This window comes from Delftia sp. Lp-1 (assembly GCF_020523835.1).
In the GTDB taxonomy this organism is placed as follows: domain Bacteria; phylum Pseudomonadota; class Gammaproteobacteria; order Burkholderiales; family Burkholderiaceae_C; genus Comamonas; species Comamonas acidovorans.
The window spans coordinates 826837-919946 of record NZ_JAJALJ010000003.1; the positions used below are offsets into that span (position 1 = coordinate 826837).

The window sequence follows — 93110 nt, forward strand, 5'->3', positions numbered from 1 at the left end:
CTCGCGCCAGGTGCTGACCGAGCTGTGCCTGACCGGCGAGCGCATCAGCGGCGAGCGCCTGCATGCCCTGGGCCCCGTCAACCGCCTGTCCGAACCGGGCCAGGCCCAGGCCGACGCCGTGGCGCTGGCCGCCCAGGTGGCCACCGGCCCCGATCAGGCCATGGCCCTGATCAAGGACCTGTGCCGCCAGGCGCCGCGCAACACGCTGGAAGAGCAGCTGGAGCTGGAGGCGCAGTACATGGTGCGCTCGCAGGAGAGCGAGGAATCGCGCGAAGGCATTGGCGCCTTCCTCGAAAAGCGCGCTGCCGACTTCACCAAGCTGCGCGGCTGAAACCGCTCAAGACCTAAAAGACTTTCCAAGGAGACAACGCACATGGCCGACAGCCACAACGATCAGAACCAGGACATCGACTTCCCGCTGGAGGGTGTGCGCGTGCTCGACCTCTCGCGCGTGTTCGCGGGGCCGCTGTGCGGCATGGTGCTGGCCGACTTCGGCGCCGAAGTGGTCAAGGTCGAGCACCCGGGCCGCGGCGACGACACGCGCGACTGGGGCCTGCGCATCGGCAAGACCGAGACCACCTACTACAACAGCATGAACCGCAACAAGCGGTCCATCACGCTGGACCTGCAGACCATCGAGGGCGTGAAGATCGTCCACGACCTGCTGCCCCAGTTCGACGTGGTCATCCACAACTTCAAGACCGGCGGCGCCGAGAAGCTGGGCCTGGGCTACGAACAGCTCAAGGCCATCAAGCCCGGCATCATCTACTGCGCCGTGGCCGGCTATGACAGCAGCGGGCCCGAGGCCAAGCGCCCCGGCTACGACCTGGTCATCCAGGGCGAGGCCGGCCTCATGGCGCTCAACGGCGAGGCCGGCACGCCGCCGCTCAAGTTCGGCGTGGCCGTGGTCGATCTCATGACCGGCATGTACGCGGCCCAGGCCATCCTGGCCGCGCTGTTCCGCCGCGAGCGCACGGGCAAGGGTCGCCTCATCGAGATGGCGCTGTACGACAGCGGCATCATGATCACCGGCTACTACGGCCTGGACGCCATGCAGCTGGGCCACGACCCCGAGCGCTACGGCAATGCCCACCCCTCCATCGTTCCCTACGGCATGTACGAGGCCGCTGACGGCCCGCTGATCATCGCCGTGGGCAACAACGCCCAGTTCGACAAGTTCTGCCGCCAGGTGGTGATGCGCCCCGACATCGTCGAGGACGAGCGTTTCTCCACCAACGTCAACCGCGCGAAGAACCGCCTGGAACTGGGCCCCATGCTCAAGGAACTGATCCGCTCCTTCCCGCGCGATCTGCTGCTGGAGCGCCTGACAGCCGCCGGCATCCCCTGCGGCCGCGTGGCCGGTCTGCACGAGGCCCTGACCAGCGAGCGCACGCGCCGTGGCGGCCTGCTGCAGGACATGCCCCACCCCGTGGTCGGCACCACGCCCGTGTTCGCGCCGCCCTACCGCCTGGACGGCCAGCGCCTGCCCATCCGCCATGCACCGCCCACGCTGGGCGAGGGCACGCGCGAGGTGCTGCACCGGCTGCTGAGCATGAGCGACGAGCAACTGCAGCAGCTGCAGTCCAAGGGCGTGCTGACCCTGCCCGAGACCCCCGCGCAACAGGGATAAGAGGACCGATCACGCGACTGATTCCACGGGGGCCATTGATGCCCGGCTCCCGACCCGCCAGGTTTGCATGCCGCACCAAGACGGCACCCATAGACAGCAATACCCAGGAGACAAAACCATGAGCAACCAAGTCACACGCCGCGACATTCTTCAAGGGCTGGCCGCCATCGGCGGCACCAGTCTGCTGGCCACGGGCGCCACCAGCGCCCTCGCACAGGCCGGCAAGCCGGCAGCGTGGCCCACCAAGCCCATCCGCGTGGTCGTGCCCTTCAACGCGGGCGGCGCCACCGACATCATTGCGCGCACCATCGGCGAGGCCCTGGCCAAGCGCGTGGGCCAGCCCGTGGTCATCGACAACCGCGCGGGCGCGGCCGGCATCCTGGGCACGGACGCCGTGGTCAAGGCGCCCGCCGATGGCCACACCCTGCTGGTCTCGCTCAGCACCTCCATGCTGATCAACCAGTTCCTCTACACCAAGCTGCCCTACAACCCGCAAAAGGACATCGCCCTGGTCACCCAGATCGCGGCGGCGCCCGTCACCCTGGTGGTCCATCCCTCGGTGCCGGCCAACAACATGAAGGAGCTGCTGGCCTACGTGAAGGCCAACAAGGGCAAGCTCTCGTACGGCTCCTGGGGCGTGGGCTCGTATGCCCACCTGGCCGGTGCCTACATGAGCAAGACCATGGACGCCGACATGACCCATGCCGCCTACAAGGGCGAGGCGCCCATGATCCAGGAGCTGATCGGCGGCCAGCTGCAGATGTGCTTTTCCAGCGCCCTCAACACCAAGCCCTTCATCGACTCGGGCAAGCTCAAGGCCATCGGCGTCACGGGCAAGGAGCGCATGGAAATCCTGCCCAAGCTGCCCACCATCCATGAACAGGGCGTCACCGACGACGCCTACGCCATCTACGGCTGGGTGGCCATGGGCGCGCCGGCCGGCGTGCCCAAGGAGATCGTGGACCAGCTCTACGGCCACCTGCGCGAAATCGCCAAGGACCCCAAGGTGCTGGAGCGCACCGTGGGAGCAGGCTTCATGCCGCTGATGAACAGCCCGCAGGCCTTCCGCGAGAACTACCAGCGCGACATGCCGATCTGGAAGGCGCTGGTCGATGAGGCTGGCGCGAAGCTTGATTGATTTTTCCGGCCCGCGGCAGCGGGCCGCCACCGACGACTGCTGAGACAGCTTTGAGAGGAGACTTCATGTACACGCGCAATCCCGCATCCCCGGCACGCCCCACGCGGCGCAGCGTTCTGGCCCTGGCCGCAGCCCCGCTGCTGGCCGGCATGGCCGGCGGCGCCCTGGCCGAGACCGGCTGGCCCAGCAAGATGCTGCGGCTGGTCGTGCCCTTCCCGGTGGGCGGCCCCACCGACACGGCATCGCGCATCGTGGGCCAGAAGCTGGGCGAGCGTCTCAAGCAGACCGTGGTGGTGGAAAACCGCCCTGGCGCCTCCGGCTCCATCGCGGCCGTGCAGGTCGCCAAGAGCCCGGCCGACGGCTACACGCTGATGATGCTGGCCACGCCCACGCTGCTGGCGCCGCACCTGTACAAGAAGGCCGGCTACGACACCGTCAAGGACTTCACGCCCGTGGCCACGGTCTATGACCTGCCCATCGTCATCGTGGTCAACCCCACGCTGCTGCCCGACGTCACCGACCTCAAGAGCCTGATCGCCCACGCCAAGGCGCAGAAGGTCGCGCTCAACTACACCAGCTCGGGCGCAGGCAGCTTCGGCCACCTGAGCATGGAGCTGCTCAAGCAGATGGCCGGCTTCGACATGCAGCACGTGCCCTACAAGGGCGGCGTGCCCGCCATCACCGACACCATCGGCGGCCAAGTACCCATCATGTATGCCGACCTCGTGGCCGCGCTGCCCCACATCCAGGCCGGCAAGCTGCGCGCCATCGCCGTGGGCTCGCCCCAGCGCGTGGCCATGCTGCCCGACACCAAGACCATTGCCGAGCAGGGCATCAAGGGCTACGACGCTGTCTCCTGGGGCGGCCTGCTGGCGCCCAAGGGCACGCCCAAGGCCGTGGTCGACCGCATCGCCAGCGAAGTGCAGCAGATCCTGGCCGACAAGGACATCCAGGAAAAGCTGCTCAACGCAGGCGCCATCGCCGCCTACCAGAACCCCGCCCAGCTGGGCCAGCGCATCCAGCAGGACTACACGCGCTGGGGCCAGCTGATCCGCGACAAGGGCATTGCAGTGGAGTGACATCGACATGAAGACACGCATCACCGAACTCTTTGGCATCGAGCACCCCATCATCCAGGGCGGCATGCACCATGTGGGCCTGGCCGAGCTGGCCGCCGCCGTCTCCAACGCGGGCGGCCTGGGGCTGATCACGGGCCTGACCCAGCGCACGCCCGAGCTGCTGGCGCGCGAGATCGCGCGCTGCCGCGAGATGACGGACAAGCCCTTCGGCGTCAACCTGACCTTCCTGCCCTCGGTCAACCCGCCCGACTACCCGGGCTACGTCAAGGCCATCATCGAAGGCGGCGTCAAGGTCGTGGAGACGGCGGGCAACAACCCGCAGAAATGGCTGCCCGCGCTCAAGGAAGCCGGCATCAAGGTCATCCACAAGTGCACCTCGGTGCGCCATGCGCTCAAGGCCGAGGCCATCGGCTGCGACGCCATCAGCGTGGACGGCTTCGAATGCGGCGGCCATCCGGGCGAGGACGACATCCCCAATTTCATCCTGCTGCCGCGCGCGGCCGAAGAACTGAAGATTCCCTTCGTCGCCTCGGGCGGCATGGCCGACGGCCGCTCGCTGGTGGCTGCGCTGGCGCTGGGCGCCGAGGGCATCAACATGGGCACGCGCTTCATCGCCACGCAGGAAGCGCCCGTGCACGACAACGTCAAGCAGGCCATCGTCGCGGCCAGCGAGCTGGATACGCGTCTGGTCATGCGCCCGCTGCGCAACACCGAGCGCGTGCTGACCAACCCGGCCACCGAGCGCCTGCTGCAAAAGGAGCGCGAGCTGGGCGCGGCCATCACCTTTGCCGACATCGCGCCCGAGGTGGCCGGCGTCTATCCGCGCATCATGCATGACGGCGACATGGACGCAGGCGTCTGGTCCTGCGGCATGGTGGCCGGCCTGATCAACGACGTGCCCACGGTCCAGCAGCTGATCTCCGGCATCATGGACCAGGCCCATGCACTGATCAACGAGCGGTTGGCCGGCCTGGCCCGCTGACCGCCCATCTTCACAGGGCTTACGCAAACAGGATGCGACAACGTGCTGCGCCCCATGGCAAGCCGCTTGCCTTGTTCCTTCTTGCGTAAGTCGTACTTCAAAAACCAGGAAAGAGCTTTCTCATGAAAATCCTTGTACCCGTCAAACGTGTCGTGGACTACAACGTGAAGGTCCGCGTGAAGTCGGACGGCACGGGCGTGGACATCGCCAACGTCAAGATGAGCATGAACCCCTTTGACGAAATCGCCGTCGAAGAAGCCGTTCGCCTCAAGGAAAAGGGCGTGGCCACCGAAGTCATCGCCGTCTCCTGCGGCGTGGCCCAGTGCCAGGAAACCCTGCGCACGGCCATGGCCATCGGTGCCGACCGCGGCATCCTGGTGGAGACCACCGAGGAGCTGCAGCCCCTGGCCGTCGCCAAGCTGCTCAAGGCCCTGGTGGACAAGGAACAACCCGGCCTGATCATCCTGGGCAAGCAGGCCATCGACGACGACGCCAACCAGACCGGCCAGATGCTGGCGGCCCTGGCCGACCTGCCGCAAGCCACCTTCGCCTCCAAGGTCGAAGTCGCTGGCGACAAAGTGAACGTGACCCGCGAAGTGGACGGCGGCCTGGAAACCCTGGCCCTGAGCCTGCCCGCCGTCATCACCACCGACCTGCGCCTGAACGAGCCGCGCTACGTCACGCTGCCCAACATCATGAAGGCCAAGAAAAAGCAGCTGGACACCGTCAAGCCTGAAGAGCTGGGCGTGGATGTGGCCCCGCGCCTGAAGACGCTCAAGGTGGCCGAGCCCGCCAAGCGTGGCGCTGGCGTGAAGGTGCCCGATGTGGCGACCCTGGTCAGCAAGCTCAAGAACGAAGCCAAAGTGATCTAAGGAAGACAGCGACATGACATCCCTCGTTATTGCAGAACACGACAACGCTTCCATCAAGAGCGCCACGCTCAACACCGTCACTGCGGCCCTGGCCTGCGGCGGCGACGTGCATGTGCTGGTGGCGGGCGAGAATGCCGGCGCCGCCGCGCAGGCCGCTGCCCAGATCGCTGGCGTGTCCAAGGTCATCCACGCCGACGGCGCCAGCTTGAAGGACGGCCTGGCCGAGAACATTGCAGCGCAAGTGCTGGCAATCGCTTCGAACTACAACCACATCCTGTTCCCCGCCACCGCCAGCGGCAAGAACGCTGCGCCGCGCGTGGCCGCCAAGCTGGACGTGGCCCAGATCAGCGACATCACCAAGGTGGACAGCGCCGACACCTTCGAGCGCCCCATCTACGCCGGCAACGCCATTGCCACGGTGCAAAGCAGCGACAAGATCAAGGTCATCACCGTGCGCGGCACGGGCTTTGACGCAGCGGCCACCACGGGCGGCAGCGCCCAGGTGGAGCAGCTGGCCGCCGCTGGCGACAACGGCAAGAGCAGCTTCGTGGGCCGCGAGGTCACCAAGAACGACCGCCCGGAACTGACGGCTGCCAAGATCATCGTCTCCGGCGGCCGCGCGCTGGGCAGCAGCGAGAAGTTCCAGGAAGTCATCACACCCCTGGCCGACAAGCTGGGTGCCGCCATCGGCGCCAGCCGCGCAGCGGTGGACGCAGGCTATGCGCCCAATGACCTGCAGGTTGGCCAGACCGGCAAGATCGTCGCGCCCCAGCTGTACATTGCGGCCGGTATTTCCGGCGCCATCCAGCACTTGGCCGGCATGAAGGACTCCAAGGTGATCGTGGCGATCAACAAGGACCCCGAGGCACCGATCTTCTCAGTGGCCGACTACGGCCTGGAGGCCGACCTGTTCCAGGCCGTGCCCGAGCTGGTGCAGTCGCTGTAAGAACGCAAGGCACCGCACCGGGAGGCGGTGCCAACGGGCCCGGGTGAAGTATCCGGGCCCTGGCCAGAGCGGCACACAAGGCATGTGCCCCGGCCCCACCTGGTTCAGAGATGCAGGAGACAGATATGCAGATTTCCATTGGCCGCCGCAGCCTTGCGCTTGCGGCTGTTGTCTTTGTGGCCACCACGGGCGCCAGCGCACCGGCATGGGCCCAGGCCAGCGACTTTCCCACGCGCCCGATCACGCTGATCGTGCCCTTCCCCGCAGGCGGCTCCACCGACCGCCACATGCGCACCCTGGCCGACATCGCGGGCAAGCAGCTGGGCCAGACCATCATCGTGGAGAACAAGCCCGGCGCGGGCGGCACGCTGGGCCCGGGCAACATGTCCCGCACGGCCAAGCCCGATGGCTACACCATCACCCAGTTCCCCATGTCCATGCTGCGCATGGCGCACATGCAGAAGACGGCCTGGAACCCGGTCACGGACTTCACCTACATCATCGGCGTCTCGGGCTACACCTTCGGCTTCACGGTGCGCTCGGACTCTCCCTACAAGAGCTTCAATGAATACATTGCCGCCGCGCGCAAGAGCCCCGGCAAGATCGAGTACGGCTCCACCGGCATAGGCTCCTCGCCCCACCTGCTGATGGAGGAGCTGGCCGAGAACGCCAAGGTCACGCTCAACCACGTGCCCTTCAAGGGCAACGCCGACCTGCAGCAGGCCCTGCTGGGCGGGCACGTGGCCGCGCAAAGCGATGCCTCGGGCTGGGACACCTATGTGGATGGCGGCCAGATGCGCCTGCTCATGACCTTCGGCGAAAAGCGCACCCAGCGCTGGCCCGACGTGCCCACGGCCAAGGAGCTGGGCTATGGCGTGGTCTCCACCTCGCCCTACGGACTGGCCGGCCCCAAGGGCATGGACCCGGCCGTGGTGCGCAAGCTGCACGACGCCTTCAAGAAAGCCATGGATGACCCGCGCCACATCGAGGTGCTCAAGCAGCTGAACCAGGACGCCTGGTACCGCTCCGGCGCCGACTATGCGCAGTGGGTGCGCGAGGCCTATGCCAAGGACAAGGTCCTGATCGACCGCCTGGGCCTGGCCGCCAAGTAGGCCTGTCCTCCAATGCGCCCGCAGGGCCAGGAGGCTGGCGGGCGCAGTCCGCTTGAGATTCGTGAATTCGTGAAACGGAGTCCCTCATGACTGTCTCCCTGCCTTCGCCCGATGCGCCCTTCACCACGCTGGCCGAGCTGATCCGCAGCCACGCGCGCCAGCAGCCGGCCCATGCCGCGCTGCGCGACGACCAGCAGACGCTGAGCTACGCGCAGCTTGACGCCCTCATGGACCGCGTGGCCGCCGCGCTGCAGCGCGACGGCGTGCAGCCTGGCCAGGCCATTGCCATCTGCGCGTTGAACTCGGTGCGCTATGCCGCCCTGTTCCTGGGCGCCCTGCGCGCGGGCGTGGTGGTTGCGCCGCTGGCGCCGTCCTCCACGGCCGACAGCCTGGCCTCCATGCTGCGCGATGCCCAGGCGCGCCACCTGTTCCTCGACAAGGCGGCCCGGGACCTGGTGCCTGCCGACGGCGCCCTGCAATGCATCTCGCTGGACGGCGCCGCGCCCGGCCGTGCCTTTGACGACTGGCTGGCGCCCGAAGGCGCGCAGCCCGCGCCCGTGAGCGTGGAGCCGGCCGCGCCGTTCAACATCATCTATTCCTCGGGCACCACGGGCACCCCCAAGGGCATCGTGCAGTCGCACGGCATGCGCTGGGCCCACATCAACCGGGGCAGCGTCTACGGCTACGGCCCCGAGGGCACGACGCTGCTGGCCACGCCGCTGTACTCCAACACCACGCTGGTGGTGTTCTTCCCCACGCTGGGCAGCGGCGGCTGCGTGGTACTGATGCCTAAATTCGACGCGGCCCGCTACCTGCAGCTGGCCCAGCAGCACCGCGTCACCCACACCATGCTGGTGCCCGTGCAGTACCAGCGCATCATGGCGCTGCCGCAGTTCGGCGAGCATGACCTGTCCAGCTTCCGCGCCAAGTTCTGCACCAGCGCGCCGTTCCGGGCCGAGCTCAAGGCCGACGTGGTGGCGCGCTGGCCCGGCAGCCTGACCGAGTTCTACGGCATGACCGAAGGCGGCGGCACCTGCATCCTCGAAGCCCATCTGCACCAGGACAAGCTGCACACCGTGGGCAGGCCCGCCGAGGGCCATGACATCCGCCTCATCGACGAGGACGGCCGCGAGGTCGCCCCGGGCGAGGATGGCGAGGTCGTGGGCCATTCGGCCAGCATGATGACCGGCTATCACGGCCAGCCTGCCAAGACGCGCGAGGCCGAATGGTTCGACCCCACGGGCAAGCGCTTCATCCGCACGGGCGACGTGGGCCGCTTCGATGCCGATGGATTCCTCACCCTGTTCGACCGCCGCAAGGACATGATCATCAGCGGCGGCTTCAACATCTACCCCAGCGACCTGGAAACCCAGCTGCGCGCCCACCCGGCCGTGGACGACGTGGCCGTGGTCGGCGTGCCCTCCGAGCAATGGGGCGAGACGCCCGTGGCCTACGTGGTGTCGCGCGCGGGGCAGCCGGCCCTGCCCGAGGACATCATGGGCTGGTACAACCAGCGGGCCGGCAAGACCCAGCGCCTGGCGGACCTGCGCTTCATTGCCGAGCTGCCGCGCAGCGCCATCGGCAAGGTGCTCAAGCGCGAGCTGCGCGACCAGTACGCGACGGGGCGCTGAACCGGCGGATGCTTTCTCCAAACGATGTCCACCACGATGTCCACCAAGAGGTACACCCCATGAGCAACGACACCACGATGTCCGAGGTCCGCCGCCAGGTGACGGCCGAGGAATGGCAGACCCGCATCGAGCTGGCCGCCGCCTACCGGCTGGTCGCCCACTTCGGCTGGGACGACCTGATCTTCACCCACATCTCGGCGCGCGTGCCGGGCCAGCCCGACCAGTTCCTGATCAACCCCTACGGCATGCTGTTCGACGAGATCACGGCCTCCAGCCTGGTCAAGGTGGACCACGAGGGCCGGCCGCTGATGGAGACCGAGTACGACGTCAACCCGGCCGGCTTCGTCATCCACAGCGCCATCCACGACGGCCGCCCCGAGGTGCAGTGCGTGCTGCACACGCACACGCGCTACGGCGTGGCCGTCTCGGCGCAGAAGGAGGGGCTGCTGCCCATCTCGCAGCAGTCCATCTTCCCGCTGGCACGCCTGGCCTACCACGACTACGAAGGCGTGGCCCTGCGCGACGACGAGAAGCCGCGCCTGGTCGATGACCTGGGCGCCAGCAACTTCCTCATCCTGCGCAACCACGGCCTGCTGACCTGCGGCCGCAACGTGGCCGAGGCCGTGCTGGCCATGTACACGCTGGAGTCGGCCTGCCGCATCCAGATCCTGGCGCAGTCGGGCGGCGGCGAGCTCACGCGCATCCCGCAGGACATCATTGCCGACGCGGTCAACCAGTCGCGCCAGGTCACCAAGGGCAAGGGCGCAGGCCTGGCCTGGCCCGGCCTGCTGCGCCGTCTTGATCGAATCGATCCTTCTTACAAGCAATAGCCCCCCTGAGTCGCTGCGCGCCTTCCCCCGTTGCACGGCGCCTCTCTAATCGCTGCGCGAGGGAGGGGGACGACACCCTCGCGGCGGGGCGGCGCGGCCGGCATAGGCCCTTGCTCGGTGTCCCGCGCTGGGGCTGCTGCTGTTTCGCAGGCAGCGAACAGTGCTCAGATTCATGGAGAAATCAATGGGAATTCTGGTCAATATCCACCCGAGCATGGGCGCACCCATCGTCGATTCGCTGCGCGCGCTGGCGCCCGGCGTGCAGGTCTGGGGCCACCGCGAAGAAGCGCCGGCCGACGCGGTCGAGGCCATGCTCGCCTGGAGCCTCAAGCCGGGCGTGCTGCCGGCCTATCCGGGCCTGAAGCTGCTGTGCGCGCCCAGCGCGGGCGTGGACAAGCTGCTGGCCGTGCCCGACCTGCCGGCCGGCCTGCCCGTGGCGCGCACGGTCGATCCGCAGCAGCATGTGGAGATCGCCCAGTACGTGGTCGGCACCGCGCTGCGCCACACGCGCGAGCTGGACCTGTTCGCGCGCCAGCAGCAGGCCGGCGACTGGCTGCGCCGCCCCGTGCGCGCCAGCGCAGACTGCCGCGTGGGCATCCTGGGCCTGGGCGAGGTCGGCCGCTTCGTGGCCGGCGCCATGCAGGCCATCGGCTACCCCGTCGCAGGCTGGAGCCGCAGCGCCAAGAGCATTGCAGGCCTGGCCACGCACAGCGGTGCCGAAGGTCTGAAGCAACTGCTGTCCACCAGCGATATCCTGGTCTGCGCCTTGCCGCTCACGCCCGAGACGCGCGACCTGCTGGACCGCCGAACCCTGTCCCTGCTGCCGCGTGGCGCCTACTTCATCAACGTGGGGCGCGGCGAGCAGGTGGTGGAAGAAGACCTGCTGGCCCTGCTCGACGAAGACCACCTGGCCGGCGTCGCGCTGGACGTGCTGCGTGACGAGCCGCCCCAGCCCGGCAACAAGGCCTGGGGCCATCCCAAGGCCTTTGTCACGCCGCACATCGCGGCCCAGGCCTCGGCCGACACCGTGGCGCGCCAGTGCCTGGAGAACCTGCGCCGCCTGCGCGCGGGCGAGCCGCTGCTCAACCTTGTGGATGTGGCGCGGGGGTACTGAGCCCTTTTTTCCATCCGACGCTGCGCTGTTGCGTGGCGTTTTTTCATCGCCGGGCCGCCCCAAGATGAAAAGCGGCCCCCTTGGGGGCAGCGGACCTTGCGCAGCAAGGGTAGCGTGGGGGCCATTTTTCAACTTAGAAGAACCCAGAGACATCATGCCTTCGACTTCCCGCCGCGGCTTTTTGCAATCGACCGCTGCCGCCGCTGCAGCAGCCACCACCGTGCTGGCCCCCTCGGCCTGGGCCCAGAGCCCCTGGCCCTCCAAGCCCATCCGCATCATCGTTCCCTACACGGCAGGCGGCTTCACCGACCAGATGGCGCGCCTGCTGCAGGTCGGCCTGCAAAAGGCCCTGGGCCAGCCCGTCATCGTGGAGAACAAGCCCGGCGCCAACAGCATCATCGGCGTCGACCAGATCGCCAAGGCCGCGCCGGACGGGCACACCTTCGGCGTGGTCATCGCGGCCTATGCGGCCAACACCACGCTCTATCCCAAGCTGCCCTACAACCCGAAGAAGGACCTGGTCGGCGTCTCGCTCATGGGCGTCTCGCCCCTGGTCGCGGCCGTGGCCATGAATGCGCCCTTCAAGACCACGCCCGAGCTGATCGCCTATGCCAAGGCCAATCCCGGCAAGGTGGGCTTCGGCTCCTCGGGCAGCGGCTCCAGCGCCCACCTGACCACCGAGCTGATGAAGCTGCTCACCAAGACGGACATGGTCCATGTGCCCTACAAGGGCGCCGCGCCCGCGTTGGCCGACCTCATGGGCGGCCAGATCCCGCTGTTCCTGGACCCGCCGCCCAACCTCATCCAGCCCGCGAAGGCCGGCCGCATCCGCCTCATCGGCGTGGCCAGCGACAAGCGCCTGGCCGCGCTGCCCGACGTGCCCACCTTCGTGGAGCAGGGCTACGACGGCCTGCTGGGCAGCACCTGGGCGGCCATGATCGCGCCGGCCGGCGTGCCGCGCGAGATCGTGCAGCGCATGTCTGCCGAGGTGTCGCGCATCATCCGCAGTGCCGAGGTGTCGCAGCGGCTGGAGCAGGTGATGGGGACGTTTGCGGAGGGGTCCACGCCTGAGGAGTGCGATCGGTTCATTGCTGCCGAGACGGAGAAGTGGGGGAGGGTGATTCGGGAGGCGAAGGTGACGGTGGACTAGGTTTTGCTGGTCCGTTGACCCTTTTGTTCGTCGGTCTGTTTTTCTGTTTTTGCCCCTGCCGGGTGGTTGTTTTTCGAGGCCGGGGTTCGGCCCGGCGGCCGACCCGCTTTCTTGTCGCGCGACAAGAAAGCGGGGCAAAGAAGCGCGCCCCGAACTGCCCACGACCCTTCGCTTCGCTGCGGGCGACCTGCGTTGGGCGGGATACGGGGTGCGCCGTGAAACTCGTTGCGCGCTGCGCGCTTCACTCAAACATCACGGCGAGCTAGACAACGAAGCAAGCCTGTCCTTCGGCAGGCTTGCCACCCCGCATCCCGCCCACCGCAGGCGTGGGCAGAAGGGGGGAGGCTGGGGAACAGCCAACAGCCAACAGCCAACAGCCAACAGCCAACAGCCAACAGCCAACCGCCAACCGCCAACCGCCAACCGCCAACCGCCAACCGCCACGACGCAGGTTGCCCCGCAGCGAAGCGAAGGGGTCGCGGACATCCGGGTCGCCTTTTCTTGGCCTACGTTCTTTTGGCGAAGCAAAAGAAGGTAGGTCGGCCGCCGGGCCGAGACCCGGCCTCGAAAAACAACCCCCCGGCAGGGGCAAAAACAATCAAGCAGCCCCCACCCTCCACCGCCTCCTCGGCGCCCTCAACGCATGCCTTTCCCGATAGGCAGCAGGCGCCATCCCCACATACCGCAAGAACACCCGCCGAAACGCCGAGGCATCCCCATACCCGCAGGCCAGCGCCACGGACGGCACGCTCTCCAGCGTGATCTCCAGCAGCACCCGGGCTCGCGCGCAGCGCAGGCGGTGCAGGTGGTCCAGCGGGCTGTGGCCCAGTTCCTGCTGGAAGTGGCGCAGCAGGGTGCGCGGGCTGGTGGATGCCGCGTCCGCGAGGGCCTGCAGATCATAGGGCTGCTCCACGCGCGCCTCCAGCCAGGCGATGGCATGGGCCAGCACGCTGTTGCGTGTGGCGGGAATGCGGCGGTCCTGCAGGGCGGCCCGGGTGGCGCGTTCACGCTGGGCATCGGGCTGCAGCACGGCGGCCAGCGCTGCGGCCAGGTCGTCGCCGAAGGCATGGCGTGTGAGTGCGACGGCCATGGGTGCCAGGGCCTCGGGGTGGGAGGCGCTGAGCCAGGGCCTGTCGTCCACGAAGGGTTGGCCCTCGGCCAGTTCGATGCCCGGGAAGTCCAGGCCGAAGCCGCCCATGAAATACCAGGGCAGGGCCACACGCCGGCCCTGGCAGCGGCCGCCCGCTGCCGCAAACCAGGCGGCGCTGCCCAGCGTGCAGACGGTGAGGCCCTGGTCGAAGGCCGTGGTGATGCGGCGCACGAGGGCCGGATGCGCGGCGACGATGTCGCGGATGGATGGGATGTCAGGGCAGTGCAGCGCGCTCACGAAGACGGCCTGCGCGGGCCCCTCGGCTGCCGCGCCTTCGGCCGCGTGCGGCATGGCGGGCAGGGGCCGGCCCTGGCCATCGACCCAGCGCCAGCCAAAGCGCGGTGCGCGCCGGCCCAGGCGCAGGCTGGCGACCAGGTTGGCGCTGCGCAGCATCTCCACCAGGTGCGCGGCATGGCCGATGGCGCTGTGCTCCAGGCAGGGCAGCTCGATGATGAAGGTCCGTGGCATGGCGGTTCTGGCTCCTCGAATGGCGATTTTGACGTGCCCGTCATACGTGCTTCACTTTTAGCATGGCTGCTTGTGCCACTTTCCAGGACCACGAAGATGCTCCACACCAGCGCCGAGACAAAGCCTTCCTCCTTCCCGCGCACAGGCCTGCGCTCCATCGCCCTGGCCGGGCTGCTGGCCTGTGGCCTGCCACTGGCGGCCAGCGCCCAGGGGCTCGATGCACAGGGCCTGGCGGCCCTGGATGCCGCCATCCAGCCGCTGGCGCCCAAGATGGTGGATTGGCGCCGCGACATCCACCAGCACCCTGAACTGTCGGGGCAGGAAGAACGCACGGCCAAGCTGGTGGCCGATCACCTGCGCCGCCTGGGCATGGAGGTGCAGACCGGCGTGGGCGGCACGGGCGTGGTGGGCGTGCTGCGCGGCGGCCAGCCGGGCAAGACCGTGGCGCTGCGTGCCGACATGGATGCGCTGCCCGTGGCCGAGAAGACCGGCCTGCCCTTTGCCTCCAAGGCCAAGGCCCAGTACATGGGCAAGGAGGTTTCGGTCATGCATGCCTGCGGGCACGATGCCCACGTGGCCATGCTCATGGGCGCGGCCGAGGCGCTGGCCGGCATGCGCGCGAAGCTGCCCGGCACGGTGAAGTTCATCTTCCAGCCCGCCGAGGAAGGCGCCCCGGTGGAGGCCGATGCCCACGGCCATGTGCCCAGCTTCGGCGCCAAGGCCATGGTGGAGGCCGGTGTGCTCAAGGACGTGCAGGCCATCTACGGCCTGCACATCACGGCCAATCTGCCCTCGGGCATGGTGGGCTATCGCAGCGGGCCGCTGATGGCGGGTTCGGACAGCCTGAGCATCCAGGTCGAGGGCCGGGGCGGCCATGGCTCGTCGCCGTGGAATGCGGTCGATCCCATCGTCGCGGCCAGCCAGGTGGTGCTGGGCCTGCAGACCGTGGTCAGCCGCCAGCTCAACATCAGCCTGGAGCCGGCCGTGCTGACGATCGGCTCCATCCAGGGCGGCACGCGCTACAACATCATCCCGGACAACGTGGAGATGCAGGGCACGCTGCGCACCTTCGACGAGGACATGCGCCAGGAGGCGCACAAGCGCATCACCGCCACGGCCGAGCAGATCGCGGCCTCCAGCGGCGCCAAGGCCAAGGTGCGCTTCGGTCCCGTGGCCTATCCGGTGACCACCAACCCTGCCGCACTGACCGAGGCCTCGCTGCCCGCGCTCAAGCTGGCCATGGGCGGCAAGGCCATGGTGATTCCCAAGGTCAGCGGCTCCGAGGATTTCTCGGAATTCCAGAAGGTGGTGCCGGGCTTCTTCTACTTCCTGGGCGCGCCGCCGGCCGGCCAGGACTTTGCCAAGGCACCGTCCAACCACTCGCCGCTGTTCGACATCGACGAGAAGCAACTGCCCACGGGCGCGCGCTCACTTGCCGCGCTGGCCGTGGACTATCTGCAGCGCAACCCATAGTGATTGGACTCCCCTGAGCGGCGGACGCCGCTTCCCGTTGCACGGCGTCCCCTCTCTCGCCGCGCGGGAGGGGGACGGCACCCTCGCTGCGGGGCGGCGCGGCCGGCGTAGGCCCTTGCTCGGTGCCCCTGGCTTGAGATCGAGTCCGTGCGAACCGCGTCGGCTTTATTTGGCGCTAGCGATTGCCGATGGGCCTTTCCACCACCGGGCGATGGCGAGCCGGAACGGCAGCAGCAGCGCCACGCCCAGCACCAGCTTGACGCCCAGGTCGCCCAGGGCCCAGGTCACCCAGGGCTCGGCGGCGCCTGCGAAGGCGATGCTCCAGAACAGGAAGGTGTCCAGGCAGGCGGCCAGCAGCGTGGCCACCAGGGGGGCACGCCACCAGCGGCCTGCACGCAGGCGGTGGAACACGCCGATGTCCAGCCACTGCGAGGCAATGAAGGCCGCGCCAGAGGCCAGCGCGATGCGCGGCGGCGCCAGCACCAGCGAGGCGGCCACGGCCACGGCAAAGCCCACCCAGGCCACGCGCCGGGCCTGCTGCGGGCCGAAGCTGCGGTTGACCAGCTCGCTCACCAGGAAGGCGAACGGATAGGTGATGGCGCCCCAGGTCAGCCAGTCGTTGATGGCGTACTGCACCAGGATGTTGGACGAAAGCACCACCACGCCCATGGCCGCAATGGCGGCCAGCAGCTGGGTGCGCGAGGGGGCGGCGAAACGGTGCGGGCGCGGTGTCATGCTGCGCCACCGGAGCCGCGTGCGCCCGACGAGGGCAGGGGCAGCCCGAGGATGGCGCAGGCCACGGCCTCGCCCACCTTGACGCCGTCCACGCCGGCCGACAGGATGCCGCCCGCGTAGCTGGCGCCTTCGCCGGCAGGGTACAGGCCGCGCGTGTTCAGGCTGTGGAAGTCCGCGCCGCGCTCGATCTTCACCGGCGAGGAGGTACGCGTTTCCACGCCGGTGAGCACGGCGTCGTGCATGTCGTAGCCGCGGATCTTCTTGCCGAAGGCGGGCAGGGCCTCGCGCATGGCCTCGATGGCGTAGGCCGGCAGCACGTGGTGCAGGTTGGTCAGCGTGATGCCGGGCTGGTAGGAGGGCTCGACCTCGCCCAGCGCGGCCGATTCCTTGCCCGCGATGAAGTCGCCCACCAGCTGGCCCGGCGCGTTGTAGTTGCGTCCGCCCAGCAGGTAGGCCTTGGTCTCCAGCTGGCGCTGCAGCACGATGCCCGACAGCGGGTGCAGCTCGCCGTCCTTGAGGTCTTCCACGCCATGGGTCTTGCCGTCGAAGGCCCAGGCAAAGCTCTTGGCATCGCGCGGATAGTCGGAGGGGTCGATGGCGCAGACCATGCCGGCGTTGGCATTGCGCTCGGCACGCGAGTACTGGCTCATGCCGTTGGTGACCACGCGCTCGGGCTCGCTGGTGGCCGCCACCACGGTGCCGCCCGGGCACATGCAAAAGCTGTAGACCGCCCGCCCGTTGCTGGCGTGGTGCACCAGCTTGTAGTCGGCCGCACCCAGCAGCGGGTGGCCGGCATGCCTGCCCCAGCGCGCCCGGTCGATCAGGCCCTGCGGATGCTCGATGCGAAAGCCCACCGAGAACGGCTTGGCCTCCATGTGCACGCCGCGTTCGTAGAACATGGCGAAGGTGTCGCGCGAGCTGTGGCCCAGTGCCATCACGGCATGGTCGGTCTCCAGCCACTGGCGCTCGCCGCTGTCCTGGTCCAGCACCTCCAGGGCGGTGAGATGGCGGTCCTCGCCCTCGCCCTCGATGCGCATGTCACACACGCGCTGGCCGAAGCGGATCTCGCCGCCCAGGCGGATGATTTCCTCGCGGATGCCCTCGACGACCTTCACCAGCTTGAAGGTGCCGATGTGCGGGTGCGCGGCATAGAGGATCTCGGGCGGTGCGCCGTGGGTGACGAACTCCTGCATCACCTTGCGGCCCAGGTGGCGCGGGTCCTTTATCTGGCTGTAGAGCTTGCCGTCGGAGAAGGTGCCTGCGCCGCCTTCGCCGAACTGCACATTGGACTCGGGCACCAGCTCGCGCTTGCGCCACAGGCCCCAGGTGTCCTGGGTGCGCTCGCGCACCGAGCGGCCGCGCTCGATCACGATGGGCCTGAAGCCCATCTGCGCCAGCACCAGGGCCGCAAAGATGCCGCAGGGCCCGAAGCCCACCACCACGGGCCGGCGCTGCAGGTCGGCAGGCGCCTGGCCCACGGCATGCCAGCGCATGTCTGGCGTGGGGTTCACATGGGCATGGCTGGAGAACTGCTCCAGCAGTGCGGCTTCCTGGCTCTCGTCGGCCAGCGTCAGGTCCACGATGTAGACCGCCAGCAACTCGGACTTGCGCGCATCGAAGCTGCGCTTGTGCACGTGCACGGAGGCAATGGCCTCCTCGGCAATGCCCAGCTGGCGCGCGGCCAGGGCGCGCAGCGGCTCCAGGGGCAGATATTCGGTGTGGCTGTCGGGGTGGTATTGCACCGCCGACAGGGGCAGTTTCAGTTCAGAGACGCGGATCATGGCTTGTACCTATCAAGCAGAGGGCCGGCGATGGTAAGCCAAAGTGGGCGACCGCACAGGCTGCGGGCCGCACAGCCTTGGGGTGTGCTCGGGTTCGGATTTTCCGCCAGATATTCCTGGTCCTGGTGCCGTCCCGGTCCGGGCACGGACCTTGCATGCAGGGCCGGCCATCCGCGAGCGGGGTCCTTCAGTCCCGCTCTGATGGGGTGGCTGCATCTGCGCGAAGTGGTGGTGGAACGGATGTAAGCTCGCGGCAAGCCTGCGGGCGGGTGCTGCCCCAGGTGAACAAGATCAACGCATTCCACGCACCACAAGGAGACATTTCATGAAGCAACCCCCTTCCAGGCAACGCCTGCCTGCATGGCAGTGGATCGGCCTTGCGGCCGCCACGCCGCTGTTCCTCGCATCGTGCGGAGGCGGTGGCAATGGCGGATCGGGCCAGGACGACCTGGCCGCCTGTGCCATCACCTCGGGCGATGGCAGCGTGGTCGTGGGCTCGGGCCTGCCCGGCGATCCGGCCGCACCCGAACCCTCGTCGGGCTACCGCCTCGGCAAGAAGGCCCTGCACACCTCCAAGTACATGGTGGTCACGGCCAACCCGCTGGCGTCCAAGGCCGGTTGCGAGGTGCTCAAGTCCGGCGGCTCGGCCGTGGATGCGGCCGTGGCCGTGCAGATGGTGCTGGGCCTGGTGGAGCCGCAGTCCAGCGGCATCGGCGGTGGCGCCTTCATGCTCTACCGCGATGCAGCCACGGGCAAGGTCGTGGCCTATGACGGCCGCGAGACCGCGCCGGCCGCCGCCACGGAAAACTACCTGCGCTACGTGGACGACACCGCCGACCAGACCGCGCCCAAGCCCTCGGCGCGCGCCAGCGGCCGCTCCATCGGCACGCCGGGCCTGGTGCGCATGCTGGAACTCGCGCACAAGGACTACGGCAAGACCGCCTGGCCCCAGCTGTTCAATTCGGGCATCGACCTGGCCAGCAAGGGCTTTCCCATCAGCGGTCGCATGGCTGCGGCGCTGGACGGCTCCAAGGTGGAACTGGCGCGCGACGCCGACGCCGCCAAGCTCTACTTCGATGCCCAGGGCAAGCCGCTGGCGCTGGGCGCCAAGTTCGTCAACCAGCCCTATGCCGACACGCTGCGCAGCATCGCCACGGGCGGTGCCGATGCCTTCTACCGTGGCGACCTGGCCCAGGCCATCGTCAGCAAGGTGGGCGTGACGCAGACCGTCTCGGACGGCGCACCCATCACCCCCGGCAAGACCACGCTGCAGGATCTGGCCAGCTACGAGGCCAAGCGCCGCGAAGCCGTCTGCACCACCTACCGCGCGCGCTACATGGTCTGCAGCATGCCGCCGCCGTCGTCGGGCGGCATCGCCGTGGCCCAGGCCATGGGCATTCTGGAGAACTTCGACCTCAAGGCCTATGCGCCCACGGCCATCGATGGCGAGGGCGGCAAGCCTTCGGTGATGGGCGTGCACCTGGTCAGCGAAGCCCTGCGCCTGGCCTATGCCGACCGTGACAAGTACGTGGCCGACACCGACTTCGTGTCCCTGCCCGGCGGCTCGCCGGCCCTGATGCTGGACAAGAGCTACCTGCGCCAGCGCGCCGCCCTCATCTCCACCACCAAGAGCATGGGCACGGCCCAGGCAGGCAACTTCGGCACGCCTTCGCAGGGCGTGGTCGATGTCAAGGAGGCCGGCACCACGCACATGAGCATCGTCGATGCCAAGGGCAACGCACTGAGCATGACGACCACGGTGGAGTCCAGCATGGGCTCCTTCCACGTCACGCGCGGCTTCGTGCTCAACAACCAGCTGACCGACTTCGCGGCCATCCCCAGCACCACCGAAGGCCCGGTCGCCAACCGCGTGCAGCCGGGCAAGCGTCCGCGCAGCTCCATGGCGCCCACGCTGGTGTTCGACCTGAAGACCGACGGCACCGCCGGCGACTTCAAGATGGCCACCGGCTCGCCGGGCGGCAGCACCATCATCCAGTACGTGACCAAGACCCTGGTCGGTGCGCTGGACTGGGGTCTGGATGCGCAGCAGGCCACGTCGCTGGTGGACTTCGGCGCGGCCAACAGCCCGACCACCAACGTGGGCGGTGAGCACCCCAACATCAACACGGCCAATGGCGGCAACGACGATCCGCTGGTCAGCGGCCTGCGGGCCCTGGGCCATGTGGTGTCCATCAGTGCGCAGTCCAGCGGCATCGGCACCATCTTGCGGGTGCAGCGCAATGGGCAGGCGCAGCTGGAAGGTGGGGCTGATCCGCGCCGTGAAGGGCTTGTTCTGGGCGATACCGTTCGCTGATTTTGGTCTGATGATTGACTGAGGAAGGCGCTGCTGGCAGGGATGCTGGTGGCGCTTTTCTTTTATGGGGTCCATAGCCTACCCCCGGCAGGGACAAAAAACATCCCTGAATGGCAGCCGCTCTGAGGGCATACGCCCCGTAACTGTCACGTCAAAGACATGCCCCAATCACCGCGATGCGCACAAAAAGCAGCCCACAAACTCTGCAAACCAAGTAACCACGTCACCCTCCGCTATAGAGTTCCACTCCCCGCACCCACGCTGCGCGTTTTCCCCAGACGCCCCAACGCTACGGGCTTGCCCGAATCCATGGTTGGCATGCATCCATCTAAATTGAACAGCAGCAAGTTCGATGGTCGTGAGCCTCTGAGGGAGATGGAAATGCAAAGACGAGTGTTTGGCGCATGGATGTGCGCATCGGTCCTGATGACGGGCGCAGCATGGGCGCAGGACAGCTATCCCAGCCGCCCCATCAGCCTGGTCGTGCCCTACGGCGCGGGCGGCGTGACCGACGTGGTGGCGCGTGCGCTGGCCCAGGGCATGGGCAAGCAGCTGGGGCAGACCGTGGTGATCGAGAACAAGCCCGGCGCAGGCGCGTCCATGGGCGTGATGGAGATGCGCACGGCCAAGCCCGATGGCTACCGCCTGACGCTGGCGCCCGTGAGCATCTTCCGCCAGCCCCACATCCAGAAGGTGCAGTACGACCCGGTGCGCGATCTCAGCTACATCGCCACCTATATGACCTATGACTTCGTGCTGGCCGTGCCCCAGGACTCGCCGTTCAAGACGGTGCAGGATCTGGTCGAGTTCGCCAAGAAGAATCCGGGCGCCGTGGACTACGGCACGCCGGGCAAGTTCACGGCTAACCACGTGGTGATGGCGCTGCTGGAGCAGGCCACGGGCGCACGCTTCACGCATGCGCCCTTCAAGGGGGATGCCGAGGCGCTGAACTCGCTGATGGCCGGCCACATCAAGTCCGGCGTGTACGCCAACACGGTGCTGCCGTACCTGAGCTCGGGCAAGCTGCGCGCCCTGGCCTCGGCCTCCGAGGTGCGGCCCGAGGCCTTTGCCAACGTGCCCACGTTCCGCGAGGCCGGTTATGCCTTCGATGTGCCCTCGCCCCTGGGCATTGCCGGGCCGCGCGGCCTGCCGCCAGAGATCGTGCGCAAGCTCGAAGCCGCCATCAAGGCCGCCATGGACGACCCGGCCTTCCGCCAGGTCGTCGGCAACTACGGCGTGCGCACGCAGTTCCGCGGCAGCCAGGAGTACACGGCGTTCGCCAGGAAGGCGTTCGAGGACGAGAAGAAGATCGTGCAGAACATAGGCCTGGAGGATTGAGGCCGCTACGCGGGCGGCAGCCCGGCCATGGCCCGCAGGTCCACCAGCCGGTCGTACTCGGCCGCCGTGACCAGCCCCAGCGCCACGGCCGCCTCGCGCGGCGCAATGCCGCGTGCCATGGCCTCGCGCGTGATGCGTGCCACGGCGTCATAGCCCAGCACCGGGTTGAGCGCGGTGGCCTGCAGCAGCGAGTGGCTGACCTGCTGCTCCAGCCGCTCCGTGTGTGCCTGCAGGCCGGCCACCAGCTTCTCGGAAAACACGCGGCTGGCGTCGCCCAGCGCGCGCATGGCGCGCAGCAGGTGGTGGATCAGCACGGGCTTGGCCACGTTGAGCTCGAAGTGCCCGGCCGAGCCCGCCAGTGTGACGGTGAGGTGGTGGCCCATGGCCTGGTAGGCGGCCTGGACCACGACCTCGGCCACGGTCGGGTTGCGCTTGCCCGGCATGATGGAGGAGCTCAGCCCATCGTCGGGAAACACCAGCTCCCCCAGGCCGCAGCGCGGGCCTGAGCCCAGCAGGCGGATGTCGTTGGCCATCTTGGCCAGCGAACCGGCCACCACGTTGAGTGCGCCCGAGACCTCGATGAGCGCATCGTGCGCGGCCATGCCTTCGAACTTGCAGGGATTGGGCGTGACCGCCAGGCCCGTGAGCGCCTGTATCTCCTCGCAGAAGACCCGGTCGAATCCGGCCGGCGCGTTGAGCCCCGTGCCGGCCGCCGTGCCGCCCTGGGCCAGGCTCCACAGCCGGGGCTGGGTGTCCCGCAGCCGGTCCATGCCGTGGCCCACCTGGTGGGCGAATGTCTCGAAGCTCTGGCCCAGCGTCATGGGCACGGCGTCCATCAGGTGCGTGCGCGCCACCTTGAGCACGCCGGCAAAGGCCAGGGCGCGTTCCTGCAGGCGCTGCTGCAGCCGCTCCAGGGCGGGCAGCAGGTGGTCGCGCAGCTCCAGCGCCGTGGCCAGGTGCATCACCGTGGGAAAGCTGTCGTTGGACGACTGCGATGCATTGGCATGGTCGTTGGGGTGGACCGGGCTGCGCGTGCCCGGGGGCTGGCCCAGCATCTGGTTGGCGCGGTTGGCGATGACCTCGTTGGCATTCATGTTGGTCTGCGTGCCCGAGCCCGTCTGCCAGATGGTCAGCGGGAAATGCGCGTCCAGCAGGCCGTCGCGCAGTTCGGTGGCCGCGGCCTCGATGGCTGCGCCGCGCTCGTCGTCCAGCACGCCCAGGCGCCGGTTGGCGCGCGCTGCCGCCAGCTTCTGCAGCCCGAAGGCGCGGTACAGGCCCTGCGGAAAACGCTCCTCGCCAATGGTGAACAGCTCCAGCGCGCGCTGGGTCTGCGCGCCCCAGAGTCGGTCGGCAGGGATGTGGACGGGGCCGAAGGCATCGTGCTCGATGCGGGTATGAGCTTGGGTCGGTGCCTGGGCCTGGGTGCGTGTCTGGTCCATGGGCTCAGTCCAGCGAGATCTTCGCGTCGGCCGCCACCTTGCGCCAGCGCTCCACCTCGGCGGCCGTGTGGCGGGCCAGGGCTTCGGGGGCGTATTGATCTGCGGGCAGCAGGCGTATGCCCTGGGCGGCCATCCTGTCGGTCCAGGCCTTGTCGGCCAGCGCCTTGGTATAGGCCTGGTAGACCTTTTGCACCACGTCGCGCGGCGTGCCCTTGGGCGCGTAGATGCCGTACCAGGTGGCGGTCTCGAAGCCGGGCAGCAGCTTCTGGCCCAGCGCTGCCGCGCCCGGGAACTGGGGCATGGGCTTGTCCGAGGTGAGGGCGATGGCGCGGATGCGCTCGCCCGCCAGCTGGGGCAGGGCGGTGTTGGTCTGGTCGAACATGGCATCGACCTGGCCCGAGATCACATCGGTCATGGCCGGTGCCGCGCCCTTGTAGGCCACCTGGGTGATCTCCATCTGCGCGCGGCTGGCGAACAGCGCCGCCACCAGGTGCGAGGTCGATCCCACGCCCGCGTTGCCGAAGTTCAGCCGGCCCGGGTTCTGCTTGCCGAAGGCCACCAGCTCCTCTGCCGTCTTGTACGGGGAGTTCTTGCCCACCAGCAGCACCAGCGGCGTGTCGGGGAAGCGGAACACCGCCTCGAAGTCCTTGACCGGGTCATAGGCCAGCTTCTTGTACAGCGACGGCGCCGCGCCCATGTAGCCCATGTGGCCGACCAGGAAGCTGTAGCCGTCGGGCGCCGAGCGCGCCGCCTTGGCCGCGCCGATGGTGCCGCCCGCGCCCGGAACGTTCTCGATGATGATCTGCTGGCCCAGCTGGGTGCTGGTGCGCTGGGCGATGTCGCGCGCCATGGCGTCCGTGGGGCCGCCGGCCGCGAAGGGCACGATCCAGGTCAGCGGCTTGGCGGGGTAGCCGCCCTGGGCGTGCGCGGCCAGGGCGAAGGTGGTGGCGGCCAGGGCAAGGGCCAGGCGTGGCAGGCGGGGAAGATGGAAAGGCATGGTGTTGTCTCCTGTAGTGCTGTGTTCTGTCCTGGGCCGGGGTGTCAGCGGCCGCTGGCTGTATGGGCGCGCGACAGCGCAAGGGCGCGGTCCACCATCTGCGGGGCCTCGCCCAGGTAGTTGCGCGGGTCGGTGAGGCGCTGCAGCGCCGCGCGGTCGAAATGGGCCGTGACTTCGGGCAGGCGGGCCAGCGCATCGGCCAGCGTGCCGCCCTCGGCGTTGACGCTGCGGCAGGCGGCATAGACGATGTCGTGCGCCTGCTGGCGGCCCGTGTGCGGGGCCAGGCCCATCATCACGGCCTCGGCCACGATCAGGCCGTCGGTCATGTCCAGGTTGCGGGCCATGCGTTCGGGATCGACGATGAGGCCGCCCAGCATGAAGCGCGCCTGGTGCAGGGCGCCAGCCGAGAGCACGAAGCTCTCGGGCAGGGCCACCCATTCGGCGTGCCAGGGGCCGGTGGCGCGCTCCAAGTCCTGGACCATGGCGTCCAGCATCAGGCCCGCATGCTGGCGCACGGCCTTGGAGGCGGCCAGCATCAGCTCGCTGGAGATGGCGTTGCGCTTTTGCGGCATGGTGCTGCTGGCGCCGCGCCCGGTGACGAAGGGCTCGAACACCTCGCCGAACTCGGTGGAGGACAGAAGCATCACGTCGTAGGCGATCTTGCCCAGCGAGCCGGTGACCAGGGCCAGGAAATTCACCGCTTCGGCCAAGCCGTCGCGCGCTACATGCCAGGTGGTGGCGGGCACGCCCAGGCCCAGTTCTTCCATGAGCAATTGCTGCACTTCCAGGCCCCGGCCGCTCAGCGAGGCCAGCGTGCCTGCCGCCCCCGCGAACTGGCCCACCAGCACGCGCGGGCGCAGTTCCTTCAGGCGCTGGGCATGGCGGTCGAACATGGCCAGCCAGATGGCGGCCTTGTAGCCGAAGGTGATGGGCAGGGCGTGCTGCAGGTGCGTGCGGCCGGCCATGGGCGTGTCGCGGTGGCGTTCTGCCAGGTCGGCCAGGATGGTGCGCAGCGCGGCGATGTCGGCATCGACCAGGTCCAGCGCATCGCGCACCTGCAGCACGGTGGCCGTGTCCATGATGTCCTGGGTGGTGGCGCCCCAGTGGATGTAGCGGCCTGCGTCGCCGCACTGTTTCACCAGCTGGTGCACCAGCGGCAGGATGGGGTAGCCGACAATGTCGGTTTCCTTGCGCAGCAGCTCGAAGTCCAGCGCGTCGAGGCTGCAGCGCTGCGCGATCTCGTGTGCGGCCTCGGCCGGAATCACGCCGCAGCGGCCCTGGGCGCGCGCCAGCGCGACCTCGACCTCGATGTAGCGCGACACCAGCGCGCTGTCGGCGAAGATGGCGCGCATGGCGGGGGTGCCGAAGGCGTCGCGGAACAGCAGCGAATCGATGGCGGTGCTGGAGGTGAAGGACGGAAGGGTCATGGTGCGCAATTGCGATTAAGTTCGGACATATAGTTATTTTTATTTATGTACGTACATTACGAACATCCGGGTTTGCCTGGGGTGAGGGCCTGCGCCCATGGCTGAGACACGCTATGCCCAGGTGGCGCGCGACCTGTCCGAGCGCATTGCCTCGGGTGAATACGCCGTGGGCGCCCTGCTGCCCACCGAGCTGGAGCTGTGCGACCGCTATGGCGTGAGCCGCCACACCGTGCGCGCGGCGATTGCCGAGCTGCAGCAGTCAGGGCTGGTATCGCGGCGCAAGAAGGTCGGCACGCGCGTGGAGGCGGCGCAGCCCCATGCGCACTACCGCCAGGCGCTGACCTCGCTGGAGGACCTGGTGCAGTTCGGCGCCACCCATGTGCGCGAGGTGCGGCGCATCGAAGAGGTGGTGCTGGACCAGGACCTGGCCGCCGAACTGGACTGCCCGGCCGGCAGCCGCTGGCTGGCCATCTGCAGCCTGCGCCGCGACGGCGCCGCGCCGCACCTGCCCATTGCCTGGACCGTGGTCTATGTGGATGCGCAGCGCTTTGATACGCAGGAGCTGGCCGAGCGCGTGCGCGCCGCGCCCGAGTTGCTGGTCAGCAGCCTGCTGGAGCAGCAATACGGCCTGCGCATCGCGCGGGTGCGGCAGGCCGTGGTGGGGGCGCTCATTCCGGATGCGCTGTCGGAGGAATTGCAGGCCCCGGCCGGCTCAGCGGCGCTGAAGATCGTGCGCCGCTACCTGGATACCGATGGGGAGTTGATGGACCTCAGCGTGACCTTGCACCCGGCCAGCCGCTACACCTTGCATACGCAGCTGGACCGGGATCTGGCGAGCGTCTAGCCGTTGGCGTTGGCAGCTTCCGAGCCCTGCTCTGCGAGGAAGCCGCCGCTCTGGTGCGACCACAGCTTGGCGTAGATGCCGCCAAGCTCCAGCAGTTGCTGGTGCGTGCCCTGCTCGACGATGTGGCCCTGGTCCATGACGATGAGCCGGTCCATGGCCGCGATGGTCGACAGGCGGTGGGCGATGGCGATCACGGTCTTTCCATGCATGAGGCTGTCCAGGCTTTGCTGGATGGCCGCCTCGACCTCGCTGTCCAGCGCGCTGGTGGCCTCGTCCAGCAGCAGGATGGGCGCGTCCTTGAGCATGACGCGCGCAATCGCCACGCGCTGGCGCTGGCCGCCCGACAGCTTGACGCCGCGCTCACCCACCTGGGCGTCATAGCCGCCACGGCCCTTGAGGTCGGTCAGTGTGGCGATGAAGTCCGAGGCCTCGGCCTTTTGCGCGGCGGCCAGCATTTCCTGCTCGGTCGCGTCGGGGCGGCCGTAGAGGATGTTGTCGCGCATGGAGCGGTGCAGCAGCGAGGTGTCCTGCGTGACCATGCCCACGGCGCCGCGCAGGCTGTCCTGCGTGACGGTGCGGATGTCCTGGCCGTCGATGGTGATGCGCCCGCCCTGGGCTTCATGGAAGCGCAGCAGCAGGTTCACCAGCGTGGACTTGCCCGCGCCCGAGCGGCCGATCAGGCCGATGCGCTCGCCGGCGCGGATGTGCAGGTTCAGGTGGTCGATCACCTGCTTGCCGCCGTCCTTGTAGGCAAAGCTCAGGTCCTCGAAGGCGATGGCGCCGTGCGTGACCTGCAGCGGCCTGGCGTCGGGTGCGTCCACGATGGTGCGCGGCTTGGTCAGCGTAAGGATGCCGTCCTGGATGGTGCCCACGTTCTCGAACAGGCCCGTCATCTGCCACATCACCCAGTGCGAATAGCCCATCAGGCGCAGCGCCATGGCGATGATGGCCGCCACCACGCCTGCGCTGGCCTGTCCGGCCGACCACAGGTACAGCGCCGTGCCCGCCGAGCCCACCAGCAGCATCGTGATCATCAGATGGTTGACGATCTCGAACTGGCTGACCAGCCGCATCTGCGCATAGCCCGTGGACTTGAAGGCCTCCATGGCGTTGCGCGCGTATTCGGCCTCGCGGCGCGTGTGGGCGAACAGCTTGACGGTGGCGATGTTGGTGTATGCATCGGTCACGCGGCCCGTCATCATGGAGCGTGCATCGGCCTGCTCCTTGCCGATCTTGCCCAGGCGCGGAACGAAGTAGCAGCAGGCGCCGATGTAGGCGGCCAGCCACAGCGCAAACGGAATCATCAGCCGCCACTCGAAGCTGGCCGCCAGGATCAGGATGCCGATCATGTAGACGCTCACGCCCACCAGCACATCGACCACCATGAACACCACTTCGCGCACGGAAAGCGCGGTCTGCATGATCTTGGTGGTGATGCGGCCCGCGAACTCGTCCGCATAGAACGACATGCTCTGGCCCAGCATCAGCCGGTGGAACACCCAGCGCAGCCGCATCGGGAAGTTGATGGCCAGCACCTGGTGCATCACCGCCGTGTGGAAGGCCAGCAACAGCACGCTGGACAGCAGGACGGCGGCAATGCCCCACACCGTGCCGCGCTGCTGCTCCCAGAAACCGGCTGGCGACACCGTGGACAACCAGTCCACCACATGGCCCATGAGGGCGAACAGCGCCGCCTCGTAGACGGCCAGCAGCGCCGAGGTGCAGGTCAGCAGCGCGATCCAGCCGCGCATGCCTTGCGTGCAGGCCCAGATGAAGGCAAAAAAGCCCTTGGGAGGGACCATGGGCTCGACGCTGGGATAGGGCGGAACGCGTTTTTCAAAGAAACCGAACAAGATTTTTTTACTCCTTGGTCAGACCATCGTAGGCCAGAGTCGGGTTTGCCCGATGCGCGTTCAGCATGACCTTGGGCCGCAACATGTTTTGTAAGAAATCTCCACACAACTGTCATACGCGTGGGTTCGCGCCCGGATTTCAGTGCAGGGGGAACACGGCGCCGTGGGGGAGATTGTCCGCGTCCGGGGCCGCTTCGTTGTGCGCGAACGGGGAATGCTGCATGCCGCTGGCGGCAACAAAAAAGGCCTCTTGCGAGGCCTTGTGTTTCATGCTGCAGTGCACTGCAGCGGACGGGGTTTGCCGCCGTCAGGCCGGCAGAAAGCCTTCCACCGACAGGTAGCGCTCGCCCGTGTCGTAGTTGAAGCCCAGCACCTTGGCGCCTGCGGGCAGCTCGGGCAGCTTTTGCGCAATGGCGGCCAGCGTGGCGCCCGAGGAGATGCCGACCAGGATGCCTTCCTCGCGGGCCGAGCGGCGTGCGTACTCGCGCGCGGGTTCGGCCTCGACCTGGATCACGCCGTCCAGCAGGCTGGTGTCTAGGTTCTTGGGCACGAAGCCTGCGCCAATGCCCTGGATGGGGTGGGGCGAGGGCTGGCCGCCCGAGATCACGGGCGAGGCGGCAGGCTCCACGGCAAAGACCTTGAGCTGGGGGAACTTGGCCTTGAGCACCTTGGCCACGCCGGTCAGGTGGCCGCCCGTGCCCACGCCGGTGATCAGCACATCCAGGCCTTCGGGGAAGTCGGCCAGGATTTCCTGGGCCGTGGTGCGCACATGCACGTCGATGTTGGCGGGGTTCTCGAACTGTTGGGGAATCCAGGCGCCAGGCGTCTGGCTGGCCAGTTCCTGGGCGCGGGCGATGGCGCCCTTCATGCCCTTTTCCTTGGGCGTGAGGTCGAAGCTGGCGCCGTAGGCCAGCATCAGGCGGCGGCGCTCGATGCTCATGCTCTCGGGCATGACCAGCACCAGCTTGTAGCCCTTGACGGCGGCCACCAGGGCCAGGCCCACGCCGGTGTTGCCGCTGGTGGGCTCGATGATGGTGCCGCCGGGCTGCAGGGCGCCGGACTTCTCGGCGTCCTCGACCATGGCCAGGGCGATGCGGTCCTTGATGGAGCCGCCGGGGTTGCCACGCTCGGACTTGATCCACACATTGGCACCGGCGCCGAACAGGCGGTTGATGCGCACATGGGGCGTGTTGCCAATCGTTTGCAGGATGTTGTCAGCTCTCATCGGACCTCCGCGATTTTGGGGTGGTGGTTGGACAGTCGGGGGTGGCGCGCAGACACTGCGCGAAAACCAGGCATTCATTGTGCACGCAGCTGTTCTATGCATGGGCTATATCGATATGGCCTGGACGGCTAACATCGCCGCATGAATCTACGGTTCCTGGAAACCTTTGTCTTGCTGGCCGAGCTGCGCAATTTCCGCATGACGGCCGAGCGGCTGTACACCACGCAGGCCGCCGTCTCCAGCCGCATCGCCACGCTGGAGCAGGAGTTCGGCGTGCGCCTGTTCGACCGTGGCGTGCGCGAGGTCACGCTGACGGCCGACGGCGCCAAGGCCCTGGTCCATGCCGAGCGCATGCTGCGCCTCATGCGCGAGATGCGCGAGGACATGCTGGACAAGCAGGCCTATGCCGGCGTGATCCGCATCGGCGCCATCGAGTCCATCGTGCACAGCTGGTTTCCCGATTTCCTGGCGCTGCTGCAGCAGCGCTATCCGCGCCTGCAGGTGGAGATCGCCTGCGACACCACGCTGCACATGTCCGATCAATTGGTGAAGGGCCAGCTGGACCTGTCGCTGCAGGCCAAGCCCGTGACGGCGGCCGGCGTGGGCCATCTGTCGCTGGGTGAATTTCCCATGGCCTGGGTGGGCAGCCCCAAGCTGGGCATTGGCGACGAGACCCTGAGCCTGGCCGAGCTGGCGGCCTTTCCCATCATGTGCTTTGCGCGCGGCTCCGAGCCGTATGCGGTGATCGAGCAGTTGTTCTCCACAGAAAGCAGCGCCTCGGTGCACCTGAACTGCATTGCCTCGGTGGCGACCATGATCCGCGTGGTCTGCGACGGCCTGGGCGTGGCCGCCGTGCCGCCGGCCATCATCCAGCGCGAGCTGGCCGAGCAGCGCCTGCGCCTGCTGCGCGTGGACCGTGAGTTCCCCTCGCTGCCGCTGGTGGCCTGCTTTCGCAATGACCACCAGAACCCGCTGACCGAAGTGGTGGCGCGCGCGGCCGAGGAGACCGCCGCCGCCTTTGCGCTGAACCACGGCCAGGCCGTGGCGCGGCTGCCGGGCAGCGGCCTGGGCGGCTAGGCCCGAGGCCGCCTGGTCGATCAGCCCTGCGCCGAAGCCAGCAGCTGCTCCACGGCCAGGGCCACGGACAGCAGTCGCCGGTCCTGCCCGCCGAGGCCGGCCAGGCTCAGGCCCACGGGCGCCTCGCCTGCGCGGTGGCAGGGCAGGGAGATGGCGCAGCCGTCGAGGAAGTTGATCAGCGTGGGGTTGCGCAGGATCAGGCCGTTGGCGCCGAAGTAGGCTTCGTCGCTCTGCGTGAGGTCGGCGATCTTCGGGGCGACCACGGGCACGGTGGGCATGACGATCAGGTCATGGTCGGCCATCTGGGCGCTGACGGCGGCAATCCACTGCCTGCGGCGTGCCAGCAGGTCGATGTAGTCGGCCGCGCTGATGTCCTTGCCGCGCAGGATGCGCGTGCCCACGCGCGGGTCGTACTCGGACAGGCGCGTGGCGATGTGGTGGCGGTGCCAGGCCCAGGCCTCGGCGGCCGTGAAGCCGCCCTTGGAATTGATGTCGGCCAGCTCGCCGAAGGGCGCGACCACGGCATGGGTGATGTGGGCGCCCGCCTGCGACAGCAGGGTCAGCGTGCGCTCCCAGGCGGCGGCCACGGTAGCGTCCATGCCGTCCAGCACCACGTTGGTGGGTGCCAGCAGGCGCAGGCCCTGCAGCGGCGCGGCATGCAGCTCGCCCAGCGGCTCGCTGGAGAGGATGGCGTCCAGCGTGGCGCAGCAGCGCACGCTGGGCGCCAGCGGGCCGATGGAGTCCAGGTTGGCCGACAGCGGCAGCACGCCTTCCATGCTCACGCGGCGCGCCGTGGGCTTGAAGCCCGTGAGCCCGCACAGCGCCGAAGGAATGCGCACCGAGCCGCCCGTGTCCGAGCCGATGGCTGCCATGGCCATGCCATCGGTGACCGAGATGGCCGCGCCCGAGGACGAGCCGCCCGGGATGCGGCCGCCGTCCTCGTCACGCTGCCAGGGATTGCGCGGCGTGCCGTAGTGCGGATTGATGCCCAGGCCCGAGTAAGCAAACTCGGTCATGTTGGTCGTGCCCACGATGACGGCGCCGGCCTGGCGCAGGCGCTGCACCACTTCGGCCGTGCGCTGCGCGGGCGGTGCGTCGGCCAGCAGGCGCGAGCCGCCCAGCGTGGGAAAGCCGGCGATGTCGAACAGGTCCTTGACCGAGACCGGCAGGCCCTCGATGGGCGAGCGCGCCAGGCCGGCCGCACGCAGTACGTCGCTGGCGCGGGCCTCGGCCAGGGCCGCGCCCTGGAACACGCGCGTGAACACCTTGGGGCCTTCCCCCGACATGGTGCGGGCCAGGGCCTGCTCGGTCAGCTGCACCGAGGTGGTTTCGCCGCCATGCAGGCGCTGTGATGCCAGTTCCAGGCTGGGCAGGGGGAGGGCTTGGGTCATGTGGGAAGTCCTGTGGGTGAAGGCGGGCGTGGGCGGATCGGAGTCGCGGCTCAGGCCACGACGTCCAGCAGTTCGCTGCGGTAGCTGTGGCGGATGGAACGCTGGCTGCGGGGATCGTACAGCTCCATGGAGAACTGCGTCGAGGGGCGGATGCCACCGATGGCGCCCACCGTGCCGCAGGTCATGCCGCAGCCTGCGGGCAGCAGATCCTTGCCGCCCGTGAAGCCTGCGATCAGGTCCTGGGGCGTGCGCAGGCTGGCCAGCGTGCCTTCCTGGTAGAGCACCTCGCGGCCGTCTTCCACGATCCACGAGCGCACGACCAGCTCATCCCAGTGGCCGGCCACGTCGGCAAAGCGCCAGGCCTGGGTGGCCACGGGCTTGACGCAGGCCTGCTTGGAAAAGGCCACGCTGTAGGCTTCCAGCTTGCGGTCCGTGTGGTCGGAGGCCAGGCTCACGAACATTTCGCCTTCGTGCGTGAACACGAAGACCTCGACCTCGCCCGAGGAGTCCGGGCCCAGCACCTGCAGCGCGCTGCGCTGGCTCAGCTGGTTGCTGGAGATGCGGTAGTACAGCGGCACGGCGCTGGGGCGCGGGATGCCGATGGCGGCGAGCTCCTCGATGTGGTGCTCGATGGCCTCGCGGTCGCGGCCGGCCCAGCCAGCGACGATCAGGGTGTCGAATTCAGGGGCGAAGGTCTGGCCCTCGGGGGTGGTGAACTGCAGTTGCATGGCAGGCGATCCAGGGAAAAGGCGGGGCCGCAGGCCCCGGTGGGAAAGAGGAGGGGGCAGTGGCGCGCGCGGTGCGGCGCGCAGGCATCACTGCTTCTTGACGAAGAGCACGACCAGGAAGGCGGCCATGAATTCCAGCGCGGCCACGAAGTACAGGCCCGAGGACAGCGACCCCGTGCTGGTCTTGAGCGCACCGATCATGTAGGGCGCCACGAAGCCGGCCAGGTTGCCGATGGAGTTGATCAGCGCAATGCCGCCGGCCGCCGCCGTGCCGGCCAGGAAGGCGGCAGGAATCGACCAGAACACGGGAAAGGCCGCGAGGATGCCGATGGAGGCCAGCGTCAGCGCGCACAGGGCGAGCACGGCGTTGTGCAGGAACAGGCCCGTGAGGATCAGGCCCGCCGCCGCGATCAGCGCGGACAGGGCGCAGTGCATGCGGCGCTCGCCGGTCTTGTCCGAATGCATGCCGTTCCAGACCATGGCCAGGGTGCCGGCCAGGAAGGGAATGGCCGAGATCAGGCCGATCTGCAGCGTGTTCTGGATGCCGATCTCCTTGATGATGGACGGCGACCAGAAGGCAATGGTGGCGTTGCCGCTGACGATGCAGAAGTACACGGCAGCGCACAGCCACACGCGGTAGTTGCGGCAGGCGTCCAGGAAGGACACATGCTTGTGGCCACCCTGGTTCTCTGCCTCCACGGCGGCGGTCACGGCGCGCTGCTCGGCCGGGCTCAGCCACTTGGCGTTGGCGGGCTTCTCGGGCAGGTACAGCAGCACGAAGAAGCCGGCGATCACCGAGGGAATGCCTTCCAGGATGAACAGCCACTGCCAGTTGGACAGATGGCCCACGCCCTGCATGCCATTCATGATGGCGCCCGCAATGGGGCCGCCCACCGCGCCTGCAATGGCGAACGAGGTCATGAACAGGCCGTTGACGCGCGCCCGGTGGCGGGCCGGGAACCAGTAGGTCAGGTACAGCACCACGCCGGGGAAGAAGCCGGCCTCCACCACGCCCAAGATGAAGCGCAGCACGTAGAACATGGTGGGCGTGGTCACATAGGCCATGGCCATGGAGGCCGCGCCCCACAGGATGGTGATGCGCGCCAGCGTCTTGCGTGCGCCGATCTTCTCCAGCAGCAGGTTGCTGGGCACTTCGAACAGAAAGTAGCCGATGAAGAAGATGCCGGCACCCAGGCCGTAGATGGCCTCGCTGAACTGCAGGTCGTCCAGCATCTGCAGCTTGGCGAAGCCGACGTTGACGCGGTCTATCCACGCCAGGATGAAGAGCAGCACCAGAAAGGGAATCAGGCGCCAGGCGATCTTGCGGTAGGTGGCGTCCATGTCGGGCGGCGATACCTGGCCGGCGCCGTGGGCGGGGGAATGTGCGGCGGATGCCGGACTGCTCATGGGGTGTCTCCTGTCTTCGACGGTGCAGCGGGCACACGGACCGGGGCGGGGCCCGTGTGTCTTAGGGGCTTCAGGCGCTGGCGGGTCTGCAGTGAGACCGGCCGGGCGTCTGGAGCTGTTCCTGTGGCGGCAGTATCGAAAGGCGGGACAGGGCTGTCCAACAAGAAATTATGAGCAGGCCTGAATGCAAATTCTTATGGGCAGAGCTGGTGCGGGCGCCGCACCGGCATGCAGCATGCGTGCACCATTCGTGCTCGGGAAAACCCTGATTTTTCAGGCGGTGGCTGCGGCACGCGGTGCGCGCAAAGGCTGCTTCCACAGCTCGGCCAGCAGCAGGCCGCCAATGGTCAGCACGCCGCCCACGGCGTGGTAGGCCGCCAGGGGCTCACCCAATGCCATGAAGGCGATCACGGCCGTGAAGATGGGCACCAGGTTGAAGAACATGCTGGAGCGGCCCGGGCCGATGCGCGCCACCGACATCATCCACAGCAGCGGCGCGGCGATGGAGGCCATGATGCCCGCAAAGCCCACCAGCGGCAGGTTGGTCGCGTTCAGCCCCGTGCGCGGCGCCATCAGGAACAGCGGCAGCTGGGCGATCACGGCCACCAGGATCTGCAGGTACAGCAGTTGCACCGTGGCCAGGCGCGGCATGGGCCAGCGCTTGAGCAGGATGTTGTAGACCGCATAGGCCAGCATGGCCACGAACATCAGCGCGTCACCGCCATTGAGGCCCTGGGTGAGCAAGGTGGCAGGCTGCCCCGAAGACACCACCAGGGCCACGCCCGCAATCGCCAGCACGCAGCCCAGCACGGCGCCCCGGCTCAGCGCCTGGCCCAGCATGGCGGTGGACAGGCCCAGCACCATCATGGGCGTGAGCGAGCCGATCAGACCCATGTGCGTGGCCGATGTCATATGGGCCGCGTAATAGGCCAGGCTCTGGTAGATCACCATGCCCAGCATCCCCAGCACGATGAGGCGCGGCAGCAGCGGCCGGATGTCGGCGCGCTGGCGCCAGATGGAGGGCAAAAGGAAAGGCGTGAACAGCACGGCCGCCACCAGCCAGCGGTAGAAACCGATTTCGGCCGCGCCGATGCTGTCGGCCGCCATCTTGCTGACCACGGTATTGACCGACCAGATGAGCACGGCGATCAAAGGGAAAAGGTAAGACCCCATTGGAAGACTCCTAAGACTGATCCTATGATCGTTCTGTCCGACTTGGAGTGCATCCCTGGTTTCGGACAATCGATAGCGCAACCCGGACCATCCGCCATGCCCCGTCCCAGCAAGCCCATGCACATCCAGAACGTCGAGGATGTGCCGGGCGAGTACTACTTCCGCTACGACGAATTCGGCGCCGACACCGAGGTGCCGCCGCACAGCCACAGCTGGGGACACCTCAACTACACGCCCCACGGCAGCATGTGCATGGACACGGCAGGCCAGCGCTGGGTCTCGCCGCCGCAGTACGGAGTCTGGGTGCCGCCCGGCGTGGTGCACAGCTGCCACGTGGCGCACGCCGTGGTCTACCGCTCGGTCTACCTGGCGCCTGCGTTGTGCAGGGAGCTGCCGGCGCAGCCGTGCTCCATGCGCATCGGCGCCATCGTCAAGGCCATCCTGGCCGACTTTGCCGTGCGCGACGTGCACATTCCCGCCACGGATGCCGACCTGCGCCTGGCCCGTGTGCTCTACGACCAGTTGCGGGCCGTTCCCGTGGAGCCCGGCTATCTGCCGGCCGCAGAACACCCGGCCCTGGTCGAAGTGCTGACCCGCATGCGCGCTGCGCCAGAGGACCACCGCAGCCTGGCCCAATGGGCCGCCAGCGTGCACATGACCGAGCGCACCCTGGCGCGCCACTGCCAGCGCGAGCTGGGCATGGGCCTGGGCGAATGGCGCCAGCGCATGCGCTACCTGCTGGCCATCGATGCGCTGGAGGCGGGCCTGAGCGTGCAGCAGATTGCCTATGACCTGGGCTACAGCACGCCCTCGGCCTTCATCGCCATGTTCCAGCGCGAGGCCGGCACCTCACCCGAACAATTCCGCCGCGAGTTCTGCATGCCGCCGTGAGGCTGTTGCGCCATCTGCCTGCAGCCCGGCCCAAGCCGCGAGATAATGCCGCCCGTGAAGCACGCCAGACCGCCGCTGGTGCAATCGTGGAAACACGGCACTGGAGGAACGTCCGGACTGCACAGGGCAGCGTAGCAGCTAACGGCTGTCCACCGTGAGGTGAGGATCAGAGCAACAGAGACGAGTTTGGACGGAACAATTCCCCCCGGGTGTTCTGTGGGTCGGCGAAAGCCGAACCGGATGGCGCAAGCCATACGGTCCATGCGCAAGCATGGAACCCACAGCCACCTTGGACGGGAACCGTCCAAGGTGAAACGGGCAATCTCTACGCGCAGCAATACCAAGTAGGCACACGTTGACGGGGCCCCCGGAGTGTGCGGGTAGGTAGCACCGAGCCGGGCGGCGACGCCCGGCCCAGATTAATGGCGGTCACATGCGGGCAACCGCGTGCACAGAATCCGGCTTATCGGCGCGCTTCACACTTTTTTTCATGCCCCGCCACCGGCGGGGCATTTTCATGGGCGGTTCAGAACTGGTATTTGGCCGTCAGCAGCAGCCTGCGCGGCACGCCGAAATAGTTGCCGCCGTTGTTCGTGCCCAGGGTCTCGAAGTAGCGGCGGTCGAACAGGTTACTGACGTTCATCTGCAGGTCCAGCTGCCGGTTCACCCGATAGCCGATGACCAGGTCGGCCACGGCATAGGCGGACTGGCGGATTGCATAGCCCTCGGCGCTGGTCAGCGACTCGGACGTGGTGCGGCTCTGGTAGCGCAGGCCGCCGCCCACGCGCCATGCGCCCAGCTCGCCGCCCAGGTGGTACATGGCCGACAGCTTGAGCTGGTGGCGCGGCGTGTAGCTGGCATAGGGCGCGCCCTTGGCGCCGTCGGTGCTGTCGCTGGCGATCTCGGCCTGGGTGAAGGTATAGCCAAGGCCGGCGTTCAGGCGTGGCAGGATCTCGCCGCTGATGTCCACGTCCAGCCCCTTGCTCCTGACCTTGCCCACCGAGCGGTAGCAATTGGTCTTTACCGTGCAGGAGTTGATGTCCGCGATGGCCTGGGGCAGGTTGTCCTGCGTGGTGTTGAACACGGCAACGGCCAGGTTCACGCGCTCGTCCAGGTAGCTGCCCTTGAGGCCGAGCTCGAAATTGCGGCCCTCCACCGGCGCCAGCATGCTGCCCGAGACATCCAGAAAATCCTGCGGCCGGAAGATGCTGGTGTAGCTGGCATAGGCCGAGTAGGTCTTGTTGATGTCATAGGTCAGCGCCGCATAGGGCGTGGCATGGGCTTTCTCGCTGAATTCGCGCTCCCGGCTCCAGCTGCCCTGGCGCTGGACGTTGGTGAAGTCGTACCAGTCCAGGCGCGCGCCGGCGATCAGGTTCAGTGGCTCGGCCAGCAGGAAGCGGCCCGTGGCGTAGGCCGAGGTCAGCGTGGTCTTCTGGCGGCGCGTCCACAGGTCTTCGGCCAGCAGGCCGGAGCGGTCCAGCGAGTCGGGGTTCCAGGTATAGGGATCGACGCCATTGGCGATCAGCCATTCCCCCGTGGGCGACAGGTAGCTGTAGCCCTGGTCGCTCCAGCGGATGGTGCGTCGGCTGACGCCGAAGGCCAGGTCATGCTCGCGGCCGAACAGGCGCACGGGGCCTTGGGCCGAGGCATCGAGGCTGAGCTGGCGCTTGTCGTAGTCGTACAGGCCGCCGGCCACGTCGTAGCGCGTACGGCCCTGGTCGTCCATGCCGCCCGAGACCAGGTAGGCGCCGTCCAGCGCGGACTTGGCCTGCAGGGCGCGCGCGGCCAGCCTGGCCTTCCAGCCGTTGTCGAAGCGGTGCTCCAGGTCGGCGAACAGGCTGACCTCCTTCTTGTCCCATTTGCTCCAGGAGGGCGAGAAACGCCTGGATCGCGCAATGTCGAGGAAGGAGCCATCGAAGCCCATGGGCACGCCCATCCATTGCGAGCCGGGGTTGTCCTCGTTCACATAGGAGCCGCCCACGCTCAGCGTGGTGTCGCGCCCCAGGTCGAACTCGGCGGTGCCGTACAGCAGCTGGCGGCGGCTGCTATAGCCATCGATGAAGTGGTCGCGCGACTGGGCCGAGGCCACCACACGCCCGCGCGCCGAACCGTCCTCGTTGAGGGAGCCGCCCACATCGACCTCGCCCACGGCCTGGTTCCAGCTGCCGCCGCGCAGGGTGACCGAGCGCTGGGTGGTGCGCGGCGCGCGCTTGCGCACGAAGTTGATGGTGCCCGAAGGGTCGCCCACGCCCGTCATCAGGCCCGTGGGGCCGCGCACCACTTCCACGTGGTCGTACATGGCCATGGTGTCGTAGGTGGAGGTGTCGGTTTCATACGAGACGGGCACGCCGTCCTGCAGGAACGAGCCGATCACGAACCCGCGCGAGAAATAGCGCGCCCGGTCGTCGCTCCAGCGGTTGATGGTGATGCCGGTGGCGCTGTTGGCCACGTCGTCGATGGACAGCATGCCCTGGTCGTCCATCTTCTGGCGCGTGACCACGGTGAGGGACTGGGGCGTCTCGCGGATGGACAGCGGCAGCTTGGTCGAGGTGTTCATCAGTCCCGTGGTGTAGGAGCCCGAGCCCTCGGTGGTCGTGGTCTCGCCCACGGCGGAGACCGTGACTTCGGGCAGGGCCACGGTGCCGGCGGGCTTTTCCACCACCAGCGTGCCCTGGTTCACATTCCCCTCCAGCCCGCTGCCGCGCAGCAGCCGGGCCACGGCGGCGGCGGTGCTCAGGCGCCCTTCCACGGCGGGCGCACGGCGGCCCTGCACCAGTTCAGGCGCGGCCAGCAGCTGCAGGCCAGCCTGGCGGGCCAGTTGGGCCAGCGCCTGGTCCAGCGGCTGGGCGGGAATGTGGAAGTCGGTGCTGGCGGCCGTGGCCGGGGCCGGTGCTGCCTGGGCCAGAGCGGCTGGAGACAGCTGCAGGGCCAGCAGCGCGATGCCCGCGGCAACGGCATGGTGGCGGGCAAGGCGGGAAGGCTTGGAGGGGAATGAAGACATGGAAGGTCCCGTGGCGGATCTGGGCAATGGCGATTCCCGGGCTGCGAATGCGTCGCGTTCCCGGGTCCTCATGCCTATACGAACGGGCGCAGACATTCCCTCACGCCTGGTGCGCATGCGCCGTGCATTCCGGGGCCATGGGCGCATCAGCGCATCAGCTGCGGCGGCGGATGACCAGGGTGCGCCCTGTTCCCGGGCCCTGTTCCTCTTCCTGCACGCTGACCGGCAGGGTGCGCGGCAGCATGCGCAGCCAGCCCTGGGCCGCCGCAATGCGCACGCGCCCCAGCAAGGGCAGGGCGGCGGCGTCGGGCTCCACGCGCAGTGGCTGCAGGCTGTAGCGCTCCAGGCGCCGGGCCACCTCGGCCAGCGGCGTGTTCTGGAAGTCCAGCCAGCCTTCGCGCCAGGCGGCCACAGCCGCAACCGTTTGCACGGCGGCCGTCTGGCCTGGCGCCAGGCGCAGCATCTGGCCTGCGCCCAGTTCATGCCGGGCGCCGCTGCCGTCGCGCACCTGCACGCGGCCCGCATCGACGGCGACCAGCACCGCATCGTCCTCCAGCGCCACCTCGAAGCGCGTGCCCAGCACGGTGACCTGTACGTCCGCCGCCTGGACCACGAAGGGCCGTTCCGTGTCGCGCGCCACGGCGAAGAAGGCGCTGCCGGCCAGCAGCCGCACCTGGCGGCGCGTGGCGTAGAAATCCACCTCGGCACGGCTGGCGGCGTCCAGCGTCAAGCTGCTGCCGTCGGGCAGGGGCTGGTTCAGCAGGCGGCCGGTGGCCGTGGCCAGCCGCACCTGGTACTGCGGCATCCACTGGCGCCAGGCCAGCCACATCGCCGGGCTGCCGACACCCAGGCCCGCCATCCCCAGCAGGGTGGACAGGGCGCGGCGGCGGCCCGTGCGTGGTGCGGGTGCGGCGGTGTCTCCGCGCCAGCGGCGCAGCGCGGCTTCCACGCTGTCCATGGCGCGCATGACCTCGCGTTCCACGGTTTTGACCGAGACGCCGTGGCGCTCGGCCAGCTCGGCATGCGAGGCGCCCTCGATGCGGTCGGCCAGGAAGATGTCGCGGCAGCGCGCGGGCAGCTGCGCCAGGGCGCCTTCGACCCCGGCCAAGGCCTGGCGGTAGGAATGGGTGTCGGCCACATCGGGGCTGAGGGGGGAGGGCGGCTCGCCTTCCCTCGCGCTGGTGTCAAAGCGCTCGGCCGTGCGCTGGCCATGGCGCAGGTGGTCGATGGCGATGTTCTCCATCACCGCGTAGAGATAGGCGCGGCTGGCGCCTGGCGGACTGTCCGGCGCGGCGGGCGCATCGCTTTCGCCGCGCTGGCGTTCGGCCAGGCGTATCCAGGCGTCATGCACCAGGTCACGCGCGGCCTGCGGGCCGGCGCGGCGCGCCACGAAGCGAACCAGCTCGTGGTAGCTGTCCTGGAAGGTGCTCAGCAGGGAAGAAGAGGAAGAGGCGGGCGCAGGCATGCGGGAGGCCCGAAGGCAGCACGGGAATCCCGCATTCTATGAAATGATTCTCATTTGCCGAATGTACTGCCCGCCGCGCACCCGGCAATGCCGGCCTAGAACCGCTCCCAGGGCATCAGGTAGCGCCACTGGCCCTCGGGCACCTTGGCCAGAGAGAGGCGGCCAATGCGCAGGCGGCGCAGGCTGACCACGCGCAGGCCCACTTCGGTGCACATGGCGTCGATCTCGTCGGGCGCGATGCCCTTGAGCGCAAAGCGCAGGTGGTTCTCGTTCTGCCAGCTCACGCGGCAGGGCGGCAGCTGGCGCTTGCCGATCGGCAGTCCGGCCTTCATCAGCTCCAGGCCGTCCTCGTGGATCTGGCCCTCGACGCCGACGATGCATTCCTGCTCCAGCCACATGCCTTCCTCGCCCAGCTTGCGCGCCACGCGCTTGTCCTGGGTGTAGACGATGAGGCCGCTGGCCGGCAGAGGCAGGGGCAGGAAGGATTCCAGGTTCTTGAAGTGCTGGGCCAGCACCAGCAGCGGCATGGGCGTGTCCACCTGGGCCATGCTGGCTTCGCCCAGCAGGGAGTGGGCGCTGCGCACCCGGCCATAGGGCCGGCCCTGGGTGTAGCCCGCAGGCTTGTTCATCAGCAGGGTGACGGGCGGCACGGCCTCGGGCTGGGCGCCGCTGCGCAGCGTGACCTGCTGCTCGGGGCGCACGCGCGTCTCGGGCAGTTGCACGACCTTGCCGTCCACCTGGACGTTGCCGGCGGTGATATGCAGTTCGGCCTCGCGGCGCGAGCATTGTTCCTGTTCGGCCAGGCGCTTGGCCAGGCGAACGCTTTCAGATTCAGACATGCGCGCAGCTTAACCAGATACCAGGCCCCGCGCGCGTCGTCGGTCATTGCCGGTCATTGCCGCCCGCACAGCGCACGGATGCGCTCCACATGCGCCAGCAGCGAGCGCTCGGCAATCGGCCACAGCTGCGGCGGGGCGTCGTCATAGGCCAGCCGCACCCAGTCCTGCACGCTGCCGTCGGGCTGTTTTTGCATGGCGGCCAGCACCTTGGCCTCGCGCGCCAGCCGGTGGGCCTTGAGCTTGGCGATCGCCTGGCGCGCAAAGCCCAGCACATAGCCATGGGCCGGCAGGATGAAGCGCGCATCGTGCGCGGCGCACAGCGCGTCGAGCCTGTCCAGCGAATCGATGTAGTCGCGCATGTTGCCGTCAGGCGGATCGATGATGGTGGTGCTGCCATTGAGGATGTGGTCGCCGCTGAACAGCAGGGCGTCTTCCTCCAGCACAAAGCACACATGGTTGGCCGCATGGCCGGGCGTGAACACGGCCTGCAGGGTGTGGGTGGTGCCACTTTGCGCATCGTGCAGCACGATGCGCTGGCCGTCGGTCAGTGCGTAGTCGGGGGTGAAGCGGCTGGCCGGCCGGGCCGTGGGCGCCGAGGGCAGGCCGCCAATGGCGGGCCTGGGCCTGCCGGCCTGCACCGCCAGCGCCTGCAGCAGCGCGGCGCCCGGCGAGTGGTCGGCATGGGAGTGCGTGCACAGGATGTGGCGTATGTCGCCGCCCGCCGCATCGAACAGGCGCTGCACATGGGCGGCGTCGGCCGGGCCGGGGTCGATGGCGGCGTAGCCCGTGGCGGCATCGCCCACCAGATAGCTGTTGGTGCCGGGGCCGGTCATCACGCCGGGGTTGGGTGCCGTCAGGCGCAGCAGGTTCTTGCGCAGTGGCACGGCGCGCTCGCTCTGCCAGTCCAGCGTGTGCAGGATCTGGCCGTCCGGGCAGACCATTTCCAGCTCGCCGAAGGGGGCCTCGTCCTCCATGTGGCGGGCTTCCTTGCCATTGAGAAAGCCGGTGCGCGGGCAGCACTGCCACAGCGGCTGCTCGTCTTGCAGGGCGGCGAACACGGCATCGGTGCCCGCGAAGCGGCTGAGCCGGTCCAGCGTGCGGATGGTGGGGAAGATCATGGGGAAGCTGCCCGCGCGGTGGCGCTCCAGCGCTTCCTGCGGGCGCACCCAGATGGGCTCGAACTGTTCCGACCCGTCGGCGTCGGGTTCCTGGTCTTCGGGCATGCGCGCCACGAAGAAGGGCACATCGAAGCGCCGGGGCTGGTCGCGGTCGGCCGTCCAGTGGGCCAGGTACCACAGCGCATCCACGGCCAGGCGCAGGCCGCGTGCCTCGCACTGGGGCACCAGCGGCGCCTTGCGGTCCAGCGTGGCCAGCTCGGCGGCAGATACCGGCCGGCCCTGGGCGTCGTGGGCCAGCAAAATGCCCAGTTCCTCGAAGGTCTCGCGCAGGCCGGCGATGGCCTGGGTGATTCGCAGTCCGTCGCCGGCCTGGGCGGGGCGGGTGCTGGCGCAGGCATGGGCGGCCTCGGCCGCGTCCTGGGCCTCGATGCCGCCGCCCGGGAAGACATAGGCGCTGGGCACGAAGCTGGCCTTGGGCGAGCGCCGCGTCATCAGCACCTCCAGCCCCTGGCCATCGGCGCGGTCGCGCAGCAGCAGGACGGTGGAGGCCTTGAGCGTGTCTACGGGCTGGCGCTGGGGGTGCAGGAGCTGGCTGGGGCGGATCATGGGGGCATTATGCGGATTGGCCCGCCCGCCGCTGTTGCGCAAGAGACGCAAGTACTGCTGCGGGGCATGGCCCCGGATTGCGCCATGAGGCTGCCGTGCAGGGGATAATCGCCGGATGCAGATCCGCTTTACCAAGATGCAGGGCGCTGGCAACGATTTCGTGGTCCTTGACGAAACCGCCGGCCCGCTGGGCCTGAGCGCAGCCCAGTACCGCTTCCTCGCCCATCGCCAATTCGGCGTGGGCGCCGACCAGATCCTCACGGTGCGGCCCTCGCCCGCCGAAGGCATCGATTTCGAATATGTGATCCACAACGCCGACGGCGGAGAGGTCGAGCAGTGCGGCAATGGCGCGCGCTGCTTTGCGCGCTACGTGCACGACAAGGGCCTGACCGGCAAGTCCGTCATCCGCGTGCAGACGCTGGCCGGCCTCATCGCCCCCGAGCTGCATGCCGATGGCCGCGTCACCGTGGACATGGGCCAGCCCGTGCTGGAGCCCTCCCTGGTGCCCTTCAATAGTGCAGACCTTGTGCCCCGCCCGCTGGGTGCGGCGCAGCAATGGCCCCTGCAGCTGGGCGACGAGGCCACGGTCTGGATCGCCCCCGTTTCCATGGGCAACCCGCATGCGGTGCAACTGGTGGACGATGTGGACCATGCCCCCGTGGCCACCTGGGGCCCGCTGATCGAGCGCCATGCGCGCTTTCCCCAGCGCGTCAATGCGGGATTCATGCAGATCGTCGATCGCGGCCAGATCCGGCTGCGTGTTTACGAGCGCGGTGCCGGCGAGACGCTGGCCTGCGGCACGGGCGCCTGCGCGGCCGTGGTGGCCGGCATTCGCTGGGGGCTGCTCGACGCGCGCGTCGATGTGCACACCCGCGGCGGCCGGCTGACCATCGAGTGGGACGGCGGCGCAGTGCGCATGACCGGCCCCGCAGAGTTTGTTTTTGAAGGACAGATCGAGGTTCCCGACCAGCCATGAACAGCACTACCGATATCGCCGTCACCGAAGAGACGATTGCCGACTACCTGCTGAACCATCCGGAATTCTTCGAGCGCCACGCCGAGATGCTCGCGCGTGTGCAGCTGGTCAGCAGCCACAGTCCGCGCACCGTCAGCCTGCAGGAACGCCAGGCCGAGATGCTGCGCGAGAAGATCAAGGGCCTGGAGCACCGCATCATGGACATGATGCGCCACAGCAGCGAGAACGCCTCCATCGGCGACAAGCTGCATGCCTGGAGCTGCGCCCTGGCCAAGGTCCAGGACCTGCGCGAGCTGCCCCACGCGCTCACGGCCAGCCTGCAGCATGTCTTCGAGGTGCCCCAGGTGGCCCTGCGCCTGTGGAACGTCTCCGGCGCCCAGACCAGCAGCATCTACACCATGGGCGTCAGCGAGGACGCCAAGTCCTTCGCGGCGTCGCTGACCATGCCGTTTTGCGGCCCCAACATGGGCTTCGAGCCCGGCGGCTGGCTGGTCGATCCCGATGCGGCCCAGTCCCTGGCCCTGCTCACGCTGCATGACGGCGACAGCATCAACCCCGCCAATGCCTTCGGCATGCTGGTGCTGGGGTCTCCCGATCCGCTGCGCTTCGAGGCCACCATGGGCACGGAATTCCTCTCGCGCATCTCGGCGCTGGCCAGCGCTGCCCTGTCGCGCATGCGGCCCGTGCCGCTGACCCTGGCGCGCGGCTGACCGGCTGAAAGCCCATGCCGGGAGCATCGGACAGGGACGGGCTCCCGGAAGGCGACCTTCCGGCAGAGGATCTGGTGGCAGAGAACCTGGCGGCAGAAAACCTGGCGATGCTCCCCGCCGCCGTCCATGCCTATCTGGAGCATGTGCGCGTGCAAAAGCGCCTGGCCGACCGCACCTGCGCACTCTATGCGCTGGACATGGCCCGGCTTTGCACCATGGCCCGCGACGCCGGCCAGGAGCTGCTGGCGCTGCAGCCCGCCCACATCCGCCGCTTCGTGGCCCAGATGCATTCCCGGGGCCGCAGTCCGCGCGGCATTGCGCTCATCCTGTCTGGCTGGCGCAGCTTCTTCCGCTGGGCAGCCCAGCAATCGCTGGTGCCCTTCAATCCCGTCGAGGGCGTGCGCGCTCCCAAGGCCCCCAAACCCCTGCCCAAGGCATTGGGCGTGGATGACGCCGTGCAGCTGGCCGCCTTCAGCAACGCCGACGCCGACCCCTGGATCGAGGCACGTGACGCCGCCATCACCGAGCTGCTCTACAGCTGCGGCCTGCGCGTGGGCGAGCTGGTGGGCCTGGACGTGGCGCCCGGCCAGGAAACGCAGCGCCAGGGCCGTGGCTGGATAGATTTGCAGGCCGCCGACGCCCACGTGCAGGGCAAGGGCGGCAAGCGCCGCACCGTGCCCGTGGGCGCCGCCGCGCTGCAGGCGCTGCAGCGCTGGCTGGCCTTGCGGGAGACGGGCTTGGCTGGCGCGGCGGCCCAGGCGGCGCGGCAGGAGCCGGCGCTGTTCATTGGCCGGCGTGGCGAACGCCTGGGCGCGCAGTCGGTCTGGGCGCGGCTGCGCCAGCGCGGCCAGCAGGCCGGGCTGTCGGCCGGCGTCCATCCCCATGTGCTGCGGCATTCGTTTGCCAGCCACATGCTGCAGTCCAGCGGCGACCTGCGCGCCGTGCAGGAATTGCTGGGCCACGCCAGCATCTCGACCACGCAGATCTACACGCGCCTGGATTTCCAGCATCTGGCCCAGGCCTACGAGAGCGCCCATCCGCGCGCGCGGCGCCAGAGTGGGGACGGCAGCGACAGTGGCGATGGCAATGGCGATAGCGATGAAAAGGGCGGCCTCCGATAAAAAAGGCCAAGCCCTCTGGCAAAACAGCACTTGACAGGCTCGCTAAACTTATTCGGAACGTCTTTTCGACAAGGCCCGTCCGTGGTGGACGGGCCTTGCCGCTTCCCTTTGCTGAATTTTCTGAAAGCAATCCCATGGCACTGATTCCCGTCACCATCCTCACCGGCTTCCTGGGCTCGGGCAAGACCACGCTGCTCAAGCGCGTGCTCAGCGAGTCCCACGGCATGAAGATCGCCGTGATCGAGAACGAGTTCGGCGAAGAGAACATCGACACCGACATCCTCAGGACGGAGTCCAAGGAGCAGATCCTGCAGATGAGCAACGGCTGCATCTGCTGCACCATCCGCGAAGACCTGCGCGAAACCCTGCAGCTGCTGGCCGCCAAGCGCCGCAAGGGCCTGGTGGAGTTCGACCGCATCGTGATCGAGACCACGGGCCTGGCCGATCCCGGCCCCGTCGCCCAGACCTTCTTCATGGACGACGAGATCGCCGAGACCTATCTGATCGACTCCATCCTCACCCTGGTCGATGCCAAGCACGCCAACCAGCAGCTGGACGACCGCCAGGAGGCGCGCCGCCAGGTCGGCTTTGCCGACCAGCTGTTCCTGTCCAAGACCGACCTGGTCAGCGAGGACGAGAAGAACGCGCTCATCCACCGCCTCAAGCACATGAACCCGCGCGCGCCCATCCGCGCCGTGCATTTCGGCGAAGTGCCCCTGAACGAAGTCTTCGACCTGCGCGGCTTCAACCTCAATGCCAAGCTGGACATCGATCCCGACTTCCTCAAGGAAGACGACCACGACCACGGACATGACCATGGCCACAAGCATGAGCATGACGAGCACTGCGGCCACGACCATGGCCATGAGCACGACGAGAACTGCGGGCACGACCACGCCCATGACCACGAGCACGGCGAGCACTGCAAGCATCCGCACCACCATCACCACGATGACGACGTCAAGAGCTTCGTCTACCGTGCCGACCGTGCCTTTGACCCTGCCCGCCTGGAGGACTTCCTGGGCGCCATCGTCAACATCTACGGCCCGCGCATGCTGCGCTACAAGGGCGTGCTGAACATGCAGGGCACGGAGCGCAAGGTCATTTTCCAGGGCGTGCACCAGCTCATGGGCAGCGACCTGGGACCGCAGTGGGCCGAGGGCGAAAAGCGCCAGAGCAAGATGGTCTTCATTGGCATCGACCTGCCCCAGGACATCTTCCTGCAGGGTCTGGAGCAGTGCCTGGTCTGAGTTTTTTGTGAACCTTTGTGGGCAATCGGATGGCTTTTTGCTGACATCTGAATGACACAGGGGCCGCCCGCATGCGTGGGCGGCCCCTTTGCATTCCTGTGGGGTATGTGCAACGGCTTGCGCTCCTGTAGAGCATCGATACAATCGCGCCCCTGAAGAGAGCCCCCAAGCCCAATGGACTGCCCCGCAGGGGTCGCCCATACCGTGAGGAGACAGCAAGTGAGCGCCGAATCCAGCAAGAAGCCGTCAGTGGCCGCACCGGCCTCGGCTGCAAGCCAGAAGGCCGCGGTCCGCACTGCGGTCGGCGTTGCCGACATGGTGTCCCTTGCTGACCGCAAAAGGGCTCTTTGCACGCACGGCCGCCGCACGGCCTGGATTGCCGCACCCCGCCGTACGGGGAAGCCGGCAGGTTCCGCAACTGCGGCGATCGGCTGTCCTACACGGCATTCGACCCGGGCGCCCCGATTGACAGTACCATCCATGGCCCCGTCCGAAGCCCTCGGCGCGGACTAAGTTAGCGAAACCAACACTATGCCTACCACTACGCAAACGCCTTCGTCGGGATCGACGAAACGAGACCCCAAGCTGGCCAATGCCTGGAAGACCAAGTCGGTGGAAGAACTGACGGATGCCGAAGTGCTGGCCATGTCGGATGACGAATACATGAATGAGAAGCAGATGGCGTTCTTCCGCCTCAAACTGCTCACTCTCAAGCACGACATGCACACCAACGCGGGAGAGACGGCAGAGAACCTGCGCGAGGACACCGTGGTGGTTCCCGATCCGGCCGACCGCGCCACCATCGAGGAAGAGCATGCGCTGGAACTGCGCACGCGCGACCGCGAACGCAAGCTGCTCAAGAAGATCGAGCAATCCATTGCACGCATCGACGCAGGCGACTACGGCTACTGCGACGAGACCGGCGAGCCCATCGGCGTGGGCCGCCTGCTGGCCCGCCCCACGGCCACGCTGTCGCTGGAAGCCCAGCAGCGCCGTGAGCTCAAGCAGAAGATGTATGGGGATTGAGTTGCAGCAACGGCCTGCAGGCCGTCGGTGCTAATCTGACTCGCCATGGCAAAAGAAGAGAGCAGCAAATCGGGGGGGTTGTTGTCCAAGGTGGTGCGCTTTGTGCGCCACCCTACGGTCAATTGGTCCGACCTCGACGGCCTGGACGGGGAGCAGGAAAGCCAGTACAGCAAGCAGGCGCTCAAGGAAATGATCGAGCGCAAGCGCCGCAACGATTTCGTGCGCAAGCGCGAGTTCGACCAGCTGCGCCGCCTGCGCCAGGCCGAGCTGCAACAGGCCTCCAGGCCGGGCAGCGCACCGGTCGGTGTGCCCGGCCCCGCCGCGCAGGGCTCGCAATTTCTCAGCAGCCTGCTGAGCTCCAAATCCTCCGGTGAACGCGCCGTCACGCTCAAGAAGATCGACGAGATCGAGGCCCAGATGTCCCAGCAATGGTGGCGGGGCAAGCAGGCGGCCGATGCAACCACCATTCCCATGGCGCTGCCTGCGGGCGGCAACCCCGCTCCGGCCTCGTTTCGCAAGCAGCCGCCGCCGTCTGGGCAGATTCCCATGCTCAGCGACGTGGTGCCGCCGGCCATTGCCTCGGCCGGCGACGTGGCTGCCTTTGCCACCACCTTGCCCATGAGCCTGGCGCCTGCGCCGCAGGTGCCCTCCGTCTCGACGGCTCCCATCATTGACCCCATGCCCATGGCCCGCCCCCTGCGGCCATTGGAGGGGGCGACCGATTTCCTGCCGGCCTTCGCGGCCACCGAGGTCTCTCCGCCGCAGCCCATGGACATGGTGCCGCCCTGCTTCGTGGTGTTCGAGCACGATCCCGACCTGGAAGAGCCGGCCATCCTCTTTGCCAATGGCGATGTGGATGGTGCCGAGCAGGGCATGCTGGAGCTGATCGATCGGCGCGATGTCCCCGCGCAGCTGCCGGTCTGGCTGGCCTTGCTGGACCTGTACCGTGCGGCCGACCGCCCGCTGCAGTTCGACAAGGCGGGCATCGAATTCGCGGCGCGCTTCGGCCGCTCCGCTCCCCAATGGTTTGCGATGCCGCAGCAGCGCACCGCCCCCGTGGTGTCCATGCCGGGCGCAGCGGCAGGGCGTGGCTGGCGCTGGAGCGCACCTGCACAGATCACGCCGAGTGCCGTGACGGCGCTGAAGGCCTCCCAGGCCAAGGCTTCCAGTCCCTGGAGCCTGGACTGGGCTGCCGTGGCCGGCATCGACGATGCAGCGGCCACGCCCCTGGAGGCGCTGCTGCAGCAATGGGCGGGCTCACAGGGCGTGTTCGTGCTGCTCAATGCGGACCGGCTGCTGGCGCTGCTGGGCACGCTGGCTCCCTCGGGCGATTCCAGCGTGGATACGCTGTGGTGGCGGTTGCGCATGGCGGTGCTGCGTTTGATGAACCGGCAGGATGATTTCGAGCTGGTGGCGCTGGACTACTGCGTCACCTATGAGGTCTCGCCTCCCTCGTGGGTGGACCCGGTCTGCCAGTGCCTGACGCAAGCCATCGAAACCGAGGGCGCGGATGCGCCCCTGCAGGCAGGCATTGCTGCCACGGCGGACGCCGTGCGATTTGCGCTGGCCGGCACCATTGAAGGCGATGCCTCCACCTGGCTGGACCCGGTGCAGGAGGGGGCCAGCCTGGGCGAGCCCGTGTTCATCGACTGCACCCAACTGGTGCGCATGGACTTTGCGGCGGCCGGCTCCGTGCTCAACTGGGCTGCCCACATGCAGTCGCTGGGCCATGTGCTGCAGTTCGGCCAGCTGCACCAACTGGTGGCGGTGTTCTTCAACGTGATCGGCATCCAGGAGCACGCGCAGGTCACTCCACGGCGGGACTGATCCTGCCGCGCAGTGGCTGCGCCACACCCCTTACGGCAGGACGGCGCACTCGCCGCGAAGAGCGCGTGGGCATTCTTTGAGCAGACTCTTGAGAAGGCCGCCTTCGCCCTCATCTGGCACCGCTATGGAACAGTATCACGGCACCACCATCATCAGCGTGCGCCGGCAGACCCCCGAAGGCGTGCAGGTCGCCATCGGTGGCGATGGCCAGGTCACATTGGGCAACATCGTCGTCAAGGGCACGGCGCGCAAGGTGCGCAAGCTCTACCACGGCAAGGTGCTTGCCGGCTTTGCCGGCGCCACCGCAGACGCCTTCACGCTGTTCGAGCGCTTCGAGGCCAAGCTGGAAAAGCACCAGGGCCACCTGACGCGCGCAGCCATCGAGCTGACCAAGGACTGGCGCACCGACCGCGTGCTGCGCCGTCTGGAGGCCATGCTGGCCGTGGCCGACGCATCGGCCTCGCTGATCATCACCGGCAACGGCGACGTGCTGGAGCCCGAGCAGGGCATCGTGTCCATCGGCTCGGGCGGCGCCTACGCGCACTCGGCGGCCAAGGCGCTGCTGACCAATACCGAGCTGTCGGCCGAGGAGATCGTGCGCAAGTCGCTGGCCATCGCCGGCGAGCTGTGCATCTACACCAACATGCACCACACGGTCGAGACGCTCTGACACCCGCGCGGCGCCGGCTTGCCCAGCAGGCCGGCGATCGAAACGCACGGCATTGAAACTCACAGTCGCCAGCGGCCAGGCAACGGGGCTGGCGGCGCAATGCATCGAATACACACCATGTCCTCTGCCATGACCCCCCAGGAGATCGTCTCCGAACTGGACCGCCACATCGTCGGCCAGGCTGGCGCCAAGCGCGCCGTGGCCATCGCGCTGCGCAACCGCTGGCGCCGCCAGAACGTGGCCGACGGCCTGCGCCAGGAGATCACGCCCAAGAACATCCTCATGATCGGCCCCACAGGCGTGGGCAAGACCGAGATCGCGCGCCGCCTGGCGCGGCTGGCCGACGCCCCCTTCATCAAGGTCGAGGCCACCAAGTTCACCGAAGTGGGCTACGTGGGCAAGGACGTGGATGCCATCATCCGCGACCTGGCCGAGGTGGCCGTCAAGCAGACGCGCGAGGCCGACATGAAGAAGCTGCGCCTGCGCGCCGAAGACGCGGCCGAGGACCGCATCCTCGACGTGCTCGTGCCCCAGGCCCGCAGCGGCGAGGTGGCCGCCGACAACACGGCACGCCAGGTTTTCCGCAAGAAGCTGCGCGAGGGCCAGCTCGACGACAAGGAAATCGAGATCGATGTCGCCGACGCGCCGCCCCAGGTGCAGATCATGGGTCCCCAGGGCATGGAAGAGATGGCCGAGCAGCTGCGCGGCATGTTCAGCCACATGGGCCAGGAAAAGCGCAAGACGCGCAAGCTGCGCATTGCCGAGGCCATGAAGCTGCTGACCGACGAGGAAGCGGCAAAACTGGTCAACGAGGAAGACGTGCGCACCCGCGCCATCGCCAATGCCGAGCAGAACGGCATCGTCTTCATCGACGAGATCGACAAGGTGGCCACGCGCCAGGAAACCAGCGGCTCCGACATCTCGCGCCAGGGCGTGCAGCGCGACCTGCTGCCCCTGGTCGAAGGCACCAGCGTCTCCACCAAGTACGGCGTGGTCAAGACCGACCACATCCTGTTCATCGCCTCGGGCGCCTTCCACCTGTCCAAGCCCAGCGACCTCATCCCCGAGCTGCAGGGGCGCTTCCCGATCCGCGTGGAACTGGACTCGCTGTCGGTCCAGGACTTCGAGGCCATCCTCACCCAGACCCATGCCTCCCTGGTCAAGCAGTACCAGGCGCTGCTGGCCACCGAAGGCGTCACGCTGGAATTCACGCCCGAAGGCATCACCCGGCTCGCCGGCATCGCCTTCGATGTCAACGAGCGCACCGAGAACATCGGCGCGCGCCGCCTGTCCACCGTGCTCGAGCGCCTGCTGGACGAGGTCAGCTTCGACGCGGCCAATCTGTCGGGCCAGACCATCTCCATCGACGCGGCCTACGTGGACCAGCGTCTGCAGTCCCTGAGCCAGGACGAAGACCTCTCGCGCTTCATCCTCTGAAACGGGCCGGCTGCCGCGCAGCCGCCACCGAAGTGACTGCCCGCATTGCCGGGCAGTCACTTTTTGTAGGAGGGTTGCCCGAGTTGCAACCGGTCGCCGGCGAATTGAATCGTTGCAATTGCGTGCAGGCTTTGAGAGATCACTTGCAGTCATTCCTCTAAGTACTTGTAAAGCCAGGGATTTTTGTCACCACTCACATTGCATTCGGCTTCTAAGTTGTTGATTTCATTGCAAATAATTGTCCATTCCCGGGTTGTGAAACACCAAATTGCTGCTACAGTGCAAAAAAGTGCAATTAAGTGGTGAAAGTTGCCTTTGTGCCCCGATTTCCGGGACGCGATGGCTCCAACCGACCGGGGTGACTGACCGTGTTTCAAGGGGCGTCCTCGCTGAATCTCGATGGAAAGGGGCGGCTGTCTGTGCCGACCCGGCATCGTGACGCCCTTGTGGCCATGGCCCAGGGCCAGGTCACCCTCACCAAACATCCCCACGGTTGCCTGATGCTGTTCCCGCGCACGGAGTGGCTGCAGTTTCGCGAGCGGATCGCGCAGCTGCCCATGTCGGCGCAGTGGTGGAAGCGCATCTTCCTGGGTAACGCCATGGACGTGGACATGGATGCCACCGGCCGCGTGCTGGTGTCGCCCGAGCTGCGTGAAGCCGTGGGTCTGACCAAGGAGGTCGTGCTGCTGGGCATGGGTAACCATTTCGAGCTGTGGGACAAGGCCACTTATGAGGCACATGAAGCGAAGGCCATGCAGGAAGAAATGCCTGCGGCCTTCCAGGATTTTGCTTTCTAGGAAAGAGGCGTTTTCTTGAATCAGCCGTTGCAACACATCACCGTTTTGCTCGACGAGGCCGTCGATGCGCTGCTGGACGGCGCCGCACAGCCCGTTGCCGGGCAATGGGTGGACGCGACCTTCGGGCGAGGCGGGCATTCCCGGCGCATCCTGCAGCGGCTGGGGCCGGATGGGGCCTTGCTGGCGTTCGACAAGGACCCGGACGCGATCGAAGAGGCAGCGCGCATCACCGATGCGCGTTTTTCGATTCGGCACGAAGGGTTTCGCCACCTCAGCGAGCTGCCGGCCGGCAGCGTGCAGGGCGTGCTGATGGACCTGGGCGTGAGCTCTCCCCAGATCGACAACCCCGAGCGTGGCTTCAGCTTCCGCTTCGAGGGTCCGCTGGACATGCGCATGGACACCACGCGCGGCCAGAGCGTGGCGGACTGGCTGGCGGAAGCCGATGCCCAGCAGATTGCGGAGGTGATACGTGACTACGGCGAAGAACGGTTTGCTGGCCCCATTGCAAAGGCGATTGTTGCTCGGCGCGAAAGCCAGGGGCCCCTTCGCAACACCGCGGAGCTTGCCGAGCTCGTGGCTGGCGCGGTCCGGACCCGCGAGGCTGGGCAGAACCCAGCGACACGCACATTCCAGGCTCTTCGGATTTTCATCAATGCCGAGCTTGAAGAGCTCGAACAGGCGCTAGAAGCCAGCCTGCGCGTGCTGGCGCCGGGCGGACGCCTGGTGGTGATCAGCTTCCACTCGCTGGAGGACCGCATCGTCAAGCAGTTCATCGCCAAGCACTCCAAGGAAGTCTATGACCGGCGCGCACCCTTTGCCGTGCCCACGCCCATGCGCCTTGAAGCGCTGGGCCGCATCAAGCCCAGCGAGGCCGAGGTCGCCGCCAATGCGCGCTCGCGCTCGGCCGTGATGCGCGTGGCCCGCCGCACCGGGGTGCCTGCATGAAGCGCATGCACCGTCTGGCGCAAGAGGAGGGCGTGGCATGCTGCGCCTGAACCTCGTGCTGCTGCTGGCGGTGATGGCCAGCGCCATCTTCCTGGTGCACAACCAGTACGAATCGCGCCGCCTGTTCACCGAACTGGACCGTGCCGTGGCCGAGTCGCGCCGCCTGGCCACCGAGCAGCAGCGCCTGCAGGTGGAAAAGCGCGCCCAGGCCACGCCACAGCGCATCGAGGTCATGGCGCGCGAGCGCCTGCAGATGAAGCCGGCCACGCCGGCCATCGCCCAGTACGTCAATGACGATGCGCGCACCGGAGTGGCTCCATGACACGCAGCGTGCTCTACACCTCCAGTCCCCTGCTGGCGTCCAAGACTCCCCTGTGGCGCAGCAAGATGATCGTGGCCATGCTGGGCCTGGGCTTTGTCGGCCTGGGCGCGCGCGCAGCCTACGTGCAGGTGTTCGGCAACGACTTCTTCCAGCGCCAGGGCCAGGTGCGCTTTGCGCGCACGCTGGAGCTGCCGGCCAACCGTGGCCGCCTGCTGGACCGCAATGGACTGATCCTGGCCTCCAGCGTGCCGGCCGCCAGCATCTGGGCCATTCCTGAAGATGTCGAGCAGGACGACCCCGAGGTCAAGGCCAAGCTCAAGCAGCTTGCCGCGCTCATGGAGATGCCGCTGCCCGCGCTGATGGAAAAGCTGGCCGACGAGGACAAGACCTTCGTCTGGATCAAGCGCCAGCTCGACTGGGACGTTGGCCAGCAGATCCATGCCCTCAACATCAAGGGCATCTACCAGCGCAAGGAATACAAGCGCCAGTACCCGGAAGGCGAATCGGCCGCCCACATCGTGGGCTTCACCAATGTGGAAGACCATGGCCAGGAAGGCATGGAGCTGGCCTTCGACAAGGAGCTCGGCGGCAAGCCCGGCTCGCGCCGCGTGATCAAGGACCGCCTGGGCCGCGTGGTCGAGGGCGTGGGCGAGGAAGTGCCGCCTCAGGACGGCCGCGACATCCAGCTGTCCGTGGACAGCAAGGTCCAGTACTTCGCCTACCAGAAGCTCAAGGAGCAGGTCATCGCGCACAAGGCCAAGGCGGGCAGCGTGGTGGTCATGGATGCGCACACTGGCGAATTGCTGGCCCTGGCCAACTACCCCAGCTATGTGCCCGACAAGCGCAAGAACCTGACGGGCGAGCAGCTGCGCAACCGCGCCATCACCGACACCTTCGAGCCCGGCTCGACCATGAAGCCCATCACCATCGGCCTGGCGCTGGAGTCGGGCCGCTTCAAGCCGGAAACGCCCATCGACACCACGCCGGGCCGCGTCAACGTCACGGGCTCGACGATTTCCGACACCCACAACTACGGCCTGCTCACCGTGGCCGGCGTGATCCAGAAGTCCAGCAACGTGGGCACGACCAAGATCGCGCTGCAGATGCCGGCCAAGGAAATGTGGGAAACCTTCTCGGCTGTGGGCTTCGGCCAGAAGCCGCAGATCTCCTTCCCCGGCGCCGCCAGCGGTCGCCTGCGTCCCTACAAGACCTGGAGGCCCGTCGAGCAGGCCACCATGGGCTATGGCTACGGCCTGTCCGCCAGCCTGCTGCAGATGACGCGCAGCTACACCGTCTTTGCCAACGGCGGGCGCGTGATCCCGGCCACCATGGTCAAGACCGACGAGCCGCCCGTGGGCGTGCCCGTGTTCTCTCCGCGCACGGCCAACGAGGTGCGCAAGATGCTGGCCCTGGCGGCCGGCCCCGGCGGCACGGGCCAGCGCGCCCAGACCATCGGCTACTCGGTGGGCGGCAAGTCGGGCACGGCCCGCAAGCAGCAGGGCAAGGGCTATGCCGCCGGCAAGTACCGCGCCTGGTTCACGGGCATGGCGCCCATCGAGAACCCGCGCATCATCGTCGCCGTGATGGTGGACGAGCCCAGTGCAGGCACCATCTACGGCGGCACCGTGGCGGCACCCGTGTTCAGTGAAGTGGTGCAGCAGACGCTGCGCCTGATGGGCGTGCAGCCCGATATGGAAGTCAAGCCCTTGATCGTCGCCAACCCCGTGGAGGAGCCCTCGCTATGAGTTCCTCCCAAGCCCTGCGGGTGCTGTCCACGGCCACCGAGGCTGTCCAATGGCTGGCTGCCCGCCTGCAAGGCAGCGGCACGCTGCAGACCGACAGCCGCAAGGTCCGGCCCGGCGACGTCTTCATCGCCTGGCCCGGCGCGGCCACCGATGGCCGCGCCCATGTGGCCTCGGCCCTGGAGCGCGGTGCCATGGCCTGCCTGGTCGAAGCGCAGGGTGTCGAAGCCTTCGGTTTTTCCGGCGAGCACATCGCGGCGCTGCCCGGCCTCAAGGCCGCCACCGGCCTGATCGCCGACCAGTGGTTCCAGCATCCCAGCGCCCAGATCGACGTGCTGGCCGTGACCGGCACCAATGGCAAGACCACCACCGCCTGGTGGCTGGCGCACGCGCTGGCCCAGGTGAAGCTGCAGGAACGCAGCGGCTGCGCCCTGGTGGGCACGCTGGGCGTGGGCATTCCGCCCGCCATGGAATCCACGGGCATGACCACGCCCGACCCGGTGCGGCTGCAGCGCGCGTTCCGCGAGTACGCCGATGCGGGCCTGGCGGCCTGCGCCATCGAGGCCTCGTCCATCGGCATCGTCGAGCGCCGGCTGGACGGCACGCGCATCCGCGTGGCGCTGTTCACCAATTTCACGCAGGACCACCTCGACTACCACGGCAGCATGCAGGCCTACTGGGATGCCAAGGCCGCGCTGTTCGACTGGCCCGGCCTGCAGGCCGCCGTCGTCAATGTGGACGACGCGCATGGCGCACGCCTGTGGGCCACGCTGCAGTCGCGCAAGCAGCCTGCCGCGCTCGATGTCTGGAGCATTTCCATCGAAGGCGCGGCGCGCCTGCAGGCCAAGGACATTGCGCTGGGTGCCGAGGGCCTGAGCTTCACCGTGATCGAGGCCGGCCACAGCCTGCGCATGCACACGCGCATGGTGGGCCAGTACAACGTATCCAACCTGCTGGGCGTGCTGGCCGCGCTGCGCTGCCTGGGCCTGACCCTGGACCAGGCCGTCGCCGCCTGCGCCCACCTGGAGCCCGTGCCCGGCCGCATGCAGCAGATCGTCCAGCCCGGCCAGCCGCTGGTGGCCGTGGACTACGCCCACACGCCCGATGCGCTGGACAAGGCCCTGCGCGCCCTGCGCCCGGCCGCCGAGCAGCGCCGTGGCCGGCTGTGGTGCGTGTTCGGCTGCGGCGGCGACCGCGATGCCACCAAGCGGCCGCTCATGGGGCAGGCCGCCCAGAAGAATGCCGACTGTGTGCTGGTCACCAGCGACAACCCGCGCAGCGAAGTGCCCGACCGCATCATCGACCAGATCCTGGCCGGCATGCAGCCGGGCGAGAACCTGCAGTCCCAGGCCGATCGCGCAGCGGCCATCGCCCAGGCGATTGCGCACGCCAGCGAACGCGACGTGGTGCTGATCGCCGGCAAGGGACATGAGGACTACCAGGAGACGGCGGGCCAGCGCCATCCGTTCTCCGACATGGCCGAGGCGCACAAGGCGCTGGCGGCCCGCGAAGGAAAGAAGCGGTCATGATGACCTTGCAACAAGCGCTGGAGCTGATCCAGTCGCATATCCCCCAGGCACGGCTGGTCGGCAACGGCCAGGCCGTGCTCACGCGCGTGCACACCGACACCCGCACGCTGCAGGCCGGGGATCTGTTCGTCGCCTTGAAGGGCGAGCGTTTCGATGCCAACCAGTTCCTGGCCCAGGCCCGCGAGGCCGGCGCTGCCGCAGCCCTGGCCCATGGCGGCCTGGAGGCCGCAGGCCTGTCCGGCATCGAGGTGCCTGACTCGCTGGTCGCCCTGGGCGCGCTGGCCACGGCCTGGCGCGCGCGCTTTGCGCTGCCGCTGATTGCCGTCACCGGCAGCAACGGCAAGACCACGGTCACGCAGATGGTGGCCTCCATCCTGCGCGCCCACGCGGGCGAGGCGGCCCTGGCCACGCGCGGCAACTTCAACAACTCCATCGGCCTGCCGCTGAGCCTGATGCGCATGACCGCCCAGCACCGCGTGGCCGTGCTGGAGATGGGCATGAACCATCCCGGCGAGATTGCCGAGCTGGCCGCCATCGGCCAGCCCACGGTGGCCCTGGTCAACAACGCGCAGCGCGAGCACCAGGAATTCATGCACACGGTCGAGGCCGTGGCGCGCGAGAACGGCAGCGTGCTGCTGTCCCTGCCCGCCGACGGCGTGGCCGTGTTCCCGGCCGGCGACACCTACACGCCGCTGTGGCGCGAGCTGGCCGCTGCGCGCCAGTGCTTGCTGTTCGGCGAGTCTGCCGATGGCGCCCAGGTCCATGCGCGCGATGCGCTGTGGCTGGGCGATGCCTGGCAGTTCACCCTGGTCACGCCCGAGGGCGAGGCCCCGGTGCGCCTGCACATTGCCGGCCGCCACAACGTGCGCAATGCGCTGGCCGCTGCGGCCTGTGCCCAGGCAGCCGGTGTGCCGCTGGCCGACATTGCACGCGGCCTGAGCGTGTTCGAGCCCGTGCAGGGCCGCTCGCGCGCACTGGGCGTTTCGTTGCAGGGCCGCACGGTCACCGTGATCGACGACAGCTACAACGCCAATCCCGACTCGGTGGCCGCGGCCATCGAGGTGCTGCGCGAACTGCCCGCTCCCCAGCTGCTGGTGCTGGGCGACATGGGCGAGGTCGGCGACCAGGGGCCGCAATTCCATGCCGAGGCTGGCGCGTTGGCGCGCAGCCTGGGCATTGCCCGGCTGTTCACGCTGGGCACGCAAAGCACATCCGCCGCCACCGCATTCGGTGCAGGTGCGCGGCATTTCGAAGACATGGCCTCGCTGCAGCAGGCAGCCTGTGCCGCGCTGCCCGAGGTGGGCAGCATTCTGGTCAAGGGTTCGAGGTTCATGAAGATGGAGCAGGTGGTTCAGGCGGTCGAGGCGGCCGGCAAGGATGACGGTTGCAAGCAGGAGGCCGCATGCTGCTGATGCTGTCCCAATGGCTGCAGGGCCTGTCCCCCGAGTTCGGCTTTCTGCGCGTCTTCCAGTACCTCACGATGCGCGCCGTGATGGCCGCGCTCACGGCCCTGGTCATCGGACTGCTGGCCGGGCCGCGCCTGATCCGCATGCTGACCTCGCTCAAGATCGGCCAGCCCGTGCGGGGCTACGGCATGGAGACCCATCTGGCCAAGAGCGGCACGCCCACCATGGGCGGGGCGCTGATCCTGCTGTCCATTGCCGTTTCCACGCTGCTGTGGTTCGACCTGTCCAACCGCTTCGTCTGGATCGTGCTGCTGGTCACGCTGGGCTTTGGCACCATCGGATGGGTGGACGACTGGCGCAAGGTGGTCAACAAGGACCCCGAAGGCATGCGCTCGGGCGAGAAGTATTTCTGGCAGTCCGTCATCGGCCTGCTGGCCGCGCTGTACCTGGTGTTCTGCATTTCCGAGAACTCCAATGCCCAGGTCTTCGAGCTGTTCGTCACCTGGGTGCAGTCCGGCTTTGCGCTGGATCTGCCGCCCAAGGCGGGCCTGCTCGTGCCTTTCTTCAAGGAAGTCAGCTACCCGCTGGGCGTGCTGGGCTTCGTGATCATGACCTATCTGGTCATCGTGGGCGCCAGCAATGCCGTGAACCTGACCGACGGGCTGGACGGCCTGGCGATCATGCCCGTGATCATGGTGGGCTCGGCCCTGGGCATCTTCGCCTACGTCACCGGCAATGCCGGCTACGCCAAGTACCTGCTGTTCCCGCACATCCCGGGTTCGGGCGAGCTGCTGGTGTACTGCGCGGCCATGGCCGGCGCGGGCCTCGCCTTCCTCTGGTTCAACGCCCACCCGGCCCAGGTGTTCATGGGCGACGTGGGTGCGCTGGCGCTGGGCGCCTCGCTGGGCACCATTGCCGTCATCGTGCGCCAGGAAATCGTGCTGGCCATCATGGGCGGCATCTTCGTGGTGGAGGCGCTGTCGGTGATGCTGCAGGTCACCTGGTTCAAGTTCACCAAGAAGCGCTACGGCCAGGGACGCCGCCTGCTAAAGATGGCGCCGCTGCACCACCACTTTGAAAAGAGTGGCTGGAAGGAGACCCAGGTCGTGATCCGCTTCTGGATCATCACCATGCTGCTGTGCCTGCTGGGCCTGTCCACGCTGAAGCTGAGGTGAGTGCATGAACACCGAAGACTTCAAGACCGACCTCCACGCACTGCCGGCTACCGAGCCCGCCGTGCCGGCGTCCCCTGCCGAGCCGGCCGGGATGCCGGGCCTCGCTCCTGAGGAGCAGATGGTTGCTGACCCGGTCCTGGACGATTCACTGGCTCCCGTGCCAGTTGGCGACGGCGAGGCGGAGCCTGCGGCCGCCGAGGTGCCGCAGGTGCCTGTGGCCCTTGCCGAGCCCGTGCCCGACATCGCCACGCTGACGGCGGCCAAGGATGCTGCGGCCTTCGTGGCCCAGATCTTTGCGGACCCCAGCATCTCCGACTCGTCCGATGCCGAGGTCACGCCCCTTGCCGCCGAAGAGGCGGTTGAATCCGAACAGGTGCTGCCGCCCGTGGCTGCCGGCTGGCCCGGCGAGCAGGTCCAGCACCTGCAGGGCCAGCGCGTGCTCGTGCTGGGTCTGGGCGCCTCGGGCCTGGCCATGGCACGCTGGTGCGTGCGCTGCGGCGCCGAAGTCATCGTGGCCGATACGCGCCAGGCGCCGCCCCAGCTGCAGCAGCTGTCCACCGAATTGCCCCAGGTGCGCTTCGTGCCCGGCGAGTTCACGGCGCAGCTGGTGGACGGCCAGAGCCTGGGCCTGGTCTACCGCTCGCCCGGCCTGAGCCCGGCCGCCGTGGCGCCCGTGGTCGATACCGCGCGCGCCCAGGGCCTGCCCGTGGGCGGCGAACTCGATCTCTTCGCCATGGCGCTCAAGGCCCTGGCCGCGGCCCATGGCTACCGTCCCACGGTGCTGGGCATCACCGGGACCAATGGGAAGACCACGGTCACCTCGCTGACCGGCCAACTGCTGGAGCATGCGGGCCTGCGCGTGGCCGTGGCCGGCAATATCGGCCCCACGCTGCTGGACACGCTGACCCAGGCCATCGATGCCGAAACGCTGCCCCAGGCCTGGGTGCTGGAGCTGTCCAGCTTCCAGCTCGATGGCGTGCAGATGTTCGAGCCCACGGCCGCCGCCGTGCTCAACATCACCCAGGACCATCTGGACTGGCACGGCAGCCTGCGCGCCTATGCCGATGCCAAGGCCTGCATCTTCGGCAGCAGCGGCACCATGGTGCTCAACCGCGAAGATCCCGAGGTCATGCGCATGCTGCCGGCGCCCGTGGTGCCACCGGGCAAGCGCCAAAAGCCCCAGCAGCGTGCCCACATCACCTTCGGCGGCGACATGCCGCGCCGCCCCGGCGACTTCGGCCTGGAAGTGGTCAGCGGCATGACGTGGCTGGTGCGCGCCCATGAGGCCGACGAAACCGCCAAGGGCAAGAACGCCGAAGACCTGTACATCCAGCGCCTCATGCCTGCCGACGCACTGCGCATCCGCGGCCGGCACAACGCCATCAACGCCCTGTCTGCCCTGGCCCTGGCCAGCGCGGGCGGCTGCACGCTGGCGCCGCTGCTCTATGGACTGCGTGAATACCGGGGCGAGCCGCACCGCGTCCAGCCCATTGGCCGCGTCAACGGCGTGGAGTACTACGACGACAGCAAGGGCACGAACGTGGGCGCCACCGTGGCCGCGCTGTCCGGCCTGGGACCTGACCACCGCATCGTGGTCATCCTGGGTGGCGACGGCAAGGGCCAGGATTTCTCTCCGCTGGTCGCGCCCGTGTCGCGCCATGTGCGCACGGCCGTGCTGATCGGCCGCGACGCCGGCCGCATTCGCGCCGCCCTGCAGGACTGCGGCGTGCCCCTGGTCGATGCCACCACCATGGCCGACGCCGTGGAACTGGCCGCCTCGCGCGCCCATGAGGGCGATGCCGTGCTGCTGTCGCCCGCCTGCGCCAGCCTGGACATGTTCCGCAACTACGAGGACCGGGCCCACCAGTTCGTCGATGCCGTGCGCGCCTTGGCGCTGGATGCCGGGCATGAACTCGGAGGTGCTGCATGACCGCCGTATCGCAGGTCCTGGGCCGCATGCGCTCCTGGTTCGGAGGCGCGCAGGAGAAGGCCATCGACGTGCTGCCCGTGCGCCTGGGCGGTCCCCAGTACCACCGGCCCACGCAGACGCCTGCCAGCGTGCTCGGCCTGGACCAGGCCCTGATCTGGGTGGTCATAGGCCTGCTGGCCTGGAGCCTGATCATGGTGTATTCGGCGTCGATCGCCATGCCGGACAATCCGCGCTTCGGCAAGATAGCGCCCACCCATTTCCTGATGCGCCATGCCATGTCCATCGGCATGGCCTTCGTCGGCGCGCTGCTGGCCTTCCAGGTGTCCATGGCCACCTGGGAGCGCATGGCGCGCAAGCTGTTCCTGGTGTCCCTGGTCCTGCTGGTGGCCGTGCTGATCCCGCACGTGGGCACCGTGGTCAACGGCGCGCGGCGCTGGCTGTCGCTGGGCATCATGAATTTCCAGCCGTCCGAACTGGCCAAGTTCGCCGTGCTCATCTATGCGGCCGACTACATGGTGCGCAAGATGGAGGTCAAGGAGCGCTTCTTCCGCGCCGTGCTGCCCATGGGGCTGGCCGTGGTGCTGGTCGGCGTGCTGCTGCTGGCCGAGCCCGACATGGGCGCCTTCATGGTGATCGTGGTGATCGCCATGGGCATCCTGTTCCTGGGCGGTGTCAACGCGCGCATGTTCTTCCTGATCGCGGCCCTGGTGGTGCTGGCCTTCGTGCTGATCATCGCCACCTCCGAATGGCGGCGCGAGCGCATCTTTGCCTACCTCAATCCCTGGGATGAAAAGCACGCCCTGGGCAAGGGCTACCAGCTGTCGCATGCGCTGATCGCCATCGGTCGCGGCGAGATCTTCGGCGTGGGCCTGGGCCGCAGCGTCGAGAAGCTGCACTGGCTGCCCGAGGCGCATACCGACTTTCTGCTGGCCGTGATCGGCGAGGAATTCGGCCTGGTCGGCGTGCTCTTGATCGCCGTCACCTTCCTGTGGCTCACGCGCCGCATCATGCTCATAGGGCGGCAGGCCATTGCGCTGGACCGGGTGTTCTCCGGCCTGGTGGCCGAGGGCATTGCGATCTGGATGGGTTTCCAGGCCTTCATCAACATGGGCGTGAACCTGGGCGCGCTGCCTACCAAGGGGCTGACGCTGCCCCTGATGAGTTTCGGCGGCTCGGCCATTTTGATGAATCTGATAGCGATAGCGGTGGTGTTAAGGGTGGACTACGAGAACAAGTTGCTGATGAAGGGAGGGCATGCATGACACAGCAGCCCATCTCCCAAGGCACGCAACGCCAGCGCACGGCCCTGATCATGGCCGGCGGCACCGGCGGACATATCTTCCCGGGCCTGGCCGTGGCCCAGGCCCTGCGCGAGCGCGGCTGGAACGTGCGCTGGCTGGGCGCGCCCGGCTCCATGGAGTCGCGCATCGTGCCGGCCCAGGGCTTCCCGCTGGAGACCATCGAGTTCTCGGGCGTGCGCGGCAAGGGCATCATGACCCTGGCCTTTTTGCCCATGCGCCTGCTGCGTGCCTTCTGGCAGGCGCTGGCCGTGGTGCGCCGCGTCAAGCCCGACGTGGTGGTCGGTCTGGGTGGCTACATCAGCTTCCCCGGTGGAATGATGGCCGTGCTGGCCGGCAAACCCCTGGTGCTGCATGAGCAGAACTCCGTGGCCGGCATGGCCAACAAGGTGCTGGCCAGCGTCTCCCACCGCATCTTCACCGCCTTCCCCAACGTATTCCCCAAGGGCCGCTGGGTCGGCAACCCCTTGCGCCAGGCCTTCACCGAGCAGCCCGCGCCCGAGCAGCGTTTCGCAGGCCGCAGCGGTCCGCTGCGCCTGCTGGTGGTGGGTGGCAGCCTGGGCGCCAAGGCGCTCAACGAGATCGTGCCCCAGGCGCTGGCCCTGATTCCTGCCGATGTGCGGCCCGTCGTGCTGCACCAAAGCGGCGCCGCGCAGATCGATGCCCTGCGCGCCAACTACGCGGCGGCAGGCGTGCAGGCCGAGCTGACGCCCTTCATCGACGATACGGCGCGCGCCTTTGCCGAGGCCGATGTCATCGTCTGCCGCGCTGGCGCCAGCACGGTCACCGAGATCGCGGCCGTGGGCGCCGCAGCCATCTATGTGCCCTTCCCGTCCGCCGTGGACGACCACCAGACCACGAACGCGCGTTTCCTGGTCGATGCCGGTGGTGGATGGTTGATGCAACAAAGCGCACTGACTGCCCAAAGCCTGGCCGAAATGCTACAAAATATGCAGCGTGCGACGCTGCTGGAGCGCGCTGGAAAAGCCAAGAAAATGCAAAAGACCGATGCCACCGCCGAGGTGGTCGCCGCCTGTGAGGAACTGGCCGCATGAAGCACGCCATTCATCACATCCATTTCGTCGGCATCGGCGGCGCCGGAATGAGCGGCATCGCCGAGGTGCTGCACAACCTGGGTTACGCCATCTCGGGCTCGGACCTGTCCGACAGCGCCACGCTGCGCCGGCTCGCCGGCCTGGGCATCTCCACCCACGTCGGCCATGCGGCCGCGCACATCGAAGGGGCTGACGCCGTCGTCACCTCCACCGCCGTGCAGTCCGACAATCCCGAGGTGCTGGCCGCGCGCGAGCGCAAGATTCCCGTCGTGCCGCGTGCGCTCATGCTGGCCGAGCTCATGCGCTTCAAGCAGGGCATCGCCATCGCGGGTGCCCATGGCAAGACCACGACCACCAGCCTGGTGACCAGCGTGCTGGCCGAGGCCGGGCTGGACCCGACCTTCGTCATTGGCGGCAAGCTGAACAGCGCGGGCGCCAACGCCAAGCTGGGCCAGGGCGACTACATCGTGGTCGAGGCCGACGAGTCCGATGCCTCCTTCCTGAACCTGCTGCCCGTGATGGCCGTCGTCACCAACATCGACGCCGACCACATGGAAACCTACGGCCATGACTTCGGCCGGCTCAAGGGCGCCTTCGTCGATTTCCTGCACCGCATGCCGTTCTACGGTCGCGCCATCGTCTGCGTGGACAGCCCGGCCGTGCGCGAGATCCTGCCCCAGGTGGCCCGCCCCGTGACCACCTACGGCTTTGCCGAGGACGCCCAGGTGCGCGCCCTCAACGTGCGCGCCGAAGCTGGCAGCATGCATTTCACGGTGCGCCGCAGCAACGGCCAGAGCTATCCCGACCTGGACGTGGTGCTGAGCCTGCCGGGCGAGCACAACGTGCTCAACGCGCTGTCGGCAGTGGCCGTGGCCATGGAGCTGGAGATCTCCGACGACGCGCTGCTGCGTGCCTTCGAAAGCTTCAAGGGCGTGGGCCGGCGCTTCCAGCGCTATGGCGAACTGGCGACTGCCGACGGCGGCAGCTTCACCGTCATCGACGACTATGGCCACCACCCCGTCGAGATGGCGGCCACGCTGGCCGCCGCTCGTGGCGCCTTCCCGGGCCGTCGCCTGGTGCTGGCATTCCAGCCGCACCGCTACAGCCGCACGCGCGACTGCTTCGAGGATTTCGTCAAGGTCATCGGCCTGGCCGACGCCGTGCTGCTGACCGAGGTCTATGCGGCCGGCGAGGCGCCCGTGGTGGCGGCCGACGGCCGCTCGCTGACTCGCGCCCTGCGCGTGGCCGGCCGTGTCGAGCCGGTGTTTGTGGAAAACGTTGCCGAGCTGCCGGCGGCCATTGCCGTCAATGCCCGCGATGGCGACGTGTTGTTGTGCATGGGGGCAGGCTCGATTGGCGCCGTGCCCGGAAAGTTGGTTGAAATGCTTCAGAAACAAGAGCTGCAGGCGCAGCAGGGAGCTGCGCAATGAGCAGCTTCGGCACCCAGATCGATGTCAAGGCCCTGGGCAAGGTGGCCGTGCTGCTGGGCGGCCGCTCGGCCGAGCGCGAGGTCTCGCTGATGTCGGGCACGGGCGTGCTCAAGGCCCTGCTGTCGCATGGCGTGGACGCCCATGCCTTCGACCCCGCCGAGCGCGACCTGGGCGAGTTGAAGAAGGAAGGGTTCGACCGCTGCTTCATCGCGCTGCACGGCCGCTACGGCGAAGACGGCACGGTGCAGGGCGCGCTGGAGCTGCTGGGCATCCCGTACACGGGTCCCGGCGTGATGGCCTCGAGCATCGCCATGGACAAGATCATGACCAAGCGCATCTGGCGCTTCGAGGGCCTGCCCACGCCGGACTGGCGTCTGGTCGCCAGCGCAGGCGAGACGCGCGCCGCGCTGCAGGCGCTGGGCGCGCCCATGATCGTCAAGCCCTCGCGCGAGGGCTCGACCATCGGCCTGACCAAGGTATGGACGGCCGAGGAATGCGAGCAGGCCTATGTGCTGGCCTCCCGCTACGACCCCGAAGTGCTCTGCGAAGAGTTCATCGAGGGCGACGAGACCACCTGCCCCGTGCTCGGCACCGGCGAGGGCGCCCATGCGCTGCCCGTGATCCGCATCGTCGCCCCCGAAGGCAACTACGACTACCAGAACAAGTACTTCACCGACGACACCAAGTACCACTGCCCCAGCGGACTGCCCGCCGAGGAAGAGGCCGAGATCCGGCGCATCGTCGTGCGGGCCTTCCGCACGCTGGGCTGCCGCGGCTGGTCGCGCGCCGACATCATGATCCGCGCCAGCGATCGCAAGCCCTTCCTGCTGGAGATCAACACCTCGCCGGGCATGACGGGCCACTCGCTGGTGCCCATGTCGGCCCGCGCCATCGGTGTCAGCTACGAGAACCTCTGCCTGGGCATCCTGGCCAGCGCCGCGCTGGACGCCGCGCAACCGGAGCAGGAGCACGCATGAGCTACTCCCTGCCGGCCCCCTTCGACGTCAAGCTCATGAACGTGACCGCCACGGTCCTGTTCGTGGGCGTGGCTGCGCTGGGGCTGGCAGCGGTGAGCTGGTGGGCGCTGCGCCACCCGGCCTTCAACATCGGCCGCATCGTGGTCGAGGGCGAGCTGGTGCACAACAACACGGTGACGCTGCGCGCCAACGTGGCGCCCGTGCTCACGGGCAACTTCTTCACCGTGGACCTCAAGGGGGCCAAGGCGGCATTCGAGCAGGTTCCCTGGGTGCGCGAGGCGCAGGTGCGCCGCGACTATCCCAACAGCCTGCGCGTCATCCTGCACGAGCATGTGGCCGAGGCCTTCTGGGGCCCCGATTCGGGCACCGGCCTGATCAACAGCTTTGGCGAGGTCTTCGAGGCCAACCTGGGCGAGCTCGACCGCGACGGCCTGCCGCGCCTGCAGGGCCCCGAGGACAGCGCCCCGCAGATGCTGCAGATGTACCGGCTGCTGGTGCCGGCGCTGGGGCCGCTGGATGTGGAGATCGACGGGCTCACGCTCAATGCGCGCGGAAGCTGGCAGCTCAGGCTGGCCAATGATGCACAGATCGAACTGGGGGGCGGCAGCGTGGAAGCCGTGCTGCAGCGCGTGCAGCGCTTCGTGCGCACGCTGCCCCAGATCACGACCCAATACAAGCGCAAGGCCGACGCCATCGAGTCGGCCGACCTGCGCTACGAAGACGGATATGCGCTGAGGCTGCGCGGTGTGACCACCGGCACGGCCAAGGCGCCGGCTGCAGTGCGTCCCCGACGCTGAAGACGAGGGAGGAAAGACCTATGTACACGCACACCATGCAGCGACACAGCGACAGGACAGAACCAACCGGGGGCGGATGCTGATATGGCAAGAGAATACAAAGATGTGATCGTCGGACTGGACATCGGCACGGCCAAGGTCATGGTCGTGGTCGCCGAGGTCCTGTACAACGGCGAACTCAAGCTCGCCGGCCTCGGCGTGGCCCCGAGCAACGGACTCAAGCGGGGCGTGGTGGTGAACATCGACGCCACCGTGCAGAGCATCCAGCAGGCCTTGAAAGAGGCCGAGCTGATGGCCGACTGCAAGATCCAGCGCGTGTGCACCGGCATCACCGGCAGCCACATCCGCGGCCTGAACTCCAGCGGCATGGTGGCCATCAAGGACAAGGAAGTCACGGCCACCGACGTGGCGCGGGTGATGGAGACGGCCAAGGCCATCAACATCTCCTCGGACCAGCGGCTGCTGCTGGTCGAGCCGCAGGAATTCGTGATCGACGGCCAGGAAGTGCGCGAGCCCATCGGCATGAGCGGCATCCGCCTGGAGGCCAAGATCCACATCGTCACGGGCGCGCAGAGCGCGGCCGAGAACATCATCAAGTGCGTGCGCCGCTGCGGCCTGGAGGTCGAGCAGCTGCTGCTCAACCCGCTGGCATCGAGCCAGGCCGTGCTCACCGACGACGAGCGCGAGCTGGGCGTGGCCGTGGTCGATATCGGCGCGGGCGCCACCGACGTGGCCATCTTCACGGGCGGCGCCATCCGGCACACGGCCGTCATCCCGATCGCGGGCGACCTGATCACCAGCGACATCGCCATGGCGCTGCGCACGCCGACCAAGGACGCAGAGGACATCAAGGTCGAAAGCGGCTATGCCAAGCAACTGCTGGCCGACCCCGATGCCCAGGTCGAAGTGCCGGGCCTGGGCGACCGCAGCCCGCGCATGATCAGCAAGCAGGCGCTGGCCGGCGTGATCGAGCCGCGCGTGGAAGAGATCTTTTCTTTGGTGCAGCAGGTGGTGCGCGATTCCGGCTACGAGGAAGTTCTGTCCTCGGGCATCGTGCTGACCGGCGGCAGCGCCGTCATGCCGGGCATGGTGGAACTGGGCGAGGACATCTTCCTCAAGCCCGTGCGCCGCGGCATCCCCAAGTATTCGAGCGCTCTGGCAGACATGGTGGCCCAACCCCGCGCCGCCACCGTGATGGGATTGCTCGAAGAGGCCCGCCTGGCTCGCCTGCGCGGTTTCAAGGTGGCACAAAAGAGTGGGTCGATGAAGACCGCTTTTGGCCGTTTCAAAGACTTCATCGTGGGGAACTTTTGATATGTGCTTTCATCGACTGCGCATTACCGGCCCGCCCACCGGCTTCCGAATACCGGACAGAAGACAGAATTTTCCCCAGACGGTGGTGACCACTTACAGAGAGCTACAGGAGAACCAACATGCCCATCGACATGATTGAAGTTGAAGAATTCAACCAGGGTACGCAGATCAAGGTGATCGGCGTTGGCGGCGGCGGCGGCAACGCCGTCGAGCACATGATTGCGCGCAACGTGCAGGGTGTGGAATTCGTCTGCGCCAACACCGACGCGCAGGCGCTGCTGCGCAGCAGCGCCCACCGCACCATCCAGCTCGGCGGCAGCGGCCTGGGCGCGGGCAGCAAGCCCGACAAGGGCCGCGAGGCTGCCGAAATGGCCGAGGACGACATTCGTACCGCCATCGAAGGCGCGCACATGCTGTTCATCACGGCCGGCATGGGCGGCGGCACGGGCACGGGCGCTGCGCCCGTGATTGCGCGCGTGGCCAAGGAAATGGGCATTCTCACCGTGGGCGTGGTCACCAAGCCCTTCGAGTGGGAAGGCGGCCGACGCATGGCCAATGCCGACAGCGGCCTCAACGAGCTCGAAGCCAATGTCGATTCGCTGATCGTCGTGCTCAACGAGAAGCTGCTGGACGTGCTGGGTGACGACATCTCGCAGGACGAGGCCTTTGCCCATGCCAACGACGTTCTCAAGAACGCCGTGGGCGGCATTGCCGAAATCATCAACGAGTACGGCCATGTGAACGTCGACTTCGAAGACGTGCGCACCGTCATGGGCGAGCCCGGCAAGGCCATGATGGGCACGGCCAAGGCCGCCGGCCCCGACCGCGCGCGCATCGCCGCCGAGCAGGCCGTGGCCTGCCCGCTGCTGGAAGGCATCGACCTGTCGGGCGCCAAGGGCGTGCTGGTGCTGGTCACGGCCGCCAAGGGCAGCCTCAAGCTGTCCGAGTCGCGCCTGGCCATGAGCACCATCAATGCCTATGCCTCGCCCGATGCGCACGTGATCTACGGCGCCGCCTACGACGACACCCTGGGCGACGAGATCCGCGTCACCGTGGTCGCCACCGGCCTGTCGCGCCCCAGCGCACGCCGCCAGAACATGCAGGTGGTGCAGGGCGGTCTGCGCACCGGTACCGACAACATGAGCTACCAGCTGCCCTCGGCCTCCATGGGTGCTGCCACGGCAGCCGGCGGCCTGGTCGGCGGTGCCGCCGGCGGCGCCGACTATGCCAACAACATGTCGGTCCCCAGCGTCTGGCGTACCAACCGCACGCAGGCCGCTGCCCGCGTCGATGCCCTGGCCTCCGGCGGCATGGACGATCTGGAAATCCCGGCCTTCCTGCGCAAGCAGGCTGACTGAGCAGCGGCCCATACGGTCGCTGCATAGCCGTGATAGCGAAAGCCGTGCCAGGGCCATGCCCTGCGCACGGCTGCCGCGTTCTAAAATAGCCGGATGCTCCAACAACGCACCATCAAGACGATCACCCGTGCCGTTGGCGTGGGCCTGCACAGTGGCCAGCGCGTCGAGTTGACGCTGCGACCCGCGCAGCCCGACACCGGCATCGTGTTCCGTCGCGTGGACCTGCCGGAGCCTGTGGACATCCCGATCTCGGCCGAAGCCGTCACCGACACGCGCATGGCCTCCACCATCGGCACCGGCGGCGCCAAGGTGCATACCGTGGAGCACTTGATGTCGGCCATTGCCGGTCTCGGGCTCGACAACATCTATATAGACATCACCGCCGAGGAAGTGCCCATCCTCGACGGCTCCTCCGCCTCCTTCGTGTTCCTGCTGCAAAGCGCGGGCATCGAGCTGCAGAAGGCTCCCAAGCGCTTCATCCGCGTCATCCGCCCCGTCGAGGTGCGCGAGGGCGAGGGCCAGAACCTCAAGTGGGCACGCTTCGACCCCTACCACGGCTTCAAGCTGCGCTTCGAGATCGACTTCGCTCATCCGGCCGTGGACTCCACGGGCCAGTGCGTGGAGTTCGACATGGGCGAGGACAACTACACGCGCGACATCGCACGCGCGCGCACCTTCGGCTTCACCAAGGACGTGGAAATGCTGCGCAGCCATGGCCTGGCGCTGGGCGGCGGCATGGACAACGCCATCGTCATGGACGACTACAAGGTGCTCAACAGCGACGGCCTGCGCTACGACGACGAGTTCGCCAAGCACAAGATCCTCGACGCCATCGGCGACCTGTACCTGATCGGCAGGCCGCTGCTGGCCGCCTACAGCGCCTTCCGCTCGGGCCACGGCATGAACAACCAGTTGCTGCGTGCCCTGCTGGCCCAGCCCGATGCCTGGGAACTGGTCAGCTTCGACAGCGAGCGCCAGGCCCCCAAGGGCTTCGCCCAGCCCGCGCGGGCCTGGTGAGGCGAGCGCCGCCATGCTGATCTTCCGCTGGCTGGCCACCCTGCTGCTGCTGGCCTCGGCCGTCTCTTTCGCGTTCTACCTGGGCACTGGCCGGCCGCACTACAAGCGCTGGGGCTTCATCATCCTCAAGTGGACCGTGATTGCCGGCGTGACCTTCTTCGCCGTGCTGTTCTTCGGCCGCATCGTCTGAGGTCAGCTCTGACTCGCATCCCATCCAACGCAATTGCGATAGCGAGATCGAGACCATGGCGCTTGCGGGGGGCGCGCTCAGGCGAGAGACAGCAAGCAAGGGCCGCCCCGCAGCTAGGCTGTCGTCCCCCTCAGGGGGAGTCAATACACCCTGCCGCCCTTGTAGACGGCATGCTGGCGGCGCTGCAGCTGCGTGACCTCGGCCATCTTCGACATGGCGGCGCCCGCATGGGCGTGGGTGATGGCCAGGCCCAGGGCGTCGGCTGCGTCGGTGCCGGGCAGGCCGGGCAGTTGCAGCAGGCGGCGCACCATTTCCTGGATCTGGCTCTTGGCCGCGCGGCCGTGGCCGGTCATGGCCTTTTTCATCTGCAGTGCCGTGTATTCAGCGACCGGCAGGCCCGCATTGACCAGGGCCGTGAGCGCGGCGCCGCGCGCCTGGCCCAGCAGCAGCGTGGACTGGGGGTTGACGTTGACGAAAACGATTTCCACGGCCGAGGTGTCGGGCTGGTAGCGGCTGGCGACTTCCGAGATGCCGTCGAACAGCAGCTTGAGCCGGCCCGGCAGGTCGCCGAGCGCGATGCCGGTGGTGCGGATGGTGCCGCTGGCCACATAGGCCAGGCGGTGGCCGTCGACGTCGATCACGCCGAATCCCGTGGTCTGCAGCCCGGGGTCTATTCCAAGAATGCGCATGGCGTGACTGTAGCCGTTCAGGGGATGACGGCGCTGGGCATTCTTTGCATGACCGTGCGCGTGCGCTGCAGCAGATAGCCGGAGTTGGGCAGCTTCTCGAAGCGTTTGGGCTGGGGCAGCATCACGGCCAGGCGTGCGGCCTCGGCCGCGCTGAGCTGTGAGGCGCTCTTGCGAAAGTAGTGGCGGGCTGCAGCCTCCGCGCCAAACACGCCCTGGCCCCATTCCACGCTGTTGAGGTAGATCTCCAGGATGCGCTGCTTGCTCAGCATCAGTTCCAGCAGCTGGGTCAGCACCAGTTCCTGGCCCTTGCGCAGCAGGCTGCGTTCTCCCGACAGCAGCAGGTTCTTGGCCAGCTGCTGGGTGATGGTGGAGCCGCCGTAGATCTTGGGCGCCTTGCCGTTGTCTGCCTTCTGGGCACGGGCTTCGGCGCGCTGGTTGCGCTGCCAGGCCTTCTCGATGGCCTCCCATTGCACCCCGTGGTGTTCGGTGAAGCTGTCATCTTCGGAGGCGATGACGGCGCGCTTGAGCGTGGGCGCGATGCGGTCGTAGGGCAGCCATTGCTGGCTCCAGTGCAGGCCTTCGGAGCTGCGCAGCATCTGCCAGGCCTCGGAGCGCTGAAAGGCCGTGGATTCAGGATCGACCACCACCATCAGCGCAATGCGCAGCACAAAGAACAGCTGCAGCAGCAGGCCGGCGCACAGCACCAGCAGCAGGGCGCGTGCCAGGGATTTCATAAAGCGCTCAGCCGCCTTGAGCAATATGGGCGCGCAGCTCGTTCAGCACCTGGGCCGAGGGCGGGCGCACGCCGCGCCACAGCGCGAACGATTCGGCCGCCTGCTCCACCAGCATGCCCAGCCCGTCGCGGGCCTGGGCGCCATGCTGCTCGGCCCATTGCAGGAAGCCCTGGGCTGCGGCGCCGTACATCATGTCGTAGGCCAGGCTGCCAGGCCGCAGCACGCGGGCCGGCACGGGTACCTCGGCACCGGCCAGGCTGCTGGCGGTGGCGTTGATGACCACGTCGAAATCCTCATTCACGGCCTCCAGCGCCACCAGTTCCACGCCATGGTGCGCGGCGATGGCGGCATGGCGCTGCACCAGTGCCTGGGCGCGCTCGAAGGTGCGGTTGACCACGGCGATGCGGCGCGGGCGCTCGGCAAGCAGCGAGCCCAGTGCGCCGGCTGCGGCGCCACCCGCGCCCAGCAGCAGCAGGTCGCGCCCAGCCAGCGGCACGCCCGCATTGCGCACGATGTCGGCCACCAGGCCCAGGCCGTCGGTGTTGTCGGCATGGATGCCGTCCGCCGCCAGCACCAGGGTGTTGGCGGCGCCGGCCAGTTGCACGCGCTCGCTGGAGGTGGTGGCCAGCTGTGCGGCTTCCAGCTTGAAGGGCACGGTGACATTGCAGCCGCGTCCGCCTGCCGCGACAAAGCCGCGCACGGCCTCGGCAAAGCCTTGCAGCTCCACATGCTGGCGCTCGTAGTGCAGGTCCTGCCCGCACAGTTCGGCAAAGCGGGCATGGATCCAGGGCGAACGGCTGTGCGCGACGGGGTTGCCCATGACGCAGTATCGGTCGGAGGAGTTGGCGGCGGAAGTCATGTCGGAAAAGGAGGGTGCGCGAAGACAAGAAGAGGGCGCTACTGCACGGTCGTCTGCAGCGTCTGCTCGCGGGTGAACTTGAAGCGCGAGACCACGGCGATCTGGTCGGCCTTGGCGCGCATGGCGGGGCCGAAATGGCCGAAGGGGCCGGCCGCACGCGCAATGGCCTCGGCCCGGGTGTCCAGCAGGCGGTTGCCCGAGCCCTGCACGATCTCGGTGGACAGCACCCGCCCGTCGTGGTTGACGGTGAGGATCATGACCAGCTCGCCGTAGAGTTTCTTGCCGGCCTGCTCGGGGAAGTTTTCCGTGCCCTTGTCCTCGACCTTGCGGCGCAGGCCGTCGTAGTAGATGGCGTAGACGGCCTCGCGCGTGGACGGGCTGATATAGCGCTTCTTGGGGCGGGCGTTTTCCTCGTTGATGCGCTTTTCGATCTCGGCCAGCAGCTTGACCAGCTGCTGGCGCTTTTCCTGCTGGGCCTGCTGCTCCTTGGTCTGCTTGGCCGCCTCGCGCGGGTCCAGCGGCGGCAGGGCCGCGACCTGCTTGCGCAACTGCGTCAGCAAGACGGTCTGCTGCTCCTGCATGGAGTCGATCTGGCGCTGGCGTTCCTCGAAGTCGTCGCCCACGGCCGTGAGTGCCGAGTAGGGCATGGGGCTGGAGGCCCGGCCCTTGTCGGCCTCGCCGCCGCCGGCCAGCGAGGTCTGCGCGATGGCCTGCGCCTTGTCGGGCTGCTCGTTGGCGCGGGCATTGACCAAGATGACTTCCAGCGGCGTGTCCTGGAACACGCGGTCGAAGCGCTCCGGGTCGATGAACCGGAACGAGAACAACCCGGCATGCAGGGCGATGGAAACGCCCAGTGCCAACTGCAGCGTGCTCAGGGAACGGAGGGCGGTAGGCAGTTTCACGTCAGATCTGGGGCAGTTGCTCGGATGTGAGGCAGGTCAGGGCTGGGCGGGGTCGGCCGCCGGTGTGCCATCGGTCTCGTTCATGTCCACGGCGATGGCGATGGGGCCGGCCACGGCTTCCTCGTCATCCTCGGCGCTGTCTTCGGCGCCATCGGCAGCGGCCGCCGCATCGCCATCCAGGCGCTCGATCAGCGTGCCCGAGACATCGAGCGCGATCTCGTCGATCTCGCCCAGGCGCACGCGCACATGGGCGCCGCGCGGCAGGCCGGTGACGCCCAGCACGGGGAAGACCAGGGGCAGGTCATCGGCGCGCACCAGCAGGCCGCCGCCCATGCCTTCCTTGATGACGGTGGCCGTCAGCTCGGTGATGGCGTGCTGCTGCAGGTACTTGAGCGTCCAGAACCGTTCCATGCCGGCCTGGTAGCCGTTGTAGGCGCTGTAGGCACCGTCGAAGCTGCTGATGATGCCGAACAGCTCGGCATCCTTGGGCTTGAACGGCGCGGCCAGGGCGGCGGTCTTGCCGTGGCGCGCGCAGGCAATGATCTGCCACTGGTTGACCAGGTCCACGTAGCGGCGCAGCGGCGAGGTGGCCCAGGCATAGCTCTTGACGCCGATGCCTGCATGGGGCTGCGCCTTTGTGGACATGCGCACCTTGATGCCGGGCGCCAGGCTGGCCTGGCTGCGGTAGATGCCGGGCACGCCGAGCTCGGCCATCCAGCCGCCCCAGGTGCTGTTGGCCACGATGGCGGCCTCGGCCACGATCAGGTCCAGCGGCGCGCCGCGCTTGCGCACGCTGATCTCCACCTGCTCGTTGCCGCGGGGCTCGGCGCCGCCGTTGCCCACGAGGCGGAAGTTGTAGTCGGGGCGGTTGAAGTTCTCGGGCTTGCCGCGCACCAGTTCGCGCCCGGCCTTCAGGTGCTTGGCCCAGCGCTGCAGGAACGTCAGTTCGGCGCGCTTGCCTTGCAGCACTTCGGGCGTGCCCTCGACCTCGAAGGAGGGGTCGGCCAGCCACTGCTCGGTGACGATGTGGTCCAGCTTGTCATGGCGGAAGTTGACCTGCACGGGCACGCGCTCCAGGCGCGTCTCGCTGGCCGTGGTCTCCAGCGTGGCCTCGTCCACGGTGACGTACAGCGATACGGCGGGGTTGGCGCGGCCTTCGTCCAGCGTGTAGATCTGCACCACCTCGTCGGGCAGCATGGTGATCTTGTAGCCGGGCATGTAGACGGTGGACAGGCGCGAGCGGCCGAGCTGGTCCAGCGGCGTGCCCGGCACGATGGCCAGACCGGGCGCGGCAATGTGGATACCCACGGTGACCGTGCCCGTGCCCAGGCCGCGCACCGACAGCGCATCGTCGATTTCGGTGGTGGCCGAGTCATCGATGGAAAACGCCTGGACCTCGGCCAGCGGCAGGTCGGCCGGTGGCTGGGGTGCCTGCAGGGCCGGGAACTGCGTGCCCTTGGGGAAGTGGTCGAACAGGAAGCGCTTCCAGTGGAACTCGTAGGCCGATTCAATGGCGCCGGCCCTGTGCAGCAGATCCAGCGGGGCCAGGCGCGTGGCGCGGCTGGCCTCGACCACGGCCTTGTATTCGGCGGCGTTCTTGTCGGGGCGGAACAGGATCTTGTAGAGCTGCTCGCGGATGGGGCCGGGGCATTCGCCGGCGCCCAGTTGCTCGGCCCAGGCCGTGATCTGGGCCTGGATCTGCTTTTTCTTTTCTATGCCGGCCAGCGCCTGCTGCAGGATCTCGGCCGGCGCCTTCTTGAAGCGGCCCTTGCCGGAGCGGCGGAAGTAGTGCGGTGCGTCGTAGAGGCGGAACAGCGCGCCGGCCTGCTCGGCCAGCGTGGCCTTGTCCGAGAAATAGTCGCGTGCAAGGTCGGCAAAGCCGAATTCCTCCTCGGGGGCGAATTCCCAGGCCAGGTCCAGATCGATCTGGGCGGCCTGCGCCTGCGCCTGGGCGATCAGTTCGGCAGGCGCCGGCTTGTCGAACTTGAGCAGGATGTTGGCCGACTTGACCTTGACCCGTTTGCCCGAGTCCAGCTCCACCTGGGCGGAGGTGTCGGCTTCGGAGAGGATGCGGCCGGCCAGGAACTTGCCGGATTCTTCAAACAATGCGTGCATAGCCCGACATTCTCCCATGCTGCGGCTGGCAGCTGCCGCGCAGTCTTGTGCGGCATCAGGCCAGATTCAGGAACTCGTCCAGCTGAGGCAAGTACTCCTCGAAGTTGCTCAGCGCGTGATCGCCGCCCTCCTGGATGATCTGCAGCGCATGCGGATAGCGTGCGCTCATCTCGCGCCAGTCCAGCACCTCGTCGCCCTCGGCCGCCAGCAGCATTTCGGGGGCGGCCGGTGTCATATGGCGCGTGTCCAGCGCGCGCAGCTCCTCGATGTATTCGCGGCGGAAGAAGAAACGTTCCTCCGGGTTGTGCCAGGAAGTCTGCTCGCCGATGTACTTTTCAAGATCGCGCGCCGGGTTGACGGCCGGGTTGATCATCACGCTGCGGCAGCGCGCCAGCTGGGCCACCCAACTGGCGTAGTAGCCGCCCAGCGAGGAGCCGATCACGGCCATGGTCTCGCGCGGCCAGCTGCCGATGCCATCGGCGATCAGGGCAGCCGCCTCGCGCGGGGAAGGGGGCAGTTGCGGGCTCCACCAGCGCACATGGGGATGGCGCGTGGCCACATGCTCGGCCAGGCGCCGGGCCTTGTTGGATTGGGGAGAGGAGCGAAAGCCGTGCAGGTACAGCAAATGGGTGGTGGTCATGGCGGGCGCTCTCCTTTGCGTTGCTGGGGCCGGGCGCGGGATGCGGCCCGGACGGCTCATGGCCCATTGTGGCCGCTGCGGCAGGCGGCGCCCAGCAGGGAAGGCCCGGGCCGACAGCTGGATGACAACCGCCTCCGTGGGCAACCCTGCGCCGGGCTGGGCCGCATGCGCCACGGGATAATGGCGGCCCGTGCCCGCGACCGACCATCCCCGTGACCGAATTCGACAAGCCCTCCCTCTGGCAACGTGTTGCCCCGCTGCTGCGGGGCTTTGACTTCTGGTTGCTGCTGTTCGTGGGCATGCTGGCGTCGGCGGGGCTGATCGCCATGTACTCCTCGGGCTTTGACCACGGCACGCGCTTCACCGACCATGGGCGCAACATGCTGATCGCGGCGGCCATCCTCTTTGTGGTGGCCCAGATTCCCCCGCAGCAGCTCATGAAGGTGGCCGTGCCGCTGTACATGCTGGGCGTGGCGTTGCTGGTGGCGGTGGCGCTGTTCGGCATCACCAAGAAGGGGGCGCAGCGCTGGGTCAACGTGGGTGTGGTGATCCAGCCCAGCGAACTGCTGAAGATCGCCACGCCGCTGATGCTGGCCTGGTGGTTTCAGCGCCGCGAGGGCCAGCTGCGCGGCACGGACTTCGTGATCGCCATGGTCCTGCTCCTGGTGCCCGTGGGGCTGATCATGAAGCAGCCCGACCTGGGCACCTCGCTGCTGGTGATGGCCGCAGGCCTGTCCGTGATCTTTTTCGCGGGCCTGCCCTGGAAACTCATCGTGCCGCCCGTGCTGGCCGGCGCCATCGGCATCACGCTTATCGTGCTGTACGAGCCCCAGCTATGCGCCGACGGCGTGCGCTGGCCCGTGCTGCATGAATACCAGCAAACCCGTGTCTGCACCCTGCTGGACCCCACACGCGATCCGCTGGGCAAGGGATTCCACATCATCCAGGGGATGATCGCCATCGGTTCGGGCGGCGTCTGGGGCAAGGGCTTCATGGCGGGCACTCAGACCCACCTGGAGTTCATCCCCGAGCGCACGACCGACTTCATCTTCGCGGCCTATTCCGAGGAGTTCGGACTGGTCGGCAACCTGTTCATCATCGTCTCCTTCCTGCTGCTGGTCTGGCGCGGGCTGGCCATCGCCATCCAGGCCAACTCGCTGTTCGCGCGGCTCATGGCGGCAGCCGTGGCCATGATCTTCTTCACCTATGCCTTCGTGAACATGGGCATGGTCAGCGGCATCCTGCCCGTAGTCGGCGTGCCGCTGCCCTTCATCAGCTATGGCGGCACGGCCATGGTCACGCTGGGGCTGGCGCTGGGCGTGCTGATGTCGGTTGCGCGCTCGCAGCGGCAACTGCCGGGCGAGGGCGGCGGGCCGCTCTGAATCGCACTTTGCGGCGCCAAAGGCGCCCGCAAATGTCAAAGAGTCTGGATGCCTGCGGTATCCGGCGTCGCATTCCTTCCTGTGATTTGGCTTGGAAAATGAGACTCCAAAAGCGCTGGTTGCTCCTTTTTTGATAGTTTCTGCGGGAGTCTGCTCACTTGCCACCGCCGCCAGGGCAGGCTACAAAGCAAGTGCGGACATGGGCCAGCATGTTCGCCATCCACGCGGATGCATGCCTACGGAATGCCGCTCAGCCTGGTGGAGCGGCATTCCGTTCTTTTTTGTGGGTTGGCAAGCCGCTGGCCGCAGCCGTTGCACGGCGAGGGCATGGCCGGCTCTCTACAATGCGTGAATGATCTCCCGCGAACCCACCATTGAACGCCTGGCCACAGCGCGCCAGTTGCTGCTTGAGCCCTTCGGGCTCGATGAAACCCATCTCGCGCGCGCACTGGCCGAGATCCGCAGCCACCAGGTCGACGACGCCGACCTCTACTTCCAGTACACCCGCGCCGAAGGCTGGAGCCTGGAAGAGGGCATCGTCAAGACCGGCAGCTTCAGCATCGACCAGGGCGTGGGCGTGCGTGCGGTCAGTGGCGAGAAGACGGCATTTGCCTATTCCGACGATATTTCCGAAGCCTCGCTGCTGGATGCCGCGCGCACCGTGCGCTCCATCTCGGGCGCGGCCCAGAGCAAGCGCGTGCGCGCCAATGCTCCCAAGATTGCGCAAAGCCGCTCGCTGTATCCCGGTCTGGATCCCATCGCCACGCTGGACAGCACGGCCAAGGTCGAGCTGCTGGGCAAGGTCGAGAAACTGGCCCGCGCCAAGGACCCGCGCGTGGTCCAGGTCATGGCCGGCCTGGCCAGCGAGTACGACGTGGTGCTGGTGGCCCGTGCCGATGGCACGCTGGCGGCCGACGTGCGGCCGCTGGTGCGCCTGTCGGTTACCGTGATCGCCGAGCAAAAGGGCCGGCGTGAGGTGGGCTCTGCCGGCGGCGGTGGCCGTTTCGGGCTGGCCTATTTCAGCGACGAGCAGATCACCCAGTACGTGGACGAGGCCGTGAGCGCGGCCCTCACCAACCTGGAATCCCGTCCCGCGCCGGCTGGCGAGATGACCGTGGTGCTTGGCCCCGGCTGGCCCGGCGTGCTGCTGCACGAAGCCGTGGGACACGGTCTGGAAGGCGACTTCAACCGCAAGGGCGCCAGCGCCTTCAGCGGCCGCATCGGCCAGCGCGTGGCTGCCAAGGGCGTCACCGTGCTGGATGACGGCACGCTGGCCGATCGCCGCGGCTCGCTCAACGTCGATGACGAAGGCTGCACCAGCCAGAGCAATGTGCTGATCGAGGACGGCATCCTCAAGGGCTACATCCAGGACGCGATGAATGCCCGCCTGATGGGCGTCAAGCCCACGGGCAACGGCCGCCGCGAAAGCTATGCCCACATTCCCATGCCGCGCATGACCAACACCTACATGCTCGGTGGCGACCGGGAGCCGCAGGAAATCGTGGCCTCGATCAAGAAGGGCCTGTACGCCACCAACTTCGGCGGCGGCCAGGTCGATATCACCAGCGGCAAGTTCGTGTTCTCCGCCAGCGAGGCCTATTGGGTCGAGAACGGCAAGATCCAGTACCCCGTCAAGGGCGCGACCATCGTGGGCAGCGGCCCGGAATCGCTCAAGCACATCACCATGATCGGCAACGACATGCGCCTGGACAGCGGCGTTGGCACCTGTGGCAAGGAAGGCCAGAGCGTGCCCGTGGGCGTGGGCCAGCCCACGCTGCGCATCGACGGCCTGACGGTGGGCGGCACGGCCTGACGGTCCCATGCCCGCGCCCTGCACGGCAGGCCGGGCCCTGTCCTGCCTGACGCGGCCCGCCGCGTTCGGTGGGCGCCGTCCGGCGCCGATTCCATGACCCAGCTTTCCTTTTCCTCCCGGCCAGGCCCGCGGACCTCCGTCCATCCCCTGCGCAGCCTGCCGAAGCAATGGCGTGCCTGGGCCGGCGAGTCGCGGCTGAGCCGCTTCTGGCAGCATGAGCTGATCGTGGGCGACCTGCAGCCCATGCACCAGCAACTGGCCTTGCTGGCCGTCGCGCTGGACGAGTCCGTGCGCGTGCGCTATGCGGGCAGCGCACGCCCCGCGGTCGAAGACGCCATACAGCAGCTTGACCTGGCGGTGCTGGACCACCAGCACTTTCTCACCACGCTGGCCACGGGCTGGCATGCCCTCTACGAATTTCCTGCCTACCAGCGTCTGCTCAAAGGCTTCAGGGAGGCCGTCCACGCCTGGCAGCAGTCCGTGCTGGTGGGCGATGCCCAGGAGCCCGAGCACTTCCGCCGCTGCGAGCGCCTGGGCTGGCGTCTACTGGGCGATGCCTGCCTGCTGACAGACATGTTTGCCGAATCCGCTGCCGTGGCCGGCGAAGCCGATGTGACTGCCATCCTGTCTGGTTACAAGGCGCGCCGATGGCAACCCTTGAGCGCCGTGCGCAGGGCCCTGCGCAGGCTGCGTGACGCATTGCTGCGGCGTTGATCGCGCCCTTGCGTGACGCGCAGATGCATCATTTCCCGGGGTTTGCACGTTTTCATGGCCGATGGCAATAAAACTGCATGGCGTCGTGATTTTCTACATATGCCTGAAGAATTTTTGCGTGAAACTGAGAAAAAAGCAGTTTTATTGCGTCAATGATTTTGTGCTTTCTCTCTGTGGCACGGTGAAGGGCTGCTTCCCCGCCCTCATGTCCATGTTGCACTGCGAAAAATGACTGTGCTACATTCGATCCCCATGCAAGCCCGTGCCTCCTTCTACTTTTACTTTTGGTTCTCCTCCCCGGCGGAAGAGAGGTAAGCGCGCGCACCCGAACAAACCTCCCTCAAAACCGCCGAAGCTGTAAAGCCCGGCGGTTTTTTGTTTTTCCCTCCCGATTCTTCGCTCCGTTTTCCACGATCCATCTTTCCTCACGAAAGCAAGCAATGACTGCTCATCAAGCTTCCCTCGCCGATTCCTGGTATCGCGGCGGTTCCCAAAAGACTGGCCAAACCGACGACGCACGTATCAAGGACATCACCGTGTTGCCCCCTCCCGAGCACCTCATTCGCTTCTTCCCCATCCGCGGTACGGCCGTCGAAACCCTGATCGGCGACACCCGCCGCACCATCCACAACATCATGGCTGGCGAGGATGACCGCCTGCTGGTCATCGTCGGCCCCTGCTCCATCCACGATCCGGCGGCCGCCATCGAGTACGCACGCCGCCTGGCGCCCATACGCGAGCAGTACAAGGACACGCTGGAGATCGTGATGCGCGTGTACTTCGAAAAGCCGCGCACCACCGTGGGCTGGAAGGGTTTGATCAACGATCCCTACCTGGACCAGAGCTACCGCATCGACGAAGGCCTGCGCATTGCGCGGCAACTGCTGATCGACATCAACCGCCTGGGCGTGCCGGCCGCCAGCGAGTTCCTGGACGTGATCTCGCCCCAGTACATCGCCGATCTGATCAGCTGGGGCGCCATCGGTGCGCGCACCACGGAAAGCCAGGTCCACCGTGAACTGGCCTCGGGCATCTCGGCGCCCATCGGCTTCAAGAACGGCACGGACGGCAACATCCGCATCGCCACCGACGCCATCCAGTCGGCCAGCCGCGGCCACCACTTCCTGTCCGTGCACAAGAATGGCCAGGTTGCCATCGTGAACACGGCAGGCAACCAGGATTGCCACGTCATCCTGCGCGGCGGCAAGACCCCCAACTACGACGCGGCCAACGTGGCCGCTGCCTGCGAGGATCTGGAAAAGGCCGGCCTGCCTCCCACGCTGATGGTGGACTGCAGCCACGCCAACAGCTCCAAGCAGCATGAGCGCCAAAAGGATGTGGCACGCGACATCGCCGGACAGATCAGCGGCGGCTCGCGCAGCGTCTTCGGCGTGATGATCGAGGGTCATCTCGTGGGCGGTGCCCAGAAGTTCACGCCCGGCAAGGATGAGGTGGCTGCGCTGACCTATGGCCAGAGCATCACTGATGCCTGCCTGGGCTGGGATGATTCCCTGGCAACGCTGGCCGAACTGTCCGACGCCGTGCAGCAGCGCCGCGTCAAGCATCCCGAGCCGGCTGCGGCCCTGGTTGCCGCCTGAGCCGGAAAAGAAAACGGGGCATGCATGCCCCGTTTTTTCTATGTCCCGGTTTTCTTGTTCAGTGTGGCGGCGTGGCGTCCGGCGGGGTCAGTCCGCCCTGGTTCAGCGTGTCGTCTATGCCCAGCAGCAGAACCAGCAACTGGCGCTTGTCGAATGCCACGGGCTGGCTCCATTCGTGCTCGGCCAGTGGATGCACGTGGCTTTGGCAGGGCAGCTGGCCGCGGGCATCGACCACGGCACGCAGCCGGGGCAGGAAAACCCACTGCAGCCATTCCTGCAGCTTGAGCGTGTCGTACATGAACGGCATGGTCGATGCCATGGCCTCAGGGCTGGGCGCCACGGCCGACCAGAGGCTCTGGCTGCGCAACTCGTCTTCGAGTTGCTGCAACTGGTCGAGCAGTTTCTGGTGCGTGGTGTCGGTTGTCATGCGGTGAGGTCCATGAAAAAACGGGGCCAAATCTGTCGGCCATTGTACGTTTGCACCTTTGGGCAGGCGCTGGCAGGCCTTGAAACACCTGCTGGCGGCAGTGCCGACTCCAGCGCCGGTGCCAGTCTCTGGCACTTGAGGCATGTCAGCTTGCCCGGGGTGTGGAAAAGGCGCTTGCGGTTAAGCTCAGGGCATGAGTGACAGCCCTGTCTGCATGAGCAGGCACAGGGCCGTATCCCGTAATGAAGAGAGGAGTTCCATGCGCAGCGAAGTGATTGTGGTGTTGGATGCCGGACAAGAGTACCGCACGGACACCAGCGGGCTCACCCCCATGAGTTCCGATGAAGGACGGCATTGGCTGGACCAGCAGTTCATCTCCATGGACTGCGAACCCCTGCGCGCCAGCGGCAAGGTTCTGCTGGCCGACAAGCTGGTGGTGGTGGCGCGTGCGGCGCGTTCGCGCTCCGGGCTGTTCGACGACGAGCAATGGCGCAACAGCTATGCCGTGGCCGCCCAGGCCGTGCTGTCCAAGCCGCTGATCCGTGTCGATGTGCCGGCCATGTCCATCAGTTACTGACGACGGACAGATAGCGATACAGCAAAGAGGCCTGGGCATGACCCGGGCTTCTTTCATTGGGGGCTGTGCCCGGTTCAGCCTGCGGCTTGCAGCGCCGCCAGCAGCTTGGGGTGAATGCCGCCGAAGCCGCCATTGCTCATGCACACCACGTGGTCACCGGGGCGTGCGGCTGCGCGGATCTGCCCGATCAGCGTATCGATGTCTGCAGCCACCTGCGCCTTGTGTCCGGCTCCCACGCCCAGGGGGCGCAGCGCCTCGGCAGCATCCCAGTCCAGGCCGGCCGTGTGGCAGAACACCAGATCGGCACTTTCCAGGGCCCAGGGCAGTTGCGACTTCATGGTGCCCAACTTCATGGTGTTGCTGCGCGGCTCGAACACCGCCAGGATGCGTGCCTGGCTGCCGAGCTTGCGGCGCAGGCCGTCCAGCGTGGTGCGGATGGCCGTGGGATGGTGGGCGAAGTCGTCGTAGACGGACACGCCACCCGCCATGCCGCGCAGCTCCATGCGTCGCTTGACGTTCTGAAAGCGCGCCAGCGCTTCGCAGGCCTGGGCCGGCGTCACGCCCACATGCGCGGCCGCTGCAATGGCGGCCAGCGCATTGAGCTGGTTGTGCTCTCCGGTCAGTGCCCATTCCAGGCGCGCGACCTTGTGGCCACGGTGCAGCACGTCGAAGGCGCTGGGATCGCCCTGGGCACAGAAATCGCTGACCACCGCACCGAAGCTGGAGACCTCGCTCCAGCAGCCCTGGTGCAGCACGCGGGTGATGCTTTCCTCTATGCCGTTGACCACCAGCCGCCCGGAGGCGGGAACGGTGCGAACGAGATGGTGGAACTGGCGTTCGATGGCACCGAGGTCCTCGAAGATGTCGGCGTGGTCGAACTCCAGGTTGTTGAGCACGGCCGTGCGCGGGCGGTAGTGCACGAACTTGCTGCGTTTGTCGAAGAAGGCCGTGTCGTATTCATCGGCCTCGATGACGAAGACGGGCTCCGCGCCGGCCGGCCCCTGGCCTGGCGTCGGTCGGCTGGATGCGCCCAGGCGGGCCGAGACGCCGAAGTCCAGCGGCACGCCGCCGACCAGAAAGCCGGGAGCCAGGCCTGCGCATTCGAGAATCCAGGCCAGCATCGACGTCGTGGTCGTCTTGCCGTGGGTGCCGGCCACGGCCAGCACATGGCGCGGGCAGGACGGATGGTGCAGCACCTGTTCGCAAAGCCATTGCGGACCGCTGGTGTAGGGAGCGCCGCTTTCAAGAATCGCCTCCATCAGCGGGAACTTGGGGGTGCCGTCGGGCAGCCGCGCGCGGCTGACCACGTTGCCCACGACATACATGTCGGGTTGCAGGGCCATCTGGTCGGCGCCGTAGCCCTCGATCAGGTCGATGCCCAGTGCACGCAACTGATCGCTCATCGGCGGATAGACGCCGGCGTCGCAGCCTGTGACGCGGTGCCCAGCCTCGCGCGCCAGTGCGGCCAGTCCGCCCATGAAGGTGCCGCAGATGCCCAGAATATGTATGTGCATGGCCGGGCATTCTACGGTTGCCGTCATGTCCGGGAGGGCTGTCCTGCAAAAACAGGAGCTTGCGGCCCAGCAGGCGCGGGGTCCCGGAAACACAAGGTTGCGAAATCGCCGTTGCAAGGCGCTGGCGGGAACGTGCAAAGCCCGTCTGCGGCCGGCGGTGCCGCGGCTTGGGTCACAATGGCCCGGGGCCATCCGCAGGGAAGGCCTCTTATATATATGTAGGGATACAGCGGATCGGAAAGCCATGGACCAAGCCACTGCCGAAATTGCCCAGACCGCGGCCCGCCTCGTGGTCGAGGAAGGGCTGGAATGGGGGGCTGCCAAGCACCGCGCACTTCGCCAGCTGGGGCTGCCCGCGCGCACCGCGCTGCCGGGAAACGACCTGGTGGAAGAGGCCGTGCGCGAATACATTGCCCTGTTCTGCGCCGACACCCAGCCCCAGGAACTGCAGGCCCTGCGCGAACTGGCCCTGCAATGGATGGACCGCCTGGCCGAGTTCCGACCCCATCTGGCCGGCGCCGTCTGGCGCGGCACAGCCACCCGCCTGTCCGATATTTACCTGCAGCTGTTCTGCGACGACCCCAAGTCGGCCGAGATCGCGCTGATCAACCAGCATGTGGAGTACGAGCCCAGCACCGTCACCGGCTTTACGGGGCAGAACGTGGAGGCCTTGAGCATCCACGCCTTCTGCCGCCCTTTGAACGAGTCCGTGGGCGTGCATCTGCTGGTGTACGACCATGATGATCTGCGTGGTGCACTCAAGCCCGACGGCCAGGGGCGCAGCCCGCGCGGCAGCGCCGAGGCGCTGCGCAGGCTGTTGGATCAGGATGAAGAGGAGGCCGACCGTGGCTGATTCAGTGGATGCAGGGCAAAACACATCTTCCCGCCGCCGTTGGCTGATGGGCGGCGTTGCCGCCGCCGCAGGCCTGGGTGGAGCAGGGTTTGCGTGGTGGCGCTTTCAGCCGCACGCCATGGATGCCAGTGCCGAAGAGCAGCTGTGGCAGCAGCGCTTCATCACGCCCGATGGCTCGGCCATGACGCTGTCACGCTGGCGCGGCAAACCGGTGCTGGTCAATTTCTGGGCCACCTGGTGCCCGCCCTGTGTGCGCGAGCTGCCCACGCTCGATGCCTTCTCGGCGCGCCAAAACCAGCATGGTATTCAGGTCATTGGCCTGGCTGTGGACAAGCCGGAGGCCGTGCAGCGCTTCCTGGGTCGCACACCGCTGCGTTTCCCTGTGGCGCTGGCGGTGGAAGGCGGTCTGGGCCTGACCCGCTCGCTGGGCAATCTGCAGGGCGGACTGCCCTTCACCGTGCTGCTCGGCGAAGATGGCATGGTGCAGCAACGTAAAATAGGTGAGCTTACTACCGAAGATCTGGCTTCCTGGAGCGCAAAAGGCTGATTTTTCGCATCATCGAAGCTGTGAAAGCTCAGGAAATGCCCTGAATTCCATGGCGACGTTGATGAAAAATATGCCTCAAAGCACGCAGAAGGGCGAAATTGGAGTAAATTCGCGCCCTATTTAGTTGTTAGCCGCTGGAGCTCCCATGGATTTGCGAAAACTCAAGACCCTCATTGATCTGGTGTCCGAATCGAACGTGTCGGAACTGGAGATCACCGAAGCAGAGGGCAAGGTCCGGATCGTCAAGAGCGAAGGCGCCGTGGTGCAGCACTATGTGGCAGCGCCCATGCAGGCTCCCATGGCCGCGCCGATGGCGGCACCCGTCGCCGCTGCCCCCGCAGCGCCCGTGGCGGCACCGGCCGAGGCAGCCGTCTCCGGCCACGTGGTGAAGTCGCCCATGGTCGGCACTTTCTACCGCGCCTCCAGCCCTGGCGGCAAGCCCTTCGTGGAAGTGGGCAACCAGGTCAAGGAAGGCGAGACCATCTGCATCATCGAAGCGATGAAGATTCTCAACGAGATCGAAGCCGACAAGAGCGGCACGATCACGCGCATCCTGGGCGAAAACGGCCAGGCGGTAGAGTACGGCCAGCCCCTGTTCGTGATCGAGTAACCTGCAGGCGAGCGATGCCGCAAGCGGCACGACGCCCTGGCGCGAACGCATGCCGCGGCGCGACAGAGCAATTGGCTCAACTGACGGCTTCGGCCTGCGTACCGGCGCAGGCACCAAGTCGCGAGGACCTTCATGTTTAAGAAAATTTTGGTTGCCAACCGGGGCGAGATTGCCCTGCGCATCCAGCGCGCCTGCCGTGAACTGGGCATCAAGGCGGTGATGGTGTATTCCGAGGCCGACCGTGACGCAAAGTACGTCAAGCTGGCCGATGAGGCCGTGTGCATCGGCCCCGCGCCTTCGCCGCTGAGCTACCTCAACATGCCGGCCATCATCTCGGCCGCCGAGGTGACCGACGCCGAGGCCATCCACCCCGGCTACGGCTTTCTCAGCGAGAACGCCGACTTTGCCGAGCGGGTGGAAAAGAGCGGTTTCACCTTCATCGGCCCCACGCCCGAGAACATCCGCACCATGGGTGACAAGGTCTCGGCCAAGCAGGCCATGATCAAGGCAGGCGTCCCCTGCGTGCCCGGCTCGGATGGCGAGCTGCCTGACGATCCCGTGCAGATCCGCCGCATCGCCAAGGCCGTGGGCTATCCGGTGATCATCAAGGCCGCAGGCGGCGGCGGTGGCCGTGGCATGCGCGTGGTGCATACCGAGGCGGCGCTGATCAATGCCGTGCAGATGACCAAGGCCGAGGCCGGTGCGGCCTTCGGCAATCCGGCCGTCTACATGGAAAAGTTCCTGCAGAACCCGCGCCATGTGGAAATCCAGATCCTGGCGGACAACCACCGCAACGCGGTCTACCTGGGCGAGCGCGACTGCTCCATGCAGCGCCGCCACCAGAAGGTCATCGAGGAAGCGCCGGCTCCGGGCATTCCGCGCCGCCTGGTCGAGAAGATCGGCGAGCGCTGCGCCGCTGCCTGCAAGAAGCTGGGCTACCGTGGCGCCGGCACCTTCGAGTTCCTCTTTGAAAACGGCGAGTTCTACTTCATCGAGATGAACACCCGCGTGCAGGTGGAGCATCCGGTGACCGAACTGATCACGGGCGTGGACATCGTGCGCACCCAGATCATGGTGGCCGCAGGCGAGAAGCTGCCCTTCACCCAGCGCCAGATCAATGCCCAGCTCAAGGGCCATGCGATCGAGTGCCGCGTGAATGCCGAGGATCCCTACAACTTCATGCCGTCGCCGGGCCGCATCACCATGTGGCATGCCCCCGGTGGCCCCGGCGTGCGCGTGGACTCGCACGTCTACAACAACTACTTCGTGCCGCCGAACTACGACTCCATGATCGGCAAGATCATCGTCCACGGCGACACGCGCGAGCAGGCGCTGGCGCGCATGCGCACGGCGCTGCTGGAGACCGTGGTCGAAGGCATCAAGACCAATATCCCGCTGCATCAGGATCTGATGGTGGACGCCAAGTTCATGGAAGGCGGCACCAACATCCACTACCTGGAAGAGTGGCTGGCGCACCGCAACGCCAACAAGCGTTGAGCAGGTCGCCCGATTGACCCTGCATGCTGGCCCCCGGCGACGGCGGCCAGCATTTTCATTTATTGCATAGAAAAGGATGGGCCCATGTTCGAGTTGAGCCTGCTGTGCCCGGAAGACCGGGTTGAGACCGTCAGCGATGCGCTGGATGCGCTGGACGCCCTGAGCGTATCGGTGGAGGATGCCGATGCGCAGACCGAGGCCGAGCAAGCCCTGTTCGGCGAGCCCGGCATGCCGCCGCCCAAGGACGGCTGGCAGCGCAGCCGCCTGGTGGCGCTGTTCCCCTCGCAGCAAGCGGCCGAAGAGGCGCGTGATCTGCTGCTGCCCCAGGACTTCTTCGAGGGCTGCAGCATCATCGCCGTCAAGCAGGTGCCGGAGCAGGACTGGGTGCGCCTGACGCAGTCGCAGTTCGCCCCGGTGGACATCACGCCCGAATTCTGGATTGTTCCCACCTGGCACGAGCTGCCGCCCGAGGCGCGCGTGAGCATCCGCCTGGACCCGGGCCTGGCCTTTGGCACGGGCACGCACCCGACCACGCGCATGTGCCTGCGCTGGATCGCCCGCCAGCCCCAAGGCAGTCTTGGCCGCACGCTGGACTACGGCTGCGGCTCTGGCATCCTGGCCATTGGCGCGGCCAAGTTCGGTGCCACCGACATCGACGCGGTGGACATCGACCCGGCAGCCGTGGAGTCCACGCGCTACAACGCCGACGCCAACGCCGTGCAACTGAAGGCGGGCCTGCCCGATGCCTGCAACGGCGAATACCGCACCGTGCTGGCCAACATCCTGGCCACGCCGCTCAAGGTGCTGGCGCCGCTGCTGTGCGGCCGCGTGGCAGCGGGTGGGAGCCTGGTGCTGGCCGGTATCCTGGAGCGCCAGGCCGACGAGCTCAAGGAGGCCTATGCGCCGTACCTGGCGCTGGAAGTGGCCGACAGCGAAGATGGCTGGATCCTGATGACCGCGCGCCGCGCGGCCTGATTTCCGGCCCGAGTCCCCGCGCGGCCGCCGCCTTCGTGGCGCGGGCCGCGAGCAGCTGCCTACAATCGATCGCTGATGAGCCAAGTCACCCGCTGTCCTGCCTGTGGAACCCGCTTCAAAGTGGTGGCCGACCAGCTGCGAATTTCGCAGGGGTGGGTGCGCTGCGGCGTCTGCCATGAAGTGTTCGATGCCTCCGAGGACCTGCAGCCCCTGCCCACGGCACCTGTGAACGCGGCCGGCACCTCGGTGGCCGGCACTCCGGTGGCCGGCGGGGCATCGCACAACCCGGCCGAATTCGAGGACGATGACATCCGCGAATTCAGGGAATCCATGTGGCTGCCGACGGCGCCGAGCGGATTGCCGGGGCGGGGTGCATCGGGGCCTGCTGCACCTGTTGCACCCTCTGTACCTGCCGCACCTGCGGTATCCACCGCAACCACGGCTGCGGCTGCCAGGGCTGAGCCTTCGCCGTCCATGCCGCCGGCCGAGGTGCCGGCTCCAGAGGCCCCGCCCTCGCACCCTGTGACCGCGAAGGACCCCTCCGCCAGCGCCGCCGAAGAGTCGGGCAGCGCGCTGCCTGGAGCGTCGCTGGTGGACGAGATCCTGGCTGCGTCCCGGGCAGCGCCGAAGTCCCCGCCCGCCGCCCAGGCCGAGCAGGCCGTTGACGGCCTGCTCGGACCCGAGCCTGACACTGCGGCTCCTGTGCCCGCACCGGCAGAGGATGAGGAAGGCGCGCCGTTCACACGGCCCCATAAGCCATCCGACAAGTCGTCCGATGCGCCTGCGCCGTCCGTGCCAACCGGCCTGCTGCGGGAATCGGAGCCGCAGGCGCAGGCCTCCGTGCCTTCGCCGGAGTTTTCCCGCTGGCCGGACAGCGATGGCGAGGGCAGCGGTGAGGCTGCGGCCGCGCTGCCCGAGGCCGAGCCCGGCTTTGTGCGCCAGGCGCGGCGCAAGGCCTTCTGGCGCCGGCCTGCCGTGCGCGTGGCGCTTGTGCTGGGCAGCCTGCTGGGCGTGGGCGCCTTGGCAGGCCAGGTCATGTGGGGCCAGCGCGATGCGCTGGCCGTGCAGCATCCTTCGCTGGCGCCCGCGCTGCAGGCCCTGTGCGCCATGGCGGGCTGCGAGCTGCAGCCGCGCCGCCAGATCGGCGATGTGGTGATCGGCAGTTCGGGCTTTCGGCAGTTGCCGCGCAGCGGCCAGTACCAGTGGAGCCTGAGCCTGGAGAACCGTTCCGACTTCCCCGTGGCCATGCCCGCTGTCGAACTCACGCTCACCGATGCCCAGGACAAGCTGCTGCTGCGGCGCGTGATCCGGCTTGACCAGTTCGGCGCGCCCGCGCAGATCGAGGGCCATGGCGAGTGGAGCGTGACGGCCCCGGTCGAAGTGCAAGGCCTGGAGGCGGCCGTGGCCGGCTATCGCGCCCTGGTTTTTTATCCCTGAATCCCCCTGACTTTTCAAGAAAGCCGAGACACACCATGGCCGCTCTCATCTGCGGATCGCTTGCGTTCGACAACATCATGACCTTCGAGGGAAGGTTTGCCGACCAGATCCTGCCTGACCAGTTGCACATCCTCAATGTGTCCTTCCTGGTGCCCACGCTGCGCCGCGATTTCGGCGGCTGCGCCGGCAACATCGCCTACGCTCTGCGCTTGCTGGGCGGCGATGCCTGGCCCATGGCCATGGTGGGCAGCGACGGCGCCGGCTATGTGCAGCGCCTCGACGAACTGGGCGTGAAGACCGCGCACATCGGCCAGCTGCAGGACACGCACACGGCCCAGTGCATGATCATGACGGACCGTGACAACAACCAGATCACGGCCTTCCACCCGGGCGCCATGATGCAGGCCCACGGCAACCGCATCACGCCAGAGCTCAAGGAGCAGGTGCGCGTGGGCATCATTGCACCCGATGGCCGCCAGGCCATGCTCGAGCATGCCCAGCAGTTCAAGGCGGCCGGCATTCCCTTTGTGTTCGATCCGGGCCAGGGCCTGCCCATGTTCGATGGCCAGGAGCTGCGCAGCTTCATCGAGCAGGCTGACTGGGTGGCCGTGAACGACTACGAGGCCCGCATGCTCAGCGAGCGCACGGGCTGGAGCCTGGAGCAGATTTCCGGGCAGGTGCAAGGCCTGGTGGTGACGCTGGGGGCAGAGGGCTGCGAGGTCTGGGTGCAAGGCGCCAAGACCCTGGTGGCGCCGGTGCAGCCCGCCGCCGTGGTCGATCCCACGGGATGTGGCGACGCATGGCGTGGCGCCATGCTGTTCGGCCTGGAGCGTGGCTGGGACCTGGTGCGTTGCGCCGAACTGGGCAACCGCCTGGGCGCGCTCAAGATTGCCAGCCGTGGCCCGCAGAACTACGTGCTGGACTTCGCCCAGCCCTGAAGCCGGGATCACCGGCCGGCGGCGCAGCCGCCGTCTTCACAATGAAAAAAGCCCGACTCCAAAGAGCCGGGCTTTTTGCTTTGAGACCGGAAAAGTCTCAGGGCTTGTTGCCTGTGGGGAAGGGCCATGCGGCTTGGGGAGCCAGGCGGGTTTGCGCGATGGGCGCGGGTGCGGCAGCGGGAGCTGCAGGCGCGGCAGCGGCGGGAGCTGCTGCGGCCTTCTTGGGGGCAGCGGCCTTCTTCGGGGCTGCAGCCTTCTTGGCGGGAGCGGCAGGAGCTGCTGCGGCCTTGGCGGGCGCTGCGGCAGGCTTGGCAGCTGCAGCGGGCTTCTTGGCAGCAGCAGGAGCGGCAGCCTTCTTGGCGGGAGCAGCGGCCTTCTTCGCGGCAGGTGCAGCAGCCTTTGTGGCAGCGGGAGCAGCGGCCTTCTTGGCAGCAGGAGCAGCAGCCTTCTTGGCAGGAGCAGCGGCCTTCTTTGCGGCAGGTGCAGCAGCCTTCTTGGCGGGAGCGGCGGCCTTCTTTGCAGCAGGAGCAGCAGCCTTCTTGGCGGGAGCGGCAGCCTTCTTTGCAGCAGGAGCAGCAGCCTTCTTGGCAGGAGCGGCGGCCTTCTTTGCAGCAGGAGCAGCAGCCTTCTTGGCAGGAGCGGCGGCCTTCTTTGCAGCAGGAGCAGCAGCCTTCTTGGCAGGAGCGGCGGCCTTCTTTGCAGCAGGAGCAGCAGCCTTCTTGGCAGGAGCGGCGGCCTTCTTTGCAGCAGGAGCAGCAGCCTTCTT

At 67.5% G+C, this 93110-nt stretch carries 80 protein-coding genes and 1 other RNA gene (1 of these 81 running past the window's edge); 56 read left to right on the forward strand and 25 right to left on the reverse strand.

Annotation, left to right across the window (positions count from 1 at the left end; genetic code table 11):
• The 12 genes from LGR64_RS24760 to LGR64_RS24815 all read left to right on the forward strand — a co-directional run.
• Positions 1-331: the end of an oxepin-CoA hydrolase, alternative type gene (locus LGR64_RS24760; RefSeq protein WP_013804147.1), read on the forward strand. 470 nt of this gene lie to the left of the window's left edge; the window shows 331 of its 801 coding nt (coding positions 471-801); its start codon lies beyond the left edge, outside the window; the stop codon is at positions 329-331.
• A 42-nt stretch (positions 332-373) separates the two neighbouring features.
• Positions 374-1630 carry a CaiB/BaiF CoA transferase family protein gene (locus tag LGR64_RS24765; protein ID WP_230357232.1) on the forward strand — a complete coding sequence of 419 codons (1257 nt, stop codon included), beginning with the start codon at positions 374-376 and terminating at the stop codon, positions 1628-1630.
• A 118-nt stretch (positions 1631-1748) separates the two neighbouring features.
• A complete protein-coding gene (locus LGR64_RS24770; protein ID WP_065347872.1) occupies positions 1749-2768 on the forward strand; it encodes a Bug family tripartite tricarboxylate transporter substrate binding protein in 1020 nt (339 codons plus the stop codon).
• Positions 2769-2833: 65 nt separating this feature from the next.
• Positions 2834-3847 carry a Bug family tripartite tricarboxylate transporter substrate binding protein gene (locus LGR64_RS24775; protein ID WP_230357234.1) on the forward strand — a complete coding sequence of 338 codons (1014 nt, stop codon included), beginning with the start codon at positions 2834-2836 and terminating at the stop codon, positions 3845-3847.
• Positions 3848-3854: 7 nt separating this feature from the next.
• Complete coding sequence (locus LGR64_RS24780; protein ID WP_012203331.1) at positions 3855-4829, forward strand: NAD(P)H-dependent flavin oxidoreductase; 975 nt, start codon at positions 3855-3857, stop codon at positions 4827-4829.
• Between the two features lie 122 nt (positions 4830-4951).
• The gene (locus tag LGR64_RS24785) at positions 4952-5701 is read left to right on the forward strand and encodes an electron transfer flavoprotein subunit beta/FixA family protein (RefSeq protein ID WP_012203332.1); all 750 of its coding nucleotides are present in this window, start codon (positions 4952-4954) and stop codon (positions 5699-5701) included.
• A 13-nt stretch (positions 5702-5714) separates the two neighbouring features.
• Entirely contained in the window at positions 5715-6647 is a 933-nt protein-coding gene (locus LGR64_RS24790; protein ID WP_230357237.1) for an electron transfer flavoprotein subunit alpha/FixB family protein, read from the forward strand.
• Positions 6648-6772: 125 nt separating this feature from the next.
• A complete protein-coding gene (locus LGR64_RS24795; protein WP_012203334.1) occupies positions 6773-7759 on the forward strand; it encodes a tripartite tricarboxylate transporter substrate binding protein in 987 nt (328 codons plus the stop codon).
• 86 nt (positions 7760-7845) lie between these two features.
• Positions 7846-9390, forward strand: coding sequence for a class I adenylate-forming enzyme family protein (locus LGR64_RS24800; protein ID WP_230357238.1), 1545 nt, complete (start codon positions 7846-7848; stop codon positions 9388-9390).
• 59 nt (positions 9391-9449) lie between these two features.
• Complete coding sequence (locus LGR64_RS24805) at positions 9450-10220, forward strand: class II aldolase/adducin family protein (RefSeq protein ID WP_047326158.1); 771 nt, start codon at positions 9450-9452, stop codon at positions 10218-10220.
• A 184-nt stretch (positions 10221-10404) separates the two neighbouring features.
• Positions 10405-11334 (forward strand): 2-hydroxyacid dehydrogenase, encoded by a 930-nt coding sequence (locus LGR64_RS24810; RefSeq protein ID WP_230357240.1) that lies wholly within the window; start codon positions 10405-10407, stop codon positions 11332-11334.
• Positions 11335-11488: 154 nt separating this feature from the next.
• Complete coding sequence (locus LGR64_RS24815; RefSeq protein WP_043823801.1) at positions 11489-12484, forward strand: tripartite tricarboxylate transporter substrate binding protein; 996 nt, start codon at positions 11489-11491, stop codon at positions 12482-12484.
• Positions 12485-13082: 598 nt separating this feature from the next.
• Here the strand turns inward: LGR64_RS24815 and LGR64_RS24820 are convergent.
• Complete coding sequence (locus LGR64_RS24820; RefSeq protein ID WP_230357242.1) at positions 13083-14102, reverse strand: GlxA family transcriptional regulator; 1020 nt, start codon at positions 14100-14102, stop codon at positions 13083-13085.
• A gap of 96 nt (positions 14103-14198) precedes the next feature.
• Between LGR64_RS24820 and LGR64_RS24825 the strand changes: the two genes are divergently transcribed.
• Positions 14199-15575, forward strand: coding sequence for an amidohydrolase (locus LGR64_RS24825; RefSeq protein WP_071954393.1), 1377 nt, complete (start codon positions 14199-14201; stop codon positions 15573-15575).
• A 165-nt stretch (positions 15576-15740) separates the two neighbouring features.
• On the opposite strand, the gene LGR64_RS24830 is transcribed toward LGR64_RS24825, so the two are convergent.
• The gene (locus LGR64_RS24830) at positions 15741-16310 is read right to left on the reverse strand and encodes a VUT family protein (protein WP_034390445.1); all 570 of its coding nucleotides are present in this window, start codon (positions 16308-16310) and stop codon (positions 15741-15743) included.
• Entirely contained in the window at positions 16307-18091 is a 1785-nt protein-coding gene (locus tag LGR64_RS24835; protein WP_013804133.1) for an NAD(P)/FAD-dependent oxidoreductase, read from the reverse strand. Before LGR64_RS24835 ends, LGR64_RS24830 begins: the two co-directional genes overlap by 4 nt.
• 325 nt (positions 18092-18416) lie before the next feature.
• Here LGR64_RS24835 and ggt point away from each other — a divergent pair, with 325 nt between their 5' ends.
• Positions 18417-20405 (forward strand): gamma-glutamyltransferase, encoded by a 1989-nt coding sequence (ggt, locus tag LGR64_RS24840; protein WP_230357243.1) that lies wholly within the window; start codon positions 18417-18419, stop codon positions 20403-20405.
• A gap of 381 nt (positions 20406-20786) precedes the next feature.
• On the forward strand, positions 20787-21743 hold the full coding sequence (locus LGR64_RS24845) for a tripartite tricarboxylate transporter substrate binding protein (RefSeq protein ID WP_012203366.1): 957 nt from the start codon (positions 20787-20789) through the stop codon (positions 21741-21743).
• A 5-nt stretch (positions 21744-21748) separates the two neighbouring features.
• Here the strand turns inward: LGR64_RS24845 and LGR64_RS24850 are convergent, their stop codons facing one another.
• From LGR64_RS24850 to pcaB, 3 genes are read right to left on the reverse strand one after another with little or no spacing between them, the layout of a single operon-like run.
• Positions 21749-23182 (reverse strand): class II fumarate hydratase, encoded by a 1434-nt coding sequence (locus LGR64_RS24850; RefSeq protein ID WP_230357244.1) that lies wholly within the window; start codon positions 23180-23182, stop codon positions 21749-21751.
• A 4-nt stretch (positions 23183-23186) separates the two neighbouring features.
• Complete coding sequence (locus tag LGR64_RS24855) at positions 23187-24179, reverse strand: tripartite tricarboxylate transporter substrate-binding protein (protein ID WP_012203368.1); 993 nt, start codon at positions 24177-24179, stop codon at positions 23187-23189.
• A 44-nt stretch (positions 24180-24223) separates the two neighbouring features.
• A complete protein-coding gene (pcaB, locus tag LGR64_RS24860; protein ID WP_097203614.1) occupies positions 24224-25606 on the reverse strand; it encodes a 3-carboxy-cis,cis-muconate cycloisomerase in 1383 nt (460 codons plus the stop codon).
• A gap of 97 nt (positions 25607-25703) precedes the next feature.
• Between pcaB and LGR64_RS24865 the strand changes: the two genes are divergently transcribed.
• Complete coding sequence (locus tag LGR64_RS24865; protein ID WP_013804129.1) at positions 25704-26450, forward strand: GntR family transcriptional regulator; 747 nt, start codon at positions 25704-25706, stop codon at positions 26448-26450.
• Here LGR64_RS24865 and LGR64_RS24870 read toward each other — a convergent pair.
• Entirely contained in the window at positions 26447-28303 is a 1857-nt protein-coding gene (locus LGR64_RS24870; RefSeq protein ID WP_230357245.1) for an ABC transporter ATP-binding protein, read from the reverse strand. The two genes, LGR64_RS24865 and LGR64_RS24870, sit on opposite strands and share 4 nt — an antisense overlap.
• 307 nt (positions 28304-28610) lie before the next feature.
• Complete coding sequence (cysK, locus tag LGR64_RS24875; protein ID WP_043822008.1) at positions 28611-29528, reverse strand: cysteine synthase A; 918 nt, start codon at positions 29526-29528, stop codon at positions 28611-28613.
• Between the two features lie 141 nt (positions 29529-29669).
• On the opposite strand from cysK, the gene LGR64_RS24880 reads away from it, so the two are divergent.
• A complete protein-coding gene (locus tag LGR64_RS24880) occupies positions 29670-30605 on the forward strand; it encodes a LysR family transcriptional regulator (protein WP_034390463.1) in 936 nt (311 codons plus the stop codon).
• A 20-nt stretch (positions 30606-30625) separates the two neighbouring features.
• Here the strand turns inward: LGR64_RS24880 and LGR64_RS24885 are convergent, their stop codons facing one another.
• The 4 genes from LGR64_RS24885 to LGR64_RS24900 all read right to left on the reverse strand — a co-directional run bounded on the left by LGR64_RS24885 (position 30626) and on the right by LGR64_RS24900 (position 35304).
• Positions 30626-31996, reverse strand: coding sequence for an amidase (locus LGR64_RS24885; protein ID WP_141830250.1), 1371 nt, complete (start codon positions 31994-31996; stop codon positions 30626-30628).
• A 50-nt stretch (positions 31997-32046) separates the two neighbouring features.
• Positions 32047-32724: a DUF2848 domain-containing protein gene (locus LGR64_RS24890; protein WP_013804123.1), complete on the reverse strand. Its 678-nt coding sequence runs from the start codon at positions 32722-32724 to the stop codon at positions 32047-32049.
• Between the two features lie 87 nt (positions 32725-32811).
• The gene (locus LGR64_RS24895) at positions 32812-34131 is read right to left on the reverse strand and encodes an MFS transporter (protein ID WP_141830249.1); all 1320 of its coding nucleotides are present in this window, start codon (positions 34129-34131) and stop codon (positions 32812-32814) included.
• A 273-nt stretch (positions 34132-34404) separates the two neighbouring features.
• Positions 34405-35304 carry a DMT family transporter gene (locus LGR64_RS24900; protein WP_012203377.1) on the reverse strand — a complete coding sequence of 300 codons (900 nt, stop codon included), beginning with the start codon at positions 35302-35304 and terminating at the stop codon, positions 34405-34407.
• 96 nt (positions 35305-35400) lie between these two features.
• On the opposite strand from LGR64_RS24900, the gene LGR64_RS24905 reads away from it, so the two are divergent.
• Positions 35401-36195 (forward strand): AraC family transcriptional regulator, encoded by a 795-nt coding sequence (locus LGR64_RS24905; RefSeq protein WP_013804121.1) that lies wholly within the window; start codon positions 35401-35403, stop codon positions 36193-36195.
• 56 nt (positions 36196-36251) lie between these two features.
• Positions 36252-36677: RNase P RNA component class A (gene rnpB, locus LGR64_RS24910), an RNA gene on the forward strand.
• A gap of 44 nt (positions 36678-36721) precedes the next feature.
• Here rnpB and LGR64_RS24915 read toward each other — a convergent pair.
• The 4 genes from LGR64_RS24915 to LGR64_RS24930 all read right to left on the reverse strand — a co-directional run bounded on the left by LGR64_RS24915 (position 36722) and on the right by LGR64_RS24930 (position 43224).
• Positions 36722-39196, reverse strand: a complete 2475-nt coding sequence (locus LGR64_RS24915; protein ID WP_141830247.1) for a TonB-dependent siderophore receptor — start codon at positions 39194-39196, stop codon at positions 36722-36724.
• Positions 39197-39350: 154 nt separating this feature from the next.
• Complete coding sequence (locus LGR64_RS24920) at positions 39351-40661, reverse strand: sigma-70 family RNA polymerase sigma factor (protein ID WP_141830245.1); 1311 nt, start codon at positions 40659-40661, stop codon at positions 39351-39353.
• Between the two features lie 95 nt (positions 40662-40756).
• Positions 40757-41500, reverse strand: coding sequence for a pseudouridine synthase (locus LGR64_RS24925; protein ID WP_012203381.1), 744 nt, complete (start codon positions 41498-41500; stop codon positions 40757-40759).
• Between the two features lie 53 nt (positions 41501-41553).
• Entirely contained in the window at positions 41554-43224 is a 1671-nt protein-coding gene (locus LGR64_RS24930; protein WP_141830243.1) for an MBL fold metallo-hydrolase, read from the reverse strand.
• A 115-nt stretch (positions 43225-43339) separates the two neighbouring features.
• Between LGR64_RS24930 and dapF the strand changes: the two genes are divergently transcribed.
• The 25 genes from dapF to LGR64_RS25055 all read left to right on the forward strand — a co-directional run bounded on the left by dapF (position 43340) and on the right by LGR64_RS25055 (position 71523).
• Entirely contained in the window at positions 43340-44200 is an 861-nt protein-coding gene (gene dapF / locus LGR64_RS24935; protein ID WP_013804117.1) for a diaminopimelate epimerase, read from the forward strand.
• Positions 44197-44910 carry a DUF484 family protein gene (locus LGR64_RS24940; RefSeq protein WP_012203384.1) on the forward strand — a complete coding sequence of 238 codons (714 nt, stop codon included), beginning with the start codon at positions 44197-44199 and terminating at the stop codon, positions 44908-44910. Before dapF ends, LGR64_RS24940 begins: the two co-directional genes overlap by 4 nt.
• Before the next feature lie 14 nt (positions 44911-44924).
• Entirely contained in the window at positions 44925-46031 is a 1107-nt protein-coding gene (locus LGR64_RS24945; protein ID WP_141830241.1) for a tyrosine recombinase XerC, read from the forward strand.
• Between the two features lie 134 nt (positions 46032-46165).
• Positions 46166-47281: a CobW family GTP-binding protein gene (locus tag LGR64_RS24950; protein ID WP_013804115.1), complete on the forward strand. Its 1116-nt coding sequence runs from the start codon at positions 46166-46168 to the stop codon at positions 47279-47281.
• 531 nt (positions 47282-47812) lie between these two features.
• Positions 47813-48307: an RNA polymerase-binding protein DksA gene (gene dksA, locus LGR64_RS28685; RefSeq protein ID WP_012203387.1), complete on the forward strand. Its 495-nt coding sequence runs from the start codon at positions 47813-47815 to the stop codon at positions 48305-48307.
• 45 nt (positions 48308-48352) lie between these two features.
• On the forward strand, positions 48353-50134 hold the full coding sequence (locus LGR64_RS24960) for an STAS domain-containing protein (protein ID WP_185750886.1): 1782 nt from the start codon (positions 48353-48355) through the stop codon (positions 50132-50134).
• Positions 50135-50258: 124 nt separating this feature from the next.
• Positions 50259-50804, forward strand: a complete 546-nt coding sequence (gene hslV, locus LGR64_RS24965; RefSeq protein WP_012203389.1) for an ATP-dependent protease subunit HslV — start codon at positions 50259-50261, stop codon at positions 50802-50804.
• Positions 50805-50921: 117 nt separating this feature from the next.
• Positions 50922-52241: an ATP-dependent protease ATPase subunit HslU gene (gene hslU / locus LGR64_RS24970; protein ID WP_170962086.1), complete on the forward strand. Its 1320-nt coding sequence runs from the start codon at positions 50922-50924 to the stop codon at positions 52239-52241.
• Between the two features lie 368 nt (positions 52242-52609).
• Positions 52610-53038 (forward strand): division/cell wall cluster transcriptional repressor MraZ, encoded by a 429-nt coding sequence (mraZ, locus tag LGR64_RS24975; RefSeq protein WP_012203391.1) that lies wholly within the window; start codon positions 52610-52612, stop codon positions 53036-53038.
• 15 nt (positions 53039-53053) lie between these two features.
• On the forward strand, positions 53054-53983 hold the full coding sequence (rsmH, locus tag LGR64_RS24980) for a 16S rRNA (cytosine(1402)-N(4))-methyltransferase RsmH (RefSeq protein ID WP_012203392.1): 930 nt from the start codon (positions 53054-53056) through the stop codon (positions 53981-53983).
• 37 nt (positions 53984-54020) lie between these two features.
• The gene (ftsL, locus tag LGR64_RS24985) at positions 54021-54305 is read left to right on the forward strand and encodes a cell division protein FtsL (RefSeq protein ID WP_012203393.1); all 285 of its coding nucleotides are present in this window, start codon (positions 54021-54023) and stop codon (positions 54303-54305) included.
• Positions 54302-56050, forward strand: coding sequence for a peptidoglycan D,D-transpeptidase FtsI family protein (locus LGR64_RS24990; protein ID WP_013804112.1), 1749 nt, complete (start codon positions 54302-54304; stop codon positions 56048-56050). The genes ftsL and LGR64_RS24990 overlap by 4 nt, the downstream gene beginning before the upstream one ends.
• Positions 56047-57576, forward strand: a complete 1530-nt coding sequence (locus LGR64_RS24995; RefSeq protein WP_141830239.1) for a UDP-N-acetylmuramoyl-L-alanyl-D-glutamate--2,6-diaminopimelate ligase — start codon at positions 56047-56049, stop codon at positions 57574-57576. The genes LGR64_RS24990 and LGR64_RS24995 overlap by 4 nt, the downstream gene beginning before the upstream one ends.
• Entirely contained in the window at positions 57573-58988 is a 1416-nt protein-coding gene (locus tag LGR64_RS25000) for a UDP-N-acetylmuramoyl-tripeptide--D-alanyl-D-alanine ligase (protein WP_141830237.1), read from the forward strand. Before LGR64_RS24995 ends, LGR64_RS25000 begins: the two co-directional genes overlap by 4 nt.
• Positions 58979-60157: a phospho-N-acetylmuramoyl-pentapeptide-transferase gene (gene mraY, locus LGR64_RS25005; protein WP_012203397.1), complete on the forward strand. Its 1179-nt coding sequence runs from the start codon at positions 58979-58981 to the stop codon at positions 60155-60157. The genes LGR64_RS25000 and mraY overlap by 10 nt, the downstream gene beginning before the upstream one ends.
• A gap of 4 nt (positions 60158-60161) precedes the next feature.
• Complete coding sequence (gene murD / locus LGR64_RS25010) at positions 60162-62087, forward strand: UDP-N-acetylmuramoyl-L-alanine--D-glutamate ligase (protein ID WP_141830235.1); 1926 nt, start codon at positions 60162-60164, stop codon at positions 62085-62087.
• Positions 62084-63349, forward strand: coding sequence for a putative lipid II flippase FtsW (ftsW, locus tag LGR64_RS25015; protein WP_012203399.1), 1266 nt, complete (start codon positions 62084-62086; stop codon positions 63347-63349). The genes murD and ftsW overlap by 4 nt, the downstream gene beginning before the upstream one ends.
• On the forward strand, positions 63346-64440 hold the full coding sequence (gene murG / locus LGR64_RS25020) for an undecaprenyldiphospho-muramoylpentapeptide beta-N-acetylglucosaminyltransferase (protein WP_034390492.1): 1095 nt from the start codon (positions 63346-63348) through the stop codon (positions 64438-64440). The genes ftsW and murG overlap by 4 nt, the downstream gene beginning before the upstream one ends.
• The gene (murC, locus tag LGR64_RS25025; RefSeq protein ID WP_141830232.1) at positions 64437-65870 is read left to right on the forward strand and encodes a UDP-N-acetylmuramate--L-alanine ligase; all 1434 of its coding nucleotides are present in this window, start codon (positions 64437-64439) and stop codon (positions 65868-65870) included. Before murG ends, murC begins: the two co-directional genes overlap by 4 nt.
• Positions 65867-66847: a D-alanine--D-alanine ligase gene (locus tag LGR64_RS25030; RefSeq protein ID WP_043822039.1), complete on the forward strand. Its 981-nt coding sequence runs from the start codon at positions 65867-65869 to the stop codon at positions 66845-66847. The genes murC and LGR64_RS25030 overlap by 4 nt, the downstream gene beginning before the upstream one ends.
• Positions 66844-67644 carry a cell division protein FtsQ/DivIB gene (locus tag LGR64_RS25035; RefSeq protein WP_013804104.1) on the forward strand — a complete coding sequence of 267 codons (801 nt, stop codon included), beginning with the start codon at positions 66844-66846 and terminating at the stop codon, positions 67642-67644. The genes LGR64_RS25030 and LGR64_RS25035 overlap by 4 nt, the downstream gene beginning before the upstream one ends.
• A gap of 84 nt (positions 67645-67728) precedes the next feature.
• Entirely contained in the window at positions 67729-68958 is a 1230-nt protein-coding gene (ftsA, locus tag LGR64_RS25040; protein WP_012203404.1) for a cell division protein FtsA, read from the forward strand.
• Between the two features lie 119 nt (positions 68959-69077).
• A complete protein-coding gene (gene ftsZ / locus LGR64_RS25045) occupies positions 69078-70316 on the forward strand; it encodes a cell division protein FtsZ (RefSeq protein WP_012203405.1) in 1239 nt (412 codons plus the stop codon).
• Between the two features lie 93 nt (positions 70317-70409).
• Positions 70410-71333 carry a UDP-3-O-acyl-N-acetylglucosamine deacetylase gene (lpxC, locus tag LGR64_RS25050; protein ID WP_012203406.1) on the forward strand — a complete coding sequence of 308 codons (924 nt, stop codon included), beginning with the start codon at positions 70410-70412 and terminating at the stop codon, positions 71331-71333.
• 13 nt (positions 71334-71346) lie between these two features.
• Positions 71347-71523, forward strand: a complete 177-nt coding sequence (locus LGR64_RS25055; RefSeq protein WP_012203407.1) for a hypothetical protein — start codon at positions 71347-71349, stop codon at positions 71521-71523.
• Between the two features lie 140 nt (positions 71524-71663).
• On the opposite strand, the gene ruvC is transcribed toward LGR64_RS25055, so the two are convergent.
• Genes ruvC through LGR64_RS25085 form a run of 6 tightly spaced genes read right to left on the reverse strand, consistent with a single transcriptional unit; the run spans position 71664 to position 77462 of the window.
• The gene (ruvC, locus tag LGR64_RS25060) at positions 71664-72212 is read right to left on the reverse strand and encodes a crossover junction endodeoxyribonuclease RuvC (RefSeq protein ID WP_012203410.1); all 549 of its coding nucleotides are present in this window, start codon (positions 72210-72212) and stop codon (positions 71664-71666) included.
• Positions 72213-72229: 17 nt separating this feature from the next.
• The gene (mtgA, locus tag LGR64_RS25065) at positions 72230-72946 is read right to left on the reverse strand and encodes a monofunctional biosynthetic peptidoglycan transglycosylase (RefSeq protein ID WP_012203411.1); all 717 of its coding nucleotides are present in this window, start codon (positions 72944-72946) and stop codon (positions 72230-72232) included.
• A gap of 7 nt (positions 72947-72953) precedes the next feature.
• Positions 72954-73805 (reverse strand): shikimate dehydrogenase, encoded by an 852-nt coding sequence (gene aroE / locus LGR64_RS25070; protein WP_141830229.1) that lies wholly within the window; start codon positions 73803-73805, stop codon positions 72954-72956.
• 38 nt (positions 73806-73843) lie between these two features.
• Positions 73844-74707: an energy transducer TonB gene (locus tag LGR64_RS25075; RefSeq protein WP_012203413.1), complete on the reverse strand. Its 864-nt coding sequence runs from the start codon at positions 74705-74707 to the stop codon at positions 73844-73846.
• Positions 74708-74743: 36 nt separating this feature from the next.
• Complete coding sequence (locus LGR64_RS25080) at positions 74744-76822, reverse strand: ribonuclease catalytic domain-containing protein (RefSeq protein WP_012203414.1); 2079 nt, start codon at positions 76820-76822, stop codon at positions 74744-74746.
• A 55-nt stretch (positions 76823-76877) separates the two neighbouring features.
• On the reverse strand, positions 76878-77462 hold the full coding sequence (locus tag LGR64_RS25085; protein WP_012203415.1) for a YqiA/YcfP family alpha/beta fold hydrolase: 585 nt from the start codon (positions 77460-77462) through the stop codon (positions 76878-76880).
• Between the two features lie 212 nt (positions 77463-77674).
• Here LGR64_RS25085 and rodA point away from each other — a divergent pair, with 212 nt between their 5' ends.
• The 4 genes from rodA to LGR64_RS25105 all read left to right on the forward strand — a co-directional run bounded on the left by rodA (position 77675) and on the right by LGR64_RS25105 (position 82969).
• On the forward strand, positions 77675-78844 hold the full coding sequence (rodA, locus tag LGR64_RS25090) for a rod shape-determining protein RodA (RefSeq protein ID WP_013804102.1): 1170 nt from the start codon (positions 77675-77677) through the stop codon (positions 78842-78844).
• A gap of 352 nt (positions 78845-79196) precedes the next feature.
• On the forward strand, positions 79197-80657 hold the full coding sequence (gene tldD / locus LGR64_RS25095; protein WP_012203417.1) for a metalloprotease TldD: 1461 nt from the start codon (positions 79197-79199) through the stop codon (positions 80655-80657).
• 93 nt (positions 80658-80750) lie between these two features.
• Positions 80751-81371 (forward strand): hypothetical protein, encoded by a 621-nt coding sequence (locus LGR64_RS25100; protein ID WP_141830226.1) that lies wholly within the window; start codon positions 80751-80753, stop codon positions 81369-81371.
• A 440-nt stretch (positions 81372-81811) separates the two neighbouring features.
• Positions 81812-82969 carry a 3-deoxy-7-phosphoheptulonate synthase gene (locus tag LGR64_RS25105; RefSeq protein WP_012203418.1) on the forward strand — a complete coding sequence of 386 codons (1158 nt, stop codon included), beginning with the start codon at positions 81812-81814 and terminating at the stop codon, positions 82967-82969.
• A gap of 58 nt (positions 82970-83027) precedes the next feature.
• On the opposite strand, the gene LGR64_RS25110 is transcribed toward LGR64_RS25105, so the two are convergent.
• The gene (locus LGR64_RS25110; protein WP_034390510.1) at positions 83028-83396 is read right to left on the reverse strand and encodes a YqcC family protein; all 369 of its coding nucleotides are present in this window, start codon (positions 83394-83396) and stop codon (positions 83028-83030) included.
• Between the two features lie 259 nt (positions 83397-83655).
• Between LGR64_RS25110 and LGR64_RS25115 the strand changes: the two genes are divergently transcribed.
• Positions 83656-83973, forward strand: coding sequence for a hypothetical protein (locus tag LGR64_RS25115; protein ID WP_012203420.1), 318 nt, complete (start codon positions 83656-83658; stop codon positions 83971-83973).
• A gap of 74 nt (positions 83974-84047) precedes the next feature.
• Here LGR64_RS25115 and mpl read toward each other — a convergent pair whose 3' ends face one another.
• Positions 84048-85487 carry a UDP-N-acetylmuramate:L-alanyl-gamma-D-glutamyl-meso-diaminopimelate ligase gene (mpl, locus tag LGR64_RS25120; protein ID WP_141830224.1) on the reverse strand — a complete coding sequence of 480 codons (1440 nt, stop codon included), beginning with the start codon at positions 85485-85487 and terminating at the stop codon, positions 84048-84050.
• 244 nt (positions 85488-85731) lie between these two features.
• Between mpl and LGR64_RS25125 the strand changes: the two genes are divergently transcribed.
• The 7 genes from LGR64_RS25125 (at position 85732) to LGR64_RS25155 (ending at position 92344) form a co-directional block, all read left to right on the forward strand.
• Positions 85732-86340, forward strand: a complete 609-nt coding sequence (locus LGR64_RS25125; protein ID WP_141830221.1) for a hypothetical protein — start codon at positions 85732-85734, stop codon at positions 86338-86340.
• A gap of 46 nt (positions 86341-86386) precedes the next feature.
• The gene (locus LGR64_RS25130; protein WP_230357263.1) at positions 86387-86887 is read left to right on the forward strand and encodes a TlpA family protein disulfide reductase; all 501 of its coding nucleotides are present in this window, start codon (positions 86387-86389) and stop codon (positions 86885-86887) included.
• A gap of 145 nt (positions 86888-87032) precedes the next feature.
• Entirely contained in the window at positions 87033-87497 is a 465-nt protein-coding gene (accB, locus tag LGR64_RS25135; protein WP_012203424.1) for an acetyl-CoA carboxylase biotin carboxyl carrier protein, read from the forward strand.
• A 132-nt stretch (positions 87498-87629) separates the two neighbouring features.
• Positions 87630-88994, forward strand: a complete 1365-nt coding sequence (accC, locus tag LGR64_RS25140) for an acetyl-CoA carboxylase biotin carboxylase subunit (RefSeq protein WP_012203425.1) — start codon at positions 87630-87632, stop codon at positions 88992-88994.
• 84 nt (positions 88995-89078) lie between these two features.
• Positions 89079-89969 carry a 50S ribosomal protein L11 methyltransferase gene (prmA, locus tag LGR64_RS25145; RefSeq protein ID WP_141830218.1) on the forward strand — a complete coding sequence of 297 codons (891 nt, stop codon included), beginning with the start codon at positions 89079-89081 and terminating at the stop codon, positions 89967-89969.
• Positions 89970-90044: 75 nt separating this feature from the next.
• The gene (locus tag LGR64_RS25150; RefSeq protein WP_230357246.1) at positions 90045-91406 is read left to right on the forward strand and encodes a zinc-ribbon and DUF3426 domain-containing protein; all 1362 of its coding nucleotides are present in this window, start codon (positions 90045-90047) and stop codon (positions 91404-91406) included.
• A gap of 35 nt (positions 91407-91441) precedes the next feature.
• Complete coding sequence (locus tag LGR64_RS25155) at positions 91442-92344, forward strand: carbohydrate kinase family protein (protein WP_230357248.1); 903 nt, start codon at positions 91442-91444, stop codon at positions 92342-92344.
• Positions 92345-92441: 97 nt separating this feature from the next.
• Here the strand turns inward: LGR64_RS25155 and LGR64_RS25160 are convergent.
• On the reverse strand, positions 92442-93110 hold a 669-nt coding region (locus tag LGR64_RS25160), incomplete at its 5' end, for a hypothetical protein (protein WP_230357251.1).

Bases quoted from the DNA above. Each gene is read 5' to 3' on its own strand.
- LGR64_RS24990 (WP_013804112.1), top strand. From the start codon at position 54,302: ATGACACGCAGCGTGCTCTACACCTCCAGTCCCCTGCTGGCGTCCAAG.
- LGR64_RS24845 (WP_012203366.1), top strand. From the start codon at position 20,787: ATGCAAAGACGAGTGTTTGGCGCATGGATGTGCGCATCGGTCCTGATG.
- LGR64_RS25000 (WP_141830237.1), top strand. From the start codon at position 57,573: ATGATGACCTTGCAACAAGCGCTGGAGCTGATCCAGTCGCATATCCCC.
- aroE (WP_141830229.1), bottom strand. From the start codon at position 73,805: ATGACTTCCGCCGCCAACTCCTCCGACCGATACTGCGTCATGGGCAAC.
- LGR64_RS24795 (WP_012203334.1), top strand. From the start codon at position 6,773: ATGCAGATTTCCATTGGCCGCCGCAGCCTTGCGCTTGCGGCTGTTGTC.
- mraY (WP_012203397.1), top strand. From the start codon at position 58,979: ATGCTGCTGATGCTGTCCCAATGGCTGCAGGGCCTGTCCCCCGAGTTC.
- cysK (WP_043822008.1), bottom strand. From the start codon at position 29,528: ATGAGAGCTGACAACATCCTGCAAACGATTGGCAACACGCCCCATGTG.
- ggt (WP_230357243.1), top strand. From the start codon at position 18,417: ATGAAGCAACCCCCTTCCAGGCAACGCCTGCCTGCATGGCAGTGGATC.
- LGR64_RS24765 (WP_230357232.1), top strand. From the start codon at position 374: ATGGCCGACAGCCACAACGATCAGAACCAGGACATCGACTTCCCGCTG.
- LGR64_RS24900 (WP_012203377.1), bottom strand. From the start codon at position 35,304: ATGGGGTCTTACCTTTTCCCTTTGATCGCCGTGCTCATCTGGTCGGTC.
- dksA (WP_012203387.1), top strand. From the start codon at position 47,813: ATGCCTACCACTACGCAAACGCCTTCGTCGGGATCGACGAAACGAGAC.
- pcaB (WP_097203614.1), bottom strand. From the start codon at position 25,606: ATGACCCTTCCGTCCTTCACCTCCAGCACCGCCATCGATTCGCTGCTG.
- lpxC (WP_012203406.1), top strand. From the start codon at position 70,410: ATGCTCCAACAACGCACCATCAAGACGATCACCCGTGCCGTTGGCGTG.
- LGR64_RS25155 (WP_230357248.1), top strand. From the start codon at position 91,442: ATGGCCGCTCTCATCTGCGGATCGCTTGCGTTCGACAACATCATGACC.
- tldD (WP_012203417.1), top strand. From the start codon at position 79,197: ATGATCTCCCGCGAACCCACCATTGAACGCCTGGCCACAGCGCGCCAG.
- LGR64_RS25030 (WP_043822039.1), top strand. From the start codon at position 65,867: ATGAGCAGCTTCGGCACCCAGATCGATGTCAAGGCCCTGGGCAAGGTG.
- LGR64_RS24825 (WP_071954393.1), top strand. From the start codon at position 14,199: ATGCTCCACACCAGCGCCGAGACAAAGCCTTCCTCCTTCCCGCGCACA.
- LGR64_RS25125 (WP_141830221.1), top strand. From the start codon at position 85,732: ATGGACCAAGCCACTGCCGAAATTGCCCAGACCGCGGCCCGCCTCGTG.
- accB (WP_012203424.1), top strand. From the start codon at position 87,033: ATGGATTTGCGAAAACTCAAGACCCTCATTGATCTGGTGTCCGAATCG.
- LGR64_RS24915 (WP_141830247.1), bottom strand. From the start codon at position 39,196: ATGTCTTCATTCCCCTCCAAGCCTTCCCGCCTTGCCCGCCACCATGCC.
- LGR64_RS24780 (WP_012203331.1), top strand. From the start codon at position 3,855: ATGAAGACACGCATCACCGAACTCTTTGGCATCGAGCACCCCATCATC.
- dapF (WP_013804117.1), top strand. From the start codon at position 43,340: ATGCAGATCCGCTTTACCAAGATGCAGGGCGCTGGCAACGATTTCGTG.
- LGR64_RS25130 (WP_230357263.1), top strand. From the start codon at position 86,387: ATGGGCGGCGTTGCCGCCGCCGCAGGCCTGGGTGGAGCAGGGTTTGCG.
- LGR64_RS25100 (WP_141830226.1), top strand. From the start codon at position 80,751: ATGACCCAGCTTTCCTTTTCCTCCCGGCCAGGCCCGCGGACCTCCGTC.
- LGR64_RS24960 (WP_185750886.1), top strand. From the start codon at position 48,353: ATGGCAAAAGAAGAGAGCAGCAAATCGGGGGGGTTGTTGTCCAAGGTG.
- hslU (WP_170962086.1), top strand. From the start codon at position 50,922: ATGTCCTCTGCCATGACCCCCCAGGAGATCGTCTCCGAACTGGACCGC.
- LGR64_RS24905 (WP_013804121.1), top strand. From the start codon at position 35,401: ATGCCCCGTCCCAGCAAGCCCATGCACATCCAGAACGTCGAGGATGTG.
- mpl (WP_141830224.1), bottom strand. From the start codon at position 85,487: ATGCACATACATATTCTGGGCATCTGCGGCACCTTCATGGGCGGACTG.
- LGR64_RS25055 (WP_012203407.1), top strand. From the start codon at position 71,347: ATGCTGATCTTCCGCTGGCTGGCCACCCTGCTGCTGCTGGCCTCGGCC.
- LGR64_RS24945 (WP_141830241.1), top strand. From the start codon at position 44,925: ATGCCGGGAGCATCGGACAGGGACGGGCTCCCGGAAGGCGACCTTCCG.
- ftsL (WP_012203393.1), top strand. From the start codon at position 54,021: ATGCTGCGCCTGAACCTCGTGCTGCTGCTGGCGGTGATGGCCAGCGCC.
- ftsZ (WP_012203405.1), top strand. From the start codon at position 69,078: ATGCCCATCGACATGATTGAAGTTGAAGAATTCAACCAGGGTACGCAG.
- LGR64_RS24820 (WP_230357242.1), bottom strand. From the start codon at position 14,102: ATGCCACGGACCTTCATCATCGAGCTGCCCTGCCTGGAGCACAGCGCC.
- LGR64_RS24855 (WP_012203368.1), bottom strand. From the start codon at position 24,179: ATGCCTTTCCATCTTCCCCGCCTGCCACGCCTGGCCCTTGCCCTGGCC.
- LGR64_RS25150 (WP_230357246.1), top strand. From the start codon at position 90,045: ATGAGCCAAGTCACCCGCTGTCCTGCCTGTGGAACCCGCTTCAAAGTG.
- LGR64_RS24805 (WP_047326158.1), top strand. From the start codon at position 9,450: ATGAGCAACGACACCACGATGTCCGAGGTCCGCCGCCAGGTGACGGCC.
- LGR64_RS24770 (WP_065347872.1), top strand. From the start codon at position 1,749: ATGAGCAACCAAGTCACACGCCGCGACATTCTTCAAGGGCTGGCCGCC.
- mtgA (WP_012203411.1), bottom strand. From the start codon at position 72,946: ATGAAATCCCTGGCACGCGCCCTGCTGCTGGTGCTGTGCGCCGGCCTG.
- LGR64_RS24995 (WP_141830239.1), top strand. From the start codon at position 56,047: ATGAGTTCCTCCCAAGCCCTGCGGGTGCTGTCCACGGCCACCGAGGCT.
- ruvC (WP_012203410.1), bottom strand. From the start codon at position 72,212: ATGCGCATTCTTGGAATAGACCCCGGGCTGCAGACCACGGGATTCGGC.
- LGR64_RS24815 (WP_043823801.1), top strand. From the start codon at position 11,489: ATGCCTTCGACTTCCCGCCGCGGCTTTTTGCAATCGACCGCTGCCGCC.
- LGR64_RS24785 (WP_012203332.1), top strand. From the start codon at position 4,952: ATGAAAATCCTTGTACCCGTCAAACGTGTCGTGGACTACAACGTGAAG.
- LGR64_RS24830 (WP_034390445.1), bottom strand. From the start codon at position 16,310: ATGACACCGCGCCCGCACCGTTTCGCCGCCCCCTCGCGCACCCAGCTG.
- LGR64_RS24865 (WP_013804129.1), top strand. From the start codon at position 25,704: ATGGCTGAGACACGCTATGCCCAGGTGGCGCGCGACCTGTCCGAGCGC.
- LGR64_RS25115 (WP_012203420.1), top strand. From the start codon at position 83,656: ATGCGCAGCGAAGTGATTGTGGTGTTGGATGCCGGACAAGAGTACCGC.
- LGR64_RS24885 (WP_141830250.1), bottom strand. From the start codon at position 31,996: ATGACCCAAGCCCTCCCCCTGCCCAGCCTGGAACTGGCATCACAGCGC.
- LGR64_RS24790 (WP_230357237.1), top strand. From the start codon at position 5,715: ATGACATCCCTCGTTATTGCAGAACACGACAACGCTTCCATCAAGAGC.
- LGR64_RS25110 (WP_034390510.1), bottom strand. From the start codon at position 83,396: ATGACAACCGACACCACGCACCAGAAACTGCTCGACCAGTTGCAGCAA.
- LGR64_RS24810 (WP_230357240.1), top strand. From the start codon at position 10,405: ATGGGAATTCTGGTCAATATCCACCCGAGCATGGGCGCACCCATCGTC.
- murD (WP_141830235.1), top strand. From the start codon at position 60,162: ATGAACACCGAAGACTTCAAGACCGACCTCCACGCACTGCCGGCTACC.
- LGR64_RS25085 (WP_012203415.1), bottom strand. From the start codon at position 77,462: ATGACCACCACCCATTTGCTGTACCTGCACGGCTTTCGCTCCTCTCCC.
- ftsW (WP_012203399.1), top strand. From the start codon at position 62,084: ATGACCGCCGTATCGCAGGTCCTGGGCCGCATGCGCTCCTGGTTCGGA.
- murG (WP_034390492.1), top strand. From the start codon at position 63,346: ATGACACAGCAGCCCATCTCCCAAGGCACGCAACGCCAGCGCACGGCC.
- LGR64_RS24800 (WP_230357238.1), top strand. From the start codon at position 7,846: ATGACTGTCTCCCTGCCTTCGCCCGATGCGCCCTTCACCACGCTGGCC.
- LGR64_RS24775 (WP_230357234.1), top strand. From the start codon at position 2,834: ATGTACACGCGCAATCCCGCATCCCCGGCACGCCCCACGCGGCGCAGC.
- hslV (WP_012203389.1), top strand. From the start codon at position 50,259: ATGGAACAGTATCACGGCACCACCATCATCAGCGTGCGCCGGCAGACC.
- LGR64_RS24950 (WP_013804115.1), top strand. From the start codon at position 46,166: ATGGCACTGATTCCCGTCACCATCCTCACCGGCTTCCTGGGCTCGGGC.
- LGR64_RS24880 (WP_034390463.1), top strand. From the start codon at position 29,670: ATGAATCTACGGTTCCTGGAAACCTTTGTCTTGCTGGCCGAGCTGCGC.
- LGR64_RS24835 (WP_013804133.1), bottom strand. From the start codon at position 18,091: ATGATCCGCGTCTCTGAACTGAAACTGCCCCTGTCGGCGGTGCAATAC.
- LGR64_RS24890 (WP_013804123.1), bottom strand. From the start codon at position 32,724: ATGCAACTGCAGTTCACCACCCCCGAGGGCCAGACCTTCGCCCCTGAA.
- LGR64_RS25035 (WP_013804104.1), top strand. From the start codon at position 66,844: ATGAGCTACTCCCTGCCGGCCCCCTTCGACGTCAAGCTCATGAACGTG.
- LGR64_RS24940 (WP_012203384.1), top strand. From the start codon at position 44,197: ATGAACAGCACTACCGATATCGCCGTCACCGAAGAGACGATTGCCGAC.
- accC (WP_012203425.1), top strand. From the start codon at position 87,630: ATGTTTAAGAAAATTTTGGTTGCCAACCGGGGCGAGATTGCCCTGCGC.
- LGR64_RS24920 (WP_141830245.1), bottom strand. From the start codon at position 40,661: ATGCCTGCGCCCGCCTCTTCCTCTTCTTCCCTGCTGAGCACCTTCCAG.
- LGR64_RS24895 (WP_141830249.1), bottom strand. From the start codon at position 34,131: ATGAGCAGTCCGGCATCCGCCGCACATTCCCCCGCCCACGGCGCCGGC.
- murC (WP_141830232.1), top strand. From the start codon at position 64,437: ATGAAGCACGCCATTCATCACATCCATTTCGTCGGCATCGGCGGCGCC.
- LGR64_RS25105 (WP_012203418.1), top strand. From the start codon at position 81,812: ATGACTGCTCATCAAGCTTCCCTCGCCGATTCCTGGTATCGCGGCGGT.
- LGR64_RS24925 (WP_012203381.1), bottom strand. From the start codon at position 41,500: ATGTCTGAATCTGAAAGCGTTCGCCTGGCCAAGCGCCTGGCCGAACAG.
- LGR64_RS24850 (WP_230357244.1), bottom strand. From the start codon at position 23,182: ATGGACCAGACACGCACCCAGGCCCAGGCACCGACCCAAGCTCATACC.
- ftsA (WP_012203404.1), top strand. From the start codon at position 67,729: ATGGCAAGAGAATACAAAGATGTGATCGTCGGACTGGACATCGGCACG.
- LGR64_RS25080 (WP_012203414.1), bottom strand. From the start codon at position 76,822: ATGCACGCATTGTTTGAAGAATCCGGCAAGTTCCTGGCCGGCCGCATC.
- LGR64_RS24930 (WP_141830243.1), bottom strand. From the start codon at position 43,224: ATGATCCGCCCCAGCCAGCTCCTGCACCCCCAGCGCCAGCCCGTAGAC.
- prmA (WP_141830218.1), top strand. From the start codon at position 89,079: ATGTTCGAGTTGAGCCTGCTGTGCCCGGAAGACCGGGTTGAGACCGTC.